Genomic DNA, 115,343 nt, shown 5'->3' with positions numbered 1-115,343 from the left:
TTGGGCTATCATGATTTATTAATCCATAATTATGGTCCTCAAAGTAAATTTGCTTCTGTTCATGTAGAGATAGATGCTAGTTGGAGCCTAAGCTATGCGCATCAAGTGATTGATATGATTGAAAAAGACTTTCAGAAAAATCTTGAGGTAGAGCTCGTCTGCCATTTAGATCCTGTAGCTATTCATGATACTCAATTTTTGAAAATTAATAAAGAATTAATGAACATTTTAGCCGAATTTAACGAAGGGTTAAAAATGCACGATTTACGTATAAAAGATCACAATGTATTACAGTTTGATCTGGTTATACCCGAAGAAATTATGGAAAATGAACAACAACTACTAGCTGAAATACGCCAAGAAGTTAGTAAAAGAATTGGAAATTATCAATTAGACGTTAGGCTTGACCACAACTATTTATTATGAGGAGGAACCGAATGGATTTAGAGACAGACTTAGCCATTTTATACCAAATTTTTTGGGGCCTAGTTATTATTAATACTGTAGTCGCATTTATTACTGTATTTCGTCGTCCTCGTTCTATCACAAGTATTCTTGCTTGGATGATGACATTGGTTTTTCTTCCGGGAATTGGCTTTCTTTTGTATGCTTTTTGTGGCAGAGGGATTGATAGAGAAACTGTCTATCTTTTTAGCGAGCAACATCAAAAAAGAATTAAAGAAATCAACCAAATGATTGAAAGAAACAATGAAAATTATCAACCTAAAACTTATTCTTATGAAGCGATTTTATTAAAAGAATATTTTTCTAATATGGATGAATCTCCTTTAACAAGAGGAAACTATGTCGAATTTTTTACCGATGGTCAAGAAAAATTTTCTCATTTGTTCGCAGATATTGAAAAAGCGCAAGACAATATACATGTGGAGTACTATGCTTTTTTTGATGATAAGATTGGCAATGCCTTTTTAGATCTTTTAGTAAAAAAAGCCAAAGAAGGAGTGGAAGTTCGTTTAGTATTTGATCCATGGGGCGGTCGGACAACTGAGCGGTTTTTTAAGCCATTACAAGAAGCAGGTGGCAAAGTTATCCCCTTTATTACTTCAAGGAATATGATTCGAAAAACTCGTTTAAATTATCATTTACATCGCAAAATTGTTGTTGTAGATGGTCAAATTAGTTGGACGGGCGGGTTTAACGTAGGGGACCAGTATGTAGAAAAGACAGAAAAGTTTGGTTATTGGCGTGACACTCATGCTAAAATTATCGGTACTGCGTCTTTTTCTTTACAGGAGATATTTATCCGAGACTGGAATGCTTCAATAAAAAATAAAAAAGATGCGTTGGAGTACGAGGATCGCTATTTTGTTATTCCCGAACCAGTGGATCATGCGGATGCAGCTTTGCAAATTGTTGCCGATGGTCCTGAATCAATTGAACAAATTATTAAAGGCGGTTTTATTAAAACCATTGTCTCAGCTAAAGAAAGAGTTTGGATTCAGTCTCCTTATTTAATCCCTGATGATTCAATGACAAATGCTTTGCAAATTGCAATTCGTTCTGGAGTGGATGTACGTATTATGATTCCTTGCATGCCTGATCATCCGTTTATTTATCGAGCAACGCAGTATTATGCGAATCTATTTCAAAATCTTGGTGCAAAAATTTATATTTATAATGGCGGATTTATTCACGCAAAAACCGTGGTCATAGATGACTCCATTGTCTCTTTTGGTACAACAAATCAAGATATAAGAAGTTACGATCTTAACTTTGAAGTGAGCGCTTTTGGATATGATGAAAAACTAAATAGAGAACTGGCTTCGATCTTTGAAGAAGATATGAAACATAGTGCCTTGTTAACTCAAGATATGATTGATCAACAATCTTATTGGTTAAAATTTAAACAAAATTTTTCCCGTTTGCTTTCACCAATTCTATGATTTGAGTGCTTTTTGTAAACCTTGCCTTGCTAGGTTATCAGCGCCTTTGTTATTGGCTTCTGGAATCCATTTGATAAATAAGAGTGCAAAATTTTGTAATTTTTTTTGAATTTCATTTAAGTATTTTTTGAAGTTTTGGTTTTTTGTATAGTTTTTCTGGATTGTTTGCGCTAAAATTTTACTATCAGTATAAACTAAAATAGTTTGTGTATGTAGATCTTGTGTATACAAATGATCAAGCAAATAGCTAAAAACAGCAAATTCTGCTTGATGGTTTGTTAATGAAGTGGAGATGGCAAACGATTTTTGCTCGTAAATATCCTTATCCTCACTAAAAAGAACAATTCCTCCTCCACTTGGACCGGGATTTCCCTTGGTAGAAGCATCAATGTATGTTTTTATCATTGTTAAGCCCTTCTTTATATGCAGTTTACGTAATTTGATTATAATATACAAACTTTTTAAATGATAGATGGAAGGAGAGCAACGTGAAAAATTATAAAATTCGCTGGAAGCCTGAGTGTTCCTTAGCTATTATTTATTGGTCGATCACGTTCATATGTTTATTTTTAGGTTTAACATTTATTTTGGAACGAGCTGAAGTTCATTGGAAAAGTATGATCTTTTTCTTCATATTTTTAATCTTAGTTTATTGTGACTATCGTCGCGTAATTATTTTCCATAAAAACGGAATACAAATAAATTATGCCCGCTTTTGGAAAACAGATTATTTTACATTTGACCAAATTAATTTCATCCGAATATCGGGAAGTTTGTTAATGATTTATCTAAAAAAACAGACTTTAGAAATGCGCTTAAATAAAAAGCAGATAAAAAAATTGTGTCATCTTCTACCAAAAGAGATACCTGTGGAAACAGTTTAAGATATGCATATAATCTTTGACTAAAAAAGAAAGAGGGGGGAAGTTTTTGTTATCAGATATAGAAATTGCACAACAAACTAAATTAGCACCTATCGAACAAATCGCTCAGAAACTAGGGCTTGGACAGGAAGCGATTGAACCTTATGGAAAATATAAAGCTAAAATCTCTCTAACTGAAAACATGCAGCAAAACATGGGGGAATTAATTCTAGTTACTTCAATTAATCCTACACCAGCAGGTGAAGGAAAAACAACAGTTTCCATCGGATTAGCAGATGGGTTAAACCAAATACATAAAAAAGCGGTTTTAGCTTTAAGGGAACCTTCCCTAGGTCCAGTTATGGGACTAAAAGGTGGCGCAACAGGTGGAGGATATTCTCAAGTCTTGCCTATGGAAGACATTAACTTACACTTTACTGGAGATATTCATGCCATTACAGCAGCTAATAATGCACTATCAGCGTTGATTGATAATCATATTCATCAGGGAAATGAATTAGGGATTGATCCGCAACAAATCATTTGGAAAAGAACCCTAGACATTAATGACCGCGCTTTACGTCATATCGTCGTAGGTTTAGGAAATAAAGCGCAAGGTGTCCCTCACGAGGAAGGATTTGATATTAGCGTAGCTAGTGAAATCATGGCTATTTTATGTTTAGCCAATGATTTATCAGACTTAAAAGAAAGGCTAGCTAAGATCGTTATTGGGTATACTTACCAGAATAAACCAGTAACTGTACATGACCTGCAAGTAGAAGGAGCATTAACTCTTCTGCTTAAAGAAGCGCTGAAACCTAATTTGGTACAAACAATGGAACAAACGCCTGCTTTTATTCACGGAGGCCCTTTTGCCAATATTGCTCATGGATGTAACAGTGTTGTTGCGACAAAAACAGCCTTGCAATTGGGGGATTATGTAGTAACTGAAGCTGGTTTTGGAGCCGATCTAGGAGCCGAAAAATTCCTCGATCTCAAAGTTCCTAGTTTAGATAAATCTCCCAATGCTATTGTAATGGTAGCGACAGTACGAGCTTTAAAAATGCATGGTGGTTTGACTACTGAACAATTAACTAAGGAAGATTTCCCTGCTTTAAAAAAAGGCTTTGATCATTTGAAAAAGCATGTAAAGAATATGCAAAATTATGGGATACCGGTTGTGGTAGCTATTAATGAATTTGCTTCGGATCAAGAAAGAGAACTACTTTACTTACAAAAATTATGTCAAGAAATTGGTGTAACTGCCATTTTAAGTTCTACTTGGGAATATGGCGGAGCAGGAGCTCAAGAGTTAGCCAGTACAGTGGTCTCCACCATCGAGAAAAAAGAAACAAATTACAGTCCTTTATATCAAAACCAATTACCATTAGAAGATAAAATCAGAAAAGTTGCTCAAACCATTTATGGCGCGCGTGATGTTGTATTTGAGAAGAAAGCACAAGGGCAATTAAAAGAATTTAAAGCGTTTGGCTGGGATTTAATGCCCATTTGTATCGCCAAAACGCAATATTCTCTTTCTGATGATGCGAGTTTGTTGGGTGTTCCGCAAAACTTTGATCTTACTGTAAAAGAAATTCTTCCTAAGAGGGGAGCAGGTTTTTTAGTTATACTCACGGGAAATATCTTGACAATGCCAGGCCTTCCTAAAAATCCAGCAGCTTTAGAGATGGATGTTGATGAGACGGGGAAAGCTAGTGGTTTATTTTGATTTATGTGATAAGAAAGGAAGAAATAGATGGGTGAACGAGCAGATACTTTTTTAAGTTGCTTTAATCGAATTGAAAAGTGGATGAATGATCAATTAGGAAATCCGCAAAATATGGGGTTTAGTCAGATGGTACGCAGGTTAAGTAATAGAGAAGAATTACCGATAAAGTCTTATGAAAATGACTTATTACAGATTTCGCAGCTACGCAATGCTATTGTTCATGAACAAATTGGCGAAGACTTCGTTATTGCTGAACCTAATCAATGGATTGTAGGTCGTATACAAAAAATTGAATCTGACTTAATTCAGCCAGAAACTGTTATTCCCCGATTTGCTAAAAATGTCACTGGATTTGAACAGGATATTCCTATTATCGAATTGCTCAAAATTGTAGCTGCTAGACGTTACTCTCAGTTTCCCTTGTATAAAAAAGGGGATTTCCAGGGCCTTATCACATTAAAAGCTCTTGGTTACTGGTTTGCTAAAGAAAGAGTTAATGGCAAGATTGATTTAAAAAATCGTACAGCCAAAGATTTGATTATTACAGATGGGAAACAAACCAATTTTGCTTTTGTAGCCAAAAATACAACGATCAATGAGGTCGAACAAAAATTTCGCAATAATAGATTATTGGACGCGGTTTTTATTACAAAAGATGGAAATCCAAATGGAAATTTATTAGGCATTGTTCGGCCTCGAGATATTTTTTAGTCGTTAAGAAGTGAGGAAAAAAATGCTTATTATCATTTTTTTATTAAGTTTACTGGTCATTGGAATTGACCAGTGGGTAAAGTTTTGGACTGTTACGAACTTAGAAATTGGAGAAACACAGTCTCTATTGGATCCTTTGTTTTCATTAACTTATGTACAAAACCAAGGAGCTGCTTGGAATATTTTAGAAGGACAAATGACTTTTTTTACATTAATTACGGTTATTGCAGTCGTTGTAGTAACCTATCTTATATTTCGTTATCGTAAAGAAAGCAAGTTTTTAACCATAGGACTCGCGCTTGTACTAGCAGGCGCTGTGGGAAATTTCATTGACCGAATTCGTTTAGGTTATGTAGTAGATATGATACAAGCGGATTTTATTCAATTCCCTATTTTTAATATAGCTGATTCTTCTTTGGTAATAGGTGTTATCTTAATTTTTATTTATACAATATTTGAAGATCGTTTGAAAGGAAAAGAACATGGCGGAGAATCTGGAAATTACAATAACAAATGAACAAGGACGACTTGATAAAGTATTAGCCGATCGTTTATCGAATTATAGTCGTTCTCAGATACAACAGTGGGTAAAAGATGGACAGGTTTTATTAAATGGCCAAAAAGTAAAAGGGAATTATAAAGTACGGCCCAACGACCACCTTATTGTTCGTATACCTGAAGACAAGCCATTAGAAATCAACGCTTGTGATATTCCTATTGAAATTGTTTATCAAGATCAAGATGTTGCTGTAGTAAATAAGCCTCAGGGCATGGTAGTCCATCCGTCACAAGGACATCCTACTCATACATTAGTCAATGCTTTATTATTTTATTTAGATCATTTATCAGCTATTAATGGGGTGATTCGTCCTGGCATTGTTCATCGCATTGACAAAGATACTTCTGGGTTGTTAATGATTGCTAAAAATGACTCTAGTCATACGTCATTAGCCCAACAACTACAAGAAAAAACAATTTTGCGTGAATACACCGCTTTAGTTCATGGGAATATAAAGCATCAAAAGGGGACAGTCACAGCGCCTATTGGACGGTCTCATACGGATCGGAAAATGCAAGACGTGGTAGATAATGGCAAACATGCTGTGACTCATTTTTCTGTTATTGAACGTTTTACCAATTTTACTTTGATTAAATTACAATTAGAGACAGGTAGGACCCATCAAATTCGCGTTCACATGAAGTATATCGGTTATCCTATTGCAGGTGATCCCGTCTATGGACCGAAAAAGACGTTAGCTAGTAACGGTCAATTTTTACATGCGGGAACGATTGGGTTTACTCATCCTACAAGTGGTAAACGTTTAACCTTTGAAGCCTCTTTACCTGAAAACTTTAAAAAAACTTTAGCAAAATTACGAGAACCAATTGATTTTTTTAATGAATAACTGTATAGTTAACGTAATAAATTTTTACAGCTTATCCTTTAAGTTAGTCCCGTGAGGCTAAAAAGGAAGTGACTGCTTATAAAACATTGTTTTAGATTATTGTAAGCTTTTAAACAATAATTCATGATAGACCGGTGTATGCTCACTCCTGCCTCCAACGGGCAGGAGTTTTTTTGTGTAAAAAATAAGGAGGAAAGAATATGACAAAAAAAGAGGTCATCGATGAAGTGACTATGAAACGAGCGTTGACCAGAATTACTTATGAAATTATTGAAAGAAATTATGAGATTAATCAGCTAGTACTAGTGGGTATAAAAACAAGAGGGATTTATATTGCACAACGTATTGCGCAACGTTTACAACAATTAGAAAATGTCGAAGTGCCTGTTGGAGCATTGGATATTACTTTATATCGTGATGATCAGAAAGAGCAAGTAGGAAAGCCAGAATTGCATGCTTCCAATATTCCAGAATCACTAGAGGGAAAAGAAGTCATTGTAGTAGATGATGTATTGTTTACCGGACGAACGATACGAGCGGCATTAGATGCTATTATGGATTTTGGGCGACCTCAAAAAGTTGCATTGGCTGTTTTGATCGATCGAGGTCATAGAGAGGTACCTATTCGAGCAGACTTTGTCGGGAAAAATATTCCTACTTCTTCTGCAGAAGAAATCATTGTAGAAATGCTTGAAGTAGACGGCGCTGATCGTGTTTTCATTCATAAAAAAGGAGAGGCATAATGACAGATAAAAATGAGTTTCGTAACCCAGATGCGATTTTAGATATCAAGGATCGCCCCAAATTTTGGCCATGGGTAGGACTTAGTTTGCAACACTTATTTACAATGTTTGGTGCTACAGTATTAGTGCCTATACTCGTTGGACTTGAGCCTAGTATTGCGTTATTTAGTTCCGGGGTTGGGACCCTATTATATATCTTAATTACTAAAGGAACGGTACCTGCTTATTTAGGAAGTAGTTTTGCTTTTATAACAGCTATTCAATCATTGATGGGAACTAGCGGTTATCCAGCTGTTGCTCAAGGAATTATCTATTCAGGGATTGTTTATGTCATTGTCGCTTTTATTATCGCTAAAGCAGGTTCGGATTGGATCGATGACGTTTTACCTCCTATTGTTGTAGGACCCGTCATTATGGTTATTGGATTAGGGTTAGCTCAAAACGCTGCTGAAAATGCGATGTTTAATGAAGGATCTTATGATACGAAATACTTTCTTGTGGCTTTAGTTACTTTAGGGATTACGATTATTTTTAATATGTATTTAAGAAAATTTTTTAGCCTTATCCCAATCTTATTAGGAATTATTGGTGGTTATCTATTTGCTCTAGCAGTCGGGGTTGTAGATTTGGAGCCGGTTAGAGCTGCTGCTTGGTTTCAAATTCCTGATTTTCAAATCATGTTTGTTGATTACGATTTTCATTTTTCTCTTGCAGCATTAACGAGTATGGCACCTATTGCTTTTGTAACAATGACAGAACATATGGGGCATTTAATGGTATTGAGCAAAATTTCAAAAAGAGATTTTTTTAAGACACCGGGCTTGAAAAAAACGCTGTTTGCTGATGGTCTATCGACAATGATTGCAGGGTTTATTGGTGGCCCTCCTACAACAAGCTATGGGGAAAACATCGGTGTTTTAGCGATTACTAAAGTTCATAGTGTATTTGTACTTGCAGGTGCTGCTGTCTTTGCGATTCTTTTTAGCTTTGTCGGGAAAATGAGCAGTTTGATCTATAGCATTCCTGATCCTGTCATTGGAGGCATTAGTTTTCTGTTGTTTGGTGTAATTGCTTCTAGCGGTTTGCGCATCTTGATTGATAACCGAATTGATTTTGATAAAAAGCGTAACTTAGTGATTGCTGCAGCTATTTTAGTTATTGGCATTGGTGGTGCTTATTTAAGAATTGGTAGTTTTGAACTAACGAGCATGGCTTTAGCTACCGTTATTGGCATTGCTTTAAATTTGATTTTACCTGTAAAGGCTAGAAGCGAAGAGTAGGGGGGACAAGAGTCATGATTGTACAATCTGAACAAGTAAGTTTGAAACATTTACTAATCGTTGAAGCTTTATCCGATCAAGAAGTTATGGGATTAATTCATCGTGGAAGTGCTTTTAAAAAAGGAGCGATTTGGTTACCTAGAAAAAGTCAGTATTTTATCGCAAATCTTTTTTTTGAAAATAGTACACGTACTCATAAAAGTTTTGAAATTGCAGAAAAGAAATTAGGCATCGATGTTATTGCCTTTGAGGCTGCTACAAGTTCCGTACAAAAAGGAGAAACACTTTATGATACGGTTTTGACAATGTCAGCTATTGGCGTGGATTGTGTGGTTGTGCGACATGAAGATGAAAATTATTATGACCAACTTATTCAAAGCCCTTCGATTCACTGTAGTATTATTAATGGTGGCGACGGTAGTGGACAACACCCTACTCAGTGTTTATTAGATCTTATGACGATTTACGAAGAATTTGGTACTTTTGAAGGATTAAATGTGGCCATTATAGGTGATATTACTCATTCGCGAGTAGCTAAGTCAAATATGCAATGCTTAAGCGTTTAGGAGCTAATGTTTATTTTTCTGGTCCTAAGCAATGGTATGACCCAACATTTGATGTTTATGGCAAATATTTACCGATAGATGAATTAATTAGCCAGATGGATGTATTAATGATGTTGCGTGTACAACATGAGCGACATGATCCCAATGAAAGCTTTTCTAAACAAGAATATCATAATAAATTTGGTCTAACGGTTGAACGAGCTAAAAAAATGAAGCAGCAAGCGATCATTATGCATCCAGCTCCTGTAAATCGTGATGTCGAAATTGCTGATCCATTAGTGGAAGGCTTACAGTCAAGGATTGTTAGGCAAATGACCAATGGCGTATATGTTCGAATGGCAATTTTAGAGGCTGTATTACAAGGAAAATCATAAGTAAGGGTGGAATAGAGGAGGCAGAAAATGGACTTATTAATTAAAAACGGTCAGGTAATCTCTCATGAAAACCAATTAATACCGGTGCAGCTATGGATTCGAAATAAAACCATCTATGCGATTGGAAAAGTGTTTGATGAACAATACTTTGATCAAGTGATCGATGCAAAAAATCAATTGGTTACGCAAGGGTTGGTAGATGTTCATGTTCATCTTAGAGAGCCAGGGTTTGCTTATAAGGAAACAATTCAAACAGGAAGCCAAGCAGCTAGCCGCGGAGGTTTTACCACAATTTGTGCTATGCCCAACCTAAACCCAGTGCCGGATACATTAGAACGATTTGTACAAGTACAGGAGATTATCAACCAAGATGCTATCAATCACGTACTTCAATATGCTCCAATTACAAAAAACTTGCGTAGCGAAGAATTAGTAGATCAAGTTACTTTAAAAAAGGCTGGAGCATTTGCTTTTACTAATGATGGTAATGGCGTGCAGACAGCTAAGACAATGTATTTAGCGATGAAAGAAGCAGCGGAAAATAATCATACAATTGTTGCACATACAGAAGATGAATCCCTTCTGTTTAACGGTGTGATGCATGAAGGCCAAAAAGCTAGGGAGTTGGGATTGCCTGGTATTATGAGTGCTACAGAGTCTTCCCAGATTGCACGTGATCTGCTCTTAGCTGAACAGACTGGTGCCCATTATCATGTATGCCATGTTTCTTCTAAAGAAAGTGTGCGAGTTATTCGTCAAGCGAAAGATGCTGGCGTTCATGTTACTTGTGAGGTTTGCCCACATCATCTATTATTAGCAGATGAAGATATTACACAAAATCATGGCTACTGGAAAATGAATCCGCCATTACGTGCCAAAGAAGATCAGGAGGCATTGATTAATGGTCTTTTAGATGGAACGATTGATTGTATCGCCACAGATCATGCACCTCATAGCTTTGTTGAAAAAAATCAAGATTTCTTAGACTCTCCTTTTGGAATTGTAGGTTCTGAATATGCTTTCCAACTAATTTATACCACTTTTGTCAAAGAAGGTATTTTTACCTTAGAACAAGTTATAAATTGGATGGCCATAAAACCAGCTGAAATATTTGGTTTGACTGTTAATCGTTTAAATATTGGTGATAAAGCTGACTTAGCTATATTTGATATTGAACATCCTTATACAGTAGATGAAAAAAGATTTTTATCTCAAGCTAAAAATACACCCTTTATTGGAAAAGAGCTTTTTGGAGATACGCTTTATACGTTAGTAGATGGGAAAATAGTATGGCAGGGTGAAACACTTTGAAAAACCGTTGGCTGATTTTAGATGATGGCACTTATTATGCTGGTGAAGGTTTTGGAGCTCAGCTAAATGTTTTTGGTGAGATTGTTTTTACTACGAATATGACAGGATACCAAGAAACGATTACTGATCAAAATTATAACGGACAAATTATCACTTTTTCTTACCCTTTAATCGGTAATGTCGGTATCAATCGAGACGATTACGAGACACTTTCTCCGGCTTGTAAGGGGATTGTAGTAAAAGAACATCCGCGTTTAGCTAATCACTGGCGTTATCAAATGTCACTTTCTGACTTTTTAGCTAGAAGAAATATCGCTGGTATTGCTGGAATTGACACACGAGCGTTAGTACGTAAAATTCGAGATCATGGTACGATGAAAGCAAGCATTGTAGATTCAGGTGATGTTTTTACTCATGCTTATGATCAATTAAAAGCGAGTGTATTACCTAATAACCAAGTGGAACAGGTTTCCACTCAAACGCCTTATCCTAGCCCGGGAACAGGCCACAACGTAATTATAATAGACCTAGGTCTAAAGCATAGTATCATGCGTGAGCTAGCCAAAAGAAACTGTAATTTAACTGTTATGCCCTATAATAGTTCAGCTGAAGAAATTTTTGAATTAGCACCTGATGGTATCATCTTAACGAATGGTCCAGGCGATCCTAGAAGTTTACCTCATGTCATAGAAATGATTCGTAAAATTCAAGGAAAGATAACAATTTTTGGCATTGGCTTAGGTCAACAGTTATTTGCCTTAGCCAATGGTTGTGAAACCTATCAAATGTCATTTGGCCATCATGGACAAAATTATCCAGTCAAGGAAACAGCCACTGGACGTATTGATATCACGTCACAGAGTCACGGATTTGCTGTAACAAGAAATTCAGTGAATACTAAAAAACTGTTAGTTACTCATTTTAATGTTAATGACGGTACTATTGAGGGGTTAAAGCATCGTTTTTATCCAGCGTTTGCTGTTCAATTCAATCCCAATGCTGCTCCTGGACCGCATGATGCTTTACATGTGTTTGATGAGTTTATTGAAATGATGGATGCACAAAAAGGGGCGTTTTAGCTTTGCCAAAAAGAACGGATATCAAAAAAATACTAATTATCGGTTCAGGTCCTACAACGATTGGTCAATCCGCTGAATACGATAATATAACAAATCAAGCATGTGCAGCGTTAAAAGAAGAAGGCTATGAGATTGTTCTTGTGAATTCTAACGCCGAAGATGTAACAACTGATAAAGCAACTGTTGATCACTTGTATATTGAACCTGTGACTACAGAATTTGTTACTCGTATTTTAAGAAAAGAATTACCAGACGCGATTTTACCAACTGTTGGTGGACAGACCGCTTTACATGTTGTACAGGAACTAGTGTTTTCAGGAATTTTAACAGGGTTAACTATTGAACTTTTAAGCCTACCTGTTTCTGCAATAGAAAAAATAAAGAAGCAAGAGGTTCTTGAAGAATTGTTAGTCAATCCGAAGCAGTTATTCCCTTTAACAAAATCCGTTGGTACTGTTACAGAGGGGCTGAATTTTGCACAAGAAATAGGATATCCTGTGTTTATACACCCAAGACTAACAATTGCTGGTGCCGGTAGTGGGATTTGTTATAATCAAAATGATTTAACAAAAGTGCTAAAAAAAGGTATGGATGCTTCACCGATAACTCAATGTGATATTCAGCAAAGTTTCGCTGGGTTTAAAGAGGTTGAATTTGAAGTTTTACGTGACGCTGCTGATAATGCCCTCGTAGTTGGCAATATGGAAAGTTTTGATCCAGTAGGTGTTCATAGCGGTGATTCAGTCGTTTTTCTTCCTAGTCAAACGTTAACTGATCAGGAATACCAACTATTGCGTGACATTTCATTAAAAATTATTCGTGCGTTAAAAATTGAAGGTAGCTGTCATATACGATTGGCGCTTGATCCCAAGAGTGTTGCTTTCTATGTATTAGATATCAACCCTCGTTTAACTCGTTCCAGTGTATTCGTTAGTAAAGCAAGTGGCTATCCGATGGCAAGGATTGCGGCAAAGGTTGCTTTAGGGTTGTCTCTGTCCGAAATAAAAAACCCAATTACTAATGATCTTTCTGCTAACTTTGAACCGACTTTGGATTATATTGCCACAAAGATTCCAGTTTTTTCCTTTGATGGTTTAAAAAATACACAATATCAATTAAATACACAAATGCAAGCAACGGGTGAAGTAATGGCTATTGATCGAACATTGGAAGCTTCTTTATTAAAAGCTGTTCACTCATTAAATACTCCTGTGAATCATATAGAGTTAACCTCCTTACAAGAGCAAACAGACGAAAAATTGATCCAAAAAATTATTTATCCTCAAAGTGATCGGTTATTTAGTTTAGCAGAAAGTTTGCGTCGAAGCTACAAAATAGAAGAGCTAGCGGAAATGACGAAAATCGACCTATTCTTTCTAGATAAAATTGCTCAAATTGTGGAAATGGAAGAATATTTAAAAAAAAATAATGGAAATATAGAAGGATTGCATCAGGCGAAACAAAAAGGCTTTTCTGATGCTAAGATCGCTCAATTGTGGCATACTGAGAAAGACTCTATTTGTCTTTTGCGAAAACAATATCAACTATCTCCAGTATTTAAAATGGTCGATACGTGCTCAGGAGAATTTACAGCTCAATTTCCGTATTTTTATAGTACTTATGAAACAGAGAATGAATCTACGCCAATAGATAAGCCTTCAGTCTTAATTTTAGGCGCCGGGCCTACCCAAGTTGGACAAGGAGTTGAATTCGATTATACGACTGTGCATGCTATGAAGGCTGTACAAAAGAGAGGATACAATGCTCTTCTTATAAATGATAATCCGGCAAGTCTGTCTACGGATTTTATGCTAGCAGATAAACTTTATTTTTCATCGCTAACTTTAGAAGACGTTTATCAAATTATTGAATTTGAAAAGCCGTTAGGAGTCCTTAGCCAGTTTGGCGGAAAAAAAGCACAGTGTTTAGGAGAAGAGCTAGCTTATTTTGGGGTTAATATCTTGGGATTACCCTCCAAAAAAATTTCACAATTAGATAACCCAGTAAAATTAGCAGCCAATTTAAAAGATGAAGTGAGCTTTCAACAGCAAGGGCTAAACTTTTCTAGCAAAGAAGAAATAAAGGAATCATTTATTTCGGGAAGAAAGTGTGAAGTTCAGGCTATCTATGATGGTCATACAGTGATTATCCCAGGAGTTCTTGAATATATTGAGCAAACTGACGTGCCCACAGGAGATTCTATAGCGATTTATCCATCACAAAGTTTTTCGCAATATATGATCACAACGCTCAAAGATTATACTAGACAGCTAGTTCAAGCACTGAATGTACACGGAATGATTAGTATTCAATTTGTCATCTCAGATAAACAAATTTGTCTAAAAAAAGTATCTCCATATATCAGCCGGATAATTCCCTTTTTAAGTAAAATTACTGGAGTTTCTATGGTAGAAATGGCAGTAACGTCTATTTTGGGAGAGAAGATATCTGAGGAAACTGATCATCTTCTGTTGCCTGTTTCCAGTAATACGGTGTATGTTCAAGCGCCTGCTTTTTCTTTAACAAGTTCTGAAGTACTTGATTGCTATTCCAACCAAAAAATGAAATCTACAGGAGCTGTGATGAGTACTGATATAAAACTAGAAAAAGCGCTAGATAAAGCATTCCAATCCACTAATGTCAAAGTGCCGGAGTTTGGGGCTATATTGTTTGCAGTTAATGACAAAGATAAAGAGACAGCTTTATCATTAGCCCAACGTTTTTTTGATGTTGGATTTACTATCGTTGCTACGCAAAAGACAGCTGCTTTTTTTACAAAATTTGGACTAAATGTGCGACAAATAGACAGCCTGTTTGATGCTACTAGCGAAGAAGAAGGATTGGAACAGATAAATCATGACGATATTCAAATCATTGTTTATACAGCACAGGAAGAAGGTTCCGATAGTCATCGTTATAAAATAAAACGTAAAGCAGTTGAACAGGGAGTCACTATATTTACCTCATTAGATACGTTAGCTGTCGTTTTAAAAGTTATTCAGTCTAGAACGTTCTCGACAAAAGAACTGTAAATGATAAATAAATATGAAATAAGAAAGGATCAATAAATGATTGAACGTCCAATAATTGCATTAGATTTTGCTAGCAAACACGAAATCCAGAATTTTTTAAATAAATTTCCTACAAATGAAGCACTTTTTGTTAAAGTGGGAATGGAAATCTTTTACCAAGAAGGACCTGCAATTGTTCGCTGGCTAAAAGAAGAAGGCCATGATATCTTTTTAGACCTTAAATTGCACGATATTCCTAATACGGTGCAACGTTCAATGAAGGGTTTAGCTAAAATGGGAGTTTCCATCACAACAGTTCAAGCAGCTGGTGGTCTTGAAATGATGCAACAGGCAAAAGAAGGCTTGAAGCAAGGAAGTATAGAAAAAGATAAGGTTCCTCAAGTAATTGCTGTGACTCAATTAACATCTACAAGTCAAGAACAAATGCAAAAAGAGCAGTTGGTTCAAGCTACTTTAGAAGAAAGTGTTCTTCATTATGCTAAAAATGCTCAAAAAGCTGGATTAGATGGGGTTGTTTGTTCAGCTTGGGAAGCGCAAAAAATTCATGAAATAACCACCCAAGACTTTATGTGTTTATCACCCGGAATCCGCCCGCAGGAGAATATTGCTGACGATCAAAAACGAGTTGTAACACCTTATAAAGCTAGAGAATTAGGAGCAAATGCTATTGTTGTTGGTAGGCCAATTACGTTAGCTGATGATCCTTATAAAGTCTATCAAATGATTAAAACAGATTGGAGAAACCGTAAGAATGAACAATGAAAAGGATATTGCAAGAGAACTATTGGCTATTCAGGCCGTATTTTTAAACCCTTATAAGCCATTTACTTGGGCTAGTGGGATGAAAAGTCCTATTTACTGCGATAATCGAATGACAATGAGCTATCCTAAAGTGAGAAATAAAGTCGCTCAAGGCTTAGCTGAAAAAATTAAAAAGAACTTTCCTGAAACTGAAGTCATAGCAGGTACTGCCACTGCAGGAATTCCTCATGCTGCTTGGGTTGCTGAAATTTTGGAGTTGCCAATGATTTATATTCGTAGTAAGAAAAAAGAGCATGGTAAAGCGAATCAAATCGAAGGAAAGTTAGACAAAGGACAAAAAATTGTCATTATTGAAGACTTAATCTCTACAGGACAAAGCGTCTTAGATGCTTGTACTGCTGCTACAAATCAAGGGGCGGAAGTGTTAGGTGTAATGGCTATTTTTACGTACGAATTAGAAAGCGGAAAAAGAAATTTTGAAAAAAATCAGACCCCTCTTGTTACTTTAACGAATTATTCAACCTTAATTGACACAGCTTTGGCTAACAAGTATATTGATGAGAAAGAACTTGCTTTATTACAGGCATGGAAAAAAGACCCGGAACATTGGGAATTATCTGTCTAAACATTTTAATGAATGAATTTGAACGTTTTTAAAACCTAAAAGGAAGTGTTTTTGTTGGCACGTATTTGGAGTTATACAGGAGAAACGGGCCCTGAGTTTTGGCCAAACCTTTCTCAAGAGTTCTATGAGGCAGCGCAATTTCCGTTACAGTCTCCCATTTCATTATCTTATGAAGAAACGCAGCTCTTATATGAAGAAATTATATTTCATTATGAAAGACAACGATTTCATATAAAAAATCAGAATGATACAATACATTTCGAACCTGCAAATAAAGGAAGTTTTATCGATTTTTTAAACAAACGTTATTATCTAACGGACATTCATTTTCATATGCCTAGTGAACACATAATTACAAACGAACAGATACCTTTAGAATTTCATCTTGTTCATAAAAATAATGACGGGGGCCTTTTAGTTTGTGCGGTGCTTTTTTATCTAACAGAAGAAACAGCCCCTTTATGGGAAGATGAAAATAGTGAATTTTTGTTTGATCCATCGCTACTTTTACCGTTGAACTCTGGCTATTTTTATTACGAAGGTTCACTTACTACTCCGCCGACAGAAGGACCAGTACAGTGGATTGTGTTCGACCAAAAGAAGCCAATCAGTTCTTTTTTCATTGAACGTTTCAAGACAAACTTATTTCCTAATAATCGTCCCTTACAAGATAAAAGGGATCGAACCATTTACTATAAAAAATAATAAAAAAGAGAGCAAAGTGAAGTAATATTCAATTCTTCACTTTGCTCTCTTTTTTAAGTTTTTTGTAATTGTTCTGTATCTTGTTTACTAGGAGTGACAAAATAGGTTGTTTGATTTTCATAAATGACAAACCCAGGTTTAGCGCCATTAGGTTTTCGAATATGTTTTACTTGAACGAGATCTACTGGAACTGAAGAAGAAAAACGATATTTGGAAAAATAAGCGGCTAATTTAGCTGCTTCTTCAATTGTTTCTTCTGTAGGTTCAGAGCTTTGAACAATAACATGAGAGCCTGGAATATTTTGTACATGCAGCCAATAGTCTGTTTTTTTAGCTGTCTTCATTGTTAAACGATCGTTTTGTAAATTGTTTTTTCCGACTAAAATAGAGGTGCCATCCGAAGCAGTAAAATGTTCTGGTTGTGATCTTTTTTCTTGCTTTTTTCGTTTTTTCTTTTGAGCTTTGATGTATCCTTGCGCAACTAATTCTTCTCGAATAATTTTCAAGTCCTTAGGGGAAGCCAGTTCAATCTGTGCCATTACCGACTCCAGATAAGTTAATTCATCTTTTGTTTCTTGAATTTGTTGTCCCACAACTTTAACTGCATTTCGCAATTTTTGATACCGTTGAAAATATCTTTGCGCATTTTGGCTTGGCGAAAGAGCAGGATCTAAAGAAATAATCAGTGGTTGGTTTTCTTTATAATAATTAGGCAACTCAACTTCGCTTTGTCCACGAGGCACTTGATTCATAAACGTGGTTAAAAGTTCTCCTTTTTGGCGAAATTCTTCTGCATTTTTAGAATCAGCTAATGTTTTTTCTCTTTTTTTTAGCTTCGTTTTATTTCTTTTAATTTCATTTTCGACTCTTTTAATTAATACATTTCCTTGCTCTTTTACACGATCCCTTTCTGCTTTGTCCCAGTAGTAAGCATCTAAAAGTTCACTTAGTGTAGTATAGGAGTTCACTTTAGTCTGTTGGGTTTCTAGATGACGATAAAAAATCGGTGTAAAAAATTCTTTTTTCTCCGTTTTAAGATAGGTAGGCTGTATATTTTGGGTTAATTCCGTGAAAAATTCTTTCCAAACGGTCATTTTTTCATTTGGCTTTTCGTTAAGGCGAAAGGCTAGTTCGTTTGCTGTATCGCGACCTAAACCTTGAAATTGAGATTGTAGAGCCTTACCGTCCAAAACAGGGAGAGTGGAAATACGATCAAAAATTTGCGTGTTATCGGCTGTAAAAGGATCTAAAACCTCTTGTTGCGGAGGCGCAATATATTTAGCTCCAGGTAGGAGAGTGCGATAAGTATTTTGAGATAATCCAATATGTTTAACCGCATCTAAAATTTTTCCATTCGATTGGTTTAATAACAAGATCGTACTATGACGCCCCATTAACTCAGCAACTAACACGATATTTTCTAAATCACCTAGTTCGTCGCGATGAGAAAAGGTAAAGTAGACAATGCGATCATTTTTGACCTGTTCAATTGATTGTAAGTGAGCACCTTCCAAATATTTTCGTAGCATTAGCGCAAAATTTGGAGGGGTTGACGGGTTATCGTATTGTACTTGTGTCAACTGAATTCGAGCATAATTAGGATTAGCAGATAATAACAATTTATGGTTTTGGCGATTGGCTCTTATTATCAATACAATTTCATGTTCGTAAGGTTGTTGGATCTTTTGAACACGGCCGTTTTGTAATTGATCGGTTAATTCTTTAACTATCAAATGGGTAAATATACCATCAAATGACATGATATCCCCTCATTTCTTCCATTGGTCTTTATCTATTATAACGAATAATAAGAAATAAAACAAAAATAAGAAGATTTGTGAACTTGCTTGACGGAAAGGTTTATTTATTGCTAGTATAAATTACAATGACAAGAGTTAAAGCAGGTGTAGCAGGACTATGATTCGTTGGTGGAAAAAAACATTGATAGGCAAGCTAAAAGCCGCATGGCAGAGGTTTGCAGATATTATTTTTGCAAATAAAAAAACAAGTATTATTTCTACGATTCTGGGACTTTTTTTTATAGTAGGTTTAACCTTTTTTGCGCTAACTATGAATACAAAAATACGTGCATCACAAATTAGTAGCTTAATTTATGAAAGTCTTCCTACACAAAAGGTTATGCCTCTTTCTTATAATCAAGGAGACGAGGCCATTATCGAAACAAAGGCAATTTCTGTGATGTTTGCCAAGCCGAATCGTTCTGATACGAATCAAGTATGGGAAATTATTGACCAAAAAAATGATGAATTAAATCGAAACTTTTACTATTATCCCATTGTTTATCGGTCAAACGAAACTGCACAAAGGTATAATTTAGACCCAAATGAAGTAACCCTTATTTTTTTTCAAAACGGAGAAGAGAAGAATCGTTTTACATTAAGGTCTATAGAGGACCCTGAAGAAAATTTTATTCCGGAATTAAATCGTTTGCCGATGTGGAATATTCAATCACAAGATGATTAAAAATTATTGACATAAATATTTAAATCAGTTATGATAAGCTAAAATTAGGAAGAAAGGACGAATCTATCATGCAAAATGTTTACACAAAGCAAACAGTACAAACCTGGCAAAGCTGGTACAAAACGTTGTATTGATAGGTTTTATTTTTCCTATAGATACAACTTTTTAGAAGAGCACTCTAAAGTTTTGTATCTATGCCGGACTACATATGAAATTGCCGCATAGATAAATGATCTATGCGGCTTTTATTGTTACTAAGACAGTTGCCGCAAAGACAATTGTCTTTTTTTATTGCATGAAAAAGATAATAGTGCTCTTTTACAATAAAATACGTAAGAAAAGAGGAGAGAAGATGAAAAATAGAGGTCTTATTTTAACAGTTATCGTGATATTTGCCACACTTATTATTACTTTTGTTTTTGAGATGGGCAGAACAAGTACGGTTGATGAAGCAAATACAGATGGAGAGGATAAAACTGTGGGGATATTACAATATGTGAGTCATCCGGCTCTAAATGAAATCAGACGAGGAGTGGAAGACGGTCTCGAAGAATCAGGATATACTCAAGGCGAGAACTTAACGATTGAGTATCAAAACGGACAAGCCGACCAAAGTAATTTAGATACGATGAGTCAACAGCTAGTTCAGCAAGACCCGGATGCTTTAGTAGGCATTGCTACTCCTGCAGCTCAAAGTTTGGCGAATACAACTCAAGATATTCCCACTGTTTTAGGAGCTGTCACAGATCCGGTAGGTGCCAATTTAGTCGATGACATGCAAGAGCCAGGAGGCAACATCACTGGAGTTTCGGATAAGGCACCTGTTGATCAACAAATGGAGCTGGTAGAAGAACTGCTACCAGAAACTGACAACATCGGAATTTTATATTCTTCTACTGAAGATAACTCAGAATATCAAGTAGCTGAAGCCACAGAAGAAGCTGAAAAAGCCGGTTTTCAAGTGGAAGATTATCCAGTGCCTTCCACCAATGAAATTACACAAACAGTACAAAACATGGCCAACGAAGTCGATATGATTTATGTTCCATTAGATAACACGATTGCCAACGCCATGCCTACAGTAGTAAACGAGGCTAATAAAAGTGACACTCCGATTATTCCTTCGGTTGATACTATGGTCGAACAAGGCGGGTTAGCTACTATTGGCGTCAATCAATACGATTTAGGAGTTCAATCTGGAGAAATGGTTGCCGATATTCTAGATGGCGACACGGAACCTGACACTACGCCAGTTTATACGTTTGATACAGGCGATGTCATTATTAATGAAGAACAAGCTGAAGAGTTAGATATTGAATTACCAGATTCTATTACAGAAGATGCCACTTATGTAGAGGAGGAAGACGAATGATTATTTCATCCATTGGACAAGGTTTACTATGGAGCGTGCTTGGTTTGGGAATATTTATGACTTATCGAATTTTAAATTTCCCAGATATGACAACAGAAGGCTCATTTCCCTTAGGGGGAGCAGTATGTGTAACAGCCATTATAAATGGCATTCCTCCGATTGTAGCTACACTTTTAGGCGTTTTAGCTGGTATGTGTGCAGGATTGGTCACTGCCCTACTGTATACTAAAGGAAAAATTCCAGTCATTCTATCTGGCATTCTTGTGATGTCTGCTTTAAATTCTGTTATGTTGTTTGTTATGCAATCCCCCAATCTATCTTTATTAAATCAGTCTAGTGTCTTGGGCTTTTTTACAAATATAGGGTTACCTACAAACTTTGATATTGTATTTTTAGGTCTGTTAGTGGTTATTGTGATCATTGCGATATTGTTCTTTTTCTTTAATACAGAGTTTGGACAAAGCTACATCGCAACAGGGGATAATGAAGCAATGGCTAAATCATTAGGTATCAAAACAGATCGAATGAAAATTACTGGGATCGTACTATCAAATGGTGTTATAGCCTTAGCAGGCGCGCTAATTTCTCAAAGTGATGGCTATGCAGATGTAAATAAGGGCACTGGGGTAATTGTTATTGGTTTATCTTCCATCATTATTGGAGAAGTTTTATATGGAGAACTCACTTTTTTTGAACGTTTAGTGGCGATTGTTATCGGAAGCATCATTTACCAATTGTTAATTTTGCTTATTATTCGTTTAGGTTTTGACACAACTTATCTCAACTTGTTCTCTTCTATCGTATTAGCTTTATGCTTACTGATTCCACGGTTTAAAGAGAAACTACAATTAAAAACAGGATTTGAAAGCGAGGGTGAAAAATGAGTGTTTTAGAAATGCGTAATGCTGCGAAGTTAATTAATAATGGTCCTAAAGAAAAAAAGACCTTATTGGATCATATTGATCTGTCTATTAAAAAAAATGATTTTATTACAGTATTAGGCGGTAATGGAGCAGGAAAGAGTACTTTGTTTAATACTGTTTCTGGGTCAATGCCATTATCTTCTGGGAAGATTTTTATCGGTGACAAAGAGGTGACCCAATTAAGTGAAGAAAATCGAGCATCTTCTATTTCTCGTGTTTTTCAAGATCCTAAAATGGGAACAGCACCACGAATGACTGTAGCAGAAAATCTTTTATTAGCCAAAGGGCGGGGAAAAAAACGGCGGTTACGCTTGCGTCAGTTAAAGCAAAACTTGGACCACTTTTACCAAATAACTAAAGAAGTTGGAAATGGCTTGGAAAATCACCTACACACCCCCGCCGGTGATTTGTCAGGTGGACAAAGACAAGCGCTGAGTTTATTAATGGCAACGATTCAGACACCTCAATTACTTCTTTTAGATGAACATACTGCAGCACTTGATCCTAAGACATCAAAGTTATTGATGCAGTTAACAGATCAGCGAATTCAAGAACAACAATTAACTTGTTTAATGATTACACATCGAATGGAGGACGCGCTACAATATGGCAATCGCATGATTGTGATGCAAAAAGGAGAAATTATGCAAGACTTAAATGAAGAAGAGAAAGCGAAGCTATCGATGCCAGATTTGCTACAGTTTTTTGAGGAAATCAATTGAAAATTAAAAAAATTGTTGACTTTTCTTTCCCTATACTAGGATCAATCTCAATTCAGTTTGGAGCGATTATTATGATAAAAACAACGCAAATACAACTGAATAATTTTTACTTTAGCTATTTTAGATAGGTTTGTATTCATAAAACATGGATACAAACACGACAAGCGTTTGTATCTATGATGGCTAAAGGAATTTGAAGTGACAAAATAGGCCGCATAGATCAATAAAAATCTATAGCGAGCCGTAAAAATTTCTGATGATATTACACTTTATAAGGGTGTTCGCTATAGTTTTTGACTTAGCGAACACCCTTTTTTAATTTTCTGGATTTGAATGTCTAAAAGTAAAGCAAGGGAGGACAAAATGGAAATACAAATTAATGGAAGCACCCAATTAGTTGGATTTTTCGCTTATCCAGCTAAACATAGTTTATCACCTAAAATGCAAAGTTTAGCTATGCAATTAACTCACACCAATGCTATTTATCTCGCTTTTGAGATACAAAAAGAGCAGTTAGATGCAGCAATTCACTCGATTTATACTTTTGATATGCTAGGCGCTAATATATCGATGCCAAATAAAACAGAGGTTTTGAAATATTTAGATAACTATACACAGAGTTGTGATTTGATCGGAGCAGCCAATACGATTGTAAACCGTGACCAACAGTTGTTGGGGTATAACACAGATGGCATAGGTTTTATTCGAAGTCTACAAGCCGCAGGTGTTACTTATAAGAAAAAAACTATGACAATTTTAGGGGCAGGGGGGGCAGCTACAGCCATGATCTGCCAAGCAGCTTTAGAAGGTGTGGCAACCATCCATATTTTTAGTCGACTAGGCCCGCGTTTTGACAAGATGAGAGAAAAAGTGAAAGAAATCCAGCAAAAAACAAATTGTAAAGTTACTTTAACGGAAATTTATGAGGAAAAATTAGTAAAAGCAGCTATTGATGAATCAAATATTTTAGTCAATGCCACAAGTGTTGGCATGCAAGAAGACGAGTGTCCAATCAGTGATTTTTCTGTTTTGCGAAAGGGATTAGTTGTTTATGACGCTATTTATCAACCAAGAGAAACCTTCTTACTCAAACAAGCAAAAAAGCGTCAAGCAATGGGGATAAACGGAATAGGAATGCTTTTATATCAAGGTGCTGCTTCTTTTGAATTATGGACACATAAAAAGATGCCGGTTGAAAAAATACGTCCTCTTTTGGAAGAAACAGGTAAATGATTGAAATGTCTTCAATCATTGATAGGAAAGACCAGTTTATAAAATATAAGAAACGGAGAAAGACTATGATTATTATTATGAAGCCAAATGCGACAAAAAAACAAGTAACGACCGTTATTGATCGAGTGAAAGATATTGGATTAGATGTTCAAATCAATCAAGGCGAACAATAAGTGGTTTTAGGTTTACTTGGAGATACTCGAAGTGTCCAAGATATTGCTTTTCGAAGCTATGAAGGAGTAGATACCACGATCCGTATTACCAATACGTACAAATTAACTTCTCGCGAATTTCATCCACAAAATACTGTTGTAGATGTAGAAGGGATGAAAATCGGAGATGGCAATTTCATTACAATGGCAGGCCCTTGCTCAGTAGAAGGACTTGAACAAATTCGCCAAACGGCACAAATTGCTAAAATGGGAGGCGCTCAGATTTTGCGAGGGGGAGCTTTTAAACCTCGAACGTCACCCTACGCTTTTCAAGGACTGGAAGAAGAGGGATTGAAATACTTACGGCAAGCGGCTGACGAATTTGGCATGAAAGTCATCACCGAAGTTATGGATGAAACACATATTGATCTCGTTGCTCAATATAGTGATATTTTACAAGTTGGAGCACGGAATATGCAAAACTTTAAATTATTAACGGCTGTGGGAAAAACCGGTAAACCAGTTGGGTTAAAACGGGGGATATCGGGTACTATTAATGAATGGCTTAATGCGGCCGAATATGTGGCGGTTTCTGGTAAAAGTCCTGTCATTTTCATTGAACGAGGTATTCGGACTTTTGAAGATGCTACTCGGAACACTTTTGATCTAAGTGCAGTTCCTTTGATTAAAAAGTTGAGCCACTTTCCAATTATTGTTGACCCAAGCCATGGAACTGGAGTTTGGGATTTAGTTCCTCCCATGGCACGAGCTGGTGTTGCTGCTGGTGCAGACGGTATGATTGTTGAGATTCATCCCGACCCGGAAAACGCTTGGTCCGATGGGCAGCAATCCTTAAATGAAAAAAATTACAGACAAATGATGAAAGAAATTCAAGTATTAAGTTCCGCTATGAAGGAAATTTCTTCACCACAAGAGCTCACAGTGAGGAGGGAAAGATGATAATTACGGTAAATCTAAAAGATCATTCGTATCCTATAAATGTGCAACGTAACAGTTTAAAACAGAGTGGTGTTTGGGTGAAAAGTATTTGGGCTAAACAAAAAGTAGCGCTTGTTACTGATAATACAGTCAATCAAATTTACGCTCAACAAGTAAAAGAGTCATTAGACTCTAATGGGTTTCAAACAACGGTCATGGTTATTCCAAGTGGTGAGACGAGTAAGTCTTTAGAAATGACAGACTTTCTTTATCGTAAACTAGCCCAAAATCATTTCACTAAAAACGATGGAGTGATCGCTTTAGGTGGAGGTGTAGTTGGGGATTTAGCAGGATTTGTGGCTGCTACTTATATGCGTGGAATTCATTTTTTACAGTTTCCAACAAGCTTATTAGCTCAAGTGGATTCAAGTATTGGCGGTAAAACTGCTATTAATATGACGGCAGCTAAAAACTTAATTGGCACATTTTATCAACCAGATGGCGTACTTATTGATCCTGCAGTTTTAGATACTTTGCCTCAAAGACGTTTAAGAGAAGGCGTAGCTGAAATTGTAAAAGCAGCTGCTATTGCGGATGTTGATTTATGGCAGTTACTTGAGCGTATAAGAAATAGTACTGAATTGAAACAGCGCGCTGAAGAGATCATCATTCCGGCTTTAAAAGTGAAACAGCAAGTGGTAGAAAAAGATGAGTTCGATCAAAATCAACGTTTAATTTTAAATTTTGGTCATACGATTGGTCATGCCATTGAAAAAACAGCGGGTTATGGCACGATTAGCCACGGTGAAAGTGTAGCGATTGGTATGATAAAAATAACGCAGCAGGCTGAAAAAATGGGACTAACCCCCAAATATACCACACAAAAGCTACAACATATGTTAAGTAAGTTTGACTTGCCAACTACGTTGACTGATTTTAACCCGAGACAGATTAAAGAAACAATTAACCACGATAAAAAGGTGCGGGAGGGGCAATTAAATATTATTTTATTAGAAAAGATAGGACAGGCAAAAATTGTTCCTATTTATATAGATACGATTGAAGACTATTTACAAAGTTCATAAATAATCAGATAAAAAGGAGAAATGAATATGCGCTATATGACAGCAGGAGAATCTCACGGACCGGAACTAACTGCAATTATTGAGGGCTTACCAGCTGGTATGCCTTTGTCAGTTGAAGATATTAATTACGAGCTTGCTCGTAGACAAGTCGGTTATGGCCGCGGAGGTCGCATGATAATTGAAACGGACCAAGTTCAAATTACCTCAGGTTTACGCCATGGAAAAACTTTAGGTTCCCCCTTAACATTAGTTATTGAAAATAAAGACTGGAAAAATTGGAAAAAAGTTATGGGAGTAGAAAGTGTTCCTGAAAAGCAAAAAAAGATGCGCCGCGTTTCTCGTCCTCGTCCTGGTCATGCAGATTTAGTAGGAGGTATGAAATATCATCAACAAGATTTACGAAATGTGTTAGAACGTTCCTCTGCTCGAGAAACAGCACTACGCACAGCAATTGGTGCGGTTGCTAAAAAATTGCTAACAGAACTTGATATGGAGATTGCAGGCCATGTACGTACATTAGGTGGGATTGAGGCAACGATCCCCGAGGCCATTTCAATTCAGGAAATTAAAGATAAAGCAGAAGCTTCTGATTTGAGAGTTGTCGATACGACAATTGAACAGCCCATTCGTGATTTAATTGATGAAACAAAGAAAAACGGCGATACAATCGGAGGAGTTATAGAAGTTTTGATAGGGGGTATTCCAGCAGGGCTGGGAAGCTATGTCCAATGGGATAAGAAATTAGATGCCAAAATTGGCCAAGCAGTCGTTAGTATTAATGCTTTTAAAGGTGCAGAATTCGGCGTAGGATTTCAAGCTAGTAAACTTCATGGCTCTGAAATGATGGATGAAATTCTTTGGGATGAAGAAAATGGTTACACACGTCGTTCCAATAACTTAGGTGGTTTTGAAGGAGGGATGACTAATGGAGAGCCTATCATTGTGCGTGGGGTAATGAAACCTATCCCAACGTTGTATAAACCTCTACAAAGTGTGGATATTGATACTAAACAACCTTACAAAGCAAGTGTAGAGCGCTCTGATAGTACGGCTGTACCAGCAGCTAGTGTTGTTTGTGAAAATGTGGTGGCAACAGTGATTGCTCAAGAAATTTTAGAGAAATTTTCTAGTGATTCATTTACTGAATTACAAGAAGCAGTAGCTATTTACAAAGAGCATTTAAAAAATTATTAGGAGATTCTCACTATGTCTAAACAAACAGTTATGATTATAGGACTTGGCTTAATTGGTTCGTCTTTAGCCGTGTGTATAAAAAAGGAACATCCTGATGTCTTGATATATGGTTGGGATAATTCTCGTAATACAAATAAAATAGCAATAGAAAATAAAGTTGTTGATCTTCTTCCTAAGAACTTTGACGAGACTGCACAAAATAGTGACATTATAGTACTGGCTGTGCCCGTAAATACTACACAATATTATTTACAAAAATTGTCAAAAATAGGTTTAAAAAAAGAGACGATTATTACAGATACAAGTAGTACTAAACAGGAAATCGTTCATACAGCAAAATATTACAACTTAAATTTTATCGGTGGTCATCCAATGGCAGGTTCTCATAAATCTGGAATTTTCGCATGTGATGAAAACCTGTTTGAAAATGCTTACTACATTTTTACACCGATAAAAGAGGAACAAAAAGACCAAATGAAACAGCTAGAAAATTTATTCTTAGGGACACGAGCTAAATATATATTATTAGATCCCAAAGAACATGATGAAATAACAGGGATGTTAAGTCATTTACCTCACATCATAGCTTCTGGTTTAGTCAACCAAGCAGAGATCTTTAAACAACAACATCCAAGAGCTATGCAATTAGCTGCTGGTGGTTTTCGCGATATTACTCGCATTGCTTCTTCTGATCCACAAATGTGGACAGATATTTTATTAAATAATCGAGAGGTTTTATTACAAATGCTCACTCAATGGCAAAAGGAAATGTCCCAACTTTCATTCTGGTTAAAAAATAAAAAGGCAGAACAGCTTTATCATTTTTTTGAACACGCTAAGGCTACACGGGATCATCTTCCTAGTAATAAAAAAGGCTCTATTCCGGCTTTTTATGATTTATTTGTGGATGTCCCGGATAAACCAGGAAGCATTGCTGAAATTACCAGTTTGTTAGCCAAATCTTCCATTTCTTTGACAAATATTAAAATTTTAGAAACGCGAGAAGAAATTATCGGCATTTTACAGTTAACTTTTAAAAACGAGAAAGACTTAATAAAAGCAAAGGCACATATCGAAAATAAAACAAATTATCATTGTCGCTTGCAATAGGAGGGAACTATGCGATTAATACAAACGGAATATCTACAAGGAAGTGTTGACATACCAGCGGATAAATCAATTGCACATCGTAGTATTATGTTTGGTGCAATTGCTGAAGGTGAAACTAAGGTGACCAATTTCTTACGGGCACAGGATTGTCTAAATACATTGCAGGCTTTTAAAGATTTAGGAGTGCCTATTTATGACGAGGGGGAAACAATCACGATTACTGGCGTAGGAGCTAAAGGTTTATCCCCAGCTAAGCAAACAATTGATGTGGGAAATTCTGGTACGGCGTTGCGTTTGCTTTTAGGGATTCTTGCAGGTACAACTTTTGAAACTACATTAGAAGGGGATGCTTCTTTAAATAAACGTCCAATGGAGCGAATGATGATCCCACTAAGCCAAATGGGAGCAACAATCACCGGAGCGTTTCATAGTGAATTTCCACCAATTACAATTCAAGGGACTACTCAATTAACTCCAATTGAATATCATATGCCAATTGCTAGCGCACAGGTAAAATCCGCTATTCTTTTTGCCGCTTTGCAGGCTGAGGGCATGACTAAAATTATTGAAAAAGAAACTTCTCGTAACCACACGGAAGAAATGATTATTCAATTTGGCGGAAAAATTCAAACAGATGGTAAGGTCATATTTTTGCAGGGTCCTCAGCAATTAAAAGGACAAGAAATGACAGTTCCTGGTGATATTTCCTCTGCTGCTTTCTTTTTAGTGGCAGGAGCAATTGTACCTAATAGTGAAATTATTTTAAAAAATGTTGGGATAAACTTTACACGCACAGGAATTATCGATGTCATGAAGCAGATGGGGGCCAACATACAAATTGTAGATAATGATTTAATGAATCAATCAGCGACATTAATCATAAGTTCCTCCAGTTTAAATGCAGCAACGATCAAAGGAGCAATGATTCCTCGCTTAATTGATGAATTACCTGTCATTGCTTTATTAGCAACACAAGCCCAAGGAACGACGATTATAAAAGATGCGCAAGAATTAAAGGTAAAAGAAACCAATCGAATTGACGCTACAGCTCAAGAGCTACAAAAAATGGGAGCTAATATACAAGCAACACAAGACGGTTTAGTCATTCAAGGAAAAACAGCTTTACATGGAGCAAAAGTTTCTAGTCATGGAGATCACCGTATTGGAATGATGTTACAAATTGCTGCTCTTATTAGTAAGGAAGAGGTTCAACTAGAAAATCCAGAAGTAATCGCGATTTCATACCCTAATTTTTTTCAGGATATCAAGCAGTTGGTGAAAAGGACGGAGTAACTATGGAAAATATTATATTAATTGGCTTTATGGGCGCTGGAAAAACAACTATTGGACATCTTTTGGCTCAAGAGTTAAATACTCAACAACATGATTTTGATGAAATTTTAGTGGAAAAAATAGGAATGAGTATTGATGATTATTTTAGATATTTTGGAAGCGAGTCTTTTCGTGAAAATGTCTTCTATTTAAAAACTGACTTTGAAGAATTGATCCATCGCATTTCTTCAGATCAACAAAACCTACGTCCCTTGGCAGAATCTAAAACTTCTGATGAGATTCACGAAACTTACCTTCCACGGGTTACATTATATGAAGAAAGTGCAAGATTTATTATTGAGACAAGCAAAAAACAACCGAAAGAAATTGTCCAAGAAATTTTAGATAAAGTAGAGGTATTGTAAATGAAAATTGGCTATTTAGGACCTAAAAATTCTTTTACTTTTCAGGCAGCAAACAAGCTTTTTGAAGAAAATAAACTAGTACCTTTTGCTTCTATTCCACTAACAATTGAACAACTTGAAAATAAATTTATAGATTTTGCCGTAGTACCTATTGAAAATTCACTGGAAGGTTCTGTACGTGCAACGATAGACTATTTGTTTGAGCAATCGGGAGTTACTGTGAAAGAAGAAATCATTTTACCAATACAACAACAATTAATAGGTATAAATTCAATAAAGCAACCACAAAAAATTCTTTCTCATCCACAAGCTCTTGCGCAGACAAAGCAATATTTAAAAACTTACTATCCAGAAGTTCCCTTGGAAGCTGTAAACTCAACAACTTTTGCAGCGCAGTATATAGCAGAACACCCTGAAGAAAATCTTTTAGCGATTGCTTCTGAAAAAGCGGCAGAAGAATATAATTTAAATATTATAGCTTCAAATATCCAGGATAATGCCACCAATCAAACACGTTTTTGGGTATTAAGTCTTGATAAAAGTAGTCAAATAACTATGAATCTCCAAGAGAAAAAAATATCCTTATTTGTGACATTACCAGCAAACGTACCTGGTGCGCTTCATCAAGTATTATCTGCTTTTGCTTGGCGAAAAATTGATCTTTCAAAGATTGAATCACGGCCTTTAAAAACTAACCTAGGAGAATACTTTTTTATTATTGATATCGTACTGGAAGAAAATGAAACTCTCATTGAAAATGCAATCAAAGAAATTGTGTTATTACAAGTTAAAGTCCAATGGGTCGGAACTTATCCTATAAATAAATTCACTTAAGCGTCTTGTTATAAGTATCTTTAGCATATTTTTTGTTAAAATGTTTTTAAAAGATCTGACACTTTTATTTTCCTTTATTATGTAAGTATTGTATGCTATTAATGAATAACGGTTTGGGGGAAAATAAATGAGCCGGATGGATAGACATAGACATGAAGAAGAAAAGCAATCCCAAAATGAAAGGGAAAATATTTTTGCTCGCAGACAGCGGAAACACTCACGCAATGAAGAACCTGATTATATACAAGACGATAGAACAAGTAATCAAGCTGGTTGGCAACAATCAGATGATGATTATGACCAAACTTATAACACAAGCAACCAACAATACACAAAAACGGGGCCTCCTAGTAATGGTTCTAAAAAAAATAAGAAGAAACCACGTAAGAAAAAGAAGCATCGTTTCCTACGATTCATTCTTACACTCTTAATATTTTTAATCGCTTATTCTGGTATCTCTTTTTATTTAGGACAAAAAGTTGGTGAAGAAGAGGAGGGTAACTTCCCAGAAGCTGAGACTTTCAATGGTTTCACAGGTGAAGATGGATCAAACAATATTTTATTAATTGGTAATGATAGTCGTGGAGAAGACAACGCGCGTGCCGATTCCATAATGGTTTTACAATTAGACGGACCAGCGAATGAGCCTAAACTTATTTCTTTTATGCGAGATACTTATGTTAATATACCTGGTGCAGGAGATAATAAGATTAATGCTTCTTATGCATATGGAGGTGCTGATCTTCTACGTCAAACAATCTCTCAAAACTTTGGCATTGATTGTCAATATTATATGACGCTTAATTTTGAAACGTTCGAAAAAGTCATTGACACTTTATTTTCTAATGGCGTAGATATTGATGCTGAAAAAGATATGAGTGAAAATTTAGAAGTTCCAATAGAAGAAGGTCCGCAAAAAATGGATGGACTGACACTGCTACAATATGCTCGTTTTCGGATGGACGAAGAAGGAGATTTTGGACGAGTTCGTCGCCAACAACAAGTCATTTCTGCTATTTTTAGCGAATTCAAAAATCCTATTTCCGTATTAAAATTACCTTATGCTGCGGGAAAGGCAATGGGATATTCAGCAAATGATATTCCTTTAAGTTTTCTAGTAAAAAATAGCTTTTCTATTATGAAAGGTGCTTCAGGGGTAGATCGTTTGAGTGTACCAGCAGAGGATACTTGGAGTAATGGACAAAACTTGGATGGATCCAGTATCCTATTATTTGATCAACAAGCAAACCAACAAGCGATTCAAAACTTTCTAGCAAAATAATAACAAGTGCTTCCAAATAAATGGGCTTTTGTGCTATGATAAAGGTTGAAGTGTGAAAAATGCTTGAAATTGAAACGAGGATAAAGGATGAAATTAGCAGTTGTCACTGATAGTACGGCTTTCTTACCAGAGAGAGTAAGAGACCATCAAGATTTATTTGTAATTCCTATCCCAGTTATTTTAGATGGGAAAGTTTATAATGAAGATGTTGATATCAAAGCCGATGAATACTATAAATTAATGAAGAAAAGTAAGGAATTTCCCAAAACGTCGCAACCAACTTTTGGTGAAACATTAGATTTATATAAGAATTTAAAAGAAAAAGGATATGATACAATTATAAGTATCCACTTATCCTCTGGTATTTCGGGCTATGTTACAAATCTCAATAGCATTAAAGATAGCGTAGAAGGATTAACAGTGATTCCATATGATGCACAAATAACGAGCATGCCAATGGGGCACATGGTAGAAGCTAGCTTGGATATGTTAGATGCTGGAAAAACATTAGATGAAATCTTGACTTATTTAGATATGATCCGATCGAGTACTTATGCTTATTTCATTGTTGATGATTTAAATAACCTCGTACGGGGAGGGCGTTTGACAAATGGTGCTGCACTAATTGGCGGGTTATTGAAGATAAAGCCAGTGTTGACGTTTGAAGATGGAAAGATTGTATTGTTTGAAAAAATAAGATCGACCAAAAAAGCTCTTCGACGTTGTGAAGAAGTTATAGGACAGCGTAAAGAAGAAATCGGACGTCCAGTGAAACTGTATATCATTCATGGGAATAATTTAGAGTTGGCAAAAAAAGAAAAAGCTCGTTTAGAAAAGAATTATTCTGATATTACTGTAGAAATTGGCCATTTTGGCCCTGTGATTGGTACGCATTTAGGGGAGAAAGCCCTTGGTTTTGCTATATGTGCTGAGTGATAGGATTGTGGGTCGACCATAAAAAAATTATGTAAACTAAAAATAATAATATAAAACGAACGTACAGAATTAAAATATCTGTACGTTCGTTTTTCATTTCATTAATCTTTATATAATAAAACTTTGTCTTCTGGGAAAGTAGGGAATTTATTCATTGGAACTGTCCAGTCTTGTTCAGGTATAGAGAATTGATAGTCATTGACTAATTTATCACTAAAAACACGTAAAGTATGCAAGGTAATCCATTCGCCAGCACAACGGTGCATGGCACGAAAATCTCCGCCCCCTTGAGCGATCATTTCATATTCTTCATCATAGGAGATTTGCTTGGTGCGTCCTACATAACGATTTACTATAAATGACTCTGGATCCTCTATTGAACGAGCGTCGTGGTTTGTCCCATAAAGATCTAATACGACCCAGCTTCCTTCTGGTACCGCGTATCCATCAATGTCTACCTCTCTTTTACTGATAGCAGGAACCATTGGGAAAAATGGGTAGTAACGACGTGTCTCTTGGATAAAAGAATCTTGTAAATGGTCAAAGTTTTGTTTTAATTCCTTATAAACGTTATTTGGACCAAATAACGCATGGCCTATTAGGTTGACCCAAACTGTGATTGCAACAGTAGGACGAATGATATTTAAAAAGTCCACTGCAGCAATGTTAAGCGGTAGTCGATTGCCATCAACATCTGTTGCTTCAGCAAAAGCATACAAAGGAACATTTTCTTTACCAGGAACTGGATTATTGCGAGCTTCAGCAAACAAATCTTGCGCCCATTTTTCAGCTTTTTTGCGTCCTTCTAAGCCTTGTACATGTTCACTTACTGAATTTACAGTTCCTTCAAACATATCAACTTGAGTATCAGCTAACTCGTCAATTTCTTCATCCGAATATTGTCCTAAGTTAACACCGGCCCATTTACAAATTGCTTTAAAAAGGACATTTTTGGTTAAATGATATAGTTCAAATTGACCAGTTTGTGCATCTAATTCTTGAGTCAATGTTTCTTCTAAAGTTTTGCGGTAATCTTCCATTCGATCAGGGGTCATTAGATCCATAAATACGCTTTTACGTTTGTAATGTTCTTGACCATCTAATGTCTGTACGCCACCTTCACCTTGGAGCGTTTTTAAAATTGGAGTAGGCATAGCTTTATCTCGTTTGAAATTTTCAGCGTCATAAAACTTTTTTGCTGCCTCTTGTCCGTAAATAGCAATAATCTCTTGGTTCAAAAGTGAAGCTTTTACAACAGGAGCATTAACTTCTTTACGCAGCTCGCTTAAGACTTCATAACCTGAATTGTAGAGGTCCTTTAATTCGGTTAATTTTACTTTTGTTTCAGGGATCTCTTGTAAAGCCATTATTGTCATTCCTCCTTATAATATAACTACAATTTCAGTATAACGTATTTTTAAAAATGGAACAAACATTTGTCATTTTACTATGCTTTCTCTTTTGGTGTATTTTTATTATAATTGAATTTGAATGAGGAGGCAGAAAAATGATATATGTTATTGGAAATTTTATTTTATTTTGTGCCATCGGAGTTATTGTTTTTTATACAAACAAAATTCATCATATTCAAGATGAAAATACCTCTCAGTATGAATATTGGGACACCTTGGTACGTGGACAAAAGTTTAAAAATTATTATATGACAAAAATAAATAGGAATTATTAATATGAATTTAAATGATTGATGGAGGTTAGTTCGATATAAAAGAGGGACCATAAGCTTAATTTATGAAAAAAACAGTATAAATTGAATAAGTTAATAATATAAATATTCACACATAACTTTGTATAATCTATATTATGTAAACTAAAATAGTAAAAATTAATTTACATTGTTCGAGAATTCAACTCACGCTCCTCCTTTTATATAAAATAAAAAAGCATGCAAGAATTTTTCCTACATGCTTTATTGAAACCAATATTTAATTAAATAAATCTGAATGCGTTCCTGTTCGTAACAAATAAAGATACTCTTCATCAATTTCATAAATCAACAACCAATCAGGCTGAATATGACATTCCATACTTCCATCATAACGTCCGCTTAAGATATGATTTTTATACTTTACGTCTAATTTTTGTTTATTTTCTAAACAGTTAACAACATACTTTAATTTTCGCATATCCAAACCTCGTTTAGAACACAACTTAACATCCTTTTTAAACCTATTAATAGCCTTAGTTTTTAACATATACTAAATTCCTAATTCTTTCCACAATTCTTCAGAGCTAGAATAAGAAGAAGCATTAGTTAAATCTTCTTCTAACGCTTTAACTGTCTCTTCATTAGGAACCTCAGGACGTTTCATTTCAAAAGGCAGACCGTTATTCCAAACAACTTGTTGATAAAAAATTCTCATTGCAGTCGAACGATCAATACCTAAATCATTAAAAATATCTTCTGCTTCATCAACCAACTCTTTATTTATGCGAGCTTGGACAACTTTATTTTCATTTTTTTCTTTTAGACTTTTACTCATATTTATCACCTCAAATAGATTATATTACAAACGACTGCAAACTGCAAGCAAATTGCAAACTGTAATCATTTTATAATCTATTTCTATCACCTAAAACCTTTCTCTATCCACCTTTTGGAACGCTAGATCTTAAAAATATGCTAAACAAACAATAGAGAGTATTAAGCTTAGTACATTATAGTATCATCAACATCTTTCCCTTATTTCAACAAAGAAGTTATTTCGTTAAATCGACTTTTTTTCCGATAAAATAAATAATAATGCCACCCACCGTCATTGAAAGCAATTCACCAATGCCGATAATTAACCAATTATAAAAGAACGGTAAATCATACAAGAACGTTAATTGTCCAGCAACTGTAAACATTGAAAGTGCAAAGACAACGGTAGTAACGATCATTTTATATTTCATATTTTGAAGACGTTTTGTTAACTGGTGGTTAATGACCAGTACTAAAAAAGTGCTTACACTTCCAACAACAATATCTAATAAGCCATTCGGCGAGGAGAAATTAGCGATAGCAACATCTAATGTAACTGCCCAAATATACTGTTTATTGTACAACGCTAAAAAATTGAACATCTCTGATAGCCGAATTTGCACTGCACCAAAACTAATAACAGACAATGCAACTGTTACGACTACGTATAAACTTGTTACCAATGCCATTTTGGCTACTTCTTGTGTTGTCCAGTGAGTAACTGAATGTGCTTTTTCTTTATTCATTTCTTTTTCTCCTTTGCAAGGGCTTGCCTTGGTAATAACTGCGACCAAAGGATTGAAGTGTCACAGTGTGGAAAACCACTAGTTCCATGATAACGAAAAAGGCTCAATTTGCAAGCTGTTTTTATTTTAACAACCAACCACCGTCAACTGGCAGAATCGTTCCCTGCATATAACGAGAGCTTTCGCTGGCTAAAAATAGTGTCACTGACGCAATTTCTTCTGGTCGTGCCCAACGTTTAGTCGGCGTTTCGTCAGCTACCCATTGGGCCATCGTACCGTCGCCTTCGAAATCTGCAGCGTTCATTGGCGTTTGAATTGCTCCTGGCGCAATGCCATTGATATGAATTCCTTTCTCTGCATAATCTAAGGCTAATTGTTTCGTAAAGCCAGCAATTGCATGTTTAGCTGAAGTATAGGCAATACCTCCACCTCCAGCAACAAAACTTGCTATTGATGCGATGTTAATAATCGTTCCAGAAGATTTTTTTACCATCTGTGGAATGATTTCTTTAGTTATGACAAACATACTTGTTAAATTAGTTGTTAGAACTTTTTGCCACAAGTTGATATCAGTTTCTTCAATTGTTTGATAGGCATCTAAAATTCCAGCAGTATTCAATAGAATCTCAATATCGCCGAAGTACTGCTGACAAACTAAAACCGCTTCTTGACAAATATTTACTTGGGTTAGGTCTCCAGAAAAAGATTGAAAATGCGGATTATCACTCAATTTACCGAAATCCGTTTGAATATCTACACCAAATACAAAACTACCAGCTTCTAAAAATGCGCTCGCTTGTGCATAACCGATTCCTGAAGCAGCGCCTGTAATAAAAACAACTTTATCTTGAAACTCACTCATGCTTTTACTACTCTCCAATCCTCTGCTAAAAGATCACAAACAGTTGGTAGAAAGATTGAAAATCCCTCATCAGATGTTTTAATCAAAAAATAAGGGGTCACTGGACAACCATCGTATTCTTCATCTGAAACCAGAATCACGTATAATTCAAAACCACTCCAACCCTCGCGAATAATTTTTTCTCCTTGCTTTAACTTTGGTAAAATTTCTTCAAATGTCATTTGTTATTCCTCCATTTTTTTACTAGTTGTAACATAAAACAAACTAAAGAAGCACCCATTCTAACAAATCGTATGTGACCAATGTATATACATTGGTGGTGCAGTGATGTATAATAGAATTATCAATAAAAGGAGTGATCAATATGAGCGATAAAAACCATAATGATACCCGTTTAAGCATTCGTATTGACGAGGAACTAAAAGAACAAGCTAAAGAAGTTTACAATGAGCTAGGTATGGACTTAACAACTGCCGTCACTATTTTCCTTAAACAGTCTGTAAGAGAAAACAGCATACCTTTCCAACCTCATTTAGAAAATCCTGATAATATTCAAGCTAGACAGGAAGCAAATTCAGACAATCTTGAAATTTTTGATACAGTAAAAGAACTTATGGAGAGTTTAAATGCTGAAGATTAGGTACACACCACTTTTTAAAAGAGATTATAAAAAGATACTAAAAAAAACATTATAATCCAAAAAAATTTGAACAGGTTATGGAATTGCTAATTCATAGACGTCAAAGTGAACTTACTAGAATTTACAAGGACCACGCGCTGACGGGGAAGTGGCAAGGCTTCCGTGAACTGCATATTGAAAAAGATTGGCTGCTCATTTATAGGATTGACAGTAATAAACTTACCCTTACTCTCACCCGCACCGGCAAACATGATGAATTATTATAGCAAAGTAGTCAATAAACATTAATTCATTGTCTACTTTGTTTTTTATTTTTGTTCCTTTGTCAATCTATTACAAAATGGTGATTTGTTTTCAATCTTTTGCGACATCCACCCAATCTTTTGCAGACGAATATTTTTCTAATTCGTTAGGTGTTAATTCCACCGCGCTTTGGCTATCTCCGGCTGCAGGATAGATCCAGTCAAAATCTCTTAGTGATTCGTCTAAGTAGACATCCACATTAGGTTTTATCGCAAAAGGACATACGCCACCAGGTGAATGCCCAATAGCTTGTTCGACAAAATCTTTAGGAATCATTTTTGCTCTTTTCCCAAAAAAGGATTTATACTTTTTATTATCAATTCTAGCATCTCCTGCCATCACAATAAGAATATTTTGCCTTTCATTCAATGTAAATGACATCGTTTTTGCAATTTTTTCGGGTAAACAACCTAATACTTGGGCTGCTTGATCTACTGTTGCACTAGATCCAGTCAAAATTTTCACTCGATTTTCCATTTCTAGTGTGGAAAAATATTCTTTTACGCGCTCTAAAGACATAAAACATTCCTACCTTTCATCATCTTGTCCTATTTTATTAAAGCAAATTAGGAGCAATGACACTAACTCCACTCCTCTACTTACAATCATTCAAATTTAACTTAATGACTACATTACAATAAAAATATCTGCAATTCAATTTCAAATTATTTTCTTTTTTCCAAAAATTTTATTTTTGCTCAAATAAGATAAAAAACTTCATTCAATAGGAACTTTTCGTTTCTGAATTGAATGAAGTTTCCCTTTATACCCAATATTATTGGTAATGTTGAAAAATATAGTTATTTAAAGCTGCTTTCTAGTTATGTGACTGTATTTTGCTTTCGTCCAGCTAAAAATTCTGTTAAATTATCAACGACAATATCTAATAATCGTTTCCTTGTTTCCTGTGGCGCCCAGGCTATGTGTGGTGTAATGTAACAATGCTTAGCTGTTAGTAACGGACTATCTTCATTGATTGGCTCATATTGTGCTACGTCCATTGCTGCAGCAGAAAGCTGTTCAGTATTCAAGGCCTCAGCAAGGTCTGCTTCATTGATCAAACCACCACGTGCAGTATTAATCAAAATGGCAGTATTCTTCATTTTTTGTAGTGAAGAACTATTGATCAACTCTTTTGTATCAGGAGTTTGTGGTACATGTAAGCTAACGACGTCAGACTGACTTAATAGCTCATTTAAGCTAACTTGTTGTAACCATTCAGCTTTATTATCTCTAGGACGATGGTTATAAAAGATGACTTTCATTCCAAATGCATGGCCAATTTCAGCAACTTTTTGTGCAATTCGCCCAAACCCAACAAGCCCTAGCGTTTTTCCTTGAAGTTCTGTCAGTGGTGTAGCAAAGAAACTAAAATCAGGATTGCGCGACCATTGTCCTTCATGTACTAAACGGTTGTGTAAGCCGACTTGACTTGTGATTTCCAACAACAAAGCAAATGTGAACTGAGCTACAGCCTCTGTTCCGTATGCCGGAACGTTAGTTACTGTAATTCCAGCTTTAGCTGCTGCATCAATATCGATGATATTATAACCAGTAGCTAAGATACCTATATATTGTAAATTAGGTGCCGTGTTAAGAACTCCTTCATCTAAAGGCGTCTTATTCGTCAAAACGATTCGCGCATCACCGATCCGTTCCAAAATTTCTTCTTTATCATTAAATGATGTTCTATCATATATCTCGCATTCACCTATTTCCTTTAATGGTCCCCAATCAATGTCCCCAGGATTTAAAGCGTATCCGTCTAAAATGACAATTTTCATTCATCAATACCTCCCAATGTTATATTAATTTTATTCTTCTTTAAATCATAACATTATAATTATTCCTTTTCTAACAACTAAGAGGCGCATTTAGAAATGGATAAAAAAGTATAGGCGCTATTTTATTAGCTCCTATACTTTTTCAAAAATTATTTCATATTATAATAAAAATGGATCATTCATTGGATCGGCCAAATAGGAAGGGTCCTCAATGTTTGTATCGCGCCCTTCAGGTCCCAAATCTTTTGCAGTTTCTGGCGTAGCAGGTTCTGTTGGTACGTTTAAAGTCTCATACCCACGAGCATTTGCTTCATCATTGGCTTGTTCCGAATCACGAGGCGTTGGTGTTAAATCAACATCTTTTAGGTCGATTCCTAATGCTTTAGCAACGCCTGCGCCATAATTAGGATCTGCTTGATAACAATTATTGATATGACGATGCTTAATTTGTAACGTACTATCTCCCATATTACGAGCAGTATTTTCAAATAGTACAAGTTGTTGTTCTTTCGTCATTTTACGGAAAAGCATACCAGGCTGAGTATAATAATCATGATCGTCTTCTCTAAAATCAAAATTTTGTACATTTCCACCCTGCATTGGTGGATACTCCATGGATTTATGATCTGTATAATTTCCGTAGCTATTAGGCGTATAATGAACTTCACTACCAAGATTTCCATCCATACGTCCTTGTCCGTCGCGACTATAAGGATGAGGATTTTTCACTCCTCTAGGAGAATTAACGGGTATTTGATGATGATTTACACCAACCCGATAGCGTGCTGCATCTTGATAGGCGAAAACGCGAGTTTGTAGCATGCGGTCTGGAGAAATACCAATCCCAGGTACTTGTGCTGCAGGGTTGAACGATGCTTCTTCCACATCTTGGAAGTAATTCTCTGGATTTTTATTTAATTCGAATTCTCCTACTTCGATGAAGGGAAAATCTTCTTTGTACCAAACCTTTGTCAGGTCAAAAGGATTATAGTCTAATTGATCAGCTTCCTCTTCTGTCATCACTTGAATATACATTTTCCATTTGGGATATTTGCCTTGTTCAATCGCATTATACAAATCCGCTTGATGAGATTCACGAGTATTCGCATTAACAATTTCTGCTTCCTGGTCTGTTAAATTCTGTATCCCTTGCTGAGAACGAAAATGAAATTGTACCCATACACGTTCATTATCTGCATTAACCATACTATAAGCATGAGAACTAAAACCATGCATAAAGCGATAAGAAGAAGGTATTCCCCTGTCACTCATAGTAATGGTTACTTGATGCAACGACTCTGGCAATGATGTCCAAAAATCCCAATTATTGTTAGGACTTCTCATATTGGTGTGTGGGTCTCTTTTAATCGCACGATTTAAATCAATAAAGTGTTTTGGATCTCTATGGAAAAACACGGGGGTATTATTTCCAACTAAATCCCAATTCCCTTCTTCTGTATAAAATTTTAAAGCAAAACCACGGATATCACGTTCAGCGTCTGCAGCACCACGCTCACCAGCAACAGTGGAAAAACGAGCAAACATTTCGGTTTTTTTACCTATTTCGGAAAAAATGCTGGCTTTGGTATATTTAGTAATATCGTGTGTTACTGTAAAGGTTCCAAAAGCGCCTGATCCTTTGGCATGCATACGACGTTCAGGAATGACTTCACGATTAAAATCGGCAAGCTTTTCTAATAGCCAAACGTCTTGTAACATACTAGGACCACGTTGACCTGCTGTCATCGTATTGTCATTGTTGAAAACTGGAGCTCCAGCATTTGTTTGTAATTCTGGATTGTTACCAACATTTTGGTTACGACTACTTTGATAAGAATCTAACCCATTTTTAGCCATAGGGTCTTTTTCCATATAAAAATCTCCTTTTTTCTCGTATAAATATATTATCCGCGTTTTTTTATCCACTGTCAATAGTTGTAAAACCTTGCTTATTTGATTGAATTTTCTATTATAAAATATTTTTTACATAAAAAAAGACATATGATGAAATAATCACCATATGTCTTTTGAACTGTGTCAAAATTACCAAATCTTAACGCCAAATAGCTCTTTGATTCCTGACAAAATCAACGTAGGTAATGCAGGAACAAATAGAACTAACAGATAAACATAGCCATCAAGTGGAGCTGTACCCATAACTAAGTTAAAGAATGGGATAATTGTTACTAAGAAAGAACTGATTCCAGCGAATAAAACAGCAGCCACTAGATATTTATTTTCAAATGGATTTCGTTCAAATAAGGTTCTTGTACTACGAGCATCAAAAACGTGCCATAACTGTCCATATACTAGTGTTAGAAAGGCTACTGTTTGTGCTTGGCTATCTGACATACCTTGGTGAGCAGCCCAAAGGAATGCTACAAATACCATTAGTCCCATAAAGATACCACGGATTAATACACGAGACCAAGTATAATTAGCTAATATTGATTCATCTGGATCACGTGGTGATTCTTCCATAATATTTGCTTCAGGAACATCATAACCTAGGGAAAAGGAAGGGACTGCGTCACTGACCATGTTCACCCATAATACCATCAATGCTGATAAAGTTGGTGTTGCGCCAGGAACGTTTCCAATTGTTTGAGTGAAAAATAGCAATCCTATTAATATCGAAAGCACTTCAGCAACGTTGGTTGTCAGTTCATGACGGATAAAGTTTTTAATGTTACCATAAATCGTCCGTCCACTTTTGACTGCATTTTCAATGGTTGTAAATTTGTCATCTAGCAACACCAAATCTGCTGAATCTTTTGTTACTTCTGTTCCTGCGACACCCATTGCAATACCAATGTCTGCCACGCGTAACGCAGGAGCATCGTTGACACCATCACCAGTCATAGCTGTGATTTGACCATAGTTTTGTAATTGTTTAACAATACGTTGTTTATGTTCTGGTGACACACGAGCATAGACATTAGTTTCTTTTACCGTTTCATACAATTCATCATCGGACATTTTTTCAATATCTACGCCTTTAACAACAGGAGCAGATTTACTATCAACGATGCCTAAGTCATACGCAATAGCTCGTGCTGTCTTTTCATGGTCACCTGTAATCATAACCACTTCAACATTAGCATTGTGCAACGTTTGAACAGAAACTTTAACTTCTTCACGTGCAGGGTCAATAATTCCTGCGACCCCAGTTAAGACAAGAGAATGCTCAAGTGTATCTGTTGTTCCGTTCAAGGCTTCATCTTCAGTAATCTCTTTTTGTCCAACTGCTAATGTACGTAAAGCGTCATCGGCATAATCATCTACGATGGATAAAAAGTTGTTTCTTTCTTCTTCTGTCTTGTCAACTTCACCATCTTTTAAAATACCATTGCTACGGTTGATCATAACATCCGGTGCGCCCTTAGTATACAAGGTATATTTACCATCGTTTTCCTTTACAATGACACTCATCATTTTACGGCTACTTGAAAAAGGTAGCGTGCGAACAATTTCTTTGTCTTGTTGCAAATCTTCGCGACTAATATTTACTTTCTTCCCTAATACAGTTAAAGCAACTTCAGTCGGAAGTCCTAGAGGCGTATACTCTCCGTTGTCATTTTCTTGGACGGAAGAATCATTACACAATACGGCGCCATATAAGAAGGCTTTTGATGTAGCGACTGGATCGTCATTATCTTGATTTTTAACTTCTCCATTAGGATTGTAACCTAGACCAGTTACTTCATATTTATGGCCATTGGCATAATATTGAACAACGGTCATTTCGTTCTTAGTTAATGTTCCTGTTTTATCGGAACAAATATAGGAGGTAGCACCTAATGTTTCTACACTATTTAATGACTTAATTAATCCCTTGTTTTTAGCCATAGCGCTAGCGCCGATGGTTAATACAATAGATAATACAGCCGGTAAAGCATCTGGAATAGAAGCGACTGCTAGTGCAATTGAAGTTGATAGGACAGAACCAATCGATGCAAAACTAAGTTCACCTGCTTGAATAATTCCCATAATAAGAGTAAAGATAACAATAATCCCAGAAATGAACATAAGGGTTTTTGTTAGTTTATTAACGGTATTTTGTAGAGGAGAAGGTTTTTCTTCAACAGATTCAATCATTTGAGCAATATTACCTAATTCAGTATTTGCCCCTGCTGCAACAACAACGCCAGTTCCTTGTCCGTTGGAAACAGTAGAACCAGAAAAGCCCATATTGGTTCGGTCACCAAGTTCGACATCTTCACTGATTGCTTCCGTACCCTTTTCAATAGCGTCAGCTTCCCCAGTTAAATGAGATTCAATGACTTGAAGTTCGTTTACATCTAGCCAACGAACATCTGCTTCAACAAAGTCGCCAACTTGGTTACTTACGATGTCGCCAACCACCATTTCGTTAACAGGAATCGTTTGCCACTTCCCGTTACGTAATACCGTAGTGTTTCGGGTATTCATTTCTTTTAGTGCATTTAGACTCTTCCGAGCACTAATTTCTTGCCAAAATCCTAGAAATGCATTAATGATAATTAAGATAAAAATAGCTGCTGCTTCATATAGTGACTCATATCCAGTTTCTAAATTACCTTGAATTTGAATATCATGAAAAGCACTTAATGAAGATAAAACAATTGCTCCCATTAGTACAATGACAATAGGTTCCTTGAAGTTTTTAAGAAAGACCTTCCAATAAGGGTCCTCTTTTTTTTCAGGTAGTTTATTCTCACCGTATTTTTCACGTTGTTGAGTTACCTTTTCGTCTGTTAACCCATTCTGTAAATCAACCTGAAAGTCCTCTATGACTTGATCTTTTGTTTGTTGATAGAGTTTCACTTTCTTCATCCTTTCTAGTTTATTTATAAAAAAGCATACAAAAGCGCAAGCAAACAAGGTCTTCCTCGCCCTTGGAAGACATGTCTTGAAAGCTTGCGCTCAACCTGTTTGCTTATTCGTATAACACTTATATACTATAGCAAAAAGTATTCTTTTTGTCTAGGAACTTTCTTTTTTTACTAGAAAATTCAATGTTCGTCTAATAAGCAAATATAAAAGCAGTTCCTCTTAATTTTCTTTAATGGAGCCGATTAAGGCTTCTTTATTAGCTGGTGGGTTCGCTAATAAATTACGAACATCGTCTAGGTCTACAGATACATTCCAAAGTAAAACACCAGCTAAACGATCTTCTTTTAAGAAATAAACGATCGTTCCGTTGTCTCTGGTATCAAATACTTGTTCTAAGTTTGGATCTAATGTACCAATAGCTTGCCAAGAAATCGAGAATATGTTGGAGTAAAAGTAAGGAGTGCGGGTATAAACTTCATGAGCTCCCGCCATGTTTCTTCCTACTTGATCTCCAGAGTTTCTAGCATGATCCACGTGTTCAATTCTTTGGTAGCCTAATATTTTATCAGGATAATAAGCAATATCGCCTGCAGACCAAATCGATGGATCACTTGTTTGCAAATATTCATTGACCTCTACGCCATCACCGTCTAATTTTAATCCACTAGCTTTAGCTAAAGCAATTCTTGGAGAAACGCCTAAGCCTATAACAACAGTATCTCCAGTGAGTTGTGTGCCGTCATCTAAAGTAACTACAAGCTGGCTCCCATCGCGTTGATAAGACTCTGCTTTTTTACCATTTATCAATTCGACATCATTTTTTTTGAATGTGTCTTCATATTCAGCAGTAATGGATTCTGGAAACTGATTTTCTCCTAATGTATTTTCTAAATAAACCATGGTAACTTTGGTATTATTTTGAGCTAAAGCGGCTGCAACTTCACTACCAATATAGCCGCCCCCTACGACGATCACATGTTTATTATTTCCGCTAAATTGGCGCAATTTTCGATAATCTGACCAGTCTCTAAATACAATCACATGTGGATCATCTGGCCCATCGATGGTCATTGGTTCACCACCTGTAGCAAGTAACAATTGATCATAATAAACAACTTCGTCATCACCTAACTGAACATTTTTATTACTTCGATCAATTTTATTAACGGTAGTGTTAAAACGAAAAGCTACATTGGCTTGGTTCTCTGCCCCAACTCTTATGTTTTCTTCAGTAAACTCATCGTCTAGCCATAATTTTTTACTTAAAGCAGGTCGTTCATAAGGAACGTCAGCATCTTTTGAAATTACGAGAATAGAACCAGTAGGATCTTCTTTACGAATACCGTTTACAGCGTAACCTGCGACCATGCCGCCGCCGACAATGACATATTCGTACGTATTATTATTTTCTAAATGACTCATATTTTTCCCTCCATAAAAAGATTTTCTTTTTAACGATACATCTATTGTAATATAAAAAAGAAAAATATAAAAAAATATCGCTTTTTAACAATAAATAAAAAATACGCTAAATAACGTATTCTGTTGTTATTTAGCGTATTCTCTTTGTTTAGTTAGATTATTTAAATAAAGCTTTGACTTCTAAATAATCTTCTAAACCATACAAGCCGTTTTCACGACCAAGACCTGATTGTTTGTATCCGCCAAATGGAGCTTTTGGTGTACGTGAGCCGCCATTTATAGCGACATTTCCTGTTCTTAATTGACGAGCAACTTCCATGGCTTCTTTTTCTGGCCCTACTACACCGCCAGATAAACCATAAGAAGAATCGTTAGCAATTTTAACAGCTTCTTCTTGTGTGTCATAAGTGATAACGACTAGAACAGGGCCAAAAATTTCTTCTTGAGCAATTGTCATGTCGTTAGTAACGTCTGTAAACACAGTTGGTTCGACAAAATATCCTTTACGGTTGAGACGGTTGCCACCAACAAGTACGTTAGCTCCTTCGTCCACACCTTTTTGGATATATTCCAAGACTGTATCCATTTGTTCTTTGGAAACCATAGGACCTACTCGGGTATCTTTTTCAGTAGGATCGCCCACTTTTACATCTTTATAGTAATCCTTGATGACTTCTTTTGTTCTTTCAAGTTCATCTTTGGGTACTAATAGACGAGTTAAAGCCGAGCATGTTTGACCTTGGTTGTCTAAAACAGTACTTGCAGCTGATTCAACGGCTAATTGTAAATCGCCGCCTTTAAGATAAATCATTGGGGATTTACCACCTAATTCAAGCACTAATTTTTTCACTGTCGTTGCTGCATTTTTATATAAACCTTTACCAACTTCAGTTGAACCAGTAAAGGAAACAACAGATACATCTGGATGTTGTGTTAAATAGTCGCCTGTATCTCCGCCACTACCTGTAACTAAGTTGAAAACACCTGCAGGTAAACCTGCTTCTTCAATGGTTTCAGCGTAAATAATAGCTGTAAGTGGCGTATTTGATGCTGGATTTACTACTACAGTGTTTCCAGCTAGTAAAGCTGGCGTAATTTTACGTTGTATTTGGTTCATTGGAAAGTTCCAAGGAGTTACACAACCAACCACACCGTAGCCTTCTTTAATAATAGTTGCGTTATCAAGCTCTTCTTCAAAACTAAAGTTCTTAAACGCGTCTAAAGTTCCACGGATTTCTTTTAATGACATCGGTACTTGTCCTTTATCTGCGAAAGCTTTAGAAGTACCTAGTTCTTCTACCATGGTAACGGATTTCTTTTAATGACATCGGTACTTGTCCTTTATCTGCGAAAGCTTTAGAAGTACCTAGTTCTTCTACCATGGTATCGGCAATTTCATCTTGGCGTTTTTCAATGCCGTCAGCAATTTTTTCAATATATTTAGCGCGTGTTTCAGGAGAAGTGTTATTCCATTGATCAAAAGCAGCTTTAGCAGATGCTACTGCTTGGTCAACATCTTGATGAGAAGCTTTGACTACTTTTGCAATAACTTCTTCATTGGCAGTGTTTATAATATCAGAGTAATCATTTGATTGCGCATCTTGCCATTGACCGTTATAAAATAATTTGTCATAAGTTTGCATAAACAGTTCCTCCTTGCTTTTTTAGCTATCTTTCAAGCTCTAATGCAATTGTAGCAAAGCACAAAAAGCGCTTCAAATATTTCGGCTTGCCCCTAAGTTTACTTTTATTGATCTACAGGTGATAATTCATCTTCTGTAACCCATTTATGGTTTACAAATTCTTTACTGCCATCATTAGGTTCAAAATTAATCATATAAGCAGGACCTTCATGAATTCCCGTAATTTCAGCATTTTGTCCTTGCATTCCTTCCATATGATCGCTTGAATCTTGCATTTCGCTCATTTCTGTACTTGCAGTTGAACTATTTTGTCCTTCTGTCGTATCTTCATTATTACTACAAGCTCCTAAAAGAAATACTGTCGATAAAAGTGTAATAAAGCTAAGACTTTTTAATTTCAATCATGCCATCTCCTTAGGTTGATATTTAAAACTAAGTTCAATATAACACTTTCGTTTACATATGTAAATTTTAAGATGTTCTTAGCTTAATTTTTATTCTCCAAGTAGCGACCCATTAGTTCCATATGATGCATGACAGAAGCTTTGCGCATAACGCCCATGCCGGGAAACTTTTGTTGTTTAGCATAATCTAACAATAAAGCTAATCCTTTTGTTAAATTTTCTTGAGATAAAACTTTTTGCCATGCGTAAACCTCTTGCATTAATTCTAAAAATTTTTCTTTTTGAGTAGCCGGTTCTTCTGTAGATAAAAAATGATGAATACGTAATTGCTCTTTAGAAAAATATAGCAAATGTAGACTTAACAAATTTGATGGGTAACTTTTTTCGTAATAAATACGACTATCGATCGAAAAATCACTAAAACCGAAAAAGCCCCTTTGTTTATAAGATAAATGGTCTATAGAAAATAATTCATCCCTACACATTTTATAAAAACTTAATTTAGGTAAACGCGTGAAATAGTCCTGCGAGATAATTTTATCCCCTATGACTTTATTTAGTAGGCGAAATTCTGGAGGGATGAAAACTGGTTTTTGGTTACCTGTCCAATCACTACTTAAAGCAACAGAAGGTTGATCAATGATTAGTAGTTCAGCAGATGAGTTCATTGACTCTAAGGGTTGATCTACTAATAATGCTTTTCTCGCCGGAATTTCTTGTAAGGAATTGCCAGCATTGTGTGTATTAAACTCTCCTAGTTGTGGGTTTTGCACTAAATAAAAAGGATGTTGCTTTTTTTGCGCATAAGTTAAAAGTTTATGTAGAGTAGCTGTATTTTTAATAGGCTCAATGATAGGAATTACTTTTTTAGATAATCTATCATTTTCTAAAAGAGCGCGTAACGCCAAAAGATCGAACTGTTTTCCTCTAAAATAAGGATAATACATTAGTTTCTATGCTCCTTATCCAATTTTTGTTCTAATTGAAAATAAGCTTCTCGAGTAGCCTCTAGTTCTTCTTTTAAAGCTTCAATTGCTTGATTTTGCGTATCTTCAATAAAGCGGTCATAGTAGTTAGCCCCGCCTCCAAATAAATCATATTCTGGTTGGCGTTTTTTTAATTCTTTATATACTTGTTTGGTGCTAAATGTGTGTAAACCTCGTGCAGTTTGTTTGGCCTTTCCTACTTCTCTTGCTTGAGAAGAAATTAAGTGATAAAGCAGTTCATCTTCGTTTACTTGTAACAGCTGCCTTTGAGGCTTTTTTTCAGTAATAAAAAACCCAGAAAGGGGCAAATCTTCACTGATATAAGGATGGTAGACTAAAACACCAATATGAGAGGGAATTTCTTCTTTTACACTTATATAAAGCTGCTCAGGTAGGACAAAATAGTTGTAGTGACCAATAAATGAAAGCTTAGCTGAAGAACGAAAATCTGCTTTACTGACTTTTAATTCATAACAACGCCACTCGAATTGTTGTTTATTATCCAAACGACAACCAAGTGTGTCTACAATTCCTTGTTCATCAGGTGTGGTAACTTCTTCAATAGCAATAAATCCATTTTCACGAAGAAAGTAATATAATGTTTCCTCCATTTGAGTGGTTAAAGATGTTTTCATTTTCTTACTCCTTTGTACTTATCTCCCATTAGTATAAAACTTCCACTGTTAAAGGAAAAGTCTTTTAGTTAAAATGCAAGCTAAACTAAATAAACATTAAAAATTTTGTTATAATAAAAATTAAGTATATATAAAGGAGGACATGAATTTGCGTATTTTACTTGTAGGAGCAAGCGGTACGATCGGTCAGTTGGTCACCCACCGCCTTTTAGCTAGAAATCATGAGATAATTACTGCAGGACGTTTTAGTGGGGATATCCATGTCGATTTAACTTCAAAAGAAAGTATAGAAAATTTATTTAAAAAAGCTGGAGCTGTTGATGCCATTATCAGCACAGCTGGTGCGGCTGAATTTGCCCCCGTACACTCATTAACACCAGAAATCAATCAAACAGCTGTGCTTAGTAAACTACTAGGTCAAATAAATTTAGCTTTAGTGGGCCAACACTATTTATATGAAAATGGAAGCATAACACTAATTACTGGGATTATGAAAGATGATCCTATTCCTGGAGGTGCTTCTGCAGCTATGGCCAATGGCGGTGTGGCTGCTTTTGTAAAATCAGCTGCTATTGACTTAAAAAATGGACAGCGCATTAATTGTGTAAGTCCTAATATTTTAGAAGAATCCATGGAAGATTATGGCGAATCTTTTATTGGTTTTACACCCGTTTCCGGCAAAGAGGTAGCCAATGCTTTTTTAAAAAGTGTTGAAGGCAAGCAAACAGGTCAAGAATATAAAGTTTATTAGAAATAAACAAAACCACTTACTAGTCAAAAAAGAAAGCTAGTAAGTGGTTTTATTACTCAGAAGAATAATTTTACATTTTTTCAGGAGTTTTTAATAAGTAACGACAAGTTACCACTGCCGTAAAGGGTAATACTAAAGCTACGCTAATACTCGATAGCACGATGACGGCAAATTCAAAAACAAAAGCCTTGGAGTTAATCATTTCATACCAAGGAATAGCCAAATCTTGGTACCAAAAAATCAAAGCCAGACCAGTACTAATAAAGGCAAATAACAAGGTGTTTACGGTAGAATTCAAGATATTTTTAACTACTGCCATACTAGAAGAAAACAACATTTTCCTATCAATTTTTTGATAGCGACGCTCAAAAATTTCTGACGTTGCACTGGCGATGGACATGCTGCCGTCAATGAGCGCTCCTGATACGCCAATTAAGATCACAGAAACACTAAGTTGTGAAAAAGAAATCGGGACATTCAAGTTTAATGCGGCTAGTTCTTCTAATTCCTGGGAAGAAAATCCTGAAATAGATAATTTTTGAATTAAAGGTATAAAAACTAAGGATAAAATTATTAGGAATAAAACCAAGCTGTAAAAAGCCGCTTTTGTCTTTTCATTCCAACCATTAACGTATCCTAAAGTGATTAGACTGTTTAATAAAATATAACTAAGTGCCGCGATATAAACGGGGATTCCTTGATGTAAAAAAAAGATTAAAAGGAAAAATAAGAGTATGTTCATAAACAAGCCACTTAGTACATAAAATGAAGATCGGCCTAAAATAAGAACTAAAAGTAGGATGAACACAATCAATAGACTTGTAATGACATTCATTGTTTTGCCCCCTTCCGGTTAAATTGAAAGAAAAGAAGGGAAAATGGAATGGAAAGTAAAATACCAAATCCTCCACATAACACACGTACAAATTCTATAGATAGTAGCATACTAACTGTTTGCGCAAAAGGCCAGCCATTATGAAGATAAATTAGCATCATTGGAATAGCACTACTAAAATAAGAACATATTAGTACATTGACCATTGTTGAACTAATGTCTTCTCCGACCTTTTTTCCTGAGTGAATAAGTTGGTTTAATGTAACGATCGGATTTTTAGCTTCAATTTCTTCTAAAGTAGAAACCACCGAAACAACTGTATCTAACGAAGCACCAATAGCTCCTACTAGTAAGCCAGATAAAAAGATCGGTCGATAAGGACGTGTTAAAGCTCCCATGTCTTCAAAACGCAATCCTTCATCATTAAAAATCTCCATTGCAATAAAACAAATAAAAAAAGCACTAAAAACGGTCAAAAGCGTTGCAAAAAACTTCTGCAAACTATCCTTTTTAATGCCGTCAATAAGAAATAAGGTGATAGCAATCGATAAGACCGTATAAATAGCTGTAAAAATTACTAGTGAAATATTCGTATAGCTGCGATAAACAGCGACAATTAAAAATAAAGCAGCGCTATTTAAAATAACGCTAATAAACGTGGTTACCCCTGTTTTTCCTCCAATAAAAATGAGAGTGAATAATAAGAAAGCAACCATAAAGAACACGAAGCCATCGCGCTTTTTCTCCTCAGCTTGTCCTTGGGAATAAAAAACTTGTTCTCCTTCAGAAAAATGAGTGGTATCTAGCTCATTATTACGGTATTTAGCTGTGAGATGGACCGACTCCCCTTTATCTTGTCCATTCATTTTAGTTGCTTGAATATCTTGTTGTTGATCATTTATTTCAATTTGATCAATTTTTGCCAAAGGCTGACTATATAAAGTGCCGCTTGTTAACTGTATGCCAAAGCTTATAAGGACACAAAAAACAAAGCAAATAATGGCACTGATCGCTTTTTTACTCATTGTTTGTCTCCTATCATTTATTCGTTCAATCACTTATGTTAAACGAACAAAATTTGCAATACAAGATTTCCTATAGTTATTTTAAGAAAAAATAACTAACTAAGCTTCCAATTTATTATTCCTTGCTTAAAGCTTCCAATGCTAGATCATTCAAAAAATGCAAGGGTAAGGATAGTTTAGGATTAAAATAAAAATCCATAGTAGCTATTTGCTGTAAACTTGCTTGCATAGTAATTAAAGCGGAAATCGTATTAATAATTTCTAAACTCTCGGGGCTATTTGTTACCAATTGGGCGCCTCTAATTTGTTTACTTTCTTGATCAAAAACAAGTCTTAACGTTAGTTCAAATCCATCTTCTTTGGCAAAAAGTTGTTTCTGTGTGTATGTTTTTGTAATTGAGGAAGTTTGAAATCCATGGTATAAAGCTTCTGTTTTATTAATACCAGAGCTAGCTAAATAAAACCCAAAAAGTTTACTTACAACAGTTCTTTGGACCTTTGAAAAAGGAATTTTTTCTTTCATGAAGATATTTGAAGCAGCAACAATACCTGTACGATAAGCATTTGTGACTAACGGAAGGTACATCGCAGAAGCTGAATCATTGAAATCAATGGAAATCAGATCTCCTACTGCGTAAATAAAAGGATCAGAAGTTTGTAGATATTGATCCGTACAAACCGCGCCGTCTTGGTTAATTGTTAAGGTATCTGCGACCAAATTCACATTAGGACGTGGATTAATTGCAAATACGACTTCATCGCAAACTAGAGTATCTTTATTAGATAAAATAACCTCTTTCTCCTGTTTTTGCTCATTTAAATTTATTTTTTCAACACTATTATTTAAAAATATATGAACATTTTCAGGGAAGCTTTCTATTAACTTTTGTGTCATCTCTTTATCAAAATAGCGAAATAATACACTATCCATACGTTCGACTATATAGATTTCTTTTTGATATTTTGCTAAGGTGTTAGCTAATTCAAGTCCAATTAACCCTGCTCCGATAATCGTGACTATTTTAGCTGATTGAAGATGAGTCATTGCTTGTTTTGCTTGAGGAAGGGTCTTGTAATTAATCATTTCTTGACTAGACTGTAAGGGAAAATCTGTTTGATATTGACTTGAGCCCATCGCTAATATTAAATAGCCATAAGAAATGTTCTCTTTGGCCTTTTGCTCGGAGGAAGAAGAAACTATCACTTGTTTCTGTTCATTTTGGATGGTTATTGCCTCTGTATTTAAGTAAACGTTAATACCTTCTGCTGACAACTGGGTAGTACTATAAGTTTTTGCTTCTGTTAGATTACTAATAATACCTTCCAAGTAAAGATTCAAACCGCTTCCCACATAACCTAAAATGTTCGAACGTTCAATAATGAATACTTCTATGTTTGCGTCCATTTTTTTTAAACGTCTAGCGGCTGCAATTCCTGCATGAGATCCACCGATAATTACTACTCGCATTTTTGCCGTCCCTCCTACTTTTCTTGGATGATTTTTTGAACTGCGTCTTTTAATCGTTGTGCCTCAAATGAAGATAAAACTCCTGTTAAAAGATAACTTTGTGTATATGAAAGCGATTGTAGACCTGAGACATCCTTAGCAACCAACAAATCGTAGTTCCGCTTTTTGGCTTTTTTTATGGTGATGTTTGCCATACCTGCCAGAGACTGTTTAATAAAACGCATGATCTCTTCTGCTTCTAATGATCCATCGTCTATTACACCAATCAGTACTTCTTTTTGCAGCCGTCTTTGATAAATATCGTAAATGAGCCCATAAGAAGCATCAAGCATTACCCATTGCGAATGTGAAATCTTGCGCGTTAGGCTTTTTTCCACAATAGACATGCATTGATTCATAGTATTAGGGTCAATATCTGATAACAGTAAGGCATGATTTTCATTGGGATGAATCTCTCCTTTGTAAAAGGTAATTTTTACATGATTTTGTAAAAGAAAACTAGTAAAGGTTGGATCATACGCTTTTTTCTGAGTAATTGTTTGATAGATTTTTTGATTAATTGTTAAAAAATAATGTAGAAAAGAAGAATTTTGCCACCATTTATTTTCTTGTGGTAAAAGCCCTTCACTAATAAAAAAAAGATATAAATGGACAGCTTCATTATCTGCCCCAGGCAGAGCAAAACGACTCAAAAAGCGCATCAAGATATTTTTTAACTCTTGATAAAAAGGATCTTTTTCAATTTCTTGCATCATATTTTTATCTATTTCATTTTTTATTATTTGACGATAATCAAGGCGACGCTGCATGACATGTAGCTGTAAGCTTAACATTTGTTCTTGTTTTTGACTCAAATGAAGTTGAAAATCATTTTTAATAACATTGATTAAATGATTGAGTGAATCTTTCGTATTTAGATACGTTAAATGGTCACTAGGTACAGCCTTATAAAATAATTGAAAATAGAAACGTTGAATTTGTAATTGGCGTCCTATTAACTTTTTATTTCTAAATTGAATATCAAATTCAGCTAACATACGATTGATTATTTTTAAACGTCTGAAAATGGAAGCTTCGCTCAAATTATTTTTTTGGGCTAATTTCGTGATAGATATTTCTTTCTCATAAAACAAACTTGTTAGTAACTTATAATTTAAAGATTGTTCTAAATATGTATAGAAAAAATGTTTAACTGAAAAGTTGGAAGGTAGAACTAATAGAAAAGTATCGCTATTTTTTTTACTAAGTTAGCTTTATTATTAAAATTGCGCAAGTTCGTATAAAGCACACTTAAGGCTTTTTGTAAGGTAGGATAAGAAACATCGATAGATTGATTCAACTCTTTTACCCTTGCCGTGGGGCCATTTTGCAAAAAATAATCCATTACTTTCATCTGTACTTTATGGTCTTTATCAAGCAGATCAAGCAATTGCATCTTTTTCACCTCACTTCGTTAATCGTTTAGCTGTTATAATAAAGTAGTTCAAAAATATAAGAAGTTGTATTGATCATTTTCCTTTGATCCTGAAATAGTTCCTTTCTCTTTTTTTGAATTTGTTCAGCCGTTAATTCATCAGTAAAATATAAAGCAAAGAAGTCAGCGGAAATGTTTTCGTTTACAGTATAGTAAAAGCGTTTCGTATGAAAAGATGGAACTAACCAGCTTTTATAAACGTTCATCCAGTCCAATTCGTTAGGCTTACCATATAGTTCTTCTTCAATAGGAGTAAACAATTGATCTGTTTCTTCTACTAGACGTAAGATGCAAACGTAATTTTTAGCGATGCGTCCCATTTCTTCTAGTTGTTCAACTGAGTCAAGCGCAGGATTCATTGCACTAAAGACTAGATCAAAACTGTTATCTTTGGTTTTAGCTAAAAAACTTTGTTGGCTACTTTCGACAAAAGAAACACAAGGAGAAGTATATATATTAGCCGCTAATTGTAACATTTCTGGTGAGATATCTACCAATACATAATGCTGGATATATGGAAGAAAATCAGAAATATACTTCCCACTACCCCCAGCTAAATCTAAGAAGCGCCCTTGTGGTAATATATTTTGCTCTTTTAGAAAACGAACAACATCTTTTTGAATAGACAGCTTAGATTCAGCTTGGATTTTTGTATATTCTTCAGCAAAATCATCCCAAAATTGTTTGATTTCGTTTAAATCTTTACGCATAGCATTCTCCTTAATTTATGAATGAAAAAAGTCTGGAAAATTCTCCAGACTTTCTATCTAATCTCGAACAATTAAAGGAACAAAAAATGGATAATGAGTAAAAAAATCCAAAATAGAACGACGTCGGCTATTTGAATCAACAAATAGTTGCGTACGATTTTGTTTTGCGTGAATATACACTTTTTGTTCCTGATTTAATTTCACTTGATAATCAGCTTGACCAATTTTATCAAAGTCGTATTCTGTGGAATCCATTGTTGTAATAAAAATATTATCTAGAATGCGAGTTTCTAGTGGAAATTCGCTCTCCAAATTCACTTCAAGAGCTCTTGTATTATCTAAAAGATTAGGAGCTACTGAAAATCCAAGCTGTTTAAAGTTAGCTAATAAGCGATTTAGATCATAATTAATTAAGGATAGTTGGTTACGAGAAAATACTTTTTCTGAATACCATAGACGGATCAATTCTAATACTTGACTTTCGTCTACTGTAGCTGTCATCTCTTGTAAATCCAACAAAATTAAGGGCATAAAATTTGCTGTAAAACGTGAATCAATGACATTCATCTTAAAATTCAAAGCCAATTCTCTCTTATCGGTCAGCTGGTATTTAATCAAGAAATATTTAGCTTGCCAAATATTATATGTCTCTGTTTGCTTTAAAGTTGCGTCTTTTAGCGGTTGTAATAATTCGTAAGTAAGATAAGCTAATAAACTTGTCTTAGCAACAGTCGAGATAGCGGCATCAGTGATGATTAAACGACGGTATTCTCTTAATAAGTCAGAAAAATTATCTTCTAATAAAGTTTTGCGCAGTCTTAGATCAGCCAATTCTTTTTCGGCTGAAGCAATCCATGAAACAATTTCGGCATGATTCTGTGCTTTTTCTTCATAGTAAGCATCGGTCATTTGTTTATTTTGTTGTCTATCTTTTACTTCTTTTGCTTGATTGTCTTTTTCGCTCACGACTGTTTTCCTCCTTTGGCTTTACCTAAATAAGCAGATGGAAAATCTTGAAACTGTTGGTTCATAGCCTTTAAAGAGCCAAAATATTGTTGAATTAAACGAAACTCTTTTGTCACAAGAGCTTGTTTTAAGCGAATCTCATGATGGCTTTTCATCAGCTGTTCTCTTTGTTGATTGGCTTGTGTCTCATCTTCAATATAAGGTAGCCATTCTTTTCTTGTTTTCTCTAATTCTGATAATTTTTTCTCTAATTCTTCTACCTCTCCGTCCGTCTTATTGCGATTAAACAATCCTTTTGTATTTTCTGCAGCAGCTTTTTGATTTTGCGTTTCTTTTATTTGCTCGTCTATGTTTGCTAGTTCTGATTCAGCCGTGATAACTTTTGCATCCAGTTCATCGATTTCTTTTTCGATCTTATTTAAGGCGTCTCGTTTGCCTGGTGCAAATTCCTGCCATTCTTTATCGATGTTTGGCAAAATAAAAATTTCTGGAATACTTGCATCTATCGCAATTGTTGGTCGCTCACGATAGTAATTTCCTAAACGATAGTAATGCAATGTGGGAGAAATTTTTTGCGCATGGTAAATAAAGGGAAAGGCTTGTGTAAAGCTGTCATGAATTTTTTGAGCTAGTAGCTCATCAATTTCATGATGCTTATTAGAGGTTTTCTTCAACTCTTCGTGTAATTTTCCTTTATAGATGCGATAAATTTCAGCAATGTTTTCATTTTTGATGGCTTCTTCAAAGGCTTGTAAATCTTTTAATAAGGAACCGACATTTTGAAATGCAACTTCCTTAATTTCGTTAAAATCCGTATTTTGTAATCCGTCTGTGGCTACTTCACTATTTTCGGTGTCTTTTCTTGCGGACATGGTATAGCCCCCTCTGTTTTTTCTTTTTCTTATTTTATCATGCTTGTTTCAAAAAAGAAGGCTTTTCAACTAGCGTTATAAAAATAATTCTTCTACTTTTTTGCTTTATACGACGCCTTCATTCAAAATGATATCAAAAATAGTCTGGCAATGCTATTTTATTTTTAATTCTTAAGATTCTTTATAGAAAGCGCTCACCTAACAAAGGTAAAGATAATAAAGTAAGAACTTCTCAATAAAAAAGAAGTTCTTACGAATCATTTTATAAGGTATTGATAAGCCCATCGATCCCCATGAGGTATAGGAAAATTTACTTTTCCTCGATAGATAAAACCCGCGTTTTTAATCGCTTTTTGCATTCCAAAGTTTAAAGGATGAGTATCAATACGAATATCGTTAACCCCTTTTTGTTGGCTAACAGTAATTAAATCAACTAACATTTTTCGAGCAATCCCATTCCCTGTTAATCTACTATCAACTACAACACGATGAATTGACACATACTCTTGTGAATCGTACCAATTGCCTTCTGTAATAGCTGTATATACAGGATCAACTCCTGCAAGCAAAGCAGCATAAGCGATCACTTTATCAGTTATTAGCACGTAGGCAACACTATTTTTAATATCTTTTTTAATTTGATCTTGCGTTGGGCCGTAACCGTTTTGCCATTGAGGAGAACCTTGTTTTTTTAATGACTCAATGCCTAGAGCAATGATTTCCATAATTTGACTGACGTCTTGTATTTTGGCTTTTCTAAAAATCATCTTGATCTCCACTTACTCCCCAAATGTTTTTAATTTTCCACGAAATTGTTCAATATTGGTATAACCTTTTGTATTCATAATAGCTTCCAATTCAGAAAGTACTCTATCAAAAACAAGGGGACCTTCTTTATACAATTGGGTGCCAATTTGTAGCATTGAAGCACCACAAAGAATGTGTTCAAAGGCATCTTGTCCAGAAACAATCCCCCCAGTACCAATAATTTGGATTGTGGGATTTAAGCGCTGATAAAAAGCATGTACATTCGCTAAAGCGGTAGGTTTAATATATTCTCCGCCAATCCCTCCGAAGCCTTCTTTGGATTTGATGACTACTTGTTCTTTCTCTGGGTCAATGATTAAACCATTGCCAACAGAATTAATTGCATTTACAAAAACAAGAGGAAACTTATTTAAAATAGTAGCCATCTGATCAAAGTGTGCAGGATCGAAATAAGGAGGTAGTTTGACTCCTAAAGGTTTAGTAAAGAAGGAAAACACTTCTGTTAATATTTTTTCTGTTAATTCAAAGTCATAAGCAACTTGTGGTTTGCCTACTACGTTGGGACAAGATAAATTTAACTCTGTAAACCCATGAAAATCACTATCTTCAAGTTTTTTTAATGTCTCGATATTGTCTTGCATACTCATACTTGCTACTGAAAAAAATACGGGCGTAGAACTCTTTTTTTGATACTTCTGGACATAGTCAAGATAATAATCAAAGCCTAGATTAGGTAAACCCATTGAGTTAATACTACCAAGAGGCGTTTCGTAGTACCTTGGTTCTGAATTTATGTTTACAGATAGTAGATGGCACAGTTATCAACTGCTTGTCACTCCCATTTTCCAGAAATTGCGGCAAGTATTAACCAAAGTTCAATGCCTGAAAAATACTTCTTCGACTGTACTCGATGTAAGTCCAACCCAAATTCCGAATATTTTAAGCCAAGAAATCGTCAACAGATTTTTACGAACGAAAGGAATGATGAGTACTGTATAAGTGATGTAACCAATAGCAATCAGCAAAGTTAATGCCCAACCAGCAAAATCAGTAAACGTATCTGCTCTTAATCCAAGATACTCTGTAATAACTAAGAATTGTTTAGTATAAAGCAAAAAACCAGAACAAGTTTGAAATTTGTTCTGGTTTTTTATGAAAAAGTTAAATAAACAGTACAAGTTTTATAAGGCACAAGTTCATGAGCGAAAAGGTTAAACTTATCTAATTCCTAAAGCAATCCTTGCATAACGACTCATTTTATCCGGCGTCCAAGGCGGATACCACACAAGTTTCACATCCACTTGATTGACTTCTGGAATCTCATTTAATGCTTCATAAATAGATTCAGTCAAAATATCAGCTAAAGGGCACCCCATTGTGGTTAAAGTCATCTGAATTTCTGTATTCCCAGTATCATCATCGAATTCTACTCCATAAATTAAGCCTAGATTCACAATATCAACGCCTAACTCTGGATCAATAACGGTTCCTAATGCCATTAAAACAGTCGCTTTAATTTCGTTAATTTCTTCTTCTGTACGTGACGCGCCCATTTTAATAATATCCCCCTTGCCTATTTTTAAGCAAATCATAACTTGTTTTGCATACTTTGTAAACGCTATTTGTAAATAAACAAACAATTTATACTTTCTATAAAAAAACAGAATTTTTCATAGAATATTTTTAGTAAATAGCTAATCATTAATGAGATTTATAGTTTTGTTAGTTATTAGTCAAACTCTTGCCAAAAGGTTTTTAGTCCTTGTTTGAGTTGCTCTGGTTTATGGCAAATTTCAATATTTTGCCAATGGCTAGGAAATAAGCTTCGATAGATGTTGCTAGTAAACCGTTGATCTAAAAGTAAAACGATTCCTTTGTCATTTGCATCGCGAATGACTCGTCCTGCAGCTTGTAAAACTTTATTCATCCCTGGAAGCTGATAAGCGTATTCAAATCCTTGGCCTTCTTTTGCGTTAAAGTAATCTTTGATTAATTCTTGTTCATGATTTTTTTGTGGTAAACCAACACCCACTACAATGCTGCCGATTAAACGAGTGCCCTTTAAATCGATTCCTTCCGAAAATATCCCTCCTAATACACAAAAACCTACTAACGATTGCTTTGGATTTTCAACAAATTTCGCCAAAAAATCTTCTCTTTCTTGTTCGTTCATTTGCGTATCTTGTAAGACAACATTTATATCAGGAAATCGTTGACGAAAAATTTCATAACAATCGTCCAAATATTTATAAGAAGGGAAAAAGACTAAGTAATTTCCTTTCTTCGTGTAAACAGCATCGGCAATAGCTTGGGCAATTGAGTGATAACTATCTCCCCTTTTTTTATAGGTCGTTTGAATATAACTAGCAATAAATACTTGTTGGTTCTTTGCTGGAAAAGGACTAGGTAAACGATATCTTAATGCTTCCTGATCTCCTCCTAATACTTCTTGATAGTAAGGTAATGGCGTTAGACTAGCAGAAAAGAGCAAACTTGCTTTCGCATTATGAAGCATATTATTTAAAAAATGAGCAGGCGCCATGCAAAATTGTCGAATTTTTATATTATCTCCTATTATTTCAATAGTGCTCTCATAAGTATCATCATAAAAATCACTAATTTTTAAAAAGTGTAATACTTCAAAATAAAGATTTAATATTTCTTCTTGATTTTGGTTTTCAGGGTTAGCCGCTAACCATTCTTTAGCTAATCCGCTAAATCGAAGGAGAAGTTTATTTAACGTTTCCGCTGGAGCTTTTTGATGATGAAATGTCCACCCATTTTGTTGTGCAATCTCTTCAATCGAAGCAAATTCGTTATCAATATCGCGCAAACTCTTTAAGATCTTTTTAGAGTTTTTAGGGAAACTCTTAAGTGCACTTTCAAAAGTGTTTCTTTTGATATCTGCTGAATACATTTCTCGGGAACGATTGACTAAATTATGGGCTTCATCAACTAAAAAATAATAGCTTTCATTGTTATCTTCAAAAAAACGTCTTAGATATACTGTAGGGTCAAATAAATAATTATAATCTGCAATGATTACATCACAAAAAAGACTCACATCAAGCGATAATTCAAATGGAGAGAGTGTATGCTTTTTAGCGTAAGCTTCAATTATAGGTCGAGTGATCTGATTTTCATGATGTAAGATATCCCACACGCCCTCATTCACTCGATCATAGTAACCAATAGCGTAGGGATTATTTTCTGGTGCACTCTCTTGTTCTTCTGGAAATGAAATTTTATCTTTGGCAGTAATTGTAATACTTTTTATTTTAGCACCTTCAGCTGCTAAAGTAGCTAATGCGTCTTCGGCTGCCTGACGTGTGATTGTTTTAGCTGTTAGATAGAACAGCCGATCTGCGTGGTTTTCTCCTAAAGCTTTAAGTGTTGGAAAAAGTGTAGATATAGTTTTGCCCACGCCTGTAGGTGCTTCGACAAATAGTTCTTGTTTAGTACGTAGTGTTTTATACGCTGCACTAGCTAGTTCACGTTGTCCTTTACGAAAAGTTGTATAGGGAAAAGTTATATTTGTTAACGTTGTATTGCGCTTCTGACGCCATTCGGCCTGAAAAACCATCCATTTATGATACTCTTTTAAAAGTTTTTCAAAAAAGTCTTTTAAAAAACACCAATCATATGTACGTTTTTTATATGTTACTTTGTCTTCATTTGTTTGATAGTAGGTTAATCGTACTTGAATGTTAGATAACTCATTTTGCAGACAATAGATATAAGCATATACCTTGGCTTGTGCATAATATAATTCTACTTGAGACTCGTCTAAATCTTCAAAACGTACCTCTGAAGTTTTGATCTCATCAATAACCCATAAGTCTTCTTCTTTAAAAATACCATCGGCGCGACCTTCTACAATAATTTTGTCATTTTCTACCGAAGTTTCTTCTCTTAAGAAAACTTCTTTTTGATAGGTATCCCCTGCCGCTTTTTGCAGCTTACGATGAATCTTCGCTCCTTCTTGAGCTGTATGATTACTAATCGTTCGATTATCTAAATCGCCTTTTCGTAAAATAAACTCAACGAGATTTCTAACAGCAATCTTCCATTGCATGACGACACCTTCCTTTCCAAATCATTATTATAAAATACTTTTTTCCTTTTTAACAGTTCGAAAAAAGAAATTCTTCCTCTTTGTTTGTCCCTATAATTTACGTTATACTTAAGATACTATTCTTTATAAAGGGAGGTTCACTTTTTATGCATGTAGCACGTCTGGTAACAGGTAACATCGAGGAAAATTGCTATCTTATATGGCAAGATCAAACTCTGCTAATTATTGATCCAGGAGCTGATGCAACTACAATTCGACAAAAAATTGAAGAAATAGGCTTAACACCGCTAGCGATTTTACTTACTCATACCCATTATGATCATATTGGCGCGGTGGATGAATTACGTGATAAATATCAAATACCTGTTTATGTAAGCCCCCAAGAAATTGATTGGTTACAACATCCAATATTTAATTTATCTAAGAGTTTTCCAAAAGAAAAACAAGTCATTGTTCGCCCCGCAGAGTATCAATTAGAATTACGTGAGTATACATTAGGTGATATATCTTTTAAAGTCGTTGCTACTCCAGGACACTCGATTGGGAGCGTAAGCTTTGTTTTTTCTGATTTCGTTGTTTCTGGGGATGCCTTATTTAATGGTAGTATTGGACGCACAGATTTATATACAGGCGAATTATCACAGCTATTAGATAGCATTAAATCACAATTATTTATTTTACCTGAACATTATGTCGTTTATCCTGGACATAATCAGACGACAACAATTGGCTATGAGAAGGCAACCAACCCTTTTTTTAATTAATTAATCAAGGAGTGAAGAATATGACAAAAACAGAATTATATGTAGTAAGACATGGAAAAACCATGTTTAATACAGTCCAACGGGTTCAAGGTTGGTGTGATACCCCTCTTACAAAACCAGGGGTCGAAGGAATTCGAAATCTCGGAGCTGGGCTTAAAGATGTTGATTTTAAAGAAGCTTACTCCAGTGATTCAGGACGTGCTATTGAAACAGCGAGACTTATTTTAAGTGAACATCCTCATGGTCCACAAATCCCTTTTCGCATTGATAAACGTATTCGTGAATGGTGCTTTGGCTCGTTAGAAGGCGGTTACGATGCTGAAATGTGGGGAGTTGTTCCTAGAGTTTTAAATTTTAGCAACTACGACGAAATGATTGATAAAGAAACCACTTTTAAAGAAATCTGTGAAGCCATTTATGATGCCGATACGGCTAATTGGGCCGAAACTTATGAAGAGCTAAGTTTTCGTGTTCGTACAGGATTTGAAGACATTGCTCACCGTATAGAAAAAAATGGGGGCGGCAAAGCGCTTGTTGTATCTCACGGATTAACCATTGCCTTTTTATTAAATCTAATTAATGAAGAAAGCGATGTACGTATGGACTTAGCCAATGGTTCTGTTACTCATTTAACCTATGAAGATGGCGAATTTAGTTGCCAATCCATTGGTTCAACAGAGTATATTGAAAAAGGAAAAGAAATAGATAAGGTATAAAAGCAGATAAACTAGCATTAAAATGTCGGTTGCTATATTATATAAAATAACATCCTCTAAGAATTGACAACTAAGTAGCTATTTAGAGGATGTTTTTGTTTTGTGTTTTATTGGACAAAATTCTTTTTTCATTGTTATTGCAAACGACTTATGCTTTATGTATAATAACTATTGTTGAATTATACGTTATTTTCGTATAATATTTTTAACCACGGAGGTGAAATAAATGCCACAAATTAAAGGTTCAATTAAACGAGTTCGCCAAAATTATAAAGTTACTCCTAAAAATTCAGCTCAAGTAAGTGCAATGCGTACTGCAATTAAGCAAGCTAAAGAAGCTGCTAGACAGGACGCTTCAAATAAAGATGAATTATTTAGAAGTGCGGTTAAAAAAATTGATATGGCTGAATCAAAGGGTTTGGTTCATAAAAACAAAGCTGCACGTGATAAATCACGCTTAAGTAAAGTTGCTGCTAAATAATAAAAAAGGATTTGAAGTTTAGAGATAGACTTCAAATCCTTTTTTATTAAGTTTCTTGTAGAAGAAATAATTGGAATAAAAATTCCTTGTCTCTTTGTCCTGACTTTATTTTATAGTCGTTTTCGATAAGTTCATCATATAAACGAGTTAATGTCTGAATATCCATCTTGCGAACTTGTTGAACAGCTAGTTTAACACGATAAGGATGCACGTTTAAGCTTTTGGTAATATTACCTTGCTGGTATCCCAAATTTAATAAAATAGCTGTTTGCAAATAAAGCCGAATCTGACTAATTAAAATCGCATTAATTTTAATGGTTTCTTCTCCTTGAATATGCAAATCTTCATATAGTTCTAACGCTTCTTTTGTTTGTCCTTTTAATAGATAGTTTGTTAAGTCAAAAACATTATCTTCCAATGATTTGGGTACTAATGCTTCTACGTCATTTTTATTAATTTGCTTTGTTTGTGCTGCAAAAAGTTGTAGTTTTTGTAATTCTCCCATTACTTTAGTTAAATTAGCATCTGTCAAACGAATAAATAATTCAAACGCATCTCGACTCATAGTTATGGCTTCGTTATCTAAGGTCTGTTGTAAGAAGCGACGTACCTCTCCTTCATTCATAGGAGCTACATCAATAACTTCAGCGTTTTTTTTCAATTGTTTTGAAATCTTTTTTCGTTCATCTAGCTTTTCATAATTAGCAAAAAACACTAGAATAGTTGAAGTAACTGGATCTTTTAAGTAAGAAATAAGACGATCAAGATCGTGCTCAGGCGCATTCGTCTTTTTTTCGGCAGTTAAAATAAAGGGGGTTTCCACAAAAACTAAGCGGTAATCTCCAAAAAAGGGCATTGATTCTGCCTCATCAATAACGGCATCTACGGAGTCTTCTTCCATATCAAATTCTGCAAAATTTAAATCATCTACATCTAATTGCAAACTTTCAATAAACGCCTGACGAATTTGTTTTTGTAAATATTTCTCCGTTCCCAAAACTAGATAGCTTGCTTTGAAGTCTTGGTCATGTATAGCTTGTAAAGCATTTTGAACATTCATATAATACCCTCTCTTTTTACTTCTTGAAAATATCCTATCACGAAGAAAAAGAGATGGCTAGTCTTCTTTTTGTTTGGTGATTTTCATTTTGGGATTAAAAAACTTCCAAGAATAACGAATCATCCCTTGTTCATCTGTCCGTAAAATTTGTACGTGATTTTCTTTTAAGGTATCGACAACTTCTGCATGGGGATGACCAAACCGGTTATCTATTCCACAAGATATAATCCCATGTTTTGGTTGTAATTGGTCGACAAATGCCGAAGCGGTAGAAGTACGGCTGCCGTGATGTCCTAATTTTAATACATCTGCTTGTAAACTTGGATAATCTTGCATTATCTTTTTTTCACCAGCTTGATCTAAATCACCTGTCATCACAAAATTTGTTCCATAAATGGTAGCACCAACAGCTAACGAATCTTCATTTTCACCTTTTCCAATATGTTCAGGTGCTAGAATATGAAGCTTTAGTTTATCACCGATCTGTGTTTTACTTCCAATTTCTTTAACAGGTATTTTTTTAGAAGTTTTTTTTAGAAGCTTTTTTATATTAGAGCTCTGCAAGCTTCCTTTTCCTAAATAAAGCGCTTTTACATCGAATTCTTCTATTAGTTTTTGTGCATCCCCCATATGGTCCATGTCTCCATGTGTTAAAAATAAACCGTCGACTTTTTTTACGCCTTCCCCTTTTAAATAAGGGATTAATGTATACTCCGCATTTGTACGATACTCCCTGCTTTTCCAATCCTCTTGGAAAAAGTTGACTCTGCCTCCGGTGTCAATAATATATACCTCATGTTTAAGAGGCGTTTGAATCACGATACTATCCCCTTGCCCAACGTCTACAAAGGCAATTGAAGTTTCTAAAGATAATAGTTGAAAGACAATAAGAAAAAAAGTTGGTAAAAACAACCAACGCCTTCGCCAATTTTGATAGATATAAATCCCTGCAATTAAAGAAAATATAGTTAAAATCAGCGGTGGCTGTCCCGTGGTTAAAACAAAATTCTGTGTTAAGTGGAGTAATTGCTCAAAGACCATAATAACTTTTTCTAATAACATTTCCAAAATATTTTCGGATAAACCTATGATTTTTAAAAAGCAAGTAGTAACAAGTAATGGCAAAATAAATTGACTAAACAGTGGAATAGACAAAGCAGTTAATAAACCGCCTAAAAGTGGAATCTCAAAAAACATATACATGAGAAGCGGAGCAGCTAATAGAGTAATTTCTTGGGATTGTAACAGCCGTTGCTTTTGCCCTTTTGGATGGTTTTCCCTAAGTAAAATCACCCAAGACATCCAAAGGGATAAAATCCCAGAAAATTGTAATAAGGTTTTAGGATCAAGTAGCAGTAATAAAAACAACACAAGACTAAAACGATCTAAGCTGGATAAATGAATATTTACTTCATGAAAAATTCGTCGCAAACTATACATTAAAGCGGCACGCCAAACACTAACAGCTTGACCAAAGAGAATGATACTAAAAGCGATGAATAAGAAAAAGAAGATTCCAAATTCACTAAAAGTCAAACGTGTACGACGTAAAAGATAAAAGATCCATCCATAAAATAAATAAACATGCATTCCTGAAATAGTAAAAAGATGTAAAATCCCAGCACTACTATATACTTCTTTTACTTGTTGAAAATTGGTATCTTTATAACCAAAAAGCAAGGAATGTATATATGTTGTCATTTTGGGTGAAAAATTATTTTGCACCCAATCAATACTAAAAGCTCGCCCTTGGCGTAAGTTATCAGATCCACGTAACGGGCGTTTATTTTTTATTTGCTCAATGCGAAATGTAGGCAATTTATGGTTTGAAAAAACAAACCATTTTGCATCGAAACCATGCAAGTTACGCTCTCCCTCTGTTGGTAAAAAAGCTCCTGCCACTTGTAATTCTTTATTCCAATTCTTGCGTTGTTGCCAGTTTTCTTGTTCTTTCTTATTTGTGACTTGATATTGCACATCTGCTTTCCAATCACCTATTTTTCCTGTAAAACTGACAAGATCGCCATTAACTTTAATTGTATCATTATAAATTTTTATTTCTGTTGTGATTGTTTCTTCTGGTGCTGGTGTCTGTGGTAAGGGGTCGCTATAAGCTCTTAGCAATAGAAAAAAACTGCAAAATATTGTTAAAATGCCTAAAACAACTTGTTTTTTATAGCAAAGTAAGAATAAAAAGTAAACACCAACAAATAGTAATATTGGTTGTAAAAGTAAATAAGCATTTAGGAAACTAGCAGCAATGATTATAGGGAAAAGTAGTTGATTTTTCCAAGAAAAATCAAGGCTGTTGCTCATTCAGTTGGCCAAAAGACAATTTTTCAAAGTAATGAGGTTCAAGCGTCACTTGATGAACACTTCCTCCTACTTGTTGAATCAATTCTAATGCGTAAGAGTCATTATGATAGTTATTAAGGTAATGAATTGTTTTCACGCCTGCTTGTAATAATGCTTTCGTACATTGTAAACAAGGAAAATGCGTGACATAAATTTCTGCGCCTTCAGTTGAAATTCCTAATTTAGCGCATTGTAATAAAGCATTCATTTCTGCATGGATTGTACGGATACAATGCCCGTCAACCAGATAACAGCCTTCATCGATACAATGCTTATCTCCAGAAACAGAACCATTATATCCTCCAGCAATAATTCGCCGATCCTTAACTAAACTAGCTCCAACTTCAAGTCGTGTACAAGTACTTCTTAAAGATAAAAGTAAAGACTGAGCCATAAAATATTGATCCCAAGGAATTCGTTTGTCTACCATCATTCTCCTCCTTTTCTTATTTTAACTATATTTTAATGGACTCACGCAATTTTTCAACAGTCTTTTCCCCAAAACCTGAAATTTCATTTAATTCATCTACTTCTTTAAAAGGACCATTTTCTTCTCGATAATCAATAATTGCTTGAGCTTTTGCTGGTCCAATACCGCTTAGTCCCTGTAATTCAGTTAAATCGGCTGCGTTAATATCCACCATTTTTTCTTCAGTATTATCGTCTTCTCCTGTTTCTACTACTTCCATATCTTGTGCTTCTTTTTTATTAGGCACATAAATCATTTGTTGGTCTTGTAATTTTTCAGCTAAATTTAGTTGCTTTTCTTCTGCTTGTTTTGTTAGACCTCCGGCTTTTAGAACAACTTCTTTTACCCGTGCATCCCCTTCAAGCTCATAAACGCCAGGCTTTTGTACTTCTCCTTTTATGTCTACAATAATTTTTTCAGAAGTTGTTTTGGTCATTTCCTCAGTCTTAGTAGTCTCCTGTTCATATACTTCTGTCGTTTCTTCTTCTTGCCAAGCTGTCGTTTTATCTGTGTTTTGTATTAAATAAAACAGCAAAACTAATAATAAAATAAAAATCGCAATTATAAGTGGTAAGAATTTTTTAATATATTCTTTTAATGGCACCTCTGTTCTTCCCCCTTTCACTTATAAGTACGCAAAAAAACACCAAAACTTTTTTAATCATCGAAAGTTTTTTCGAAAATTAAAAAGTTTGGTGTTTTAAACAAATCTTTCTATTTCTTGCATAGTCGTCACGCGATGGTCTGCTTGGATATTATGGAGTAAATTTTCATTGTCAAAAAACAAAGTATGAACTCCAGCATTTTTTCCTGCATCTACATCAAGTGCACGATCACCGATCATTACGGTTTTTTTAGGATCTAATGAATATTTATCCAATAAATATTGCAATGCTGTCGGATCAGGTTTCCTGGGAAATTCATTTTCCGGACCAACAATCTCGCTAATTAGATCATCTAATTGTTCTCTTTCTAGTAAAAGCTGTGTGGAATCTTGTCTACGATGAGTTAGAATGATATTTCTTTTTTGTTTTCTTGCCACCGCTCGTAAAACTTTTTTTGTTCCTGAAAAACTTTTAGGAAGATAAGTAGATTTTTCTTCATGCAATTTAGCATTATCCGATAGTTCAGTAAAATCTACTTGAAATTTTTTAGCGATTGCAGCTGAAGAATATTCTTTTAATAAACGATAGATCTCTTCTTTGCTACTTTCTATTCCATAATCCTTCAAGGCTAACATGTAACCTTGTACAATCATGGGATACGTATTAAACAATGTGCCATCAAAATCCCAAATAAATGTATTAAACAAACTAGCTTACTCCTTTATTCATTATTTCTTTTATTTTACCATGTCTTTTTAGTAAGATCTATGTTTGTTAAAGACTCTTTGGAGATATAACTAGCCAAAAGTTACGTTGTTTCAATAGACATTTGTTCAATTCGGTCAAAAGCTTCTTTTAATACAGACATTTTTTGTGTTACAGCTAAGCGTACGTGTTTACTACCCACTGTAGTCCCAAAAGCATTTCCTGGGACCACCAGCACTTTAGCTTCGTCTAATAGACGCTTAGAAAAAGTAGTTGCGTCTAATTGTGTATCAGCAATGTTAATGAAGGCATACATTGTCCCTTCTACTTCACCTAAGTGAAGGAAATTAATAGCATCTACACGTTCTTTTACATATTCAAGTCGTTCTTTAAAGACATCTGTGACCTCTGGAATAAGTTTATTCGCATGATTTAACGCATAAATGCCAGCTTGTTGAGAGATAGAAGGCGCAGAATAAGTGATATTTTCATTGATTAATTTAGCTGTTTCACTTATATATGTTGGCGCAATCATATAACCAATTCGCCATCCTGTCATAGCAAATGATTTTGAGAAACCACTAAAAGTAATTGTATTTTCAGGAGCAAAAGTAGCCATAGGCGTAAAATGATCATTAAAAACTAATGCTTCATAGATTTCATCAGAAAGGATAAATAGATCCTGTGCAATAGCAATGTCTGCGATTTTTTCAAATGTCTCCTTAGAAAAAACTGCCCCAGTCGGGTTATTGGGAGAGTTAATGATAATAGCTTTGGTTTTCTTTGTGATAGCTTGTTTTAATTTATCTTCCTCTAGTTGAAAGCCATCTTTTTCATAGGTAGGCACAATAACAGGAACGCCCTCGGCTAATTCAATTTGTTCCTTATAAGGAGGAAAATAAGGCTCATGAATAATAACTTCATCACCTGGGTCAAGTATAGCTAAAAGTGTTAAATACATCCCATGCATGGCACCTACTGTTGCTCGTACTTGGCTGGGAGCAAAATCCAAATGATAAAGATTTTTATAGTGATCAATTACCGCTTGGATAAATGCTGTGCTGCCATCTGAAGCAGTATAGTGTGTGTGGCCATCTTTAGCATCTGCAAAAGCTTGATCGATTATGCGTTTGTCAGTGTCTAAATCTGGATCTCCGATGGATAAATCGATTAAATCTGTTTTACTTTTAGCTAATGTTCCAATATCCATCATAATATTTTCGGCTGGTTCTTGATATTTCTTAGCTAAGTTATAGCGATCCATAGATATCTCTCCTCTTTATAACACTTTTTTGAGAAAGCTTTGTGTCCGTTCATTTTTAGGATGGTTAAAGATTTCTTCAGGTTGTCCTTCTTCTTGAATGACACCCTCATCCATAAAAATCACACGATCAGCTACTTCTCTAGCAAACCCCATTTCGTGGCTGACTACAACCATGGTCATACCTTCTTGTGCTAAAGTTTTCATTACTGAAAGAACTTCTCCTACCATTTCTGGGTCTAAAGCAGAAGTAGGCTCATCAAATAACATCACATCAGGGTCCATCGCTAAGGCTCTAGCGATGGCAACCCTTTGTTCTTGTCCACCAGAAAGACTGGCTGGATAACTTTGTGCTTTATCATTTAGCCCAACTAATTGTAATAAGTCATAAGCTTTTTTCTCGGCTTCAGCTGTACTTTCTCCCTTTACTTTTATGGGACTAATTGTAATATTTTCTAAAACTGTCATATGAGGAAATAAATTAAAGTTTTGAAATACCATCCCCATTTTTTGACGTAATTCATCAATATTGTTTTTTTCTGCTAAGAGATCTTTTCCTTCAAAAGAAAGAGTATCTGCGGTAGGCTGTTCTAATAAATTTAAGCAACGTAGAAAAGTACTTTTCCCACTACCTGAAGGACCAATAACAACCACGACCTCGCCTGTATCAATAGTTAGATCGATCCCTTTTAGCACTTGGTTTTCGCCAAAAGTTTTATGCAAATTTTGAATATTAATCACTCGACTTCAACTTCCTTTCTGCTAACCCCAAAAGACGGGAGAGCGTAAATGTTAATACAAAATAAATTAATGAGACAATTAGATAAGGTAGAAACGGCTTAAAGCTTGCTCCTTGAACATTACCAGCTTGGAAAATCAATTCGGAAACGCCGATAACTGAAATAACAGAGGATTCTTTAATAACAGTAACAAGTTCATTACCTAAAGCTGGTAAAATATTTTTAATAGCTTGCGGGAAAATAACATAACGCATAGCCTGTATACGATTCATGCCAAGCGAACGGCCTGCTTCCATTTGCCCTTTATTAACACCGTTAATACCTGCACGAATGATCTCTGCTACATAGGCAGCACTATTTAAGGACAAAGCAATACAACCAGCAACAAAGCGTGAAAGGTCAAAGCCAAGCATTCCAGTACCAAAATAAACAATAAAGATTTGTACTAGTAAAGGCGTCCCGCGTACATATTCAATATAAATTGAAGCTAAGGCTCTTAATACTTTTATAGATGATAGCTTCATCAATGCAAAAATAGTACCTAAAATAATTCCAAAAAGGACACCTATTAAAGCTAGAAGGATGGTATAACCAGTTCCTGAAAGATAATAAGGATAATATTCAGTAAAGAAATTTTGTTCATCATCAAACATTAAATTATTGGCTTCTTCTTGGTAATCATCTAACAAATTTTCCTCATTAATTGTTTGGATAGAATTATTAATATTTTCAAGAAGGACAGGAGAATCTTTAGGTAGTGCCACCGCTGATTGTTTATCTCCTTCTTCAAATTCTAGATCGGAAAAGGCTAAATCATCATTTTCTCCCACATAGGCCTCGGCCACTGGTCCTTCAAGTATGGCACCATCAATTTTTTCATTTTTTAAATTCATCACAACGTCAGGTATTTTTTGTAAAGAAGTAATTTGGGAACCTTCTAATTCGGATTCAGCTAGTTCTTCTTGGGTAGTCTGTTTTTGAACACCAATAGGTACGCCATTAAATTGATTAACATCCGTATATTCGTCTTGATCTTCTTCTCGCACAACTAAACGTTGCTGCGCGTTCATATAAGGATCAGAGAAATCTACTTCTTGCAAGCGTTCAGGCGTGGGCGTCATTCCAGAAATAATTAAGTCAATTTTACCCGTCTTTAAAGCTCCTAATAAAGCGTCAAAACCTAACTCTTCGACATGAAGATCCACTCCCATATCGTCTGCGATTTTTTGGGCAATAGAAATATCAAATCCTACAATTTCGTCTTCGCCATCTACTGTAGCATGAAACTCATAAGGGGCATAATCAGCAGAAAGACCGACGACTAACTCCCCACGCTCCATAATAGCATCATAACGTTCGTCTTCTTCCTCTTCTTCGGCAGCCGCTTGCACCGTTGAAAAGAATTGAGCAAACAATATCAGAAACGGTAAAAACAAGAAAACCATCTTTTTAAACTTTTTCATTTACTATCTTCCCCTTTTATTTAAAATATATGCATAAAAATTCATTATGTAATTGCAATTCATCTTATCATAAATTAAACAAAAGGAAAAGTTTTTTTCAATTTATTTTTATACAAAATCTTTGAATACTGGAAAAACATACAGAACCTACCATTTTATGGTATTAGTAAATAAGAATAAAACTAAGTAGCTCTTAAGAAAAGATAATATTCATTTATTATGCAGAACAGTAAAACATAAATAAAAATGAATAAAAATACATATAGAGATCGCCTATTGTTAGAAACTAAGTTCTTATTTAAAAGAGCAACTAACTACATGATCATTAATCATTCCGATAGCTTGCATAAAAGAATAAATGATCGTAGGGCCTACAAATTTAAAACCTTGTTTTTTTAAGTCTTTGCTGACCTGTTTGGATAAATCAGTAGAAGCTGGAATTTCACTAGAAGATTCCCAATAATTTACTAAAGGCTGGTTTTCAATAAACGACCAGATATAAGACGCAAAGCTATCATAGTCTTTTTGAATAGACAACACCATTTGTGCATTTTTTATAGCTGCATGTATCTTTAAACGATTACGTATGATTCCTGGGTCTGCTAATAATTCATCTATTTTGGCTTCATCATAATAAGCCACCTTGGTATAATCAAATTGATCGAAGGCTTTTCGAAAATTTTCTCTTTTTTCTAATACAGTAGACCAACTTAGACCGGCTTGCATACTTTCTAGTACTAACATCTCATAAAGCTTATCGTCATTATGGCTTGGTTTTCCCCATTCATTATCATGATAGTCTTGCATTAGTGGGCTTGTTAAAGCCCAATCACAACGAACTGTCATTACTTTTCCCTCATTTCTTTTAATCGCGACCGACTTTTTTACTTCTACGTTCCATCAATACAGTATCTCGCCATTTTCCATACTGATCTTTTCCTAGTTTTTCACGGTAACCTACTTTACGAAAACCACTTTTTTCATGTAGACGTTGGCTACCATAATTATTAGCAAAAATATCTGCTTCTAATGTCCAAAATCCGGCTTTTTCTGAAAAAACAATTAAATGATTTAGCAAAGTAGTTCCCGCCCCTTTTCCTTTATAATCATTTGCTATATATATACTTACTTCAGCAACGCCTCTATATTCTGGTATTGTGTATGCTTGTTTTAAAGTTGCCCAACCAATGATTTTTTCATTATCTAATAAAACAAATCGACCCTTTTGTAATCGTTCTTGGTCAAATTCTTTATAAGTAGGACTGTCTACTTTAAATGTCGCTAAGTTACCTTTCATCCCTTGATAATAAATATCATATACTGCTTTCCAATCTGTTTCTTTCATTTCTCGTACTTTATATTTCATAAATACCTCCTTGTGACATAAGTATTTTCTATTATTCTATATTAATAAAGAAAAAGCAATCACCCAATTAAAAAAAGGATGATTGCTTTTTTACTATGCCTCAAGATTTATAAAAATTACTCACATACTTATTTTTTTATAGTTGATCTAAAGCTTCGCTGATTTTGGTATCGCCATTTACTACATCAAATTCTTTTTTCTTTGTATGTTCGTTAGCTAAACTTTCGACAACAATTTGAGCCACATCACTACGAGTGATATCTGTTTGATCGCCAAATGCATCAGGTGTATCTGCCACTTGGATTTTGCCTTTAGCTTCATCATCTGAAAGAAGCCCTGGACGAACAATTGTATAATTTAATCCACTATTTTTTAACCATTGGTCTGCGTAAAATTTTGCAGGATAGTAAGGACCTAATTTTTCTAGCCATTCTGGATGTGGTTCAAGCCATTGTTGACTACCCATTGCGCTTACAATAACAAATTGATCAATGTTAGCTTTTTTGGCCGCTTCTACAGATTTTACAGCGCCATCTAAATCAACAAACATCGTTTTGTCTGCCCCTGTACTACCACCGGACCCAGCAGCAAATACGATGGCATCTGCTCCTGAAGCTGCTTGTACAAGCGTGTCAATAGAATCTTCCAAATTAGCTAGAACAGTTTTTACTCCTTGGTTTTGAAAGCTTTCTTGTTGCTCTTTTTTACGCACCATTGCAATTGGAGTATGTTGGCTATTCTCTTGTAATTTGTCTACAACTAAATTGCCAACACTACCATGTGCACCAATAACTAATACGTTCATTAAAACATCTCCTTTTTGTTACTAAAATTAATCTTAACACGAGGAAAGCTTTTTTCACGAATAATTGAGTTTAGTCTTCTTCAATTAAAAAACACGAAGGGCGTTGATTTACATATTTTTCCTGCCAATCTAGCTCAAGTTTTTCCCACTTGGAAGCACCACTGGCTAAATGATAAATCCCATAATTATTCATTGCATAAAAAGCCCCAAAATCCGTTGGATCAGCAGCTAAATGATGGTTAGAAGAATGATTTTCTGGTAAGCCTTCGCTTATATCAACCCATGAAGACTCTCCTTGTTTACGATAGACAGCTGAGTATTTATAAATGCTATGGGCAGCAGAAGGACTTTTCGCAGCTGAAATAATTTGATCAGAAGGATCATTGGGATTAATTGCTAGATGATAAGCATAAGGATGATTTTCTAACCCGCTACTTTTATATTGCCAACTTTGTCCTTCATCGTTACTTTCTGCATAGGAATGAGCTTTATTGTAGATACCATCCCCGCAAGCTGCGTAAAGTTTCTTCGGAGACTTCGGATGAGTAAGTAAGGTATGAATATCAATAGGGCTATCTTCAGGGCGATCATTCCAAGTCCCTCCTTGATTTGTAGTATAAATAAAAGCTCCCGCTTCGATAGCAACACCTAGATAATCTTCATTAGAATAACTCGTTGTAATAAAACGCACGTGATGAGTTGTTGGGCGTGGCGGAAAACTCCAACTCTTTTTAGATGGTAGCGATTGAATGCCAGTGAATTCCTGCCATGTTTCTCCTTTGTCATTCGAATAATAAAGCATACTAGGTTCTGTTCCTACATAAATAACTGAATTTCCATCTATCTTTTTAAAAGGATTTATAGCAAGAGCGGTAATTGTTTTTGACTCAATTTCTAAGGACGTTTTGTTTCCAATATTTTCCCAACTTTTTCCACCATCTTCACTTTTTAAAAGCCCATCTTTATCTGTACCACAGTAGATAACGTTTTCATTTTGTGGATCAACTACTATACAGGTGGGATGTTTTCCTTCCAAACAAGAAAAATACGCATAACCTTCTGGGGCTTCTTTAATTATAAGTAATTCATTTTCCATACCTAGGAAAAATTTTTTCATAATGGTTCGCCTCCTTGTTAACATTATTTTAACTTATTTTATTCTTTTTGAACAAAAAAAGATGTCCCTGTAAAAAGAAACATCTTATAAACTATATTCGATTATAGAAAGAAAAAACACAAGAAATTAACTTAACGCTTCTTTAGAGCTATAACTGTTTCCACGTGATGAGTCTGGGGAAATAGATCCACTGGTTGAATATTATCTGTGTAATAACCCTTGTCTGCAAAAATTTGCAAGTCTCTAGCCATTGTAGCTGGATTACAAGAAATATAGACAATTTTTTCCGGATCCATATCACAGGCTGCTTCAATAAATGTTTGATCTAACCCTTTGCGTGGTGGATCGACAAAGATGACGTTAGGTTTTATTCCTTCTTCTTTCCATTTAGGCATCACTGTTTCGGCTTTACCTACCACGTATGCTGCATTATCAATTTTATTGATCTTAGCATTTTTTTGCGCATCTGTTACAGCTTGCGGAGTTACCTCCATACCGTATACTTGAGCTACTTTATCAGCTAATGAAAGTCCAATTGTCCCAATACCTGAATAAGCATCTACGACAGTATCTGTTTGCTTTAAGCTAGCCAAATCAAACGCTTTTTGATATAAAACTTCTGCCTGTGGTGTATTTACTTGATAAAAGGATTTAGCAGAAATACGAAAAGTTTTATCAAACAGTTGATCATAAATAAAGCTACGTCCTAATAAAAGACGTTCCTCTTCTCCCAAAATGACATTTGTTTGCTTAAAATTAATATTTTGAATGACGGAAACAACTTCAGGTAATTTTTCCTGAATCTTTTGTGCGATCTTTTCCCCTTGCGGAAAGTGCTTTTTACGAGTTACAAGCACAACCATCATTTCATGAGAATAAGAACCACGTCGAATAACAATATGACGTAAAAATCCGCTATGCTCCCTTTCATTATAGGCTTTTACTTCAAATTGTTGCAATATCTCACGAATAATTACAATAGCTGCGTCAATTGCTGGATCTTGAATATAAAAATGATCAAGAGGAACTAATTCATGACTATTTTTACGATAAAACCCGGTTTGCAATATCCCATCGATTTTACGCACTGGAATTTGGGCTTTATTACGATAGCCAAAGGAAAAAGAACTACCTATTGTTTCTTCAACGTGTATTTCCGGCATTTTCGCCACTTTAGCTAATACATTTTCTACTTGATTTTGTTTAAATTTTAACTGCTGCTCGTATTGTAAGTGACTAAGAGGGGCAATTCCAGTTCGTATCAAGTCTTTATTTTCCACTGTTTGTCGATAGGGACTCGTTTGGATAATGGAGAGCATTTTTCCAAAGCCAAATTTTTTCCCCACTTTGACAATTTTTACTTGCACCTTTTCTTGTGGTAAAGCATTTTCAATAAAAATAGGGTACCCGTCGATTTTAGCAACTCCCATACCTAAATGAGATAAGTCAACGATTGTCATTTCTAGTTCCTGGTTCTTTTTCACTGGAATAGCTTCCATTATCCTTCTCCTTTACAGTTACACCTAGCGGGTATATAAGGCAAAAAGGAGCTTAGTCACAGCTCCTTTTTAAAAGTATTTTTTAATCTTTTTTATCTTCATCGATTTCTTCGTCATTCAAACGTTCTACTTCTTTAATAAAACCTTCACTGATTCTTTCTAAATCTTCCGCAGTAGAAACAGCGCTATTAGGAATTTTATCTACATCAGCATACATTTCAATATGTTGATGTAAGTTTTCAAAAGTCATGGGCGCGTCTCCCCCATATTCTCCATCCAAATTAATCATAAGGCGTTTTTGCGACTGTGGAACTGAAACCTCTAATTTCGACGTTTTAGTATATATTACTCGCGGATCTTCCACGTGTTTACCACTTCGAAGCATAATTGCTACAAGATGTAAAATTTCAAAAATATTCGCCGTTTTTACGATAATTAAAGAGAATTTACCATCATCAAGTTTAGCGTCAGGAACAATTTGTTCAAATCCACCAACAGAATTGGTTAGTCCTAAGAAAAACATAGAAGCTTTGCCGTCATATTCACCCTCATCAAACTTTAAATGCATTTTAATAGGTCTGATTTGTGGTAATAATTCTGCCCCTTTAGCCAAATAAGCTAAATAACCGAAAACTCGCTTCAAATCTGAAGGTACTTCATAAGTTAGTTCGGTCAAATGCCCACCAGCCGCGATGTTAACGAAATAATTACTGGGCGTTTTACCTACATCCATATTTATCGTCTGGTTTTTTAAAATTACTTCAGCTGCTGCTTTTACACTATCACGCGGAATTTTTAACGCTCGAGCGTAATCATTTGTAGTACCGCCTGGAATAATCGCCATTTTGGGACGTTTTTCTAAAGGAGCTAAGCCATTAACGACTTCGTTAATGGTTCCATCTCCTCCAGCAGCGACGACTAAGTCAAATCCTGCTTGTCCAGCTCGCCTTGCTTCATTGGTAGCAGAATAAGGGACTGAAGTTGTAGCATAAGCACTTGCTTCATACCCGGCCTTTTCAAGGATAGTTAAAATATCTGCTAAATTTCGTTTTATCAGTTCTTTTCCTGAAGTTGGATTATAAATTACCCGCGCTCTTTCCATGATTACCTCTTATCGTTTTTCTAATTCTTCTTTTAACAGTTTATTTACCACACCAGGGTTGGCCTTTCCTTTAGTTTCTTTCATGATTTGACCAACCAAAAAGCCAATCGCTTTATCTTTACCATTTTTAAAGTCGTCGATCGATTGTTGATTATTATCTAAAACTTCGTTAATCATTGGTAATAATTGTGCTGGATCTGATAATTGTATCCATCCGTTTGCTTCTACAATTTCGTTAGGATCTCCCCCACGTTCAATTAATTCTTGAAATACTTTTTTAGCAATTTTTGAACTAATTGTACCATCACTAATAAGTTGTATCATGCCAGCCAAATTGCTTGGCGTTAATTGTGTATCGGCTAAATCTAGCTTTTCACTATTCAAATAGGCAGAAACATCTCCCATTAACCAATTAGAGGCCTGCTTAGCGTCTGCTCCTTGTTGAATCGTTTCTTCAAAGAAATCAGACATTTCTTTGGTTAAGGTAAGTACTTTTGCGTCATATTCTGGTAAGGCAAGTTCATTAACATAACGCTTGCGACGTTCTTTTGGCATTTCCGGTAGAGTCTCTTCTACATCTTTAATCCATGCATCATCAATTTCAAAGCGTGGTATATCTGGTTCGGGGAAGTAACGATAATCAGAAGAACCTTCTTTGACTCGCATCAACACAGTCTCTCCTGAAGATTCATCAAAACGACGCGTTTCTTGTTGGAGGGAACCACCAGACAATAGAAGTTTTGCTTGACGTTTTTCCTCGAAAGCTAGCCCTTTTCTTACAAAGTTAAGAGAATTTAGGTTTTTCAACTCTGTCTTAATCCCAAATTCTTCTTGACCTAAAGGACGTAAAGAAATATTCGCGTCACAACGTAAGGATCCTTCTTCCATTTTAACATCAGAAACACCAGTAAATTGAATAATCGAGCGCAAAGCGTCTAAATAAGCATACGCCTCTTCAGGAGAACGCATGTCTGCTTCTGAGACAATTTCAATTAAAGGTGTTCCTTGACGGTTTAAATCGACATAAGAATAGCCATCGTTGCCGTGGGTATTCTTCCCCGCATCTTCTTCTAAGTGAACGCGCTCAATACGGATCTTTTTCTTTTGTCCTTCAACATCAATTTCAATCCAACCATCATGTCCAATAGGTTCATCAAATTGGGAAATTTGATAAGCTTTAGGATTATCTGGATAAAAATAGTTTTTACGATCAAAATGTGTTTCTTGTGAAATATCACAATTTAACGCTAAAGCAGCTTTCATTCCATATTCTAAAGCAGACTTATTCATCACAGGCAAAACCCCTGGGTATCCCCAGTCGATGACATTAGTATTACTATTTGGTTCTGCTCCAAAATGAGCAGGAGCAGGAGAAAATATCTTCGTATTGGTTTTTAATTCTACATGGACTTCAAGTCCGATCACAGTTTCGAAGTTCATTTATTTGCTCCTTTCAAATATTTCAGGTTTTTTATTATGAAATTCAGTTGCTTGTTCAAAAGAATAAGCTGCTTGATACATTGTTTCTTCAGCAAAACGATCGCCAATTAATTGTAAACCTATAGGTAAATTATTCGAGAAACCACAAGGTAAAGACATGCCAGGTAAACCGGCTAAGTTCACTGGAATCGTCAAAACATCATTTGTATACATTGTTACTGGATCATCGATTTCTTCACCTAAGCCAAAAGCAACTGTTGGCGTTGTTGGTCCAATGATTAAATCGTAATCAGCAAAAACTTTTTTGAAATCTTGTCTAATTAATGTACGAACTTGAGCAGCTTTTTTGAAGAAAGCATCAAAATACCCGGCACTTAAGGAAAATGTACCTAACATAATCCGACGTTTAACTTCATCGCCAAAACCTTCACTACGAGAATTTACGTACACATCTTCTAAGCTTGCCACATTTTCACTACGGTAACCATAACGAATACCGTCAAAACGTTGTAAGTTAGAACTTGCTTCAGAAGAAGCAATAATATAATAAGCAGCTACACCGTATTTGGAATGAGGTAAACTTACTTCTTCAACTGTAGCGCCTAGAGAGCGGAATGTATCTGCTGCTTTTAAAACAGCGTCTTTAATTTCGTCATCTACACCTTTATCTAAATATTCTTTTGGCAAGGCAATTTTCATGCCTTCCATGCTTTTTTCCAAATTATTTGTAAAATCAGGAACAGCTTGTCCAGAAGAAGTTCCATCTTTTGCATCATAACCACTGATAGCATTTAAAGCTAAGGCATTGTCTTTGACTGTCCGAGTAAGAGGGCCAATTTGATCTAAAGAAGAACCAAAAGCAATTAAACCAAAACGAGAAACGCGACCATAAGTAGGTTTCATACCGACAATACCATTAAAAGCGGCTGGTTGACGGATAGAACCTCCCGTATCCGTTCCTAAAGCAAGCGGGATTTGTCCACTAGCTACAGCGGCTGCTGAACCACCAGAAGAACCTCCCGGAACTTTACTAGTATCCCAGGCGTTTTTAGTTGTTTTAAAATAAGAGTTTTCCGTACTTCCTCCCATAGCAAATTCGTCCATGTTCAATTTCCCTACAGGAATCATATTGGATTGATGAACTTTTTCCATTACAGTAGCATCATAAATAGGTTCAAAATTGTATAACATTTTTGAAGCAGCTGTAGTCAAAAGGTCCTTCGTTACGATATTATCTTTAATTCCAATAGGAAGGCCTGCTAAGATATTTTCTTCACTGACTCCCTTTTCATCAATTGCTCTAGCCATTTCAAGGGCTTTTTCTTCATTTAAAGTAATAAACGAATCAATTTCTGGTTCAATTTCCTTTAGATGAGCAAAAGTTTCTTGGATTAACTCCACTACCGTGATTTCTTTTGAAACAAGTAATGTGTGCAGTTCTTCTAATGTTTTACCATAAATTTTTGTCATTATGCTCCACCTTCCTTGTTTTCGATAATGGAAGGAACTTTTATGAATCCATTTTCTGATTCTGGTGCATTTTTCATTAGTTCTTGTCTATCCGTTCCATTTGTTGGTTGATCTTGTCTTATCACGTTAATTTCATCATTTACATTAGAAGTAAGGGCTACATCTGTGGTATCCACTTCTTCTAATGTTTCCACCATATCAATAATTTCGCCTAATTGATCGGTAAATTGCTGCAGCTCATCTTCTGAAAAAGATAATTTTGCTAGTTCAGCTACATGTTGTGCTTGTTCTTCATGGATCGCCATAATATCCTCCTCAATCATTTTAATTAAATATTTACAGATTATTTTCACTGTATTATACCACTTTATTGAAAATCATTGAATAATTCTCATGAAAGATTTACATTATTATTTAATTTTTAACTTACGTTGAACTATCTTCAAAAGCTTCAACCATTTGATCTTCATTCCATACCGTAATATTTAAGTCTTGAGCTTTTGTTAGTTTACTACCAGCGTCCTCACCAGCTACTACAATATCAGTGCTTTGTGAGACACTTTCAGTGACTTTTCCGCCCAGATTTTCAATACGACTTTTAGCGTCTGCCCGCGTATAATGGTTTAGCTTTCCTGTCAAAACAACCGTTTGATCTTTAAAGACGGAATCAACTTCTGCCAACTCACTAGAAGTTTTTCCTAGATAGTCAAAATTAACCCCCGCTTTTTCTAACTTATTAAGCAACTCATCTACTTCTTTTTTGGAGAAATAAGTAACTACGCTATCGGCAATGGTTCCGCCTAAAGTATAAAGTGAATGGATTTCTTCTGCTGATGCATTTTCTAATCCGCGGACTGTTTTGAAATGCTCTAACAGAATTTTAGCTGCTTTGGCACCTACATGCCAAATGCCTAAGCCAAAAATAAGTCGATCGCCTGAACGATCCTTACTTTCTGCTATCGCATTTAATATATTATTTGCTGATTTTTCCTTGATTTTATCAAGAGTTAACAAATCTTCTTCTTTTAAATAATATAAATCAGCCACGTCTTTAACTAGACCATTTTCATACATCTGATTAAGAATTCTTGGCCCTAACCCATCAATATTCATCGCATTTCTTGAAACAAAATGGTTGAGACCTTCTTTAATTTGAGCTGGACATTTTGGGTTAATACAACGTAAAGCGACTTCTTCATCCAAATGAACTACTTTACTACCACAAATAGGGCAATGTTGTGGTGCTTGATATACTTCACTATCTTTGCTACGCTCTTCTTCAATCACATGCGCAACTTCAGGAATAATATCTCCAGCTTTATAAATGACTACTTTATCATTTATACGTATATCTTTTTCCTGAATATAATCATCGTTGTGTAAACTTGCCCGACTAACGGTGGTTCCCGCAACTTTTACCGGATCCATAATTGCTGTTGGAGTCAAAACGCCGGTGCGCCCTACTGTCCATTGAATATCTTGGATAGTTGTTTGTGCTTCTTCTGGTGGAAATTTATATGCAATTGCCCAACGAGGCGCTTTAACTGTATAGCCTAATTTTTCTTGTTGGTCGAAATCATTAACTTTAATGACCACGCCGTCAATTTCGTAGGACAAGTCGCCTCTTTTTTCTTGGAAATCTTCGATATAGTCCCAAACTTCATCTATTGAATGACAAAGTTTACGTTCTTGGTTAGTTTGAAACCCTAAATCTGCTAGTTCTTGCAATGCATCATATTGTGTAGAAGAAGATAAAGAGTCTGTATCAGCCACAGAATATAAAAATGTACTTAAATTACGCTTAGCGGTTATTTTCGAATCTAGCTGTCGTAAACTTCCTGCGGCAGCATTTCTCGGATTAGCAAACATATCTTGCCCTTCTTCTTCTCTGTGCTGGTTTAAACGCATAAAAGATTTTTTAGGCATATAACACTCTCCACGAGCTTCTAGCGAGACTGAGTTTTTTAATTGTAAAGGAATAGAACGAACGGTTCTAAGATTTTCAGTAATATCTTCACCGACTGTACCGTCTCCTCGCGTAGCTCCTTGTACTAACTTTCCATTTTCATAGCGCAAAGACACAGATAACCCATCGATTTTCAACTCACAAGTATAAGAAACTTGGCGGCTTAAAGCCTTTTGCACTCGCTTATCAAAAGCTATAATATCTTCTTTATTAAAAACATCATTTAAACTATATAAAGGAATATCATGTTCAACCTTCTCAAATCCCTCTAGCACCCGTCCTCCCACGCGTTGGGTAGGAGAGTCTTCAGAGACTAATTCCGGATGGTTGTTTTCAATTTCAACAAGCTCTTGATATAAAGAATCATAAACAAAATCCTCAACGCTTGGGTCGTCTTTTACATAGTATTCATAGGAATATTGGTTTAATTGGTTTCTTAACTCTTTAGCTCTTTTTACAATAGATTGCTCGACCACCTTCATTTACCTCCTTCAATCCACTTTTTCAATAGGCGCAAAACTTGCTAGTAAACGTTTGACACCTAAATTTGGAAAAGCAATATCAAGTTCTACATCTTTTTGCTTGCCACTAACTTTTACTACAGTTCCTTTGCCCCACTTTTTATGTTGAGCTTTATCTCCAATTTCCCAAGACTGGCCTTCGTTAGTTGAAAAACTTGGAGAAAAAGTGGCCTTACTTTGCGAATTATTTTTAACCGTTTGGCGATTTGCAGAAATGCGTTGATTTTTATATACGACTGGCTGATCAGAACTCAATAATTCAGGATTGATTTCTTCCACGAAACGAGAAGGACGGTTGTATTGAGGCTTTCCATATAAAGTTCTTGAGAAAGCATTGGTTAAGTAAAGTTTTTCTTCTGCTCGTGTAATCCCAACGTAAGCTAGCCGCCGTTCTTCTTCTAACTCGCTTTCTTCCATTAAAGAACGACTTAGCGGGAAGATGTTTTCTTCCATCCCAATTAAAAAAACCACTGGAAACTCTAATCCCTTAGCTGCATGTAAAGTCATTAAGGTGACTTCCGAACTCTCTTCTTCATATTGATCAACATCAGATAATAAAGATAAATCATTAAGAAAGACAGTCAGTTTGTTTTCAGGTGCTTCTTTTTCTTCATCAGCCATGTTCTCGTATTGTTTATCAAAGTCTTGGGTGACTGTAAGAAATTCTTCCAAATTTTCTAGTCGAGCTTGAGATTCTAAAGAATTTTGAGCTTTTAGTTCATCATAATATCCACTTTCTTGCAGGACCTCTTTTGTTAGTTCTGTCATTGATAAGTAAGGGATCATTTGCTGGAAGTTACCTATCATATCACCGAAAGCTTTTAATTTTTTACCTACTTTTCCGCTTATGTTTGATAACTCAATATTTTCCGCAGCTTCTAAAAGTGGCATTCCGTTAAAATCGGCAAAATCATTGAGTTTTTCCATAGTACCTGGGCCTATTCCTCGTTTGGGGGTATTAATAATACGTGACAAACTCAGTGAATCAGCAGGGTTTGCAATAGCATTTAAATAAGCTAGCACATCTTTAATTTCTTTGCGGTCATAGAACTTATGCCCACCGACCATCGTATAAGGAATATTAGCTTTTAACAACATCTCTTCGATTACCCGCGATTGAGCGTTCGTTCGGTATAAGACGGCGAAATCTCCATATTTTTTTCCTTCATCGTTCATGGTATCTTGCATTGTCTCTACAATAAATTGGGCTTCGTCACGTTCTGAATCTCCGCGATAATAAGTAATTGTTTCTCCGGTGGTATTATCTGTCCATAAGTTTTTATCTTTTCGATTTTGGTTATTTGTAATGACTTGGTTAGCAGCTTCTAAAATATTTTGAGTAGAGCGATAATTTTGTTCTAATAAAATTGTTTGGGCTTCGGGGTAATCTTTTTCAAAGTCCAAAATATTTTGCATATCAGCTCCTCGCCAACCATAAATACTTTGATCGGCATCCCCTACTACACAAAGATTTTTTAATCGTTTAGCTAAAAGATTAACCAAGTGATATTGTGCATGGTTTGTGTCTTGGTATTCATCCACATGAATATACTGAAATTTATTTTGATAGAACTGCAAAACTTCTGAATTATTTTCCAATAAGGTGATGGTATTCATAATCAAATCATCAAAATCCATACATTGGTTTTTATACAGTTCTTTTTGGTATACTTCGTAACATTTTCCTACGATTTCTTCAAAATAACTCCCCTGCATTTTTTGATAGTTTTCAGGAGTAAGTAAAGCGTTTTTTGCGTTAGAAATACTTCCTAAAATAGCGCGCGGATCATATTTTTTGGGATCAATATCTAAGATTTTTAAGACATTTTTCATTAATGTCCGTTGTTCTGCGGTATCAATAATGGTGAAATTTTTCGAGTAGCCGATGCGTTCAACATCTCTTCGTAAAATGCGCACACACATCGAATGAAAGGTAGATACCCAAATGTCTTCTGCTTGTTTTCCTAGCAGTTCTTTTACTCGCCCTTTCATCTCTTTTGCTGCTTTATTAGTAAAAGTGATTGCCAAAATATTCCAAGGGTTCACACTTCTTTCTTCAATTAAGTAAGCAATACGATGGGTTAACACTCTTGTTTTTCCGCTACCAGCCCCTGCCATTAAAAGAAGCGGGCCTTCAGTAGTAGTAATCGCCTCTTCTTGTTTTTGGTTCATATTTGTTAATAGTTCATTTTGGGAGGTCATTGAACAAACACCCTTTCTTTTTCAATCCCTTTAATTATAGCATGTTCTTTTCTTTCAATAAACCTAACAAACTGGAAGCACACTTTCATTTTTTATCGATGATTTAAAAATAAAGAGTAAAATGATGAATAGATTACGAAAAGTTATCTATTATGTTTCATAATCAATGACCTGCTTTATTATTTTCTTTTCTGATATGTAATGAAAATTTATTGTAGTTTTCTGAAAACAGTGCTAGAATGATAAAGTAGGAGTGAAAAGATGTTAAAAAAATTACATACAACGGATCAAACACGGTTATATTTTATTTTAAAAGGAGGAATTGTTGGCATTATTTCGGGTGTTCTGGTCAGTATTTTTCGCTTAACCATCGAAAAAATGACAGAATACGTGCAACATTTTTACCTTTTCGCGCAAGAAAAACCACTTTGGCTAATTTTTTGGGCCATGCTCTCTATTGTTGTAGCTATTTTTATCGGCTATCTTATTAAAGCACAGCCCCATATTTCTGGAAGTGGGGTTCCACAGGTTGAAGGATTATTACAAGAAGAAATTCATTACCGTTGGTTTCCTGTTCTTTTGAATAAATTTGTCGGAGGCATACTTGCTATTGGCCCTGGGCTCTTTTTAGGACGGGAAGGTCCTTCTATCCAACTAGGAGCATCTGTGGGACAAGGATTAAGCAGCACTTACGATTCTCCTAAGTATGAGCAAAAGATTTTAATTTCAAGCGGTGCTAGTGCTGGTCTAGCAGCAGCCTTTAATGCGCCTATCGCGGCAGTATTATTTATTGTTGAAGAAGTTCATCATACTTTTTCTCCCCTTATCTGGTTAACTTCTCTTGTTTCATCCATTATAGCTAATTTTATTTCGCTATACATTTTTGGCTTACAACCAGTTTTATATTTAGGTCATATGGAGGATCTACCTTTAAAATATTATGGTTTACTACTTATTCTAGGCGTTTTTTTAGGTGTTTTAGGCAGAATGTATCAAAAGAATTTGCTTAATTTGCCTAAATGGTTTAACAAGTTGCCTATTCCCTCACCTTTTTATGGCCTTGTTCCTTTATTATTAGTTATCCCAATTGGTTTTTATTTCCCTAATCTTTTAGGTGGTGGAAACCAAATTATTTTAAATCTAGAAGAAAATAGTCATTCACTTTATTTATTATTACTTTTATTTTTACTGCGCTATCTTTTTTCTATGATTTCTTATGGTTCTAATCTTCCTGGAGGAATTTTTCTTCCTATCTTATCATTAGGTGCTATCTTAGGAGCATTATTTGGCGTATTTTCGATTGAGTATTTAGGCCTTGAAAGTTTTTACTTGAAGAACTTTATCATTATCGCAATGGCAGGCTATTTTACTGCTATTGGAAAAGCCCCTCTTACTGCCATTATTTTAGTAACTGAAATGGTCGGTTCGATTAATCACTTAATGCCACTAGGCTTTGTGGCATTAATAGCTTATATTGTAGTGGATTCTTTAGGTGGTCATCCTATATATGAATCTTTACTTGATCGCTTAGTTTCCTTTAAAAAAATTGCAGATCCTAATGAAAAAATTGTTATTGAGTTTCCAGTTACTGCTGAAAGTATTTTAGATGGTATGCCTGTCCGTGATTTTGTATGGCCAGAAGAAACTTTACTAGTTTCTATCCGACGTAATGAACAAGATATTTTACCACATGGCGATACTATTTTAAGAATGGATGATACTCTTTTGATACTAACCGATACCGACCATGCAACTGATGTTCGAAGGCAATTAAGAAAAAAGACTTTAATAAAATAGAGTGTTTCAATAATACTTTTAACTAGCTCCAATATATCCACTTTTTCTACTTTTTGCTTAGTAGATGAAATTGATATATTGGTTTTTTCTTTATACTTAGAAAAAAATTCCTTGTTCAGCTGTGAATTTGATTGTTTATGCGTGGTTTTGATTGATTTTGAAAAAATATCATGCTAAAATATCTATGGAAGGATTGATTGGAAATGCTTACAGAAAAGAGACATCAGTTTATACTGGACCTTTTGACTGAAAATGACATCGTAACAATAAATGAGCTTTTGAAACCGCTCAATGCTTCAGAGTCGACAGTTCGTCGCGATTTAAAAAATCTCGAAGAACAAGGGTTACTTGCACGGGTTCATGGAGGCGCTAAAAAAATGCCTCATCTCAGTTTTGAGGCAACCATGGCTGAAAAGGAAGAAAAATTTCATCAGCAAAAAGTACAAATTGCTAAATTCTGTGCCGGCTTATTGGACACAGAAGATGTGATTTATCTTGATGCTGGCTCAACAACGATTGAAATGATTCAATTTATTCCAAATGATCTTTCTATTAAGGTCGTAACGAATTCAGTAAAGCATGCCGCTCTTCTAATTGATCGTCAGATCGAAACGATTATTTTAGGTGGGAATATAAAACTATCAACCAATGCTACACTTGGTGCTACGGCTATGCAGCAGTTAAGTGACTTCCGTTTTAGCAAGAGCTTTTTAGGTATGAATGGCGCAGAGCTTGAAGCTGGCTTTACTACTCCTGATCCTGAAGAAGCAGCGGTTAAACGACAAGCATTACAGCAAAGTCAACAAGCATATGTACTGCTTGATCATTCAAAATTGCAACAAGTCACATTTGTACAAGTTGCCCCTTTAAAGTCAGCTACCATTGTTACAAACAGTTGTCCCCAAAAGTTTCGTGAGGATTTCCAAGATCAAACAACGCTAAAGGAGGTTAACTAATGATTTATACCTTAACATTGAATCCTTCAATTGATTATATTGTTCATGTAAATCAACTGAAAACAGGAGAAATTAATCGCATGACCGCAGATTTTAAACTACCTGGAGGCAAAGGGATCAATGTTTCTCGCATTTTACAACGAATTGATGCTAGTTCTTGCCCCCTAGGATTTTTAGGTGGTTTTACCGGTGATTTTATCGAAAAATGGTTAATTGAGGAAGGAATTCAAAGCCAATTTACCCGAGTTAAAAAAGATACTCGTATTAATGTCAAATTAAAGGCAGAAGAAGAAACTGAAATTAACGGACAAGGTCCGTCCCTAGCTGAAGATGAGATCAATCGCCTAAAATTTACCTTATCTGAACAAATTACTACAGGCGATATTGTTATTTTGTCTGGAAGTACACCTGGTGGTTTAAGAAAAGACTTTTATCAAGAACTCATTCAAATTATAAAAGATAATGGTGCTGAGTTTGTTATTGATACTACCGGTGAAGATTTATCAGCTGCCCTTTCTAAAGGCCCATTACTAGTAAAACCTAATAACCATGAGCTAGCAGAGCTTTACCATACAACACTTAATTCATTAGATGATATTATTGCTTATGGGAAAAAGCTATTAGAAGATGGAGCTAAAAACGCGATAATTTCTATGGCTGGCGATGGCGCTTTACTTATTACTCCAGAAGGCACTTATCTTTCAAATGTTTTAGAGCGTGAAGTGAAAAACTCGGTAGGCGCAGGAGACTCTATGATTGCTGGTTTTATCGGAAACTTTTCTCAAACAAAGGATCCACAAACTGCTTTCAAATGGGGAGTTGCCTGTGGAAGTGCAACTACTTTTTCTGATGATTTAGCAACAGGAGAATTTATCAACGAATTGCTCCCAGAAGTAACGATAAAAAATATATAGGAGGACTATAGAATGAAAATCAATGACTTATTGGTTAAAGAAGCCATGATCATGGATCTTCAAGCAACAGAGAAAAAACCTGCGATCGATGAAATGGTCCAAAAGCTTTATGATATTGGTAGAATTACTGATCTTGATAAATTTAAAGAAGGTATTTTGGCTCGTGAAGAAGAAACATCTACAGGTTTAGGCGACGGTATCGCAATGCCACACGCAAAAAATGATGCGGTAAAAGAAGCTACTGTGTTATTTGCTAAAAGCGAGCAAGGAGTTGACTATGAATCACTTGATGGACAACCTACCTATCTCTTTTTCATGATTGCTGCTCCTGAAGGTGCTGATGATACACACTTACAAGCTTTAGCAGCTTTATCACGTCAATTAGTCAACCAAGATTTTGTAGCAAATCTTCAACAAGCTCAAACACCAGAAGATGTGCAAGCTGCCTTTGCTCAAGTCGAAGAAGATGACGATGATGACGATGATGACGAAGAAAATGAAAATAAAGACGAAGGTAACGAACAAACAGAAGAAAGTGGCGACCAAGAAAAAGACCGTCCTTTCATTGTTGCTGTAACTGCTTGTCCAACAGGGATTGCTCATACTTATATGGCAGAAGATTCCCTGAAAAACCAAGCGAAAGATATGGGCGTTGATATTAAAGTTGAAACAAATGGTTCTGAAGGTGTTAAACACCGTTTGACTTCAGAAGACATTGCTCGTGCAAGTGGCGTTGTTATTGCTGCTGATACGAACGTGGAAATGAATCGCTTTGGCGGTAAACCTGTAGTGTCTCGTCCAGTTAGTGACGGAATCCGTAAGCCAGAAGAATTAATTAACAATGCCTTAAGTGGTAATGCTTCAATTTATCAAAGTAGTGATGAGCAAGCAAGCCAAAGTACAAGCAGTTCTGAAGGCGAAAAACAATCTGTCGGCCAAAAGATTTATAAAGATTTGATGAATGGTGTATCTCACATGCTACCATTTGTTGTTGCCGGCGGAATTATGATGGCACTTTCCTTCATGATCGACCAATGGATGGGCGTTCCGCAAGATTCCCTAGATCAATTAGGAAATTATAACCAAGTCGCTGATTGGTTCAACCAAATCGGAAATGCCGCATTTGGCTTTATGCTTCCAGTACTAGCTGGTTTTATAGCAATGAGTATTAGTGACCGTCCAGGTTTAGTCACAGGTTTTGCAGCAGGCGCGATTGCAGAACAAGGTGGCGCTGGATTTATCGGCGCTTTAATTGGTGGTTTTGTTGGTGGTTATGTTGTTGAATTCCTACGTAAAATATTAAAGGGTCTACCGCAATCACTAGATGGAATTAAAACTATTCTATTCTTCCCTTTCTTTGGTCTTTTAATTACTGGCTTCCTTATGCTTTTGATTAACGTTCCAATTAAAGTAATCAATGATGGATTGAACAGCTTCTTATTGAACTTAAGTGGAGCTAACGCTGCCTTATTAGGTGCACTATTAGCTGGAATGATGGCTATTGACTTAGGTGGTCCTATCAATAAAGCAGCTTACGTTTTTGGTACAGGCACGATTGCAGCAACAATTGCTCAAGGTGGTAGTCTTGTAATGGCAGCAGTTATGTCTGGTGGTATGGTTCCACCATTGGCAATCTTTGTAGCAACTCGTCTATTTAAAAACAAATTTACTGACCAAGAAAATCAAGCTGGTTTAACTAACGTTATTATGGGCGCTTCCTTTGTAACTGAAGGTGCTATTCCATTTACTGCTTCTGACCCATTCCGAGCAATTCCAAGTTTTGTAGTTGGTTCTGCAATAACCGGTGGCTTAGTTGGTGCCATGGGAATTCGTTTAATGGCTCCACATGGTGGTATCTTTGTCATTGCTCTTGTTAGCCAACCACTATGGTATATATTATTTGTTGTGATTGGCGCAATCATTTCAGGCGTTATGTTAGGCCTATTGAAAAAACCTGTAAAAGAATAATTTTCTTTACTAAAATGAGAAAAGTTCCAGATAAAGTTAGGGAGATTCCTGCTTTATTTGGAACTTTTTTTATGGAATTTTTAAATTCTCGGTTAAATTTGTTTTATTTATATGAATGAGTAGCTTCTTAATGGTATGATGGAAACAAACGGAGGTGGAATTATGGGCTTAAAGTTCAAACAAGATAATATTTTAGATCAAAAATTTGATGAATTCGCCTTTCTTCCAGATGAAAACAAAGATAAAAAAGTTGAAGAACAAGATTTAGAACGTTTTTTACATCCGGAACCAAAAAAAGATAAGAACAAAACAGATAGTAATTAAAAGAAAAATACGCTCCGAGTATCTAAACGATACAAGAGAGCGTATTTTTTAATATATAGTCAATCAGCTTTTTCTCTTAAAGAAATGTTTCAATTGCTTGCCAGGCTTCTTCTTTTCCTTCTTTTGTCACTGTAGAAAATACAACAAAATGATCATTCTCGTCAAAATCTAAAACATCCTTGATCCGTTCTATTTGTTTGCTTTTTTTACTTTTAGCTAGCTTATCCGCTTTAGTTGCTACCAAAATTACTGGAAATTCATAGTATTTCAAAAAATCATACATTTGAATATCCCCTTCTGTGGGATCGTGACGCATATCAATTAAAGAGACAACTGCTTGTAATTGCTTCCGATTAGCGAAGTATTCATCAATCATCGTCCCCCATTTGGCGCGTTCTTTTTTTGATACTTTCGCATAGCCATAGCCAGGTAAATCAACGAAGTGAAATAAGTTTTCAATTAAATAAAAATTAATCGTTTGCGTTTTTCCTGGTTTAGAAGAAGTCCGCACTAAATTTTTACGATCTATCAAGGTATTAATAAATGAAGACTTACCTACATTGGACCGACCAGCTAGAGCAATCTCTGGTAAAGATGATTTGGGATATTGTTTTTTAGATACAGCACTAATAATGATATCTGCCGAATGAACTTTCATATACTCCTCCTCGAAAACTTTTATAAATAAGACCGGATAGAATAAAACTCCTATCCGGCCATTAATTAACCTGCTTTTTTCTCTTCTGTATAGGTTACCTCTGGCGCTTCTATACCATTTACCGCACCTTCAGTAATAGCGACTTTTTTAGCGGATTCTTTTGAAGGAATATCAAACATCGCATCCATCATAATTTCTTCGATAATAGAACGTAACCCACGAGCGCCAGTTCCACGCTCAATGGCTTTATTAGCAATGGCTTTTAGACCATCTTCGGTAAATTCTAATTCTGTATCATCTAACGACAATAATTTTTTATATTGTTTTACTAATGCGTTTTTAGGTTCTGTTAAGATACGAATTAAATCATCTTGTGTTAATTTTTCTAAAGCTGCTGTTACAGGTAAGCGGCCGATAAATTCGGGGATTAATCCAAAATTCAACAAGTCTTCTGGAATAATATATTGCATAACACTTTCTTCATCTGCAATTTTTTGATTATTTGCTCCAAAACCGATCGCTTTTTCGCCTAGACGGTTTTTAACGATGGAGTCAATACCGTCAAAAGCACCTCCCACAATAAATAAGATGTTACTTGTATCTATTTGGATCATTTCTTGTTGAGGGTGTTTACGTCCGCCTTGTGGAGGTATACTTGCGGTAGTTCCTTCTAGGATTTTCAACAATGCTTGTTGTACACCTTCCCCAGAAACATCGCGAGTAATCGAAACATTTTCACTCTTACGAGCAATTTTATCGATTTCGTCGATATAAATGATGCCCTTTTCTGCCTGTTCAACATTATTGTCAGCTGATTGCAGAAGTTTCAACAGAATATTTTCAACATCGTCACCTACATAGCCTGCTTCTGTAAGAGTTGTTGCATCCGCAATAGCAAAAGGAACATTTAAAGTTCTTGCTAATGTTTGTGCTAAGAAAGTCTTACCTGAGCCTGTAGGACCGATTAAGCAAATATTGCTTTTCTGCAATTCTACATTCTCTTCTTCCTCTTCATTTTCAGAAACCCCAGCATTGACACGTTTATAGTGATTATAAACTGCTACAGACAATGCTTTTTTTGCTTGATCTTGACCGATAACATATTCATTTAATGCATCTAAAATCTCCCTTGGTTTAGGTACTTCTGTAAGTTCACGATCAGTATCTTCGTAAAATTCTTCATCGATAATATCTTTACATAAATTAATACATTCATCACAAATGTAAACACCCGGACCGGCAACAACTTTTCTTACTTCTTCTTGTGTTTTTCCGCAAAAAGAACAACGAACCGGTTGATTTGTATTTGTGTCATCATACATAGTGTTCACTCCTTGTTTAGCGATTGATAACGTGATTGTACACTTACTATCCAACAACCGCTTAGGTTCAGCCGTTTTCCTTTAAACAACCTTTAGTTATTTTAGCATAATTACCTGAAAAGAAAAAGTCTTTTAGCCTTGGTAATTATGGTTTTCTTAAAGAAAACCAACCTTTGATAACAAAATATCCAAACTATACGAAAATGGGCTTTCTGCACTTTAGCAGATATCATCGTAAACTCACGACAATTAGCTAATTTTCAAATATAGTTCGGATAATTTATGTTTTTCTTTGCTTATAATTGTTATAAACTAATCCTTCATCGAAAGACTATTCTTCAATTGCTGTTGAAGTCACTAGGTCAACAGCTTTTTTCATGTTGATGTCATGTTCAAGCATATCTTCTGTTAGTACAGAGCGAACTTGAGATTCTGGCATGTTATAAGACTCCGCTAAATTACTAATTTCTGAAGATATCTCTTCTTCTGTAGCTTGGAAGTTTTCTGCATTTACAATTGTTTCAATCACAAGGTTTGTCTTCACGCGTGTGTCAGCTTCCCCTTCAAATTGTTTATCCAAATCTTCTTCTGAAGTACCAGTGATTTGGTAATACATTTCAGCAGAGACGCCCTGTTGTTTCAAATTATTCAAGAATTCATCTTTTGCACGTTTAATTTCATCTTGAATCATTACATTTGGTAACTCAACAATTTCTGCATTATCTACAGCTTGTTGGATAGCAGATTCTTCAACAGCATCTTTTGCTGCCTTTTCTTTGCTATCTCTTATTTCTTGACGATACTTTTCTCTTAACTCATCTAATGTTTCAACTTCATCATCTAGATCTTTTGCTAATTCATCATCTAACTCTGGCAATTCTTTTTCTTTAACTTCATGAACGGTTACCTTGAACACTGCTTCTTTCCCTGCTAAATCGTCTGCTTGATAGTCTTCTGGAAAAGTTACCGTTACATCTAAGTTGTCCCCAGCTTTAGCGCCAACTAACTGCTCTTCAAATCCAGGGATAAAGGAATTAGAACCTAATTCGAGCGAATGATTGTTAGCTTGGCCCCCTTCAAAAGCTTCACCGTCTACAAAGCCTTCAAAATCAATAACTACTGTGTCACCATTTGCTGCTGGTTCGTCTTCTTTAACAACCATTTCAGCTTGTTGTTCACGTTGATTTTGCAAACGATCTTCTACGTCTTGATCAGTAACTTCGCGGTCTTGTTTTTCGACTTTTAGTTCTTTATATTGTCCGAGTTTAACTTCAGGCTTTACTGTCACATTGGCCTTAATTACCCAGTCTTCTCCTTGTTCCATGCTATCAACATCTATTTCAGGTTGAGATACAGGATCAATTCCTGCTTCTTGAACAGCGGCTTCATAGTGACTTGGTAAAAGGTCATTTAAAGTATCTTCGTATAAAGATGCTTCACCATACATGCGATCAAAAACTGTACGAGAAACTTTTCCTTTACGAAAACCTGGAACATTTAAATCTTTTTTTACTTTATTAAACGTTTTTGTTAAGCCTTCCTGAATATCTTCTTGTGGAATTGAAAATGTCAATACACCATCGTTGGTGCCTGTTTTTTCCCAATTTGCAGTCATGTAATTCCCTCCGCATTAATTAATAATTTTACTATATGAAATAGTTTCATGCATACCTTTAAATAGTACACTAACGCTTGTAAATTGTAAACATGTTAAGGCCAAACTTCCTTAATTTCTATGAACTTCGCCTACTTTTTGATAGGTGTGACGAATTTCCTGTTTCTTTTCTTGAATGTTTTGATAGTAATCCCATTGCTTATCGGAAACTTCTTCGCCAAACATTGCTTTATATTCCAAAATATAACTTTCTGCCCAATCTTCTGCTTGGTCAACTTCGGGTAAAAAAGGATACATAAAAGCAAAATGAGCTTTTATCTCTGGAATAATTAGCGTATTTATTTGAGGATAATCCTGAACTTCTTCATCAACTATAGTAAGTGTTCTTTGCAATACCTCAGCTTCTTCTGGTAAAGGTAAATCGTCCAAATGGATGTTTTTATGATCAACAGCAACTTCCCCAATAGCCCCTGCTTGTACTAGCTCTTCAATAAGCTTAGGGGGGATAAAAGGATTTTGGGACTCTGGTAAATAGACTTGGCAAATCGATAAAAAATCATCCAGAGTAATTTCTTTTACCAAGGTTTGCCATTCTTGAGGTGGAATTGGTTTTTTTATCTTATCTAGTCGAGCTAACTGTTTCTTCTTGGCAATTTTAACATCAGCTGATAACAAAGCTTGGGTTTTTTCCAACTGTGCTAACTCATCTTTTAGTTCTGCACTTTTTTCTGTGTGACTGCTATAATGTAATAACTTGTGTGCTGCTAAAAATTGTGCATCTAAAAGCAATAAATGAAAGTATTCAATAAAACTTTCAGTATCATTCATAAAAGCCGTAAAATGATCGTCTGCTAATTGCAAAGCAACCGAATAGTCTCCCAAATTCCGAAGTGCAGTAACTAATTTTTTAGCATAAAAGAATGTCGGACTTTGTTGATATAATTGGTTAAAGTCATTTTTTGCTGCTAAAAAATCTTGTGCTTGCAACTTTTTGTTACCATTTTCTAGCAATCGTTTATTTTCTTCAGGAAAATTAATAATATCTGCCATATTTCACTTTCTTTCTTTAAACTCTTAAGCATTAGCCTTTTGATTAAATGCCTGAATCAAATTAATTGTTACAACACTCGTATCTGCAAAATAATCCGCTACATGTTGTTTCTTACGTGTAAAAATGGTGGGTACATATCCCAAATACAAAAGTGGATTGAACTGTAAGATAAAGCGAGCAAAAGTTTCTCTAATCAACACTGTTTTCCAAGTTAATTTTTTTTCAGTTAAACAAATGACACGAATGCCAAAAATCATTTTTCCAACCGTCTGCCCTCGATTTAATTTAGTCAATAAAGTAAAGTAGGCCAGATAAATAACTAAAGAAAGCAAACCATACACACTAAAAAAATCAGCTGAACGTTCAAATCCTATCCAACCAAAAGTGACATCTAAAACAACCGTAGTAATAGCGTTAATACAAAGTAAATCTATTACAAAAGCAAATGCTCGGATCCAAAACCCTGCAAAAAAATAATTAGGAAAATCATTAGGATACTGTTTTTGCTCGGACTTTTCTTCATATTGCTTCCATTCAGCCTTCTTTTGATCCACTTCATCTTTGGTATATTCTTCAGATTTAAAAGAAGTTAAAACTTTTTGATAAAAGTTTTTTTGATCCTTTTCATTTTCTTGTTCGGACATCTTTTTATTCACCTCCATAATAATACATTGGTTTAGGTGCTTCAGGTGTACCGATACGGTCAATGACATTAAGCATGCGATCAGTATCCGATTGTTTAATCCCCTTCGTTTGAGCGATCTTAGATCCTAACCAAGTACGGTCAAACCCAGTAGTTGCAATATCGTATTCAAAAACTTGTGCATTTTGTAATTGTTCATCTTCTTTTAAAGTGACTAGTGCATCTTCAGGAAAACCCAATTCATCTATTAAATCATTATCTCGAGCTTGCTGACCATCATAGATACGCCCATCAGCAATTTCGCGCACTTGGTCTTCTGACATATCTCGTCCATTAGCAACAACTTCAACAAAACGATCGTAAGAGTTATCGACATATTCTTGCATTACCTGCTCGTCTTCTTCTGAAGGTTCTCTTGTAGCTGATCCCATGTCTTTTAGTGGACCACTTTTATACGTTTGATCTTCAATGCCTAAATTGTCCATTAACTCAGAGAAATTCATACCAGACATAATAACACCAATGGAACCAGTTAATGTTTCCGAAGTTGCAAAAATTTTATCTGCTGAAGCAGAAACATAGTAACCACCACTTGCGCCCATATTCTTCATACTAACGTAAACTGGAATATCTTCTGCTTGAATTTCTCGAATTTCTTTCGCAATTTCAGCACTTTCATAGACTCCTCCGCCAGGGGTGTTGATCTCTAAAAGAACGGCTGATACTGAAGGGTCCTCTTGCACTTCCTCTAATTGGTCCAAGAAGAATTGATGATTATACCCTTCCCCTGAAAAAAAGCTATTTTCTCCAGTGTTAGCAATTGTTCCATCGATGGAAAGTTGAGCAATTCTTTGACCGTCTTCTCCTTCTTCAACAACGTTTTCTCTTATTTCGTTTGAACCAAATAATGCTGCATCCATCCCGCTTAGTGATTCTTCTTCTGGGTCTTCAGACATAAATGAAGCAACAGATGAAAATATAAATAACCCAGCAGCAATAAAAACAGCAATCCAGCGTCTTCTATTCATTTGACCTCTCCTTTTTTACTCCTAAAATAATAACAAACCATGCGTCCCCTATTTTAACGAAAGTTCCTTATTTAGTATAGAAAAAAGCAAAAATTATTTTGACTATCATCTAGACCAATTAAATCATTTATGAAATCTTCTTGACTTAAAATCAATTTATGTATATCATTACCAGTGTATTTCTAAAAAATAAATAACAAGGAGGGGAACTATACCATTAAAGGAAAGCGCCAGGTCTGTTTTGAACAGAAGACGAGGAAAGAGCTTATCGAAAATTTCGGCGGGTGGCTCTAGGGTCTGCACTCTAAAGACAAGAACAAAGACAAGCTGTGAGGCTTGCAACAAAAACTTGTCGGGCAGTTAGAAATACATAATGTTAAAGGAAAGTAGGAATCTCATTATGTGTGGAATTGTAGGAATTGTAGGAAAAAGTCATGCGGAACAAGTCATTATTAACGGTTTACACCGTTTAGAATATCGTGGATATGATTCAGCTGGTCTATTTGTATCAGATGGAAAACAGGAACATTTGATCAAGTCACAAGGCCGTATCAAAAATCTACAAGAAAAAGTCACAAGTGAAGTAAATGGAACAATAGGTATCGGACACACGCGTTGGGCAACTCACGGCAAACCAGCCGAGGAAAATGCACATCCTCATACTTCACAAGATGGAAAATTAGAACTAGTTCACAATGGCGTTATTGAAAACTTTGAAGAACTTGCAGAAAAATATCTGGCAAATGAAACATTTTATGGCCAAACAGACACTGAAATTGTAGTCAATTTGATCGCTTCTTTTATGAAAAACGAAGGGTTAACTACAAAAGAAGCTTTCCAAAAAGCCCTTACTGTGATTCGTGGTTCATACGCTTTTGCTTTAATTAACAATGAAGAACCTGATACGATTTATGTTGCTAAAAACAAAAGTCCTCTACTGATTGGTTTAGGTTCTGACTTTAATGTTATCGCTAGTGATGCTTTAGCTGTTTTGGATCAAACGCATGAATTTGTAGAAATTGCCGACAATGAGTTGGTAACTGTTACAGCAGATAAGGTTACTATCGAAAACCAAGATGGCGAAATCGTTCACCGTGATTCTTATCAAGCACAATTAGATGCTTCAGATATCGAAAAAGGAACTTACCCTTTTTACATGCTAAAAGAAATTGACGAACAACCGACTGTTATGCGTAAATTAACGCAAGAATATCGAGACGAATACGGCAATGTCAATATTGATAGCCAGTTGGTTAATGAAGTAGCCGCAAGTGATCGAATCTATATCATAGCTTGTGGGACTAGTTATAATGCTGGATGGGCTGCTAAAAGTCTGATTGAATCCGTAACTCAAATTCCTGTTGAGGTTCAACTATCTAGCGAGTTTGGTTACAATATGCCTTTATTATCTGAAAAACCTTTCTTTATTTTCTTAACTCAAAGCGGAGAAACAGCAGATAGTCGCCAAGTGTTAGTACAAACCAATCAGTTAGGTTTTCCTTCATTAACAATTACAAACGTTGCTGGGTCAACATTATCCAGAGAAGCTAAATATACTTTACTTCTTCATGCCGGCCCAGAAATTGCCGTTGCTTCAACAAAAGCTTACACTGCGCAAATTGCCATGCTTGCGATTTTGACACAAGCTGTAGGAGAATTAAAAAATAGCGAAGCTAGTCTTTCGTTTGATGCTTTCCATGAACTATCGATTATCGCTACGGGTATGGAAGCAATGGTTGACGAAAAAGACTATCTTTCTAATCTAGTTAAACAGTATTTGAGCACTACTCGCAATGCTTTTTATATTGGTCGTGGGAATGATTATTTCGTTGCCTCAGAAGCGGCTTTGAAGTTAAAAGAAATTTCTTATGTCCAAGCAGAAGGATTTGCAGCTGGAGAATTAAAACACGGGACAATTGCTTTGATTGAAGAAGGTACTCCTGTATTAGGGATTATTACTGAAGAAAAGACTGGACCTCATACACGCGGAAATCTAAAAGAAGTTGAAAGCCGTGGAGCTAACACCATTGTGCTTGTTACAGAAGATTTGGCTCGTCCGGGTGATCAAGTGATATTACCCAAAGTACATCCTTTATTAACAAGCTTAGTCGCTGTTATCCCAACACAACTTATCGCCTATTATGCTTCTATGCAACGCGGATATGACGTTGATAAACCAAGAAATTTGGCTAAATCCGTCACAGTAGAATAAAGTAAAAAAGCTTGCGATTGTCTTTTTAAGACAGTGCAAGCTTTTTTACTCTTCCGTTATTCAGCGTAAGCCTTAACTTCATAGGAAGCATAAGGATAATCACCAATAATCTTTGACACTGGACAACGATTTGCCGCTGTATCAATATAAGTTTTTGCTTCATCAATGCTTAAACCATCAATCGCAGCATAAGCTTTCAACTCAAAAAAGTGTTCTTTTGTGTTTTCATCTTCGCAGTAATCAATCGTAACGTCTACCCTACTCTTTTTTTCTATCCCTTTACTTTGTAAAAGAATTTCAATTGTTGAGTTAAAACAAGTTGCCCAAGAAAGACCGATTAATTGTTCGGGGTTTGTTCCTGCATCTGTGCTTATCGGACTGGAAGTAACTACTGCTAACTCATGATTGCCTTTTACATAAGCTGTGCCATTGAGTCCTTGATCATTTGTTACTTTAGTTTGGTATAAATATTTCATATACAAAACCTCCCCTAATATTTTGTACTTATTATACCCTTATTATTGTTATTCCAAAAGAAAAACTGTCCAAACGATTTTATACTAAATAGCTGATATTTATGCTAAAATAAAAACACGAGATTGAATAGAGAAAGGAATATTTATGGAAACTATCACAAATTTTAGAGAATTAGGTGGACTTAAGAATCGTCAAGGAGAAGTGATTGCTAAAAATAAATTACTACGTTCCGGGGAATTAACCCGCGTTTCTTCTCAAGAACAAAATAAACTATTAGAAAACTATCGTTTAGGAAAAATCATAGACTTACGTTCCACTAAAGAAATTGAGGAGCGTCCGGACGAAAAATTTAAACAAGCAGAATACGTACATATTGATATTTTTAAAAATGTCGAAGGTCAAGGAACAGGTCTTGATGATTTTAAAGAAATTGATTCTCCTGAGATAGCTCGTAATTATATGCATGAAACTTACCGAACCATGGCAGTTAACCCTAGCGCCTAAAATGGCTTTCGAAAAATGATCGAATCTGCCTTAAGTATTGATTCCGATAAAAGCTTTCTTTTCCACTGTTTTGCCGGCAAAGATCGGACAGATATTTCTGCTGCCTTACTTTTAGAAATTTTACAAGTTCCAAAAGAGACGATCTATAAAGATTATTTGAAAACTAATGCAATGCGCGTACAAGAAAACGACGAAGTCATCGCCCAAGCAATTAAAGAAGGCGCTCATAGTAAAACAATCGATGCTTTAAAGATTGCTTTAACGGTTGATCGTTCTTATTTAGATACTTTTTATAAAACAGTTGAAGAAGAATTTGGAAACATCCAGCAGTTTTTGACAGAAGAATTACAAATTACTCCTTCTATGCAAAATGATTTACGTTCATTGTATTTAGCAAATAGTAGATAGCCTATTTTGGGAGGCACGTATATGACTGTTAAGCGTTTTGTCCAACTTTTTATTTGCTACTTTATTTCTATGGCTCTAGCTATTTTTATTACGCAAGCTTTTCCTATAAGTAACATTTGGACATTCATTATAATAGCCGCAATTATTGGTTATATTATTTTAATTATCCCTTTAACAATATTAACTATTTTAAAAAATAAACGTTGAAAATGAATAAAAAACTCCCTTCCATCGCCTTGTATAGAGGTTTATTGGACTGGGAGTCTTTTTATTGTTTTATTTTAATTCTTCTTATGAAGAAAATACAAGTTTTCCTTTATAATAGCTGCTACAGACTTTTGATTGACGCGCTACAAATTCTGCGCTACATGAACTATCTACCAGGGTAAATGTGGCCTCGTCTCCTTCTTGTAACCACAAATTATCACCAACTATTTTCTTACCTGTAACTAACTCTAAGCAATCTGTTAATCCATCTTGAGTGGTTATATTGAAGATTTCAGCATATCGATTTAACTTTTCTAATACATTACCGTTTCCAAATGGAGACCAGGAATCATAAACATTATCACAGCCTAATGACACATCTACCCCAAATTGTCGTAACTCTTCTAAAGGTGGAATCACACCATTAAGTGGAACGCTAGATATGACTGAAATCTGTTGATCTACTAATTGTTGGAAAAATTCTTTTCTTTCATTTCCTATAAAATCATTTAAACCAAAAGCATGGCTAATCGTTACTTTATTTTGCCAATGACTTTCTTTTGTTAATTTCAATAATTCATAAAAGGTCTTTTTCCCTTCTTCTCCTCGTTCGTGAACATGAATATCAACAGGAGCATTAAATTGTGTTGCTAGGTCAAATGTTTGGTATAAAGATTTTTCAGTATTTCCATCAAGAACAGTTGGATCGACACCTCCAATAAGGTCTGCCCCATTTGTCAAAGCTGTTTTTACATCTTCATAAGCATTTGAAAGTAACATTCCATGTTGAGGAAAAGCAACTAACTGAGAAGCAAACATTCCCTTATAATCTTGTAAAGTTTCTATCGTTTGTTGTAAAAACTTTTGTCCTACTTTAGGATGAACATCAATGTGAGAACGAAAGAAACTAACACCATGTCGTCTCTCCTTCTCAATTAATTTTTTCATTCGTGTAGAAAAGGCAACGTCCAACTCGTTTAATTCTTCGATCTCTTTGGTAAAACGTTCCACAATTGAAGCAGCAGGAGTAATCGGTCTCCAAGAAGCGCCCAACTTACTTTTATCAAAATGACAATGCTTTTCTTGGATACCAGGCAAAATTAAGTACCCTTGGCCATCTACTTTTTCATACCCGTCTTGTCTTTTTTGATGAGGGCGGGTTTTACTAACTTCATCATTTTCAATAAATAAGTCTACTACTTGTGTGTTCGTTCCTGAAATAAAAGAACCTTCTTTTATATAATCCGTTTCAATTTTTACATTTTGTAACCATTTAGCCATGAGTTTGTTCTCCTTAACTTAGATTTAGCACTTTTTCTACATAAGCAGTCATTTGCTCGGCAGAAATTTTCGCCTTATGGTTTATTTTGGTATGCTCTAGCTCTTGAATACTTTCAGGTAAAGGACGATTCACATATTGTTTTAACTCCTCTAACGCTGCAAAATCCTCTTTAGTAGTTGCTTGCTTTTTAATTGCTTGTAAGACTGATTGTGGAAATTTGTAAGGACTAGCTGTTGAAAGTACTACAGTTGAAAGCTCTTCTTTTTCCTGATATTTTTCTGCCACACAAGTAGCTACAGCTGTATGTGGATCAATAACATAGTTTGACTTTTCATACATTTTTCGAACCGTTTGCTCTGTTTCTTTTTCACGAGCAAAATCAGCCAAAAAATCGGTTAGGCCTTCTTTCATTTTCGGTGTAATTGTATATTTACCATTTTCGTTTAGTTCTTTCATTAATTTTGTTGTTTGTTTGCTGTCTTCTTTTGTTAAATAAAAAATTAAACGTTCCAAATTACTAGAAACTAAAATATCCATAGAAGGTGAAGAAGTGACATAAAACGGCCGATTACGATCATAATTTCCCGTTTGGAAAAAATCAGTCAATACATTATTTTGGTTAGAAGCACAAATTAAATGACGAATGGGCACACCAATTTTTTTAGCATAAAATCCAGCCAAAATATTTCCAAAGTTTCCTGTAGGAACAGAGACATTTATTTCTTCACCGTTTTTAATTTCTCCTGATTTTACGAGCCTGCTATAAGCGTAAACATAATACACAATCTGAGGGACTAAGCGTCCAATATTAATCGAATTTGCAGAAGAAAACACTTTGTTATTTCGTGCCATTTTAGCTCGTAAGTTTTCATCATTAAAGAGTTGTTTTACCTTTGTTTGAGCATCATCGAAATTCCCTTCAATCGCAGCGACAGATGTATTTTTCCCTTTTTGAGTAAGCATCTGTCTTTTTTGAATAGGACTTACGCCATTTTCTGGATAAAAAACAATAATTTGCGTATTTTCTACATTGGCAAAACCTTCCATAGCCGATTTACCAGTATCTCCTGAAGTCGCAGTTAAAATAACAATTTCTTGATCCCAATGATTTTTTTGTGCCGCTTTTTTCATCAAATACGGCAAAATGGACAGAGCAACGTCTTTAAAGGCTAAAGTGGGACCATGAAATAATTCTAGATAATATTGTTTTCCTACTTTAACTAAAGGCGTAATAGTTTCATCTTCAAACTTTTGGTCATAAGCTTGCTCGATACAGTCTCTTAATTCTTCTTGGCTAAAATCTGGTAAAAATAACTGCATAATTTGCACAGCAATTTCTTGGTAACTTAGTCTTGCTAATTTAGCAAAATCCAAATCTGCCTTAGGGATTTCTGTAGGAACGTATAAACCGCCATCTATTGCTAGACCTTGCAAAATTGCTTGTGAAGCTGAAACCACGTTTTCAGGGTCTCGTGTGCTTTTATAAAGTAAAGCCATGATTTGTCTCCTCTTTTTTTATTTCCCTTTAATATATCATAAAGTAGCCTAATTAAACATATATATTCTTATTTTTTGAATTATGGTATAGTAGAATTGAATAAACAGCTAAGGTGGTGGGATGATTGCCAAGTTTGAAAGAAAGAATTATCACAAAAAGTAAACAATTGGGCATTGATAAAATTGGTTTCACCACTGCTGAACCTTTTGACGAGCTTAAAGACTCCTTAGTTGCGCAAAAAGCGGCTGGTCATACTTCTGGCTTTGAACATCCGAATATCGACGAGCGTTTATACCCAGAGTTAACCTTTGATAATCCACAAAGTATTATCGCTATCGCTTTAGCTTATCCGACAAAAATCCATGAAAAAGTTCCTAGAGATGAAAAGCGTGGACAATTTGCCCGCGCTTCTTGGGGAATAGATTATCATGATATTTTAAATGATCGTTTAACTAAATTAATCGAGTTTATAAAAAAAGAAGCTCAAGATGCAAGTGAAGCTTCAACTTGGCGTTTTGCGCCCCAGGTTGATACGGGCGAGTTAGTGGATGTTGCTGTGGCTCAACGTGCAGGTCTAGGTTTTATCGGTAGAAATGGCTTATTAATTACTGAAGAATATGGGTCATTTGTTTATTTGGGCGAAATCATTACTAACATTCAATTTGAGCCTGATACGCCAAAAGCTTTTGCCTGTGGTGACTGTACTCGTTGTATAACTCAATGTCCGACTGGCGCATTATTAGGCGATGGTAAGATGGATGCGCAAAAGTGCCTCTCCTACCAGACACAAACTAAAGGCATGATGCCTAAAAAATATCGTAAGCAAATGCATAACGTCATTTACGGTTGCGATATTTGTCAACTTGTATGTCCATATAATCAAGGGAAAGATTTCCATTTTCACCAAGAGATGGAATCTTCGGTAGAAGAAGTACGTCCTAAATTAGCGCCTATGTTATCCATGTCTAATAAAGAATTCAAAAAACAGTTTAGCCATTTGTCAGGTTTTTGGCGTGGGAAAAAACCACTGCAGCGAAATGCGCTTATCGCTTTAGCTAATTTAGGCGGCCGCGAAAGTTTGGTTAAGATTTTTCAATGTTTGGAAGACCCTCGTCCAGTGATTCGCGGCACTGCCGTTTGGTCCATTGGTGAGTTAACCAAAAAGCAACCGGATCAAGCGATTGACCTACTTTATGAACTACAAGAAAAAGAAACAGATACAGATGTTTTACAAGAACTGAAAGAAACAATCATGATGCTCGAAACACGTAAGAAAGACATGTAATATAAATGTTTATTTATGTCACATGTCCTTCTTTTTTTATAATTTTTAAAAATAGTCGTCGAAAAATGGGACTTAAAATTAAATAAAAACCACCATTTCCTATAGCATGCAAAAAATCAAAGGAAAAACCAGAAAGATAATAAGGCCAAAATTGAGGAATGCCGTAGATTGTTACGTCTACACAAGCCATAATAAAACCATACAAAAAACCAGCACAAATGCTAAAAATTACTTGCAAAAGTAGACTTTGACGAAACAGAGAGGAAGCTCGGCTAAAAAGAGCCATTAAACAAATAATGACTGCAAAAGAAAGTATTTGAGCAATCGTCCAAATGCCCATTCCTAAATAAATATTGGTAATTAATACAGATAAAATATTAACAAGAAGTCCACGGAAGACCCCTAAATGTAATGTAAGGATTAAAAAAATGGCCGTCATCGGCTGAATATTGGGTAAGAATTGAAACAACAGTCTACCTACTGTACAAGTAGCTATGATCATCGCCAAATAGGCCAATTCATAAGTCGAAAAAAACGAGTCACGTTGTTTCATATTAACTACGAGTCCCCTTCACTCAGAAATTCAATCCGAAATTTTAGAAAATAGGTCGGATTGTTACGACTTTTATACCAAGCAAAAATACTAAAAATGAATGCACCTACACTATTAATCAATAAATCGCCCATAGTGTCTTGTAAGGCTTGTTGTCCTGCAAGAGGCACCCTGTTTTCTTTGTATCGTTGTAAATTCATATCAAATAATGTATCCCCATTCCATTCCCAAAACTCCCAAAAAACGCCACATACACCAGCAAAGGAAAATCCAAAAATAAGAAAGAGCCAAGACGATAATAATGTTAAATTTTTTTCTTTTCGAAATTCACTTATTATCCCATACCCAATAGCCGTCAAAATCATAGGACTGATCAAATGTAATAACTTATCCCATAATGGAATAAGCGACATGAAGTGTAAACAAGTTCCCAGAAAAATAGCCAGCCATAAGAAAAACCAATAAAAATAGACAATAAAGTTAGCGAATTTTAAATGAAAAATTTTATTTAAAAAATCTGGTGCATAAATGAGTAAAATGCCAGCTGCACCAACGATTTTAATAAAAGTCCTTATCGCTAAAGCAAGTCCCATAAATTATTCCCAGATAATAATGACTAGCGTCAAGAAACCAAATAAAACGAATCTCCGCTGCCATTTTATATAGCTATTCATCGACTTTACCCTGAGTGACAAATTGCTGGATTCCTTCTAAAAGCGCCTCTTCTGAAGGATAAACTTGTCCGTTTAACTTAATTAATCCTACCGTATACAAATTCAAATAGTGAAACTGATTTTCGGCTACCGTTCCAAGAGCTTCCAACTTTTGCTGGTTATCAGCACCTTGTTGTCTGGAATCTGTATACAATCCTAAAATCGGAATATGATTGGCATAAGCAATCCCTATTTCTGAAGCTACGCCACTATCAATGGTAACACCATCTAGTAAGGCAATCATCAATTGGCTCTCTTCCACTTTTTTAGTATCTGCTAAAGCAATCATTTTACTATCTGCATAAGCTGCTTTATCGTTAATTGTATCGTTTTCTTGGGGTAAATAAATTTTTAACTGTGGATATTGTTTCCGTATTTTTTCAACTAAATAAGAATTATAAATTTGCTCACTTTTAGCAAACATTGGTGCTGCAAAATAAATATTCATTCGATCCCTCCTCCATATGAATTAAACTTCAAATAATCACATCTACTCTATCAAATCCATAAAGTAATTACTAGTAAAAATTCCCTTATACTTTAAGTGATTCTTTCAAATCGCTTTTATTCTTTCTTTTTGATTGGTATAATAAGTAAGCTGAAGCAAAAGAAACGAGGAATGATTTCATGGATAATTTAGAAGAGATGAAACAACGACAAAAGATGATTCGTAATTTTTCAATCATCGCTCATATCGACCACGGAAAGTCCACTTTAGCCGATCGAATTTTAGAACAGACACATACCGTCACTTCAAGAGAAATGCAAGATCAGTTATTAGATTCAATGGATTTAGAAAGAGAACGTGGTATAACAATCAAATTAAATACCGTTGAGCTAAAATATACAGCAAATGACGGACAAACTTACCTATTTCATTTGATCGACACACCTGGACATGTCGATTTTTCTTACGAAGTGTCACGTAGCTTGGCAGCTTGTGAAGGAGCTATTTTAATTGTAGATGCTGCTCAAGGTATCGAAGCTCAAACATTAGCGAACGTTTATCTAGCTGTCGATAATAATTTAGAAATTTTACCTGTTATTAATAAAGTTGACCTCCCAGCTGCTGATCCCGAACGCGTGAAACAAGAAATCGAAGACGTCATTGGTATTGATGCAAGCCAAGCTGTTTTGGCTAGTGCAAAATCTGGTTTAGGTATCGAAGAAATTTTAGAGCAGGTAGTTCACACCGTCCCTGCCCCAGCTGGAGATATTAACGCTCCTTTAAAAGCGTTGATTTTTGATTCCGTTTATGATGTGTACCGGGGAGTTGTTTTGAGTATACGTATTATCGATGGTGTCGTCCATCCTGGAGACCGTATCCAATTAATGAATAATGGCAAAATATTTGAGGTAAGTGAAATTGGTATCTTTTCCCCTAAAGCTATCGCCCGCGATTACTTAATGGTAGGCGAAGTTGGTTATATGACGGCTGCTATCAAAACAGTACAAGATACTCGTGTTGGAGATACGATTACTTTAGCAGACAATCCAGCACCTGAGCCTTTACCTGGCTATAAGCAAAAAAATCCCATGGTCTTTTGCGGAATGTATCCTGTAGATGCTTCCCGCTATAATGATTTACGTGAGGCTTTAGAAAAATTGCAATTAAATGATGCAGCTTTACAATTTGAAACAGAAGCTTCGCAAGCTTTAGGATTTGGTTTTCGTTGTGGATTTTTAGGAATGCTTCATATGGACGTAGTACAAGAACGTCTAGAAAGAGAAGCGAATTTAGATTTGATTACAACCGCTCCTTCTGTGGTTTATCATATTACAAAAACGGATGATACTGAGATTGATGTAGATAATCCAGCTGAATTCCCTGAATCTACTTATATTGAAAGTGTGGAAGAACCCTTTGTAAAGGCGGAAATCATGGTACCTAATGATTTCGTTGGACCAGTTATGGAATTATGCCAACGAAAGCGCGGTGACTTTGTCACAATGAATTACTTGGATGATTACCGAGTGAATGTCATCTATAATATCCCCCTTTCAGAGATTGTGTTTGATTTCTTTGATAAACTAAAATCAAATACAAAAGGATATGCCTCCTTAGATTATGAAATGACCGGTTATCGTACAAGTAACCTTGTAAAAATGGATATTTTGCTAAACGGAGACAAAATTGATGCATTAAGTTTTATAGTCCATCGTGAATTTGCTTATGAACGTGGGAAAGCCATCGTTGAAAAGCTAAAAAATCTTATTCCACGGCAACAATATGAAGTGCCTGTACAAGCAACAGTTGGCCAAAAAATTGTAGCTCGTTCTGATATCAAAGCATTACGTAAAAACGTCCTTGCTAAATGTTATGGCGGTGATGTTTCTCGTAAACGAAAATTATTAGAAAAGCAAAAAGAAGGAAAAAAACGAATGAAACAAGTTGGATCAATCGAAGTCCCTCAAGAAGCTTTTCTAGCTGTGCTTAAAATAGACGATGATGAAAATTAACACTAAAAAAGGTGAAAAAGATATTATGTTTATCTTTTTCACCTTCTTTCTAGTTAATTCTAAATTTAAAAAATGTTCTCTTTCTTTTTCGAACTTTTGTTCGTATAATATAGATAAAGGAAGTGATAAATATGAGTACACTACACCCTTACCAGGACCGTAAAAGATTAAAATGGATGGGATTTTACTTATCAGAACATACAGCGCAAATTGATCGTAATTTTCTAAAAAGTGATTCTGATGAAATAGAAGAAAAAAGGGAGATGAGTGAGCAAGAAGTCTCCCTGGTAATAGAAAAAGCACTGATCAAAGATAAATCCGTTACAGTTCAAACCAACCAACTTGTAGATTATCACTACTCTCCAGATATTCTTGGTAAAATACAAGGTTATAACGAAGAAGGTTTATTTATTGAAAAGAATTTTGTAGCCTATGATAAAATCAAACATATAGAAATGACTCAGCATCGCAACTGGTTTGATGTTGAGTGATACATATTAGAACAATGATTTATTTTTAATTCATTGTTTCTTTTTCCCTTTCTTTCATTTATGATATGAAGAGAGACCAAAATAACAGGAACAATTGAAGCGAGGTGCATGGATTGCAAAAAATAAAAATTGACTGGAATTATTGGTTTACACGTTTTTTATTTGTAATGGCAATAATTATTGGTTATAAATTAATTACAAATTATCAAGTGATATCCGATAGTTTGGCTAATTTATTAAACATTTTATCTCCTTTTATTACTGGTTTCATTTTTGCTTATCTTCTAAACGGCGCACAAAAGCGCCTGGAAAATCTCTTGCTAAAAACTCAGATTTCTTTTATAACTAAACATAGTCGGGGGATAAGTGTTTTAATTCTATACTTAATCATCTTCTATCTATTTTTCTTGGTATTAAACTACGTAGTTCCTTTGATTATTAACAATTTGATCGACCTACTTGGCTTGCTACCACAATTTTATAATTATTTGATGGATCTAATTACAAGACTAGAGTACGAAGGAGTTTTTGAGTCCTTAAATCTAGAAGAATTTTTACAAAACTTAACATCAGACTTTTCTCCAGAAAATTTATTACAGCAATGGACACAAGCCCTTACTTCATTGGGTGTAATCACTAGAAGTCTTTCTTCTTTTGTCCTTAATTGCTTTTTGACACTTATTATTTCCGTTTATGCTTTAGTCTTTAAGGATGGAATTTTATCATTTATCGATAAATTAGGGCAAAAAACTCTATCGGAAAACATTTATATAAGCAGTAAAAAATGGTTATCTGCGACACATACCATCTTTTATAAGTTTATCAGTTCCCGGTTTTTAGACGCTTGTGTTATAGGAATTCTTGCCTCAGTTATTCTTTACGCTTTGTATGTTCCCTTTGCGTTAACATTAGGTATTTTAACTGGTATTTGTAATATGATTCCTTATTTTGGTTCCATTTTTGCCTCGATCGTAATAACAATCATTACGTTCTTTAGTGCAGACTTTCAATTAGCATTAACAGCATTAATTTCATTACTTATCTTACAACAAATCGATGGAAACATTATTGGACCAAGAATTATGGGCGGAGCCTTGGATCTGAATCCGATTATTATCATCATATCTATTACAGTAGGCGGAGCTTATTTTGGTGTTTTAGGCATGTTTTTGGCAGTACCAATTGCGGCAATTCTAAAAATCATTACGATGAATTGGTTAGATGATTTTGAAGAAACCGAGTCATAAAATTATATAAAGACTATACGCCATGGAAGTAAAATTTCCATGGCGTTTTAATATTTCCAATAGACAATGGTTAATTACAATTTTACTCCCTGTCTTTAATATTTACTTCTCTTTTTAGCATTTACTTTCTACTTTTTGAGAAAAATAAAGGTAAATAGTTAGAGGAGCAAAAACTATGATAAATAAAATGCACGCACTCTCCCCTTCTATAATCTCAACAGTAGTCGCTGTTCCAGACATAAGGCTTCTTACAGTGGGAATTGCGTATGCCAGAATTAAATTTTTATTATAAGATCGATAAAAAAGAGCTACTCATTTAATAATCACTTCCGTATAAAGCAACGTTTGTAACCAAAAAACCGTCTACCAAAAGTTGATAGACGGTTTTTACATTTGTTCTTAACTTAAGGCTTGTTCTTCTACAGTTTCGTTTTGGAAAACTAAACGATTATCAAATAATTCAATAAGCACTTTCGTTTTTGGCATAACGCGACCAGAAACAATCTCTTTAGCTAAAGGTGTTTCTACTTCACGGGTAATAAAGCGACGCAGCGGTCTTGCACCGTAAGCAGGTTCATAAGCATTTTTGGCAATCCAACTTTTGGCTTCATCTGATATTTCCAGAAAAACCTCTTGTTGTTCTAATCGTTGTGATAGTTCTCCAATGATCTTTTCAACAATCCCTTTCATATCGTTTACACTTAACGGTGTAAAAAGAATCGTATCATCAATTCGATTAAGAAATTCTGGTTTAAATTCAGTTCTTAACAGACTCATAACTTGATCTTTTGCTTCTGCTGAGATTTCTCCTTGTTCAGATACTCCATCTAATAGCACTTGAGAGCCAGTGTTACTAGTCATAATTAAGACAGTATTTTTAAAGTTAACCATACGTCCCTTTGAATCTGTTAAACGACCATCGTCTAATACCTGTAGCAAAATATTAAAAACATCAGAATGAGCTTTTTCAATTTCATCTAATAAAATGATTGTATATGGATTACGTCTTACAGCCTCTGTCAATTGACCTCCTTCTTCATAGCCGACATAACCAGGAGGTGCTCCTACTAAACGAGAGACTGTATGTTTTTCCATGTACTCACTCATATCAATACGCACCATATGGTCTTCTGAGTCAAAAAGATTTTCGGCTAAAGCTTTTGCTAGTTCAGTTTTCCCTACACCAGTAGGTCCTAAAAACAGAAATGATCCTAATGGACGATTAGGGTTTTGCAACCCTGCGCGAGAACGGATAACTGCATCACTTACTGCATTAACAGCTTCATCTTGTCCAATGACGCGTTTGTGCAAAGTTTCGTTGAGCTTAAGAAGTTTGTCTCGTTCGCCTTCGACTAGTTTTGTTACTGGGATCCCTGTCAAGCGTCCTACAACTACTGCGATCTCATTTGCCGTAACTGATTCTTGAACCATCTTTAATACAGAAGGATCTTCTTTATTTTCTAGTTCTTTTAGTTCTTTTTCCAATTGAGGTACAGTTCCATGACGCAATTTAGCAGCTCGTTCTAGATCATAATTATTTTCCGCATCTTCTAATTCATGCTTAGCTTTATCGATTTCTGCTCGCTTATTAGATACTGCATTGACTTCTTCTTTTTCTGTTTCCCATTGCAACTTCATCGAGTTAACTTCTTCACGTAATTCAGCTAGTTCTTCTTGTAAGCTTTCTAAACGTTTTTTAGAAGCATCATCGCTTTCTTTTTTCAAAGCGGCTTCTTCGATTTCTAATTGCATTAAACGTCTTGTTACTTGATCTAATTCAGTAGGCATAGAATTCATTTCTACTCGAATATTTGCACAAGCTTCATCGACTAAATCAATAGCTTTATCTGGTAAATAACGATCCGTAATATAACGGTCAGATAGCGTAGCCGCAGCAACTAAAGCATTATCATGTATATTTACTCCGTGATGAATTTCGAAACGTTCTTTTAACCCACGTAAAATAGAAATCGTATCTTCTAACGTAGGTTCTTGTACCATAACTTTTTGCAAACGACGTTCTAAAGCTTTATCTTTTTCAATGTTTTCTCTATATTCGTCTAAAGTCGTTGCACCAATCATGTGTAGCTCGCCTCGAGCTAACATAGGTTTTAATAAGTTACCTGCATCCATACTGCCTTCTGTCTTACCTGCACCTACGATGTTATGAATTTCATCAATAAACAAAATAATGCGACCTTCGGCTTTTTTTACTTCTTTTAACACAGCTTTTAACCGTTCTTCAAATTCCCCACGATATTTAGCCCCTGCAATTAAGGCCCCCATATCCAAAGAAAAAACAGTTTTATCTTTTAAATTTTCCGGTACATCTTTTTTCACGATTCGTTGAGCCAGTCCTTCAACAATCGCTGTTTTACCAACACCAGGTTCACCGATTAATACAGGATTATTTTTTGTTTTGCGTGATAAGATCCGTATTACATCACGAATTTCTTCATCTCGTCCAATAATAGGATCCATCTTCCCATTTTTAACTTCTTGAACTAAATCAACGCCATATTTTTCGAGGGCTTCATATTGTTCTTCCTGATTTTGTGAGGTTACACGCTCTCCTTGTCGCATATTTTCAATTGCTTCGCGTACTTGCTTTTCCATGACTCCTTGATTTTTCAAAAATTTTGTTAATCGATAATTTTTTAACTTCATCAATGCTAGTAATACAACTTCAGTAGATAAAAATTCATCCTTATAATTTTCAGCTAATTGGTCAGCTTGATTCAATAAATGATATAAATTTTGACTAATATTTTGTCCATACTGAACATTTCCACCTTCAATACTTGGTAAACTGTCAATGGTTTGATCTATCTCACGTTCAAATGCTTCAAGATCAACATTTAGCTCTTTATAAAAATTTCGAGCAAATTGGTTTGGTTGTAAAAA

General features: G+C 35.3%; 107 protein-coding genes, 5 pseudogenes and 1 other annotated feature (2 of these 113 cut by a window edge). Of the genes and pseudogenes, 49 read left to right on the top strand and 63 right to left on the bottom strand.

Annotated features, from left to right (window positions below):
- Positions 1-426, top strand: partial view of a cation diffusion facilitator family transporter gene (locus tag G577_RS0100825; RefSeq protein WP_028789504.1) — the 3' end only. The gene continues 726 nt to the left of window position 1, outside the view; only the last 426 of its 1,152 coding nucleotides appear in the window; the start codon falls outside the window, past its left edge; the stop codon is at positions 424-426.
- 11 nt (positions 427-437) lie between these two features.
- A complete protein-coding gene (gene cls, locus G577_RS0100820; RefSeq protein WP_028789503.1) occupies positions 438-1,904 on the top strand; it encodes a cardiolipin synthase in 1,467 nt (488 codons plus the stop codon).
- Here the strand turns inward: cls and G577_RS0100815 are convergent.
- A complete protein-coding gene (locus G577_RS0100815) occupies positions 1,899-2,309 on the bottom strand; it encodes a ribonuclease HI family protein (RefSeq protein WP_028789502.1) in 411 nt (136 codons plus the stop codon). The two genes, cls and G577_RS0100815, sit on opposite strands and share 6 nt — an antisense overlap.
- An 83-nt stretch (positions 2,310-2,392) precedes the next feature.
- Here G577_RS0100815 and G577_RS0100810 point away from each other — a divergent pair, with 83 nt between their 5' ends.
- From G577_RS0100810 to G577_RS0100745, 14 genes and pseudogenes are all read left to right on the top strand, one after another.
- On the top strand, positions 2,393-2,788 hold the full coding sequence (locus G577_RS0100810; protein WP_028789501.1) for an EbsA family protein: 396 nt from the start codon (positions 2,393-2,395) through the stop codon (positions 2,786-2,788).
- A gap of 46 nt (positions 2,789-2,834) precedes the next feature.
- Positions 2,835-4,496 (top strand): formate--tetrahydrofolate ligase, encoded by a 1,662-nt coding sequence (locus G577_RS0100805; RefSeq protein ID WP_028789500.1) that lies wholly within the window; start codon positions 2,835-2,837, stop codon positions 4,494-4,496.
- 27 nt (positions 4,497-4,523) lie between these two features.
- Positions 4,524-5,207 carry a CBS domain-containing protein gene (locus G577_RS0100800; RefSeq protein WP_028789499.1) on the top strand — a complete coding sequence of 228 codons (684 nt, stop codon included), beginning with the start codon at positions 4,524-4,526 and terminating at the stop codon, positions 5,205-5,207.
- Positions 5,208-5,229: 22 nt separating this feature from the next.
- Positions 5,230-5,724 carry a signal peptidase II gene (gene lspA / locus G577_RS0100795; RefSeq protein WP_028789498.1) on the top strand — a complete coding sequence of 165 codons (495 nt, stop codon included), beginning with the start codon at positions 5,230-5,232 and terminating at the stop codon, positions 5,722-5,724.
- Positions 5,690-6,613: an RluA family pseudouridine synthase gene (locus G577_RS0100790; RefSeq protein WP_028789497.1), complete on the top strand. Its 924-nt coding sequence runs from the start codon at positions 5,690-5,692 to the stop codon at positions 6,611-6,613. The genes lspA and G577_RS0100790 overlap by 35 nt, the downstream gene beginning before the upstream one ends.
- 200 nt (positions 6,614-6,813) lie before the next feature.
- Positions 6,814-7,356 carry a bifunctional pyr operon transcriptional regulator/uracil phosphoribosyltransferase PyrR gene (pyrR, locus tag G577_RS0100785; protein WP_028789496.1) on the top strand — a complete coding sequence of 181 codons (543 nt, stop codon included), beginning with the start codon at positions 6,814-6,816 and terminating at the stop codon, positions 7,354-7,356.
- Complete coding sequence (uraA, locus tag G577_RS0100780) at positions 7,356-8,636, top strand: uracil permease (RefSeq protein ID WP_028789495.1); 1,281 nt, start codon at positions 7,356-7,358, stop codon at positions 8,634-8,636. Before pyrR ends, uraA begins: the two co-directional genes overlap by 1 nt.
- 14 nt (positions 8,637-8,650) lie before the next feature.
- Positions 8,651-9,576 (top strand): annotated as a pseudogene (locus G577_RS10820) (aspartate carbamoyltransferase catalytic subunit).
- Between the two features lie 27 nt (positions 9,577-9,603).
- Positions 9,604-10,887, top strand: a complete 1,284-nt coding sequence (locus tag G577_RS0100770; RefSeq protein ID WP_028789494.1) for a dihydroorotase — start codon at positions 9,604-9,606, stop codon at positions 10,885-10,887.
- Entirely contained in the window at positions 10,884-11,966 is a 1,083-nt protein-coding gene (locus G577_RS0100765) for a carbamoyl phosphate synthase small subunit (protein WP_028789493.1), read from the top strand. Before G577_RS0100770 ends, G577_RS0100765 begins: the two co-directional genes overlap by 4 nt.
- Before the next feature lie 2 nt (positions 11,967-11,968).
- A complete protein-coding gene (locus G577_RS0100760) occupies positions 11,969-14,998 on the top strand; it encodes a carbamoyl-phosphate synthase large subunit (protein WP_028789492.1) in 3,030 nt (1,009 codons plus the stop codon).
- Positions 14,999-15,034: 36 nt separating this feature from the next.
- Positions 15,035-15,760, top strand: a complete 726-nt coding sequence (gene pyrF, locus G577_RS0100755; RefSeq protein WP_028789491.1) for an orotidine-5'-phosphate decarboxylase — start codon at positions 15,035-15,037, stop codon at positions 15,758-15,760.
- Positions 15,750-16,385, top strand: coding sequence for an orotate phosphoribosyltransferase (gene pyrE, locus G577_RS0100750; protein ID WP_028789490.1), 636 nt, complete (start codon positions 15,750-15,752; stop codon positions 16,383-16,385). The genes pyrF and pyrE overlap by 11 nt, the downstream gene beginning before the upstream one ends.
- A 54-nt stretch (positions 16,386-16,439) precedes the next feature.
- On the top strand, positions 16,440-17,090 hold the full coding sequence (locus tag G577_RS0100745) for a carbonic anhydrase family protein (protein WP_081675706.1): 651 nt from the start codon (positions 16,440-16,442) through the stop codon (positions 17,088-17,090).
- 53 nt (positions 17,091-17,143) lie between these two features.
- Here the strand turns inward: G577_RS0100745 and G577_RS0100740 are convergent, their stop codons facing one another.
- Entirely contained in the window at positions 17,144-18,850 is a 1,707-nt protein-coding gene (locus tag G577_RS0100740) for an NFACT RNA binding domain-containing protein (RefSeq protein WP_028789488.1), read from the bottom strand.
- Between the two features lie 157 nt (positions 18,851-19,007).
- Here G577_RS0100740 and G577_RS0100735 point away from each other — a divergent pair, with 157 nt between their 5' ends.
- The 14 genes and pseudogenes from G577_RS0100735 (at position 19,008) to G577_RS0100670 (ending at position 33,053) form a co-directional block, all read left to right on the top strand.
- The gene (locus G577_RS0100735; protein WP_028789487.1) at positions 19,008-19,574 is read left to right on the top strand and encodes a hypothetical protein; all 567 of its coding nucleotides are present in this window, start codon (positions 19,008-19,010) and stop codon (positions 19,572-19,574) included.
- A gap of 352 nt (positions 19,575-19,926) precedes the next feature.
- Positions 19,927-20,946 (top strand): tryptophan ABC transporter substrate-binding protein, encoded by a 1,020-nt coding sequence (gene trpX, locus G577_RS0100730; RefSeq protein WP_028789486.1) that lies wholly within the window; start codon positions 19,927-19,929, stop codon positions 20,944-20,946.
- Positions 20,943-21,830 carry an ABC transporter permease gene (locus G577_RS0100725; protein ID WP_028789485.1) on the top strand — a complete coding sequence of 296 codons (888 nt, stop codon included), beginning with the start codon at positions 20,943-20,945 and terminating at the stop codon, positions 21,828-21,830. The genes trpX and G577_RS0100725 overlap by 4 nt, the downstream gene beginning before the upstream one ends.
- Positions 21,827-22,591 carry an ABC transporter ATP-binding protein gene (locus G577_RS0100720; RefSeq protein WP_028789484.1) on the top strand — a complete coding sequence of 255 codons (765 nt, stop codon included), beginning with the start codon at positions 21,827-21,829 and terminating at the stop codon, positions 22,589-22,591. The genes G577_RS0100725 and G577_RS0100720 overlap by 4 nt, the downstream gene beginning before the upstream one ends.
- A gap of 363 nt (positions 22,592-22,954) precedes the next feature.
- Entirely contained in the window at positions 22,955-23,824 is an 870-nt protein-coding gene (gene aroE, locus G577_RS0100715) for a shikimate dehydrogenase (protein WP_028789483.1), read from the top strand.
- A 65-nt stretch (positions 23,825-23,889) separates the two neighbouring features.
- Positions 23,890-24,936 (top strand): annotated as a pseudogene (gene aroF, locus G577_RS10815) (3-deoxy-7-phosphoheptulonate synthase).
- Positions 24,933-26,000, top strand: coding sequence for a 3-dehydroquinate synthase (gene aroB / locus G577_RS0100705; RefSeq protein WP_155988465.1), 1,068 nt, complete (start codon positions 24,933-24,935; stop codon positions 25,998-26,000). Before aroF ends, aroB begins: the two are co-directional and overlap by 4 nt.
- Positions 26,001-26,027: 27 nt before the next feature.
- A complete protein-coding gene (gene aroC, locus G577_RS0100700) occupies positions 26,028-27,194 on the top strand; it encodes a chorismate synthase (protein ID WP_028789481.1) in 1,167 nt (388 codons plus the stop codon).
- A gap of 12 nt (positions 27,195-27,206) precedes the next feature.
- Positions 27,207-28,304, top strand: coding sequence for a prephenate dehydrogenase (locus G577_RS0100695; RefSeq protein ID WP_028789480.1), 1,098 nt, complete (start codon positions 27,207-27,209; stop codon positions 28,302-28,304).
- Between the two features lie 9 nt (positions 28,305-28,313).
- Positions 28,314-29,597 carry a 3-phosphoshikimate 1-carboxyvinyltransferase gene (aroA, locus tag G577_RS0100690; protein WP_028789479.1) on the top strand — a complete coding sequence of 428 codons (1,284 nt, stop codon included), beginning with the start codon at positions 28,314-28,316 and terminating at the stop codon, positions 29,595-29,597.
- Between the two features lie 2 nt (positions 29,598-29,599).
- Entirely contained in the window at positions 29,600-30,001 is a 402-nt protein-coding gene (locus G577_RS0100685; protein ID WP_028789478.1) for a shikimate kinase, read from the top strand.
- Positions 30,002-30,835: a prephenate dehydratase gene (gene pheA / locus G577_RS0100680; RefSeq protein ID WP_028789477.1), complete on the top strand. Its 834-nt coding sequence runs from the start codon at positions 30,002-30,004 to the stop codon at positions 30,833-30,835.
- Positions 30,836-30,962: 127 nt separating this feature from the next.
- Entirely contained in the window at positions 30,963-32,117 is a 1,155-nt protein-coding gene (locus tag G577_RS0100675; RefSeq protein WP_028789476.1) for an LCP family protein, read from the top strand.
- 87 nt (positions 32,118-32,204) lie between these two features.
- Complete coding sequence (locus G577_RS0100670) at positions 32,205-33,053, top strand: DegV family protein (RefSeq protein WP_028789475.1); 849 nt, start codon at positions 32,205-32,207, stop codon at positions 33,051-33,053.
- 101 nt (positions 33,054-33,154) lie between these two features.
- On the opposite strand, the gene G577_RS0100665 is transcribed toward G577_RS0100670, so the two are convergent.
- Positions 33,155-34,420 carry a cytochrome P450 gene (locus G577_RS0100665; RefSeq protein WP_038027545.1) on the bottom strand — a complete coding sequence of 422 codons (1,266 nt, stop codon included), beginning with the start codon at positions 34,418-34,420 and terminating at the stop codon, positions 33,155-33,157.
- Between the two features lie 140 nt (positions 34,421-34,560).
- On the opposite strand from G577_RS0100665, the gene G577_RS0100660 reads away from it, so the two are divergent.
- Positions 34,561-34,740 (top strand): hypothetical protein, encoded by a 180-nt coding sequence (locus tag G577_RS0100660; RefSeq protein ID WP_028789473.1) that lies wholly within the window; start codon positions 34,561-34,563, stop codon positions 34,738-34,740.
- Positions 34,741-34,996: 256 nt separating this feature from the next.
- Here G577_RS0100660 and G577_RS0100655 read toward each other — a convergent pair whose 3' ends face one another.
- The 5 genes from G577_RS0100655 to G577_RS0100635 all read right to left on the bottom strand — a co-directional run bounded on the left by G577_RS0100655 (position 34,997) and on the right by G577_RS0100635 (position 37,364).
- Entirely contained in the window at positions 34,997-35,266 is a 270-nt protein-coding gene (locus G577_RS0100655; protein ID WP_028789472.1) for a type II toxin-antitoxin system YafQ family toxin, read from the bottom strand.
- Positions 35,267-35,269: 3 nt separating this feature from the next.
- Positions 35,270-35,554 carry a type II toxin-antitoxin system RelB/DinJ family antitoxin gene (locus G577_RS0100650; RefSeq protein WP_051176571.1) on the bottom strand — a complete coding sequence of 95 codons (285 nt, stop codon included), beginning with the start codon at positions 35,552-35,554 and terminating at the stop codon, positions 35,270-35,272.
- A gap of 217 nt (positions 35,555-35,771) precedes the next feature.
- Positions 35,772-36,281: a QueT transporter family protein gene (locus tag G577_RS0100645; RefSeq protein WP_028789470.1), complete on the bottom strand. Its 510-nt coding sequence runs from the start codon at positions 36,279-36,281 to the stop codon at positions 35,772-35,774.
- Between the two features lie 121 nt (positions 36,282-36,402).
- On the bottom strand, positions 36,403-37,143 hold the full coding sequence (locus G577_RS0100640) for a 3-oxoacyl-ACP reductase (RefSeq protein ID WP_028789469.1): 741 nt from the start codon (positions 37,141-37,143) through the stop codon (positions 36,403-36,405).
- Positions 37,140-37,364, bottom strand: a complete 225-nt coding sequence (locus G577_RS0100635; RefSeq protein WP_028789468.1) for a DUF2829 domain-containing protein — start codon at positions 37,362-37,364, stop codon at positions 37,140-37,142. The genes G577_RS0100640 and G577_RS0100635 overlap by 4 nt, the downstream gene beginning before the upstream one ends.
- Positions 37,365-37,507: 143 nt before the next feature.
- Between G577_RS0100635 and G577_RS0100630 the strand changes: the two genes are divergently transcribed.
- Both G577_RS0100630 and G577_RS11670 read left to right on the top strand, forming a co-directional pair.
- Positions 37,508-37,783, top strand: coding sequence for a type II toxin-antitoxin system RelB/DinJ family antitoxin (locus G577_RS0100630; protein WP_028789467.1), 276 nt, complete (start codon positions 37,508-37,510; stop codon positions 37,781-37,783).
- A 77-nt stretch (positions 37,784-37,860) separates the two neighbouring features.
- Positions 37,861-38,049, top strand: a complete 189-nt coding sequence (locus G577_RS11670; RefSeq protein ID WP_081930185.1) for a type II toxin-antitoxin system RelE/ParE family toxin — start codon at positions 37,861-37,863, stop codon at positions 38,047-38,049.
- Positions 38,050-38,137: 88 nt separating this feature from the next.
- Here G577_RS11670 and G577_RS0100625 read toward each other — a convergent pair whose 3' ends face one another.
- The 10 genes from G577_RS0100625 to G577_RS0100585 form a co-directional block, all read right to left on the bottom strand.
- The gene (locus G577_RS0100625) at positions 38,138-38,605 is read right to left on the bottom strand and encodes a YbaK/EbsC family protein (protein WP_028789466.1); all 468 of its coding nucleotides are present in this window, start codon (positions 38,603-38,605) and stop codon (positions 38,138-38,140) included.
- 302 nt (positions 38,606-38,907) lie between these two features.
- Positions 38,908-39,870, bottom strand: coding sequence for a D-2-hydroxyacid dehydrogenase (locus G577_RS0100620; RefSeq protein ID WP_028789465.1), 963 nt, complete (start codon positions 39,868-39,870; stop codon positions 38,908-38,910).
- 159 nt (positions 39,871-40,029) lie between these two features.
- Entirely contained in the window at positions 40,030-41,742 is a 1,713-nt protein-coding gene (locus tag G577_RS0100615; RefSeq protein WP_028789464.1) for a catalase, read from the bottom strand.
- 171 nt (positions 41,743-41,913) lie between these two features.
- Positions 41,914-44,676: a cation-translocating P-type ATPase gene (locus G577_RS0100610; RefSeq protein WP_028789463.1), complete on the bottom strand. Its 2,763-nt coding sequence runs from the start codon at positions 44,674-44,676 to the stop codon at positions 41,914-41,916.
- Between the two features lie 59 nt (positions 44,677-44,735).
- Positions 44,736-44,781 (bottom strand) — a sequence feature (sodium ion sensor (DUF1646 type); this cis-regulatory element may regulate processes involved in with the transportation of sodium ions).
- Positions 44,782-44,904: 123 nt separating this feature from the next.
- The gene (locus G577_RS0100605; RefSeq protein WP_028789462.1) at positions 44,905-46,107 is read right to left on the bottom strand and encodes an NAD(P)/FAD-dependent oxidoreductase; all 1,203 of its coding nucleotides are present in this window, start codon (positions 46,105-46,107) and stop codon (positions 44,905-44,907) included.
- Between the two features lie 157 nt (positions 46,108-46,264).
- Positions 46,265-47,410: an aldehyde dehydrogenase family protein gene (locus G577_RS10810; protein ID WP_280452569.1), complete on the bottom strand. Its 1,146-nt coding sequence runs from the start codon at positions 47,408-47,410 to the stop codon at positions 46,265-46,267.
- Positions 47,385-47,750, bottom strand: coding sequence for an aldehyde dehydrogenase family protein (locus G577_RS12560; protein WP_280452568.1), 366 nt, complete (start codon positions 47,748-47,750; stop codon positions 47,385-47,387). Before G577_RS12560 ends, G577_RS10810 begins: the two co-directional genes overlap by 26 nt.
- 104 nt (positions 47,751-47,854) lie before the next feature.
- Positions 47,855-48,151, bottom strand: coding sequence for a YdhK family protein (locus G577_RS0100595; RefSeq protein ID WP_028789461.1), 297 nt, complete (start codon positions 48,149-48,151; stop codon positions 47,855-47,857).
- 86 nt (positions 48,152-48,237) lie between these two features.
- The gene (locus G577_RS0100590; RefSeq protein ID WP_028789460.1) at positions 48,238-49,101 is read right to left on the bottom strand and encodes a sce7725 family protein; all 864 of its coding nucleotides are present in this window, start codon (positions 49,099-49,101) and stop codon (positions 48,238-48,240) included.
- The gene (locus G577_RS0100585) at positions 49,101-49,775 is read right to left on the bottom strand and encodes a hypothetical protein (RefSeq protein ID WP_028789459.1); all 675 of its coding nucleotides are present in this window, start codon (positions 49,773-49,775) and stop codon (positions 49,101-49,103) included. Before G577_RS0100585 ends, G577_RS0100590 begins: the two co-directional genes overlap by 1 nt.
- Positions 49,776-49,923: 148 nt before the next feature.
- Here G577_RS0100585 and G577_RS0100580 point away from each other — a divergent pair, with 148 nt between their 5' ends.
- Positions 49,924-50,526 (top strand): short chain dehydrogenase, encoded by a 603-nt coding sequence (locus tag G577_RS0100580; RefSeq protein ID WP_028789458.1) that lies wholly within the window; start codon positions 49,924-49,926, stop codon positions 50,524-50,526.
- Between the two features lie 70 nt (positions 50,527-50,596).
- On the opposite strand, the gene G577_RS0100575 is transcribed toward G577_RS0100580, so the two are convergent.
- The 13 genes and pseudogenes from G577_RS0100575 to G577_RS0100520 all read right to left on the bottom strand — a co-directional run bounded on the left by G577_RS0100575 (position 50,597) and on the right by G577_RS0100520 (position 62,719).
- Positions 50,597-51,361, bottom strand: a complete 765-nt coding sequence (locus tag G577_RS0100575; RefSeq protein WP_028789457.1) for a YibE/F family protein — start codon at positions 51,359-51,361, stop codon at positions 50,597-50,599.
- Positions 51,358-52,386 carry a YibE/F family protein gene (locus tag G577_RS0100570; protein WP_028789456.1) on the bottom strand — a complete coding sequence of 343 codons (1,029 nt, stop codon included), beginning with the start codon at positions 52,384-52,386 and terminating at the stop codon, positions 51,358-51,360. The genes G577_RS0100575 and G577_RS0100570 overlap by 4 nt, the downstream gene beginning before the upstream one ends.
- A gap of 115 nt (positions 52,387-52,501) precedes the next feature.
- A complete protein-coding gene (locus G577_RS0100565; RefSeq protein WP_028789455.1) occupies positions 52,502-53,854 on the bottom strand; it encodes an FAD-dependent oxidoreductase in 1,353 nt (450 codons plus the stop codon).
- 14 nt (positions 53,855-53,868) lie between these two features.
- Positions 53,869-55,044, bottom strand: a pseudogene (locus G577_RS10805) (helix-turn-helix domain-containing protein); the annotation flags it as partial.
- Between the two features lie 23 nt (positions 55,045-55,067).
- A complete protein-coding gene (locus G577_RS11585; protein WP_028789453.1) occupies positions 55,068-55,289 on the bottom strand; it encodes a hypothetical protein in 222 nt (73 codons plus the stop codon).
- A 26-nt stretch (positions 55,290-55,315) separates the two neighbouring features.
- The gene (locus G577_RS0100550) at positions 55,316-56,038 is read right to left on the bottom strand and encodes a class I SAM-dependent methyltransferase (protein WP_028789452.1); all 723 of its coding nucleotides are present in this window, start codon (positions 56,036-56,038) and stop codon (positions 55,316-55,318) included.
- 57 nt (positions 56,039-56,095) lie between these two features.
- A complete protein-coding gene (locus G577_RS10800) occupies positions 56,096-57,004 on the bottom strand; it encodes a hypothetical protein (RefSeq protein WP_038026137.1) in 909 nt (302 codons plus the stop codon).
- On the bottom strand, positions 57,001-57,876 hold the full coding sequence (locus G577_RS0100540) for a hypothetical protein (protein WP_028789451.1): 876 nt from the start codon (positions 57,874-57,876) through the stop codon (positions 57,001-57,003). The genes G577_RS10800 and G577_RS0100540 overlap by 4 nt, the downstream gene beginning before the upstream one ends.
- 257 nt (positions 57,877-58,133) lie before the next feature.
- Positions 58,134-58,643, bottom strand: coding sequence for a GNAT family N-acetyltransferase (locus tag G577_RS0100535; RefSeq protein ID WP_028789450.1), 510 nt, complete (start codon positions 58,641-58,643; stop codon positions 58,134-58,136).
- 12 nt (positions 58,644-58,655) lie between these two features.
- Positions 58,656-59,435 (bottom strand): annotated as a pseudogene (locus tag G577_RS10795) (dihydroorotate oxidase); the annotation flags it as partial.
- A gap of 84 nt (positions 59,436-59,519) precedes the next feature.
- Positions 59,520-59,759, bottom strand: a complete 240-nt coding sequence (locus G577_RS12130; protein ID WP_038023236.1) for a hypothetical protein — start codon at positions 59,757-59,759, stop codon at positions 59,520-59,522.
- Positions 59,760-59,861: 102 nt separating this feature from the next.
- Complete coding sequence (locus G577_RS0100525) at positions 59,862-60,197, bottom strand: metal-sulfur cluster assembly factor (protein WP_028789449.1); 336 nt, start codon at positions 60,195-60,197, stop codon at positions 59,862-59,864.
- A gap of 176 nt (positions 60,198-60,373) precedes the next feature.
- Entirely contained in the window at positions 60,374-62,719 is a 2,346-nt protein-coding gene (locus tag G577_RS0100520) for a helicase C-terminal domain-containing protein (RefSeq protein ID WP_028789448.1), read from the bottom strand.
- 146 nt (positions 62,720-62,865) lie between these two features.
- Here G577_RS0100520 and G577_RS0100515 point away from each other — a divergent pair, with 146 nt between their 5' ends.
- The 3 genes from G577_RS0100515 (at position 62,866) to rpsT (ending at position 64,680) form a co-directional block, all read left to right on the top strand.
- Positions 62,866-63,483, top strand: a complete 618-nt coding sequence (locus G577_RS0100515; RefSeq protein ID WP_028789447.1) for an MBL fold metallo-hydrolase — start codon at positions 62,866-62,868, stop codon at positions 63,481-63,483.
- A 20-nt stretch (positions 63,484-63,503) separates the two neighbouring features.
- Positions 63,504-64,199 (top strand): histidine phosphatase family protein, encoded by a 696-nt coding sequence (locus G577_RS0100510; RefSeq protein WP_028789446.1) that lies wholly within the window; start codon positions 63,504-63,506, stop codon positions 64,197-64,199.
- Positions 64,200-64,425: 226 nt separating this feature from the next.
- Positions 64,426-64,680, top strand: a complete 255-nt coding sequence (rpsT, locus tag G577_RS0100505; RefSeq protein WP_028789445.1) for a 30S ribosomal protein S20 — start codon at positions 64,426-64,428, stop codon at positions 64,678-64,680.
- A gap of 46 nt (positions 64,681-64,726) precedes the next feature.
- On the opposite strand, the gene holA is transcribed toward rpsT, so the two are convergent.
- From holA to pcrA, 19 genes are all read right to left on the bottom strand, one after another.
- Positions 64,727-65,740, bottom strand: coding sequence for a DNA polymerase III subunit delta (gene holA / locus G577_RS0100500; RefSeq protein ID WP_028789444.1), 1,014 nt, complete (start codon positions 65,738-65,740; stop codon positions 64,727-64,729).
- A 57-nt stretch (positions 65,741-65,797) separates the two neighbouring features.
- Positions 65,798-68,056, bottom strand: a complete 2,259-nt coding sequence (locus G577_RS0100495) for a DNA internalization-related competence protein ComEC/Rec2 (RefSeq protein WP_028789443.1) — start codon at positions 68,054-68,056, stop codon at positions 65,798-65,800.
- On the bottom strand, positions 68,040-68,525 hold the full coding sequence (locus G577_RS0100490; RefSeq protein ID WP_028789442.1) for a ComE operon protein 2: 486 nt from the start codon (positions 68,523-68,525) through the stop codon (positions 68,040-68,042). The genes G577_RS0100495 and G577_RS0100490 overlap by 17 nt, the downstream gene beginning before the upstream one ends.
- A 25-nt stretch (positions 68,526-68,550) precedes the next feature.
- Positions 68,551-69,168: a helix-hairpin-helix domain-containing protein gene (locus G577_RS0100485; RefSeq protein ID WP_051176565.1), complete on the bottom strand. Its 618-nt coding sequence runs from the start codon at positions 69,166-69,168 to the stop codon at positions 68,551-68,553.
- Positions 69,169-69,264: 96 nt separating this feature from the next.
- Positions 69,265-69,876 (bottom strand): HAD-IA family hydrolase, encoded by a 612-nt coding sequence (locus tag G577_RS0100480; protein WP_028789440.1) that lies wholly within the window; start codon positions 69,874-69,876, stop codon positions 69,265-69,267.
- Between the two features lie 101 nt (positions 69,877-69,977).
- The gene (locus G577_RS0100475) at positions 69,978-71,138 is read right to left on the bottom strand and encodes a pyridoxal phosphate-dependent aminotransferase (RefSeq protein ID WP_028789439.1); all 1,161 of its coding nucleotides are present in this window, start codon (positions 71,136-71,138) and stop codon (positions 69,978-69,980) included.
- Between the two features lie 15 nt (positions 71,139-71,153).
- Positions 71,154-71,876 (bottom strand): amino acid ABC transporter ATP-binding protein, encoded by a 723-nt coding sequence (locus tag G577_RS0100470; protein ID WP_028789438.1) that lies wholly within the window; start codon positions 71,874-71,876, stop codon positions 71,154-71,156.
- The gene (locus G577_RS0100465) at positions 71,869-73,338 is read right to left on the bottom strand and encodes an ABC transporter substrate-binding protein/permease (RefSeq protein WP_028789437.1); all 1,470 of its coding nucleotides are present in this window, start codon (positions 73,336-73,338) and stop codon (positions 71,869-71,871) included. The genes G577_RS0100470 and G577_RS0100465 overlap by 8 nt, the downstream gene beginning before the upstream one ends.
- A gap of 294 nt (positions 73,339-73,632) precedes the next feature.
- Positions 73,633-74,184, bottom strand: a complete 552-nt coding sequence (locus tag G577_RS0100460) for a DNA-3-methyladenine glycosylase I (protein WP_028789436.1) — start codon at positions 74,182-74,184, stop codon at positions 73,633-73,635.
- Between the two features lie 19 nt (positions 74,185-74,203).
- Positions 74,204-74,704 (bottom strand): GNAT family N-acetyltransferase, encoded by a 501-nt coding sequence (locus G577_RS0100455; protein WP_028789435.1) that lies wholly within the window; start codon positions 74,702-74,704, stop codon positions 74,204-74,206.
- Positions 74,705-74,840: 136 nt separating this feature from the next.
- A complete protein-coding gene (locus tag G577_RS0100450) occupies positions 74,841-75,509 on the bottom strand; it encodes an SDR family oxidoreductase (protein ID WP_028789434.1) in 669 nt (222 codons plus the stop codon).
- 70 nt (positions 75,510-75,579) lie between these two features.
- Entirely contained in the window at positions 75,580-76,626 is a 1,047-nt protein-coding gene (locus tag G577_RS0100445) for a WD40/YVTN/BNR-like repeat-containing protein (RefSeq protein WP_028789433.1), read from the bottom strand.
- Between the two features lie 131 nt (positions 76,627-76,757).
- Positions 76,758-78,128, bottom strand: a complete 1,371-nt coding sequence (rlmD, locus tag G577_RS0100440; protein ID WP_414625636.1) for a 23S rRNA (uracil(1939)-C(5))-methyltransferase RlmD — start codon at positions 78,126-78,128, stop codon at positions 76,758-76,760.
- A gap of 79 nt (positions 78,129-78,207) precedes the next feature.
- The gene (locus G577_RS0100435) at positions 78,208-79,227 is read right to left on the bottom strand and encodes a diacylglycerol kinase (protein WP_028789431.1); all 1,020 of its coding nucleotides are present in this window, start codon (positions 79,225-79,227) and stop codon (positions 78,208-78,210) included.
- A gap of 9 nt (positions 79,228-79,236) precedes the next feature.
- Complete coding sequence (gatB, locus tag G577_RS0100430) at positions 79,237-80,667, bottom strand: Asp-tRNA(Asn)/Glu-tRNA(Gln) amidotransferase subunit GatB (protein ID WP_028789430.1); 1,431 nt, start codon at positions 80,665-80,667, stop codon at positions 79,237-79,239.
- On the bottom strand, positions 80,668-82,137 hold the full coding sequence (gatA, locus tag G577_RS0100425) for an Asp-tRNA(Asn)/Glu-tRNA(Gln) amidotransferase subunit GatA (protein ID WP_028789429.1): 1,470 nt from the start codon (positions 82,135-82,137) through the stop codon (positions 80,668-80,670).
- Positions 82,137-82,442 (bottom strand): Asp-tRNA(Asn)/Glu-tRNA(Gln) amidotransferase subunit GatC, encoded by a 306-nt coding sequence (gene gatC / locus G577_RS0100420; RefSeq protein WP_028789428.1) that lies wholly within the window; start codon positions 82,440-82,442, stop codon positions 82,137-82,139. Before gatC ends, gatA begins: the two co-directional genes overlap by 1 nt.
- 121 nt (positions 82,443-82,563) lie before the next feature.
- Positions 82,564-84,579, bottom strand: a complete 2,016-nt coding sequence (gene ligA / locus G577_RS0100415) for an NAD-dependent DNA ligase LigA (RefSeq protein ID WP_244869430.1) — start codon at positions 84,577-84,579, stop codon at positions 82,564-82,566.
- Between the two features lie 15 nt (positions 84,580-84,594).
- Complete coding sequence (gene pcrA / locus G577_RS0100410; protein ID WP_483294762.1) at positions 84,595-86,796, bottom strand: DNA helicase PcrA; 2,202 nt, start codon at positions 86,794-86,796, stop codon at positions 84,595-84,597.
- A 291-nt stretch (positions 86,797-87,087) separates the two neighbouring features.
- Here pcrA and G577_RS0100405 point away from each other — a divergent pair, with 291 nt between their 5' ends.
- The 5 genes from G577_RS0100405 to G577_RS12240 all read left to right on the top strand — a co-directional run bounded on the left by G577_RS0100405 (position 87,088) and on the right by G577_RS12240 (position 92,785).
- A complete protein-coding gene (locus G577_RS0100405; protein ID WP_028789425.1) occupies positions 87,088-88,623 on the top strand; it encodes a ClC family H(+)/Cl(-) exchange transporter in 1,536 nt (511 codons plus the stop codon).
- A gap of 203 nt (positions 88,624-88,826) precedes the next feature.
- Positions 88,827-89,579, top strand: coding sequence for a DeoR/GlpR family DNA-binding transcription regulator (locus G577_RS0100400; protein ID WP_038026165.1), 753 nt, complete (start codon positions 88,827-88,829; stop codon positions 89,577-89,579).
- Positions 89,579-90,493, top strand: a complete 915-nt coding sequence (gene pfkB, locus G577_RS0100395) for a 1-phosphofructokinase (protein WP_028789423.1) — start codon at positions 89,579-89,581, stop codon at positions 90,491-90,493. Before G577_RS0100400 ends, pfkB begins: the two co-directional genes overlap by 1 nt.
- Before the next feature lie 12 nt (positions 90,494-90,505).
- The gene (locus G577_RS0100390; RefSeq protein WP_028789422.1) at positions 90,506-92,461 is read left to right on the top strand and encodes a PTS fructose transporter subunit IIABC; all 1,956 of its coding nucleotides are present in this window, start codon (positions 90,506-90,508) and stop codon (positions 92,459-92,461) included.
- Positions 92,462-92,623: 162 nt separating this feature from the next.
- On the top strand, positions 92,624-92,785 hold the full coding sequence (locus tag G577_RS12240; protein ID WP_169357977.1) for an SPJ_0845 family protein: 162 nt from the start codon (positions 92,624-92,626) through the stop codon (positions 92,783-92,785).
- A gap of 76 nt (positions 92,786-92,861) precedes the next feature.
- On the opposite strand, the gene yihA is transcribed toward G577_RS12240, so the two are convergent.
- The 6 genes from yihA to sppA all read right to left on the bottom strand — a co-directional run bounded on the left by yihA (position 92,862) and on the right by sppA (position 99,102).
- Positions 92,862-93,443 carry a ribosome biogenesis GTP-binding protein YihA/YsxC gene (yihA, locus tag G577_RS0100380; protein ID WP_028789421.1) on the bottom strand — a complete coding sequence of 194 codons (582 nt, stop codon included), beginning with the start codon at positions 93,441-93,443 and terminating at the stop codon, positions 92,862-92,864.
- Positions 93,444-93,508: 65 nt separating this feature from the next.
- Positions 93,509-94,765 (bottom strand): ATP-dependent Clp protease ATP-binding subunit ClpX, encoded by a 1,257-nt coding sequence (gene clpX / locus G577_RS0100375; RefSeq protein ID WP_028789420.1) that lies wholly within the window; start codon positions 94,763-94,765, stop codon positions 93,509-93,511.
- A 331-nt stretch (positions 94,766-95,096) separates the two neighbouring features.
- Positions 95,097-96,380, bottom strand: coding sequence for a trigger factor (gene tig / locus G577_RS0100370; RefSeq protein WP_028789419.1), 1,284 nt, complete (start codon positions 96,378-96,380; stop codon positions 95,097-95,099).
- A 111-nt stretch (positions 96,381-96,491) separates the two neighbouring features.
- Entirely contained in the window at positions 96,492-97,430 is a 939-nt protein-coding gene (locus G577_RS0100365; protein WP_028789418.1) for a hypothetical protein, read from the bottom strand.
- A 24-nt stretch (positions 97,431-97,454) separates the two neighbouring features.
- The gene (locus G577_RS0100360; protein ID WP_028789417.1) at positions 97,455-98,096 is read right to left on the bottom strand and encodes an RDD family protein; all 642 of its coding nucleotides are present in this window, start codon (positions 98,094-98,096) and stop codon (positions 97,455-97,457) included.
- A complete protein-coding gene (sppA, locus tag G577_RS0100355) occupies positions 98,080-99,102 on the bottom strand; it encodes a signal peptide peptidase SppA (protein WP_028789416.1) in 1,023 nt (340 codons plus the stop codon). The genes G577_RS0100360 and sppA overlap by 17 nt, the downstream gene beginning before the upstream one ends.
- Positions 99,103-99,502: 400 nt before the next feature.
- On the opposite strand from sppA, the gene glmS reads away from it, so the two are divergent.
- Positions 99,503-101,314, top strand: a complete 1,812-nt coding sequence (gene glmS, locus G577_RS0100350; RefSeq protein ID WP_028789415.1) for a glutamine--fructose-6-phosphate transaminase (isomerizing) — start codon at positions 99,503-99,505, stop codon at positions 101,312-101,314.
- A 56-nt stretch (positions 101,315-101,370) separates the two neighbouring features.
- Here glmS and G577_RS0100345 read toward each other — a convergent pair whose 3' ends face one another.
- Entirely contained in the window at positions 101,371-101,790 is a 420-nt protein-coding gene (locus G577_RS0100345) for an OsmC family protein (protein ID WP_038023280.1), read from the bottom strand.
- Between the two features lie 145 nt (positions 101,791-101,935).
- Between G577_RS0100345 and G577_RS10790 the strand changes: the two are divergent.
- A pseudogene (locus G577_RS10790) lies at positions 101,936-102,703 on the top strand (tyrosine-protein phosphatase).
- 21 nt (positions 102,704-102,724) lie between these two features.
- The gene (locus G577_RS0100335) at positions 102,725-102,910 is read left to right on the top strand and encodes a hypothetical protein (protein ID WP_028789413.1); all 186 of its coding nucleotides are present in this window, start codon (positions 102,725-102,727) and stop codon (positions 102,908-102,910) included.
- An 84-nt stretch (positions 102,911-102,994) separates the two neighbouring features.
- On the opposite strand, the gene G577_RS0100330 is transcribed toward G577_RS0100335, so the two are convergent.
- The gene (locus G577_RS0100330) at positions 102,995-104,191 is read right to left on the bottom strand and encodes an amidohydrolase (protein ID WP_028789412.1); all 1,197 of its coding nucleotides are present in this window, start codon (positions 104,189-104,191) and stop codon (positions 102,995-102,997) included.
- Positions 104,192-104,204: 13 nt separating this feature from the next.
- Positions 104,205-105,689, bottom strand: coding sequence for a threonine synthase (thrC, locus tag G577_RS0100325; protein ID WP_028789411.1), 1,485 nt, complete (start codon positions 105,687-105,689; stop codon positions 104,205-104,207).
- Positions 105,690-105,814: 125 nt separating this feature from the next.
- Here thrC and queG point away from each other — a divergent pair, with 125 nt between their 5' ends.
- Positions 105,815-106,975 (top strand): tRNA epoxyqueuosine(34) reductase QueG, encoded by a 1,161-nt coding sequence (queG, locus tag G577_RS0100320; protein WP_028789410.1) that lies wholly within the window; start codon positions 105,815-105,817, stop codon positions 106,973-106,975.
- 13 nt (positions 106,976-106,988) lie between these two features.
- Here queG and G577_RS0100315 read toward each other — a convergent pair whose 3' ends face one another.
- From G577_RS0100315 to G577_RS0100305, 3 genes are all read right to left on the bottom strand, one after another.
- Complete coding sequence (locus G577_RS0100315) at positions 106,989-107,528, bottom strand: metal ABC transporter permease (RefSeq protein WP_028789409.1); 540 nt, start codon at positions 107,526-107,528, stop codon at positions 106,989-106,991.
- Between the two features lie 5 nt (positions 107,529-107,533).
- Positions 107,534-108,121 carry a DUF2238 domain-containing protein gene (locus G577_RS10785; protein ID WP_051176561.1) on the bottom strand — a complete coding sequence of 196 codons (588 nt, stop codon included), beginning with the start codon at positions 108,119-108,121 and terminating at the stop codon, positions 107,534-107,536.
- Positions 108,122-108,194: 73 nt separating this feature from the next.
- Complete coding sequence (locus G577_RS0100305) at positions 108,195-108,689, bottom strand: nucleoside 2-deoxyribosyltransferase (protein WP_028789408.1); 495 nt, start codon at positions 108,687-108,689, stop codon at positions 108,195-108,197.
- A 179-nt stretch (positions 108,690-108,868) separates the two neighbouring features.
- Between G577_RS0100305 and lepA the strand changes: the two genes are divergently transcribed.
- The 3 genes from lepA (at position 108,869) to G577_RS0100290 (ending at position 112,439) form a co-directional block, all read left to right on the top strand.
- On the top strand, positions 108,869-110,701 hold the full coding sequence (lepA, locus tag G577_RS0100300; protein WP_028789407.1) for a translation elongation factor 4: 1,833 nt from the start codon (positions 108,869-108,871) through the stop codon (positions 110,699-110,701).
- A gap of 131 nt (positions 110,702-110,832) precedes the next feature.
- The gene (locus G577_RS0100295; RefSeq protein ID WP_028789406.1) at positions 110,833-111,192 is read left to right on the top strand and encodes a hypothetical protein; all 360 of its coding nucleotides are present in this window, start codon (positions 110,833-110,835) and stop codon (positions 111,190-111,192) included.
- Between the two features lie 113 nt (positions 111,193-111,305).
- On the top strand, positions 111,306-112,439 hold the full coding sequence (locus G577_RS0100290) for an AI-2E family transporter (protein ID WP_038023307.1): 1,134 nt from the start codon (positions 111,306-111,308) through the stop codon (positions 112,437-112,439).
- A gap of 399 nt (positions 112,440-112,838) precedes the next feature.
- Here G577_RS0100290 and clpB read toward each other — a convergent pair whose 3' ends face one another.
- Positions 112,839-115,343, bottom strand: the 3' portion of a protein-coding gene (gene clpB / locus G577_RS0100280) for an ATP-dependent chaperone ClpB (protein ID WP_028789404.1). The gene runs 111 nt beyond the window's last position; the window shows 2,505 of its 2,616 coding nt (coding positions 112-2,616); its start codon lies beyond the right edge, outside the window — the gene reads right to left on this strand; it ends in the stop codon at positions 112,839-112,841.

Origin of the sequence: Tetragenococcus muriaticus DSM 15685, assembly GCF_000423785.1 — a bacterium.
Lineage (GTDB): Bacteria > Bacillota > Bacilli > Lactobacillales > Enterococcaceae > Tetragenococcus > Tetragenococcus muriaticus.
This window is presented reverse-complemented; position numbering and strand designations above follow the sequence as displayed.

What these genes read in the sequence shown, in the direction of transcription:
- cls (WP_028789503.1), top strand. Translation starts at nt 438, where the DNA reads ATGGATTTAGAGACAGACTTAGCCATTTTATACCAAATTTTTTGGGGC.
- G577_RS0100815 (WP_028789502.1), bottom strand. Translation starts at nt 2,309, where the DNA reads ATGATAAAAACATACATTGATGCTTCTACCAAGGGAAATCCCGGTCCA.
- G577_RS0100800 (WP_028789499.1), top strand. Translation starts at nt 4,524, where the DNA reads ATGGGTGAACGAGCAGATACTTTTTTAAGTTGCTTTAATCGAATTGAA.
- lspA (WP_028789498.1), top strand. Translation starts at nt 5,230, where the DNA reads ATGCTTATTATCATTTTTTTATTAAGTTTACTGGTCATTGGAATTGAC.
- G577_RS0100790 (WP_028789497.1), top strand. Translation starts at nt 5,690, where the DNA reads ATGGCGGAGAATCTGGAAATTACAATAACAAATGAACAAGGACGACTT.
- pyrR (WP_028789496.1), top strand. Translation starts at nt 6,814, where the DNA reads ATGACAAAAAAAGAGGTCATCGATGAAGTGACTATGAAACGAGCGTTG.
- uraA (WP_028789495.1), top strand. Translation starts at nt 7,356, where the DNA reads ATGACAGATAAAAATGAGTTTCGTAACCCAGATGCGATTTTAGATATC.
- G577_RS0100770 (WP_028789494.1), top strand. Translation starts at nt 9,604, where the DNA reads ATGGACTTATTAATTAAAAACGGTCAGGTAATCTCTCATGAAAACCAA.
- pyrF (WP_028789491.1), top strand. Translation starts at nt 15,035, where the DNA reads ATGATTGAACGTCCAATAATTGCATTAGATTTTGCTAGCAAACACGAA.
- pyrE (WP_028789490.1), top strand. Translation starts at nt 15,750, where the DNA reads ATGAACAATGAAAAGGATATTGCAAGAGAACTATTGGCTATTCAGGCC.
- G577_RS0100740 (WP_028789488.1), bottom strand. Translation starts at nt 18,850, where the DNA reads ATGTCATTTGATGGTATATTTACCCATTTGATAGTTAAAGAATTAACC.
- G577_RS0100735 (WP_028789487.1), top strand. Translation starts at nt 19,008, where the DNA reads ATGATTCGTTGGTGGAAAAAAACATTGATAGGCAAGCTAAAAGCCGCA.
- trpX (WP_028789486.1), top strand. Translation starts at nt 19,927, where the DNA reads ATGAAAAATAGAGGTCTTATTTTAACAGTTATCGTGATATTTGCCACA.
- G577_RS0100725 (WP_028789485.1), top strand. Translation starts at nt 20,943, where the DNA reads ATGATTATTTCATCCATTGGACAAGGTTTACTATGGAGCGTGCTTGGT.
- G577_RS0100720 (WP_028789484.1), top strand. Translation starts at nt 21,827, where the DNA reads ATGAGTGTTTTAGAAATGCGTAATGCTGCGAAGTTAATTAATAATGGT.
- aroE (WP_028789483.1), top strand. Translation starts at nt 22,955, where the DNA reads ATGGAAATACAAATTAATGGAAGCACCCAATTAGTTGGATTTTTCGCT.
- aroB (WP_155988465.1), top strand. Translation starts at nt 24,933, where the DNA reads ATGATAATTACGGTAAATCTAAAAGATCATTCGTATCCTATAAATGTG.
- aroC (WP_028789481.1), top strand. Translation starts at nt 26,028, where the DNA reads ATGCGCTATATGACAGCAGGAGAATCTCACGGACCGGAACTAACTGCA.
- G577_RS0100695 (WP_028789480.1), top strand. Translation starts at nt 27,207, where the DNA reads ATGTCTAAACAAACAGTTATGATTATAGGACTTGGCTTAATTGGTTCG.
- aroA (WP_028789479.1), top strand. Translation starts at nt 28,314, where the DNA reads ATGCGATTAATACAAACGGAATATCTACAAGGAAGTGTTGACATACCA.
- G577_RS0100685 (WP_028789478.1), top strand. Translation starts at nt 29,600, where the DNA reads ATGGAAAATATTATATTAATTGGCTTTATGGGCGCTGGAAAAACAACT.
- pheA (WP_028789477.1), top strand. Translation starts at nt 30,002, where the DNA reads ATGAAAATTGGCTATTTAGGACCTAAAAATTCTTTTACTTTTCAGGCA.
- G577_RS0100675 (WP_028789476.1), top strand. Translation starts at nt 30,963, where the DNA reads ATGAGCCGGATGGATAGACATAGACATGAAGAAGAAAAGCAATCCCAA.
- G577_RS0100670 (WP_028789475.1), top strand. Translation starts at nt 32,205, where the DNA reads ATGAAATTAGCAGTTGTCACTGATAGTACGGCTTTCTTACCAGAGAGA.
- G577_RS0100665 (WP_038027545.1), bottom strand. Translation starts at nt 34,420, where the DNA reads ATGGCTTTACAAGAGATCCCTGAAACAAAAGTAAAATTAACCGAATTA.
- G577_RS0100660 (WP_028789473.1), top strand. Translation starts at nt 34,561, where the DNA reads ATGATATATGTTATTGGAAATTTTATTTTATTTTGTGCCATCGGAGTT.
- G577_RS0100655 (WP_028789472.1), bottom strand. Translation starts at nt 35,266, where the DNA reads ATGTTAAAAACTAAGGCTATTAATAGGTTTAAAAAGGATGTTAAGTTG.
- G577_RS0100650 (WP_051176571.1), bottom strand. Translation starts at nt 35,554, where the DNA reads ATGAGTAAAAGTCTAAAAGAAAAAAATGAAAATAAAGTTGTCCAAGCT.
- G577_RS0100645 (WP_028789470.1), bottom strand. Translation starts at nt 36,281, where the DNA reads ATGAATAAAGAAAAAGCACATTCAGTTACTCACTGGACAACACAAGAA.
- G577_RS0100640 (WP_028789469.1), bottom strand. Translation starts at nt 37,143, where the DNA reads ATGAGTGAGTTTCAAGATAAAGTTGTTTTTATTACAGGCGCTGCTTCA.
- G577_RS0100635 (WP_028789468.1), bottom strand. Translation starts at nt 37,364, where the DNA reads ATGACATTTGAAGAAATTTTACCAAAGTTAAAGCAAGGAGAAAAAATT.
- G577_RS0100630 (WP_028789467.1), top strand. Translation starts at nt 37,508, where the DNA reads ATGAGCGATAAAAACCATAATGATACCCGTTTAAGCATTCGTATTGAC.
- G577_RS11670 (WP_081930185.1), top strand. Translation starts at nt 37,861, where the DNA reads ATGGAATTGCTAATTCATAGACGTCAAAGTGAACTTACTAGAATTTAC.
- G577_RS0100625 (WP_028789466.1), bottom strand. Translation starts at nt 38,605, where the DNA reads ATGTCTTTAGAGCGCGTAAAAGAATATTTTTCCACACTAGAAATGGAA.
- G577_RS0100620 (WP_028789465.1), bottom strand. Translation starts at nt 39,870, where the DNA reads ATGAAAATTGTCATTTTAGACGGATACGCTTTAAATCCTGGGGACATT.
- G577_RS0100615 (WP_028789464.1), bottom strand. Translation starts at nt 41,742, where the DNA reads ATGGAAAAAGACCCTATGGCTAAAAATGGGTTAGATTCTTATCAAAGT.
- G577_RS0100605 (WP_028789462.1), bottom strand. Translation starts at nt 46,107, where the DNA reads ATGAGTCATTTAGAAAATAATAATACGTACGAATATGTCATTGTCGGC.
- G577_RS10810 (WP_280452569.1), bottom strand. Translation starts at nt 47,410, where the DNA reads ATGGTAGAAGAACTAGGTACTTCTAAAGCTTTCGCAGATAAAGGACAA.
- G577_RS12560 (WP_280452568.1), bottom strand. Translation starts at nt 47,750, where the DNA reads ATGCAAACTTATGACAAATTATTTTATAACGGTCAATGGCAAGATGCG.
- G577_RS0100590 (WP_028789460.1), bottom strand. Translation starts at nt 49,101, where the DNA reads ATGTATTATCCTTATTTTAGAGGAAAACAGTTCGATCTTTTGGCGTTA.
- G577_RS0100585 (WP_028789459.1), bottom strand. Translation starts at nt 49,775, where the DNA reads ATGAAAACATCTTTAACCACTCAAATGGAGGAAACATTATATTACTTT.
- G577_RS0100575 (WP_028789457.1), bottom strand. Translation starts at nt 51,361, where the DNA reads ATGAATGTCATTACAAGTCTATTGATTGTGTTCATCCTACTTTTAGTT.
- G577_RS0100570 (WP_028789456.1), bottom strand. Translation starts at nt 52,386, where the DNA reads ATGAGTAAAAAAGCGATCAGTGCCATTATTTGCTTTGTTTTTTGTGTC.
- G577_RS0100565 (WP_028789455.1), bottom strand. Translation starts at nt 53,854, where the DNA reads ATGCGAGTAGTAATTATCGGTGGATCTCATGCAGGAATTGCAGCCGCT.
- G577_RS11585 (WP_028789453.1), bottom strand. Translation starts at nt 55,289, where the DNA reads ATGCAATTGCTTGATCTGCTTGATAAAGACCATAAAGTACAGATGAAA.
- G577_RS0100550 (WP_028789452.1), bottom strand. Translation starts at nt 56,038, where the DNA reads ATGCGTAAAGATTTAAACGAAATCAAACAATTTTGGGATGATTTTGCT.
- G577_RS0100540 (WP_028789451.1), bottom strand. Translation starts at nt 57,876, where the DNA reads ATGTCCGCAAGAAAAGACACCGAAAATAGTGAAGTAGCCACAGACGGA.
- G577_RS0100535 (WP_028789450.1), bottom strand. Translation starts at nt 58,643, where the DNA reads ATGATTTTTAGAAAAGCCAAAATACAAGACGTCAGTCAAATTATGGAA.
- G577_RS0100525 (WP_028789449.1), bottom strand. Translation starts at nt 60,197, where the DNA reads ATGGGCGCGTCACGTACAGAAGAAGAAATTAACGAAATTAAAGCGACT.
- G577_RS0100520 (WP_028789448.1), bottom strand. Translation starts at nt 62,719, where the DNA reads ATGCAATGGAAGATTGCTGTTAGAAATCTCGTTGAGTTTATTTTACGA.
- G577_RS0100515 (WP_028789447.1), top strand. Translation starts at nt 62,866, where the DNA reads ATGCATGTAGCACGTCTGGTAACAGGTAACATCGAGGAAAATTGCTAT.
- G577_RS0100510 (WP_028789446.1), top strand. Translation starts at nt 63,504, where the DNA reads ATGACAAAAACAGAATTATATGTAGTAAGACATGGAAAAACCATGTTT.
- rpsT (WP_028789445.1), top strand. Translation starts at nt 64,426, where the DNA reads ATGCCACAAATTAAAGGTTCAATTAAACGAGTTCGCCAAAATTATAAA.
- holA (WP_028789444.1), bottom strand. Translation starts at nt 65,740, where the DNA reads ATGAATGTTCAAAATGCTTTACAAGCTATACATGACCAAGACTTCAAA.
- G577_RS0100495 (WP_028789443.1), bottom strand. Translation starts at nt 68,056, where the DNA reads ATGAGCAACAGCCTTGATTTTTCTTGGAAAAATCAACTACTTTTCCCT.
- G577_RS0100490 (WP_028789442.1), bottom strand. Translation starts at nt 68,525, where the DNA reads ATGGTAGACAAACGAATTCCTTGGGATCAATATTTTATGGCTCAGTCT.
- G577_RS0100475 (WP_028789439.1), bottom strand. Translation starts at nt 71,138, where the DNA reads ATGGATCGCTATAACTTAGCTAAGAAATATCAAGAACCAGCCGAAAAT.
- G577_RS0100465 (WP_028789437.1), bottom strand. Translation starts at nt 73,338, where the DNA reads ATGAAAAAGTTTAAAAAGATGGTTTTCTTGTTTTTACCGTTTCTGATA.
- G577_RS0100460 (WP_028789436.1), bottom strand. Translation starts at nt 74,184, where the DNA reads ATGACAGTTCGTTGTGATTGGGCTTTAACAAGCCCACTAATGCAAGAC.
- G577_RS0100455 (WP_028789435.1), bottom strand. Translation starts at nt 74,704, where the DNA reads ATGAAATATAAAGTACGAGAAATGAAAGAAACAGATTGGAAAGCAGTA.
- G577_RS0100450 (WP_028789434.1), bottom strand. Translation starts at nt 75,509, where the DNA reads ATGAACGTATTAGTTATTGGTGCACATGGTAGTGTTGGCAATTTAGTT.
- G577_RS0100445 (WP_028789433.1), bottom strand. Translation starts at nt 76,626, where the DNA reads ATGAAAAAATTTTTCCTAGGTATGGAAAATGAATTACTTATAATTAAA.
- G577_RS0100435 (WP_028789431.1), bottom strand. Translation starts at nt 79,227, where the DNA reads ATGGAAAGAGCGCGGGTAATTTATAATCCAACTTCAGGAAAAGAACTG.
- gatB (WP_028789430.1), bottom strand. Translation starts at nt 80,667, where the DNA reads ATGAACTTCGAAACTGTGATCGGACTTGAAGTCCATGTAGAATTAAAA.
- gatA (WP_028789429.1), bottom strand. Translation starts at nt 82,137, where the DNA reads ATGACAAAAATTTATGGTAAAACATTAGAAGAACTGCACACATTACTT.
- gatC (WP_028789428.1), bottom strand. Translation starts at nt 82,442, where the DNA reads ATGGCGATCCATGAAGAACAAGCACAACATGTAGCTGAACTAGCAAAA.
- pcrA (WP_483294762.1), bottom strand. Translation starts at nt 86,796, where the DNA reads ATGAACCAAAAACAAGAAGAGGCGATTACTACTACTGAAGGCCCGCTT.
- G577_RS0100405 (WP_028789425.1), top strand. Translation starts at nt 87,088, where the DNA reads ATGTTAAAAAAATTACATACAACGGATCAAACACGGTTATATTTTATT.
- G577_RS0100400 (WP_038026165.1), top strand. Translation starts at nt 88,827, where the DNA reads ATGCTTACAGAAAAGAGACATCAGTTTATACTGGACCTTTTGACTGAA.
- pfkB (WP_028789423.1), top strand. Translation starts at nt 89,579, where the DNA reads ATGATTTATACCTTAACATTGAATCCTTCAATTGATTATATTGTTCAT.
- G577_RS0100390 (WP_028789422.1), top strand. Translation starts at nt 90,506, where the DNA reads ATGAAAATCAATGACTTATTGGTTAAAGAAGCCATGATCATGGATCTT.
- G577_RS12240 (WP_169357977.1), top strand. Translation starts at nt 92,624, where the DNA reads ATGGGCTTAAAGTTCAAACAAGATAATATTTTAGATCAAAAATTTGAT.
- yihA (WP_028789421.1), bottom strand. Translation starts at nt 93,443, where the DNA reads ATGAAAGTTCATTCGGCAGATATCATTATTAGTGCTGTATCTAAAAAA.
- clpX (WP_028789420.1), bottom strand. Translation starts at nt 94,765, where the DNA reads ATGTATGATGACACAAATACAAATCAACCGGTTCGTTGTTCTTTTTGC.
- tig (WP_028789419.1), bottom strand. Translation starts at nt 96,380, where the DNA reads ATGACTGCAAATTGGGAAAAAACAGGCACCAACGATGGTGTATTGACA.
- G577_RS0100365 (WP_028789418.1), bottom strand. Translation starts at nt 97,430, where the DNA reads ATGGCAGATATTATTAATTTTCCTGAAGAAAATAAACGATTGCTAGAA.
- sppA (WP_028789416.1), bottom strand. Translation starts at nt 99,102, where the DNA reads ATGAATAGAAGACGCTGGATTGCTGTTTTTATTGCTGCTGGGTTATTT.
- glmS (WP_028789415.1), top strand. Translation starts at nt 99,503, where the DNA reads ATGTGTGGAATTGTAGGAATTGTAGGAAAAAGTCATGCGGAACAAGTC.
- G577_RS0100345 (WP_038023280.1), bottom strand. Translation starts at nt 101,790, where the DNA reads ATGAAATATTTATACCAAACTAAAGTAACAAATGATCAAGGACTCAAT.
- G577_RS0100335 (WP_028789413.1), top strand. Translation starts at nt 102,725, where the DNA reads ATGACTGTTAAGCGTTTTGTCCAACTTTTTATTTGCTACTTTATTTCT.
- G577_RS0100330 (WP_028789412.1), bottom strand. Translation starts at nt 104,191, where the DNA reads ATGGCTAAATGGTTACAAAATGTAAAAATTGAAACGGATTATATAAAA.
- thrC (WP_028789411.1), bottom strand. Translation starts at nt 105,689, where the DNA reads ATGGCTTTACTTTATAAAAGCACACGAGACCCTGAAAACGTGGTTTCA.
- G577_RS0100315 (WP_028789409.1), bottom strand. Translation starts at nt 107,528, where the DNA reads ATGAAACAACGTGACTCGTTTTTTTCGACTTATGAATTGGCCTATTTG.
- G577_RS10785 (WP_051176561.1), bottom strand. Translation starts at nt 108,121, where the DNA reads ATGGGACTTGCTTTAGCGATAAGGACTTTTATTAAAATCGTTGGTGCA.
- G577_RS0100305 (WP_028789408.1), bottom strand. Translation starts at nt 108,689, where the DNA reads ATGAATATTTATTTTGCAGCACCAATGTTTGCTAAAAGTGAGCAAATT.
- lepA (WP_028789407.1), top strand. Translation starts at nt 108,869, where the DNA reads ATGGATAATTTAGAAGAGATGAAACAACGACAAAAGATGATTCGTAAT.
- G577_RS0100295 (WP_028789406.1), top strand. Translation starts at nt 110,833, where the DNA reads ATGAGTACACTACACCCTTACCAGGACCGTAAAAGATTAAAATGGATG.